At 69.1% G+C, this 112209-nt stretch carries 110 protein-coding genes and 2 tRNA genes (1 of these 112 only partly in view); 42 read left to right on the forward strand and 70 right to left on the reverse strand.

Annotation, left to right across the window (positions count from 1 at the left end):
* A protein-coding gene (sufB, locus tag ACZ5Y9_RS10740) for a Fe-S cluster assembly protein SufB (protein ID WP_247622257.1) crosses the window boundary here: on the reverse strand, positions 1-83 show its 5' portion. The gene continues 1336 nt to the left of window position 1, outside the view; only the first 83 of its 1419 coding nucleotides appear in the window; the start codon lies at positions 81-83; its stop codon lies off the left edge, out of view.
* A 231-nt stretch (positions 84-314) separates the two neighbouring features.
* Here sufB and ACZ5Y9_RS10745 point away from each other — a divergent pair, with 231 nt between their 5' ends.
* Together ACZ5Y9_RS10745 and ACZ5Y9_RS10750 are read left to right on the forward strand one after the other, a co-directional pair.
* Positions 315-1457 carry a COX15/CtaA family protein gene (locus ACZ5Y9_RS10745; protein WP_247622256.1) on the forward strand — a complete coding sequence of 381 codons (1143 nt, stop codon included), beginning with the start codon at positions 315-317 and terminating at the stop codon, positions 1455-1457.
* Between the two features lie 82 nt (positions 1458-1539).
* The gene (locus ACZ5Y9_RS10750; RefSeq protein ID WP_247622255.1) at positions 1540-2016 is read left to right on the forward strand and encodes a hypothetical protein; all 477 of its coding nucleotides are present in this window, start codon (positions 1540-1542) and stop codon (positions 2014-2016) included.
* Here the strand turns inward: ACZ5Y9_RS10750 and ACZ5Y9_RS10755 are convergent.
* Positions 1962-2867: a heme o synthase gene (locus ACZ5Y9_RS10755; RefSeq protein WP_372491949.1), complete on the reverse strand. Its 906-nt coding sequence runs from the start codon at positions 2865-2867 to the stop codon at positions 1962-1964. The genes ACZ5Y9_RS10750 and ACZ5Y9_RS10755 overlap by 55 nt on opposite strands.
* A gap of 216 nt (positions 2868-3083) precedes the next feature.
* Between ACZ5Y9_RS10755 and tkt the strand changes: the two genes are divergently transcribed.
* The 6 genes from tkt to pgl are packed head-to-tail and all read left to right on the forward strand — an operon-like array spanning position 3084 to position 11200.
* Complete coding sequence (gene tkt / locus ACZ5Y9_RS10760) at positions 3084-5195, forward strand: transketolase (protein ID WP_247624678.1); 2112 nt, start codon at positions 3084-3086, stop codon at positions 5193-5195.
* Positions 5192-6304: a transaldolase gene (gene tal, locus ACZ5Y9_RS10765; RefSeq protein WP_247622254.1), complete on the forward strand. Its 1113-nt coding sequence runs from the start codon at positions 5192-5194 to the stop codon at positions 6302-6304. Before tkt ends, tal begins: the two co-directional genes overlap by 4 nt.
* The gene (locus ACZ5Y9_RS10770; RefSeq protein ID WP_464471314.1) at positions 6301-7908 is read left to right on the forward strand and encodes a glucose-6-phosphate isomerase; all 1608 of its coding nucleotides are present in this window, start codon (positions 6301-6303) and stop codon (positions 7906-7908) included. The genes tal and ACZ5Y9_RS10770 overlap by 4 nt, the downstream gene beginning before the upstream one ends.
* Positions 7909-7930: 22 nt before the next feature.
* A complete protein-coding gene (gene zwf / locus ACZ5Y9_RS10775) occupies positions 7931-9481 on the forward strand; it encodes a glucose-6-phosphate dehydrogenase (protein ID WP_247622252.1) in 1551 nt (516 codons plus the stop codon).
* Entirely contained in the window at positions 9478-10413 is a 936-nt protein-coding gene (locus ACZ5Y9_RS10780) for a glucose-6-phosphate dehydrogenase assembly protein OpcA (protein WP_247622251.1), read from the forward strand. The genes zwf and ACZ5Y9_RS10780 overlap by 4 nt, the downstream gene beginning before the upstream one ends.
* 4 nt (positions 10414-10417) lie before the next feature.
* Positions 10418-11200 (forward strand): 6-phosphogluconolactonase, encoded by a 783-nt coding sequence (pgl, locus tag ACZ5Y9_RS10785; protein WP_247622250.1) that lies wholly within the window; start codon positions 10418-10420, stop codon positions 11198-11200.
* A gap of 21 nt (positions 11201-11221) precedes the next feature.
* Here pgl and ACZ5Y9_RS10790 read toward each other — a convergent pair whose 3' ends face one another.
* Positions 11222-12247 (reverse strand): DMT family transporter, encoded by a 1026-nt coding sequence (locus tag ACZ5Y9_RS10790; RefSeq protein WP_464471315.1) that lies wholly within the window; start codon positions 12245-12247, stop codon positions 11222-11224.
* A 63-nt stretch (positions 12248-12310) separates the two neighbouring features.
* Between ACZ5Y9_RS10790 and def the strand changes: the two genes are divergently transcribed.
* Positions 12311-12877, forward strand: coding sequence for a peptide deformylase (gene def / locus ACZ5Y9_RS10795; RefSeq protein ID WP_464471316.1), 567 nt, complete (start codon positions 12311-12313; stop codon positions 12875-12877).
* Positions 12878-12885: 8 nt separating this feature from the next.
* Positions 12886-13374: a hypothetical protein gene (locus tag ACZ5Y9_RS10800; protein ID WP_247632056.1), complete on the forward strand. Its 489-nt coding sequence runs from the start codon at positions 12886-12888 to the stop codon at positions 13372-13374.
* Here ACZ5Y9_RS10800 and ACZ5Y9_RS10805 read toward each other — a convergent pair.
* From ACZ5Y9_RS10805 to dusB, 8 genes are all read right to left on the reverse strand, one after another.
* On the reverse strand, positions 13333-15498 hold the full coding sequence (locus tag ACZ5Y9_RS10805) for a heavy metal translocating P-type ATPase (protein WP_464471317.1): 2166 nt from the start codon (positions 15496-15498) through the stop codon (positions 13333-13335). The genes ACZ5Y9_RS10800 and ACZ5Y9_RS10805 overlap by 42 nt on opposite strands.
* The gene (locus ACZ5Y9_RS10810) at positions 15495-17738 is read right to left on the reverse strand and encodes a heavy metal translocating P-type ATPase (protein WP_464471318.1); all 2244 of its coding nucleotides are present in this window, start codon (positions 17736-17738) and stop codon (positions 15495-15497) included. The genes ACZ5Y9_RS10805 and ACZ5Y9_RS10810 overlap by 4 nt, the downstream gene beginning before the upstream one ends.
* Positions 17738-17950 carry a heavy-metal-associated domain-containing protein gene (locus ACZ5Y9_RS10815; protein ID WP_247622244.1) on the reverse strand — a complete coding sequence of 71 codons (213 nt, stop codon included), beginning with the start codon at positions 17948-17950 and terminating at the stop codon, positions 17738-17740. The genes ACZ5Y9_RS10810 and ACZ5Y9_RS10815 overlap by 1 nt, the downstream gene beginning before the upstream one ends.
* Positions 17951-18132: 182 nt before the next feature.
* Positions 18133-18208, reverse strand: a tRNA-Asn gene (locus ACZ5Y9_RS10820).
* A gap of 97 nt (positions 18209-18305) precedes the next feature.
* Positions 18306-19079 (reverse strand): ATP-binding cassette domain-containing protein, encoded by a 774-nt coding sequence (locus ACZ5Y9_RS10825; protein ID WP_464471319.1) that lies wholly within the window; start codon positions 19077-19079, stop codon positions 18306-18308.
* Between the two features lie 37 nt (positions 19080-19116).
* Positions 19117-20979 (reverse strand): DNA primase, encoded by a 1863-nt coding sequence (gene dnaG, locus ACZ5Y9_RS10830; protein ID WP_464471320.1) that lies wholly within the window; start codon positions 20977-20979, stop codon positions 19117-19119.
* Positions 20979-22370, reverse strand: a complete 1392-nt coding sequence (locus tag ACZ5Y9_RS10835; protein WP_247622241.1) for a deoxyguanosinetriphosphate triphosphohydrolase — start codon at positions 22368-22370, stop codon at positions 20979-20981. The genes dnaG and ACZ5Y9_RS10835 overlap by 1 nt, the downstream gene beginning before the upstream one ends.
* Positions 22363-23517 carry a tRNA dihydrouridine synthase DusB gene (gene dusB / locus ACZ5Y9_RS10840; RefSeq protein WP_247622240.1) on the reverse strand — a complete coding sequence of 385 codons (1155 nt, stop codon included), beginning with the start codon at positions 23515-23517 and terminating at the stop codon, positions 22363-22365. The genes ACZ5Y9_RS10835 and dusB overlap by 8 nt, the downstream gene beginning before the upstream one ends.
* Before the next feature lie 60 nt (positions 23518-23577).
* Between dusB and ACZ5Y9_RS10845 the strand changes: the two genes are divergently transcribed.
* A complete protein-coding gene (locus ACZ5Y9_RS10845; protein WP_247622239.1) occupies positions 23578-24069 on the forward strand; it encodes a glutathione peroxidase in 492 nt (163 codons plus the stop codon).
* On the opposite strand, the gene ACZ5Y9_RS10850 is transcribed toward ACZ5Y9_RS10845, so the two are convergent.
* Positions 24066-24770 (reverse strand): DsbA family oxidoreductase, encoded by a 705-nt coding sequence (locus ACZ5Y9_RS10850; protein ID WP_464471321.1) that lies wholly within the window; start codon positions 24768-24770, stop codon positions 24066-24068. The two genes, ACZ5Y9_RS10845 and ACZ5Y9_RS10850, sit on opposite strands and share 4 nt — an antisense overlap.
* A 56-nt stretch (positions 24771-24826) precedes the next feature.
* Between ACZ5Y9_RS10850 and ACZ5Y9_RS10855 the strand changes: the two genes are divergently transcribed.
* Positions 24827-25438: a P-loop NTPase family protein gene (locus ACZ5Y9_RS10855; protein ID WP_464471322.1), complete on the forward strand. Its 612-nt coding sequence runs from the start codon at positions 24827-24829 to the stop codon at positions 25436-25438.
* On the opposite strand, the gene ACZ5Y9_RS10860 is transcribed toward ACZ5Y9_RS10855, so the two are convergent.
* Both ACZ5Y9_RS10860 and recO read right to left on the reverse strand, forming a co-directional pair.
* Complete coding sequence (locus ACZ5Y9_RS10860; protein WP_247622236.1) at positions 25378-26181, reverse strand: isoprenyl transferase; 804 nt, start codon at positions 26179-26181, stop codon at positions 25378-25380. The two genes, ACZ5Y9_RS10855 and ACZ5Y9_RS10860, sit on opposite strands and share 61 nt — an antisense overlap.
* On the reverse strand, positions 26178-26918 hold the full coding sequence (gene recO, locus ACZ5Y9_RS10865) for a DNA repair protein RecO (RefSeq protein WP_247622235.1): 741 nt from the start codon (positions 26916-26918) through the stop codon (positions 26178-26180). The genes ACZ5Y9_RS10860 and recO overlap by 4 nt, the downstream gene beginning before the upstream one ends.
* A 34-nt stretch (positions 26919-26952) precedes the next feature.
* On the opposite strand from recO, the gene ACZ5Y9_RS10870 reads away from it, so the two are divergent.
* A complete protein-coding gene (locus ACZ5Y9_RS10870; protein WP_247622234.1) occupies positions 26953-27639 on the forward strand; it encodes a trimeric intracellular cation channel family protein in 687 nt (228 codons plus the stop codon).
* A gap of 132 nt (positions 27640-27771) precedes the next feature.
* Here ACZ5Y9_RS10870 and leuA read toward each other — a convergent pair whose 3' ends face one another.
* Positions 27772-29526: a 2-isopropylmalate synthase gene (gene leuA / locus ACZ5Y9_RS10875; protein ID WP_464471323.1), complete on the reverse strand. Its 1755-nt coding sequence runs from the start codon at positions 29524-29526 to the stop codon at positions 27772-27774.
* Between the two features lie 189 nt (positions 29527-29715).
* Here leuA and ACZ5Y9_RS10880 point away from each other — a divergent pair, with 189 nt between their 5' ends.
* Positions 29716-30375, forward strand: a complete 660-nt coding sequence (locus ACZ5Y9_RS10880) for a hypothetical protein (protein ID WP_464471324.1) — start codon at positions 29716-29718, stop codon at positions 30373-30375.
* Positions 30376-30388: 13 nt separating this feature from the next.
* On the opposite strand, the gene ACZ5Y9_RS10885 is transcribed toward ACZ5Y9_RS10880, so the two are convergent.
* From ACZ5Y9_RS10885 to hrcA, 11 genes are all read right to left on the reverse strand, one after another.
* Complete coding sequence (locus ACZ5Y9_RS10885; RefSeq protein ID WP_336640194.1) at positions 30389-30874, reverse strand: hypothetical protein; 486 nt, start codon at positions 30872-30874, stop codon at positions 30389-30391.
* Positions 30874-31848: a hypothetical protein gene (locus ACZ5Y9_RS10890; protein WP_464471325.1), complete on the reverse strand. Its 975-nt coding sequence runs from the start codon at positions 31846-31848 to the stop codon at positions 30874-30876. Before ACZ5Y9_RS10890 ends, ACZ5Y9_RS10885 begins: the two co-directional genes overlap by 1 nt.
* Positions 31841-32365 (reverse strand): sigma-70 family RNA polymerase sigma factor, encoded by a 525-nt coding sequence (locus ACZ5Y9_RS10895; protein WP_464471326.1) that lies wholly within the window; start codon positions 32363-32365, stop codon positions 31841-31843. The genes ACZ5Y9_RS10890 and ACZ5Y9_RS10895 overlap by 8 nt, the downstream gene beginning before the upstream one ends.
* A gap of 54 nt (positions 32366-32419) precedes the next feature.
* Positions 32420-33316: a GTPase Era gene (gene era / locus ACZ5Y9_RS10900; RefSeq protein WP_247622228.1), complete on the reverse strand. Its 897-nt coding sequence runs from the start codon at positions 33314-33316 to the stop codon at positions 32420-32422.
* Positions 33309-34610 (reverse strand): hemolysin family protein, encoded by a 1302-nt coding sequence (locus tag ACZ5Y9_RS10905; protein ID WP_247622227.1) that lies wholly within the window; start codon positions 34608-34610, stop codon positions 33309-33311. The genes era and ACZ5Y9_RS10905 overlap by 8 nt, the downstream gene beginning before the upstream one ends.
* Positions 34607-35065 carry an rRNA maturation RNase YbeY gene (gene ybeY, locus ACZ5Y9_RS10910; protein ID WP_247622226.1) on the reverse strand — a complete coding sequence of 153 codons (459 nt, stop codon included), beginning with the start codon at positions 35063-35065 and terminating at the stop codon, positions 34607-34609. The genes ACZ5Y9_RS10905 and ybeY overlap by 4 nt, the downstream gene beginning before the upstream one ends.
* Positions 35062-36084: a PhoH family protein gene (locus ACZ5Y9_RS10915; protein WP_247624677.1), complete on the reverse strand. Its 1023-nt coding sequence runs from the start codon at positions 36082-36084 to the stop codon at positions 35062-35064. Before ACZ5Y9_RS10915 ends, ybeY begins: the two co-directional genes overlap by 4 nt.
* A 91-nt stretch (positions 36085-36175) precedes the next feature.
* A complete protein-coding gene (locus tag ACZ5Y9_RS10920; RefSeq protein ID WP_247622225.1) occupies positions 36176-36526 on the reverse strand; it encodes a histidine triad nucleotide-binding protein in 351 nt (116 codons plus the stop codon).
* Positions 36527-36568: 42 nt separating this feature from the next.
* Complete coding sequence (locus ACZ5Y9_RS10925) at positions 36569-37297, reverse strand: 16S rRNA (uracil(1498)-N(3))-methyltransferase (protein ID WP_464471327.1); 729 nt, start codon at positions 37295-37297, stop codon at positions 36569-36571.
* A gap of 3 nt (positions 37298-37300) precedes the next feature.
* Positions 37301-38416, reverse strand: a complete 1116-nt coding sequence (dnaJ, locus tag ACZ5Y9_RS10930) for a molecular chaperone DnaJ (protein WP_247632043.1) — start codon at positions 38414-38416, stop codon at positions 37301-37303.
* Positions 38417-38452: 36 nt separating this feature from the next.
* On the reverse strand, positions 38453-39487 hold the full coding sequence (gene hrcA / locus ACZ5Y9_RS10935; RefSeq protein WP_247622222.1) for a heat-inducible transcriptional repressor HrcA: 1035 nt from the start codon (positions 39485-39487) through the stop codon (positions 38453-38455).
* A gap of 102 nt (positions 39488-39589) precedes the next feature.
* On the opposite strand from hrcA, the gene ACZ5Y9_RS10940 reads away from it, so the two are divergent.
* Positions 39590-41011, forward strand: coding sequence for a carboxylesterase/lipase family protein (locus ACZ5Y9_RS10940; RefSeq protein WP_464471328.1), 1422 nt, complete (start codon positions 39590-39592; stop codon positions 41009-41011).
* A 16-nt stretch (positions 41012-41027) separates the two neighbouring features.
* Here ACZ5Y9_RS10940 and hemW read toward each other — a convergent pair whose 3' ends face one another.
* From hemW to lepA, 4 genes are read right to left on the reverse strand one after another with little or no spacing between them, the layout of a single operon-like run.
* Complete coding sequence (gene hemW, locus ACZ5Y9_RS10945) at positions 41028-42245, reverse strand: radical SAM family heme chaperone HemW (RefSeq protein WP_404596262.1); 1218 nt, start codon at positions 42243-42245, stop codon at positions 41028-41030.
* Entirely contained in the window at positions 42245-42898 is a 654-nt protein-coding gene (locus tag ACZ5Y9_RS10950) for a DUF1990 family protein (RefSeq protein WP_247622219.1), read from the reverse strand. The genes hemW and ACZ5Y9_RS10950 overlap by 1 nt, the downstream gene beginning before the upstream one ends.
* Positions 42899-42908: 10 nt before the next feature.
* Positions 42909-43409 carry a DUF1990 family protein gene (locus ACZ5Y9_RS10955; RefSeq protein ID WP_464471329.1) on the reverse strand — a complete coding sequence of 167 codons (501 nt, stop codon included), beginning with the start codon at positions 43407-43409 and terminating at the stop codon, positions 42909-42911.
* Complete coding sequence (gene lepA / locus ACZ5Y9_RS10960; RefSeq protein WP_247622217.1) at positions 43409-45262, reverse strand: translation elongation factor 4; 1854 nt, start codon at positions 45260-45262, stop codon at positions 43409-43411. The genes ACZ5Y9_RS10955 and lepA overlap by 1 nt, the downstream gene beginning before the upstream one ends.
* 225 nt (positions 45263-45487) lie before the next feature.
* Between lepA and ACZ5Y9_RS10965 the strand changes: the two genes are divergently transcribed.
* The 6 genes from ACZ5Y9_RS10965 (at position 45488) to ACZ5Y9_RS10990 (ending at position 52428) form a co-directional block, all read left to right on the forward strand.
* Positions 45488-46471, forward strand: coding sequence for an ABC transporter permease (locus tag ACZ5Y9_RS10965; protein ID WP_247622216.1), 984 nt, complete (start codon positions 45488-45490; stop codon positions 46469-46471).
* Positions 46472-46474: 3 nt separating this feature from the next.
* The gene (locus tag ACZ5Y9_RS10970) at positions 46475-47407 is read left to right on the forward strand and encodes an ABC transporter permease (protein ID WP_247632038.1); all 933 of its coding nucleotides are present in this window, start codon (positions 46475-46477) and stop codon (positions 47405-47407) included.
* Positions 47404-49464 (forward strand): ABC transporter ATP-binding protein, encoded by a 2061-nt coding sequence (locus ACZ5Y9_RS10975; RefSeq protein WP_404596261.1) that lies wholly within the window; start codon positions 47404-47406, stop codon positions 49462-49464. Before ACZ5Y9_RS10970 ends, ACZ5Y9_RS10975 begins: the two co-directional genes overlap by 4 nt.
* A gap of 93 nt (positions 49465-49557) precedes the next feature.
* Positions 49558-51264 carry an ABC transporter family substrate-binding protein gene (locus tag ACZ5Y9_RS10980; protein WP_464471330.1) on the forward strand — a complete coding sequence of 569 codons (1707 nt, stop codon included), beginning with the start codon at positions 49558-49560 and terminating at the stop codon, positions 51262-51264.
* Between the two features lie 156 nt (positions 51265-51420).
* Positions 51421-51612 (forward strand): hypothetical protein, encoded by a 192-nt coding sequence (locus tag ACZ5Y9_RS10985; RefSeq protein WP_247956333.1) that lies wholly within the window; start codon positions 51421-51423, stop codon positions 51610-51612.
* Positions 51613-51702: 90 nt separating this feature from the next.
* Positions 51703-52428 carry an alpha/beta fold hydrolase gene (locus tag ACZ5Y9_RS10990; protein ID WP_464471331.1) on the forward strand — a complete coding sequence of 242 codons (726 nt, stop codon included), beginning with the start codon at positions 51703-51705 and terminating at the stop codon, positions 52426-52428.
* On the opposite strand, the gene ACZ5Y9_RS10995 is transcribed toward ACZ5Y9_RS10990, so the two are convergent.
* Positions 52423-53643 (reverse strand): MFS transporter, encoded by a 1221-nt coding sequence (locus ACZ5Y9_RS10995; RefSeq protein WP_464471332.1) that lies wholly within the window; start codon positions 53641-53643, stop codon positions 52423-52425. The genes ACZ5Y9_RS10990 and ACZ5Y9_RS10995 overlap by 6 nt on opposite strands.
* Entirely contained in the window at positions 53640-55013 is a 1374-nt protein-coding gene (locus tag ACZ5Y9_RS11000; RefSeq protein ID WP_464471333.1) for a glycoside hydrolase family 1 protein, read from the reverse strand. Before ACZ5Y9_RS11000 ends, ACZ5Y9_RS10995 begins: the two co-directional genes overlap by 4 nt.
* Before the next feature lie 255 nt (positions 55014-55268).
* Between ACZ5Y9_RS11000 and rpsT the strand changes: the two genes are divergently transcribed.
* Complete coding sequence (gene rpsT / locus ACZ5Y9_RS11005) at positions 55269-55529, forward strand: 30S ribosomal protein S20 (RefSeq protein WP_247622209.1); 261 nt, start codon at positions 55269-55271, stop codon at positions 55527-55529.
* A gap of 103 nt (positions 55530-55632) precedes the next feature.
* Here the strand turns inward: rpsT and holA are convergent, their stop codons facing one another.
* From holA to ACZ5Y9_RS11030, 5 genes are all read right to left on the reverse strand, one after another.
* Entirely contained in the window at positions 55633-56673 is a 1041-nt protein-coding gene (gene holA / locus ACZ5Y9_RS11010) for a DNA polymerase III subunit delta (RefSeq protein WP_247622208.1), read from the reverse strand.
* Positions 56674-56682: 9 nt separating this feature from the next.
* Positions 56683-59016 carry a ComEC/Rec2 family competence protein gene (locus ACZ5Y9_RS11015; RefSeq protein ID WP_464471334.1) on the reverse strand — a complete coding sequence of 778 codons (2334 nt, stop codon included), beginning with the start codon at positions 59014-59016 and terminating at the stop codon, positions 56683-56685.
* Complete coding sequence (locus ACZ5Y9_RS11020) at positions 59013-59696, reverse strand: helix-hairpin-helix domain-containing protein (RefSeq protein ID WP_464471335.1); 684 nt, start codon at positions 59694-59696, stop codon at positions 59013-59015. The genes ACZ5Y9_RS11015 and ACZ5Y9_RS11020 overlap by 4 nt, the downstream gene beginning before the upstream one ends.
* Positions 59697-59851: 155 nt before the next feature.
* Complete coding sequence (gene leuS / locus ACZ5Y9_RS11025; RefSeq protein WP_464471336.1) at positions 59852-62428, reverse strand: leucine--tRNA ligase; 2577 nt, start codon at positions 62426-62428, stop codon at positions 59852-59854.
* 34 nt (positions 62429-62462) lie between these two features.
* A complete protein-coding gene (locus ACZ5Y9_RS11030; RefSeq protein ID WP_464471337.1) occupies positions 62463-63806 on the reverse strand; it encodes an anthranilate synthase component I family protein in 1344 nt (447 codons plus the stop codon).
* 41 nt (positions 63807-63847) lie between these two features.
* On the opposite strand from ACZ5Y9_RS11030, the gene ACZ5Y9_RS11035 reads away from it, so the two are divergent.
* The 3 genes from ACZ5Y9_RS11035 to ACZ5Y9_RS11045 are packed head-to-tail and all read left to right on the forward strand — an operon-like array spanning position 63848 to position 66420.
* A complete protein-coding gene (locus ACZ5Y9_RS11035; protein ID WP_464471338.1) occupies positions 63848-64519 on the forward strand; it encodes a DedA family protein in 672 nt (223 codons plus the stop codon).
* 4 nt (positions 64520-64523) lie between these two features.
* Positions 64524-65549: an App1 family protein gene (locus tag ACZ5Y9_RS11040; protein ID WP_247622202.1), complete on the forward strand. Its 1026-nt coding sequence runs from the start codon at positions 64524-64526 to the stop codon at positions 65547-65549.
* A 1-nt stretch (position 65550) separates the two neighbouring features.
* On the forward strand, positions 65551-66420 hold the full coding sequence (locus ACZ5Y9_RS11045) for a 3-methyladenine DNA glycosylase (RefSeq protein WP_464471339.1): 870 nt from the start codon (positions 65551-65553) through the stop codon (positions 66418-66420).
* A 7-nt stretch (positions 66421-66427) separates the two neighbouring features.
* Here the strand turns inward: ACZ5Y9_RS11045 and ACZ5Y9_RS11050 are convergent, their stop codons facing one another.
* The 5 genes from ACZ5Y9_RS11050 to ACZ5Y9_RS11070 are packed head-to-tail and all read right to left on the reverse strand — an operon-like array spanning position 66428 to position 70683.
* A complete protein-coding gene (locus tag ACZ5Y9_RS11050; protein ID WP_464471340.1) occupies positions 66428-67633 on the reverse strand; it encodes a glycoside hydrolase family 3 N-terminal domain-containing protein in 1206 nt (401 codons plus the stop codon).
* 4 nt (positions 67634-67637) lie between these two features.
* Positions 67638-68291 (reverse strand): SDR family oxidoreductase, encoded by a 654-nt coding sequence (locus tag ACZ5Y9_RS11055; RefSeq protein ID WP_464471341.1) that lies wholly within the window; start codon positions 68289-68291, stop codon positions 67638-67640.
* 10 nt (positions 68292-68301) lie between these two features.
* Positions 68302-68829, reverse strand: a complete 528-nt coding sequence (locus ACZ5Y9_RS11060; RefSeq protein WP_464471342.1) for a hypothetical protein — start codon at positions 68827-68829, stop codon at positions 68302-68304.
* Positions 68826-69617, reverse strand: a complete 792-nt coding sequence (locus tag ACZ5Y9_RS11065; protein ID WP_464471343.1) for a hypothetical protein — start codon at positions 69615-69617, stop codon at positions 68826-68828. The genes ACZ5Y9_RS11060 and ACZ5Y9_RS11065 overlap by 4 nt, the downstream gene beginning before the upstream one ends.
* 4 nt (positions 69618-69621) lie before the next feature.
* Positions 69622-70683: an NAD(P)-binding domain-containing protein gene (locus ACZ5Y9_RS11070; protein WP_464471344.1), complete on the reverse strand. Its 1062-nt coding sequence runs from the start codon at positions 70681-70683 to the stop codon at positions 69622-69624.
* Between the two features lie 155 nt (positions 70684-70838).
* Here ACZ5Y9_RS11070 and ACZ5Y9_RS11075 point away from each other — a divergent pair.
* Positions 70839-70911: transfer RNA gene (locus ACZ5Y9_RS11075), tRNA-Ala, on the forward strand.
* Between the two features lie 80 nt (positions 70912-70991).
* Here the strand turns inward: ACZ5Y9_RS11075 and ACZ5Y9_RS11080 are convergent.
* A complete protein-coding gene (locus ACZ5Y9_RS11080) occupies positions 70992-71855 on the reverse strand; it encodes an alpha/beta hydrolase (protein ID WP_464471345.1) in 864 nt (287 codons plus the stop codon).
* Positions 71856-72208: 353 nt separating this feature from the next.
* Between ACZ5Y9_RS11080 and ACZ5Y9_RS11085 the strand changes: the two genes are divergently transcribed.
* From ACZ5Y9_RS11085 to ACZ5Y9_RS11100, 4 genes are all read left to right on the forward strand, one after another.
* Positions 72209-73564, forward strand: a complete 1356-nt coding sequence (locus ACZ5Y9_RS11085) for an MFS transporter (RefSeq protein ID WP_464471346.1) — start codon at positions 72209-72211, stop codon at positions 73562-73564.
* Between the two features lie 136 nt (positions 73565-73700).
* Complete coding sequence (locus ACZ5Y9_RS11090) at positions 73701-73859, forward strand: hypothetical protein (RefSeq protein WP_464471347.1); 159 nt, start codon at positions 73701-73703, stop codon at positions 73857-73859.
* Positions 73860-73944: 85 nt separating this feature from the next.
* The gene (locus tag ACZ5Y9_RS11095) at positions 73945-74205 is read left to right on the forward strand and encodes a hypothetical protein (RefSeq protein ID WP_464471348.1); all 261 of its coding nucleotides are present in this window, start codon (positions 73945-73947) and stop codon (positions 74203-74205) included.
* Positions 74202-74651, forward strand: coding sequence for a BLUF domain-containing protein (locus ACZ5Y9_RS11100; protein WP_464471349.1), 450 nt, complete (start codon positions 74202-74204; stop codon positions 74649-74651). The genes ACZ5Y9_RS11095 and ACZ5Y9_RS11100 overlap by 4 nt, the downstream gene beginning before the upstream one ends.
* Here ACZ5Y9_RS11100 and ACZ5Y9_RS11105 read toward each other — a convergent pair.
* The gene (locus ACZ5Y9_RS11105) at positions 74638-75459 is read right to left on the reverse strand and encodes a Rossmann-fold NAD(P)-binding domain-containing protein (RefSeq protein WP_464471350.1); all 822 of its coding nucleotides are present in this window, start codon (positions 75457-75459) and stop codon (positions 74638-74640) included. The two genes, ACZ5Y9_RS11100 and ACZ5Y9_RS11105, sit on opposite strands and share 14 nt — an antisense overlap.
* Before the next feature lie 85 nt (positions 75460-75544).
* On the opposite strand from ACZ5Y9_RS11105, the gene ACZ5Y9_RS11110 reads away from it, so the two are divergent.
* The 5 genes from ACZ5Y9_RS11110 to ACZ5Y9_RS11130 all read left to right on the forward strand — a co-directional run bounded on the left by ACZ5Y9_RS11110 (position 75545) and on the right by ACZ5Y9_RS11130 (position 81174).
* Positions 75545-76660, forward strand: a complete 1116-nt coding sequence (locus ACZ5Y9_RS11110; RefSeq protein ID WP_247622188.1) for an AI-2E family transporter — start codon at positions 75545-75547, stop codon at positions 76658-76660.
* Positions 76661-76807: 147 nt separating this feature from the next.
* Positions 76808-77368 (forward strand): hypothetical protein, encoded by a 561-nt coding sequence (locus ACZ5Y9_RS11115; protein WP_247622187.1) that lies wholly within the window; start codon positions 76808-76810, stop codon positions 77366-77368.
* A gap of 38 nt (positions 77369-77406) precedes the next feature.
* Positions 77407-78399, forward strand: coding sequence for an NAD(P)H-quinone oxidoreductase (locus tag ACZ5Y9_RS11120; RefSeq protein ID WP_464471351.1), 993 nt, complete (start codon positions 77407-77409; stop codon positions 78397-78399).
* A 10-nt stretch (positions 78400-78409) separates the two neighbouring features.
* Entirely contained in the window at positions 78410-80095 is a 1686-nt protein-coding gene (locus tag ACZ5Y9_RS11125; protein WP_464471352.1) for an MFS transporter, read from the forward strand.
* Entirely contained in the window at positions 80092-81174 is a 1083-nt protein-coding gene (locus ACZ5Y9_RS11130) for an FUSC family protein (protein ID WP_464471353.1), read from the forward strand. The genes ACZ5Y9_RS11125 and ACZ5Y9_RS11130 overlap by 4 nt, the downstream gene beginning before the upstream one ends.
* 33 nt (positions 81175-81207) lie before the next feature.
* Here ACZ5Y9_RS11130 and ACZ5Y9_RS11135 read toward each other — a convergent pair whose 3' ends face one another.
* On the reverse strand, positions 81208-82419 hold the full coding sequence (locus tag ACZ5Y9_RS11135) for a cupin domain-containing protein (RefSeq protein ID WP_464471354.1): 1212 nt from the start codon (positions 82417-82419) through the stop codon (positions 81208-81210).
* Between the two features lie 154 nt (positions 82420-82573).
* Here ACZ5Y9_RS11135 and ACZ5Y9_RS11140 point away from each other — a divergent pair, with 154 nt between their 5' ends.
* The 3 genes from ACZ5Y9_RS11140 (at position 82574) to ACZ5Y9_RS11150 (ending at position 84419) form a co-directional block, all read left to right on the forward strand.
* The gene (locus ACZ5Y9_RS11140; protein ID WP_464471355.1) at positions 82574-83302 is read left to right on the forward strand and encodes a YoaK family protein; all 729 of its coding nucleotides are present in this window, start codon (positions 82574-82576) and stop codon (positions 83300-83302) included.
* Positions 83303-83382: 80 nt separating this feature from the next.
* On the forward strand, positions 83383-83892 hold the full coding sequence (locus ACZ5Y9_RS11145; protein ID WP_336640159.1) for a redoxin domain-containing protein: 510 nt from the start codon (positions 83383-83385) through the stop codon (positions 83890-83892).
* Positions 83892-84419, forward strand: coding sequence for a DsbA family protein (locus tag ACZ5Y9_RS11150; protein ID WP_464471356.1), 528 nt, complete (start codon positions 83892-83894; stop codon positions 84417-84419). Before ACZ5Y9_RS11145 ends, ACZ5Y9_RS11150 begins: the two co-directional genes overlap by 1 nt.
* Before the next feature lie 30 nt (positions 84420-84449).
* Here ACZ5Y9_RS11150 and ACZ5Y9_RS11155 read toward each other — a convergent pair whose 3' ends face one another.
* The 5 genes from ACZ5Y9_RS11155 to ACZ5Y9_RS11175 all read right to left on the reverse strand — a co-directional run bounded on the left by ACZ5Y9_RS11155 (position 84450) and on the right by ACZ5Y9_RS11175 (position 89499).
* A complete protein-coding gene (locus tag ACZ5Y9_RS11155; RefSeq protein ID WP_281731213.1) occupies positions 84450-85652 on the reverse strand; it encodes an MFS transporter in 1203 nt (400 codons plus the stop codon).
* A 4-nt stretch (positions 85653-85656) separates the two neighbouring features.
* Positions 85657-86373 (reverse strand): alpha/beta hydrolase, encoded by a 717-nt coding sequence (locus ACZ5Y9_RS11160; RefSeq protein WP_247622178.1) that lies wholly within the window; start codon positions 86371-86373, stop codon positions 85657-85659.
* A gap of 83 nt (positions 86374-86456) precedes the next feature.
* Complete coding sequence (locus ACZ5Y9_RS11165; protein WP_464471357.1) at positions 86457-87335, reverse strand: alpha/beta fold hydrolase; 879 nt, start codon at positions 87333-87335, stop codon at positions 86457-86459.
* The gene (locus ACZ5Y9_RS11170) at positions 87332-88660 is read right to left on the reverse strand and encodes a PucR family transcriptional regulator (RefSeq protein ID WP_464471358.1); all 1329 of its coding nucleotides are present in this window, start codon (positions 88658-88660) and stop codon (positions 87332-87334) included. The genes ACZ5Y9_RS11165 and ACZ5Y9_RS11170 overlap by 4 nt, the downstream gene beginning before the upstream one ends.
* Complete coding sequence (locus ACZ5Y9_RS11175) at positions 88657-89499, reverse strand: helix-turn-helix domain-containing protein (protein ID WP_464471359.1); 843 nt, start codon at positions 89497-89499, stop codon at positions 88657-88659. The genes ACZ5Y9_RS11170 and ACZ5Y9_RS11175 overlap by 4 nt, the downstream gene beginning before the upstream one ends.
* Before the next feature lie 195 nt (positions 89500-89694).
* Here ACZ5Y9_RS11175 and ACZ5Y9_RS11180 point away from each other — a divergent pair, with 195 nt between their 5' ends.
* Both ACZ5Y9_RS11180 and ACZ5Y9_RS11185 read left to right on the forward strand, forming a co-directional pair.
* The gene (locus ACZ5Y9_RS11180; protein ID WP_464471360.1) at positions 89695-90639 is read left to right on the forward strand and encodes a Dyp-type peroxidase; all 945 of its coding nucleotides are present in this window, start codon (positions 89695-89697) and stop codon (positions 90637-90639) included.
* 77 nt (positions 90640-90716) lie between these two features.
* A complete protein-coding gene (locus ACZ5Y9_RS11185; RefSeq protein WP_464471361.1) occupies positions 90717-93560 on the forward strand; it encodes a helix-turn-helix transcriptional regulator in 2844 nt (947 codons plus the stop codon).
* 15 nt (positions 93561-93575) lie between these two features.
* Here ACZ5Y9_RS11185 and ACZ5Y9_RS11190 read toward each other — a convergent pair whose 3' ends face one another.
* The 3 genes from ACZ5Y9_RS11190 to ACZ5Y9_RS11200 all read right to left on the reverse strand — a co-directional run bounded on the left by ACZ5Y9_RS11190 (position 93576) and on the right by ACZ5Y9_RS11200 (position 94911).
* Positions 93576-93959, reverse strand: coding sequence for a nuclear transport factor 2 family protein (locus ACZ5Y9_RS11190; protein ID WP_247622172.1), 384 nt, complete (start codon positions 93957-93959; stop codon positions 93576-93578).
* A 114-nt stretch (positions 93960-94073) separates the two neighbouring features.
* A complete protein-coding gene (locus tag ACZ5Y9_RS11195; protein WP_247622171.1) occupies positions 94074-94262 on the reverse strand; it encodes a hypothetical protein in 189 nt (62 codons plus the stop codon).
* A 142-nt stretch (positions 94263-94404) separates the two neighbouring features.
* Positions 94405-94911 (reverse strand): septum formation family protein, encoded by a 507-nt coding sequence (locus tag ACZ5Y9_RS11200; RefSeq protein WP_247622170.1) that lies wholly within the window; start codon positions 94909-94911, stop codon positions 94405-94407.
* Between the two features lie 182 nt (positions 94912-95093).
* On the opposite strand from ACZ5Y9_RS11200, the gene ACZ5Y9_RS11205 reads away from it, so the two are divergent.
* Positions 95094-95267 carry a hypothetical protein gene (locus tag ACZ5Y9_RS11205; protein WP_247622169.1) on the forward strand — a complete coding sequence of 58 codons (174 nt, stop codon included), beginning with the start codon at positions 95094-95096 and terminating at the stop codon, positions 95265-95267.
* A gap of 58 nt (positions 95268-95325) precedes the next feature.
* On the opposite strand, the gene ACZ5Y9_RS11210 is transcribed toward ACZ5Y9_RS11205, so the two are convergent.
* The 8 genes from ACZ5Y9_RS11210 to ACZ5Y9_RS11245 form a co-directional block, all read right to left on the reverse strand.
* Positions 95326-95610: a hypothetical protein gene (locus tag ACZ5Y9_RS11210; RefSeq protein WP_247622168.1), complete on the reverse strand. Its 285-nt coding sequence runs from the start codon at positions 95608-95610 to the stop codon at positions 95326-95328.
* Positions 95611-95712: 102 nt separating this feature from the next.
* Positions 95713-96792 carry an Lrp/AsnC family transcriptional regulator gene (locus ACZ5Y9_RS11215; RefSeq protein ID WP_464471362.1) on the reverse strand — a complete coding sequence of 360 codons (1080 nt, stop codon included), beginning with the start codon at positions 96790-96792 and terminating at the stop codon, positions 95713-95715.
* Positions 96738-97637: an alpha/beta fold hydrolase gene (locus tag ACZ5Y9_RS11220; protein ID WP_440748399.1), complete on the reverse strand. Its 900-nt coding sequence runs from the start codon at positions 97635-97637 to the stop codon at positions 96738-96740. The genes ACZ5Y9_RS11215 and ACZ5Y9_RS11220 overlap by 55 nt, the downstream gene beginning before the upstream one ends.
* A 27-nt stretch (positions 97638-97664) precedes the next feature.
* Positions 97665-98843, reverse strand: a complete 1179-nt coding sequence (locus tag ACZ5Y9_RS11225; protein ID WP_464471363.1) for a M24 family metallopeptidase — start codon at positions 98841-98843, stop codon at positions 97665-97667.
* Positions 98844-98856: 13 nt separating this feature from the next.
* Complete coding sequence (locus tag ACZ5Y9_RS11230; RefSeq protein ID WP_464471364.1) at positions 98857-99756, reverse strand: ABC transporter permease; 900 nt, start codon at positions 99754-99756, stop codon at positions 98857-98859.
* Positions 99753-100652, reverse strand: coding sequence for an ABC transporter permease (locus tag ACZ5Y9_RS11235; protein ID WP_464471365.1), 900 nt, complete (start codon positions 100650-100652; stop codon positions 99753-99755). The genes ACZ5Y9_RS11230 and ACZ5Y9_RS11235 overlap by 4 nt, the downstream gene beginning before the upstream one ends.
* A gap of 95 nt (positions 100653-100747) precedes the next feature.
* Entirely contained in the window at positions 100748-102367 is a 1620-nt protein-coding gene (locus ACZ5Y9_RS11240; protein ID WP_464471366.1) for an ABC transporter substrate-binding protein, read from the reverse strand.
* A complete protein-coding gene (locus ACZ5Y9_RS11245) occupies positions 102367-103575 on the reverse strand; it encodes a dipeptidase (protein ID WP_464471367.1) in 1209 nt (402 codons plus the stop codon). The genes ACZ5Y9_RS11240 and ACZ5Y9_RS11245 overlap by 1 nt, the downstream gene beginning before the upstream one ends.
* 101 nt (positions 103576-103676) lie before the next feature.
* Here ACZ5Y9_RS11245 and ACZ5Y9_RS11250 point away from each other — a divergent pair, with 101 nt between their 5' ends.
* A complete protein-coding gene (locus ACZ5Y9_RS11250; protein ID WP_464471368.1) occupies positions 103677-105401 on the forward strand; it encodes a dipeptide ABC transporter ATP-binding protein in 1725 nt (574 codons plus the stop codon).
* A 24-nt stretch (positions 105402-105425) separates the two neighbouring features.
* On the opposite strand, the gene rsfS is transcribed toward ACZ5Y9_RS11250, so the two are convergent.
* From rsfS to rplU, 9 genes are all read right to left on the reverse strand, one after another.
* A complete protein-coding gene (gene rsfS, locus ACZ5Y9_RS11255; RefSeq protein WP_336640150.1) occupies positions 105426-105803 on the reverse strand; it encodes a ribosome silencing factor in 378 nt (125 codons plus the stop codon).
* Entirely contained in the window at positions 105803-107056 is a 1254-nt protein-coding gene (locus ACZ5Y9_RS11260; RefSeq protein ID WP_464471369.1) for a hypothetical protein, read from the reverse strand. The genes rsfS and ACZ5Y9_RS11260 overlap by 1 nt, the downstream gene beginning before the upstream one ends.
* Complete coding sequence (gene nadD / locus ACZ5Y9_RS11265) at positions 107053-107655, reverse strand: nicotinate-nucleotide adenylyltransferase (RefSeq protein ID WP_247622165.1); 603 nt, start codon at positions 107653-107655, stop codon at positions 107053-107055. The genes ACZ5Y9_RS11260 and nadD overlap by 4 nt, the downstream gene beginning before the upstream one ends.
* Positions 107656-107661: 6 nt before the next feature.
* A complete protein-coding gene (locus ACZ5Y9_RS11270) occupies positions 107662-107886 on the reverse strand; it encodes a hypothetical protein (RefSeq protein WP_247632000.1) in 225 nt (74 codons plus the stop codon).
* Positions 107887-107937: 51 nt separating this feature from the next.
* On the reverse strand, positions 107938-109191 hold the full coding sequence (locus tag ACZ5Y9_RS11275) for a glutamate-5-semialdehyde dehydrogenase (RefSeq protein ID WP_336640148.1): 1254 nt from the start codon (positions 109189-109191) through the stop codon (positions 107938-107940).
* A gap of 29 nt (positions 109192-109220) precedes the next feature.
* On the reverse strand, positions 109221-110003 hold the full coding sequence (gene proB, locus ACZ5Y9_RS11280; protein WP_247631998.1) for a glutamate 5-kinase: 783 nt from the start codon (positions 110001-110003) through the stop codon (positions 109221-109223).
* Entirely contained in the window at positions 110000-111502 is a 1503-nt protein-coding gene (gene obgE, locus ACZ5Y9_RS11285; RefSeq protein ID WP_247622161.1) for a GTPase ObgE, read from the reverse strand. The genes proB and obgE overlap by 4 nt, the downstream gene beginning before the upstream one ends.
* Before the next feature lie 110 nt (positions 111503-111612).
* The gene (gene rpmA, locus ACZ5Y9_RS11290) at positions 111613-111870 is read right to left on the reverse strand and encodes a 50S ribosomal protein L27 (RefSeq protein ID WP_247622160.1); all 258 of its coding nucleotides are present in this window, start codon (positions 111868-111870) and stop codon (positions 111613-111615) included.
* A gap of 18 nt (positions 111871-111888) precedes the next feature.
* Positions 111889-112197, reverse strand: a complete 309-nt coding sequence (rplU, locus tag ACZ5Y9_RS11295; RefSeq protein ID WP_247622159.1) for a 50S ribosomal protein L21 — start codon at positions 112195-112197, stop codon at positions 111889-111891.
* Between the last annotated feature and the right edge of the window lie 12 nt (positions 112198-112209).

Raw genomic sequence — 112209 nt, forward strand, 5'->3', positions numbered from 1 at the left:
CCGGCGGCGTCAGCGTCGTGCCAGCCGAACTCGTACACCCCCAGGCCATCGAGCTCCGGGCGGTCGATCAGCACATCCGACATCACACTCTCCTCATTGGGCCTCAACGGTGTCATCCGCCCCGACACACCTGATCCCCGTCGAGTCTGCGGGGAGCGGGTGCCGCTGGTGGGCCCTCATCACCGGCGCATCCTTCGCGCCTAAACTGTTATCGATGCTTCCGCGCCCTCGAGCGCGCATCGCAACAATCCGATTCTACAGGCTCCGCTTCGCGGACGGGCCGCCCGTCCTGCGCGAAGCGCGCCGGAGGCCCCATGCCCGACACCGCCACGCCCGCCCGCACCACCGCCGCGGAGCTCGATCTGCGACCCGCAGCATTCACTTCGCCGTGGGGACGCGTCCTCCGCGTGTTCGCGTGGCTGTCGTTCCTCACCGAGACGATCATCATCGGGACGGGTGGGGCCGTGCGCCTGACGGGCTCCGGACTCGGATGCTCGGAGTGGCCGCTCTGCACACCGGAGTCCCTCGTGCCGATTTTGGCGGACCAGGGCATCCACGGCGCGATCGAGTTCGGCAACCGGCTGATGACCGGCGTCGTGGGCGTCATCGCGCTGGTGGTCGTGCTGCTCGTGCTGCACCTTACCGACGGATCGCGCTCGGTCTTCCGCGCGCTCCGCTATGCGGCGGGCGGCATCGTGGCGGCCGCGGCCGCGTTCGCTCTCGTCACCCTCACCGGCGTTCCGGTGCCCGCGTTCCCCGTGGCATCCGCGGTCCTGCTCCTCGCGGTGATCGCCGCCGCGATCCACACGACGCGTCGCACCTCGGCGCGCCGCGATCTCCTCGTCCTGGCCTGGGTCGTGTTCGCCGGCGTCATGGCGCAGGCGCTCGTCGGCGGCATCACGGTGCTCACCGGCCTGAACCCGTTCATCGTCGGATTCCACTACACGTCGTCCCTGCTCCTGGTGTGCGTCACGGCCGCATTCCTGGTGCGCCTGTACGCGGCTCCGGGACCGCGCGAGCGCGCGGTGCCGACCTGGTTCATGATCCTCAGCCACGTCACCGGGCTGGCTCTCGCGGTCACCATCCTGTTCGGCGTACTGACGACCGGATCCGGCCCGCACTCCGGCGACCAGGATGTGCTGCGGCACGGATTCGACGCGACCGTGCTCGCGCACGTGCACTCCTGGCCCGGGTACATCCTCGCCGCTCTGGTGCTCGCCCTGACGATCGCCGCCTGGGCGCTGCGCCTCCCGCCGCGGAAGTGGCTCGTCGTCCTGGTCCTGGCCATCGCGATCCAGGTCGGCGTCGGGGTCTGGCAGGCGCGCGCGGGACTCCCGCCTCTGCTGGTCGGCATCCACATGGTGCTCGCCTCGCTCTCGGCAGCGACCTACACCGTCGTCGTGCTGAAGCTGAAGCGCCCGGTCGCCGACGAGGTCAGGACCCCCTCCGCCGGCTGATCGGACGTCTCAGAGTCCGCGGACAGCCGATCCATAGGCTGCGCATACCGGAGTCATCAGCGCGTCCGTGATCGTGGTCGGCATGAACAAGTCACTGACACGCAGCATCGGATTCTGGCTGCTCCTCGTGCTCGCACTCGCCTCGACCGCGGTGGGTGGGTGGCTCATCTCCGGGCAGATCGGGACGATGACCACGACGCTCCTCGACAACACCGCGACGGGCGTCGACGTCTACGTCGGTCAGTCGCTGGTCGTCGTGGGCTCCGCACTGCTCGGCGCGGGCGTGCTCGGCATCCTCCTCGCCGTCGCCCTCGTCGCCGTGCAGTCGCTGATCCCCGCGGCGACGCCCGTCGTCGTCGAGCCGATCGACTGGACGGCCGAGGTCGACGACACGACTGCTCCGGTGGGCGACGCGACGGTCACGGCCGTCGACGAGACCTCAGCGGATGAGGCCCTCGGCACTCCGGTGAACGACGACGTCGAGGCGGATGCCGAGACCGACGATCAGAAGGGCAGCAGCGGGTCGACCGCGACCGCCACGAAGATCAACGTCAAGTAGGTGATCGAGGCGTGGAAGACTCGCATCGGCCGCGCCTCGGTCCCCCGCACCGCACGGTTGTACAGGCGGTGCGACTCGTAGACGAACCATCCGCCGAAGACCAGGGCCGACACCGTGTAGACGAGGCCCATGTTCGCGATCGGCACCAGCAACAGAGAACAGGCCAGCGTCGCCCAGGCGTAGAGGATGACCTGGAGTCCGACCTGCGAGGCGTTGCGCGTCACGCCGAGCATGGGCACGTCGACGTCGTCGTAGTCATCACGGTACTTCATCGACAGCGGCCAGTAGTGCGGCGGCGTCCACAGGAAGATCAGCAGGAACAGGATGAACGCGGGCCAGTCGAGCGATCCGGTCACGGCCGCCCAGCCGATCAGCACCGGGAAGCACCCGGCGATCCCGCCCCAGACGATGTTCTGCTCGGTCCGGCGCTTGAGGAGCATCGTGTAGATCACGACGTAGAAGAAGATCGCGAAGGCCGAGAGAGCGGCCGCGAGCCAGTTCGTGGTGACCAGCAGCCAGACCGTCGAGAGCACCGCGAGGGTCCAGGAGAACACCAGCGCGCCGCGCGGCGTGACCTCGCCCGTCACGAGCGGGCGGTTCTCGGTGCGGTGCATGTGCGCGTCGATGTCGCGGTCGAGGTACATGTTGAACGCCGCGGCGGAGCCGGCGCTCATCGCGCCGCCGATCACGGTCGCCAGCACCAGCCACAGATCGGGCATGCCGCCGTACGCCAGGAACATCACCGGCACGGTCGACACGAGGAGCAGCTCGAGGACGCGCGGCTTGGTGAGGGCGACGTACGCCTTCACCGTGCGACCGATGGACCGCTTCCCCACGGTCTGATCAGACATCGTCGAGATCTCGATCGCCTCCTCCACACGCGTCATGACAACCCTTCCAGTCTAGGGCACGCGGCGGGGCGGACTCGGAGCGTAAGACGGGGTCTGGGGTCGGACCCACCCCGCTATGCTGAAAACACTCGCGCCCGGCGCTGTGCACACTCTCCGTGACGATGCGGAGGCGCAGGGAATACGGGCGCCCTCGAAACTGTCGGAAAGGGCATGAACGTGTCGGAATTGCAGTGGGATGAGATCGATCGGCGCGCGGTGGACACCGCTCGCCTCCTGGCGGCGGACGCCGTGGAGAAGGTCGGAAACGGGCATCCCGGCACGGCCATGAGCCTCGCTCCTGCCGCCTACCTCCTCTACCAGCGCGTGCTGCGGCACGACCCGACCGACACCGACTGGCTCGGTCGCGACCGCTTCATCCTCTCGGTCGGACACTCCTCGCTCACGCAGTACGTGCAGCTCTACCTCGGCGGCTTCGGCCTCGAGCTCGACGACCTGAAGGCGCTCCGCACCTGGGGCTCGCTCACGCCGGGACACCCCGAGTACGGTCACACCAAGGGCGTCGAGATCACCACCGGTCCCCTGGGCCAGGGCCTCGCGTCGGCCGTGGGCTTCGCCTACGCCGCCCGCTACGAGCGCGGCCTGTTCGACCCCGAGGCGGCAGCGGGCACCAGCCCGTTCGACCACTTCGTCTACGTCATCGCCGGTGACGGCGACCTGCAGGAAGGCGTGACGAGCGAGGCGTCCTCGCTCGCGGGCCACCAGCAGCTCGGCAACCTCATCGCCATCTACGACTCGAACCAGATCTCCATCGAGGACGACACCAACGTCGCCTTCACGGAAGACGTCGCGAAGCGCTACGAGGCTTACGGCTGGCAGGTGCAGACGGTCGACTGGAAGAAGACCGGCGAGTACGTCGAGGACGTCGCCGAGCTGAACGCGGCCATCGACGCCGCGAAGGGCGAGACCTCCAAGCCCTCGCTCATCATCCTCAAGACGATCATCGGCTGGCCGTCGCCCGGCAAGCAGAACTCCGGCAAGATCCACGGTTCGGCGCTCGGCGCCGACGAGCTCGCCGCCACCAAGAAGGTCCTCGGCTTCGACGCCGAGGAGACGTTCGTCGTCGCCGACGACGTCATCGCCCACACCCGCGGTCTCGCCGACCGCGCCGCCGGCATCCGTGCCGAGTGGCAGGAGTCCTTCGACGCCTGGGCCGCGGCGAACCCCGAGCGCAAGCAGCTCCTCGACCGTCTCGAGGCGGGCGAACTGCCCGCCGACATCCAGAACGCCCTGCCGGTCTTCGAGGCCGGCAAGGACGTCTCGACCCGTGCGGCCTCCGGCCAGGTCATCAACGCGCTCGCCGCCGAGCTCCCCGAGCTCTGGGGCGGATCGGCCGACCTCGCCGAGTCGAACCTCACGACGATCAAGGGCGCCCCGTCGTTCATCCCGGCCGAGTGGTCCACCCACGAGTGGTCGGGCAGCCCGTACGGCCGCGTGCTGCACTTCGGCATCCGCGAGCACGCCATGGGCGCGATCGTCAACGGCATCGTGCTGCACGGGAAGACGCGCGCCTTCGGCGGTACGTTCCTCATCTTCAGCGACTACATGCGCCCCGCCGTGCGTCTGGCCGCGCTCATGAACGTGCCCAGCGTCTTCGTCTGGACCCACGACTCCGTCGCGCTCGGCGAGGACGGACCCACGCACCAGCCGATCGAGCAGCTCGCGACCCTGCGCGCCATCCCGAACCTCGCGGTGGTGCGCCCCGCCGACGCGAACGAGACCTCGGCCGCCTGGCTCGAGATCCTGCGTCGCCAGGCGGGTCCGGCCGGCATCGCCCTCACCCGTCAGAACATCCCGGTGTTCGAGCGCGGCGAGGGTGACGCGGAAGGCGAGGTCTTCGCCTCGGCCGACCGCACCGCCCGCGGTGCCTACGTGCTGGCGGAAGCCGCGAACGGCACGCCCGACGTCATCATCGTCGCCACCGGATCCGAGGTGCAGCTCGCCGTCGAGGCCCGCGCCGCACTCGCCTCCGAGGGAATCGGCGTGCGCGTCGTGTCGGCCCCCTCGCTCGAGTGGTTCGACGAGCAGGACGAGGCCTACCGCGAGAGCGTGCTCCCCGCCGCCGTCACCGCGCGCGTGTCGGTCGAGGCCGGCTCCGTGCTCACGTGGCGCGGCATCGTCGGCGACCGCGGACGCTCGGTCGGCATCGACCACTTCGGCGCATCCGCCGACTACAAGACCCTGTTCCAGAAGTTCGGTATCACCACGGAGGCCGTGATCGCGGCCGCTCGCGAGACCATCGCCGCACACAGCACCAAGGAGAACGCATGAGCACCCCCACCGCACAGCTCGCCGCCGCCGGCGTCAGCATCTGGCTCGACGACCTCTCGCGCACCCGCATCTCCTCCGGCAACCTCGCCGAGCTGATCGAGACGCGCAACGTCGTCGGTGTCACCACGAACCCGACGATCTTCGCGAACGCGCTCACCGACAAGAGCAACACGTCTTACGACGCCCAGGTCACCGAGCTCGCCGCCTCCGGCGCCTCCGCCGAGGAGGCCGTGTTCGCGGCCACCACGCAGGACGTCGCCGCCGCACTCGACGTGTTCCGTCCGGTGTGGGAGGCCTCGAACCACGTCGACGGCCGCGTGTCGATCGAGGTCTCCCCCGACCTCGCTCATGACACCGACGGCACCGTCGCATCGGCCAAGGAGCTGTGGAGCAAGATCGACCGCCCCAACCTCCTCGTCAAGATCCCCGCGACGAAGGCGGGCCTGCCGGCGATCACCGAGGCGATCGCCGCGGGCATCAGCGTCAACGTCACCCTGATCTTCAGCCTCGAGCGCTACGAAGAGGTCATCGACGCCTACCTCGCGGGCCTCGAGCGCGCGCAGGCGGCGGACATCGACCTCGCCGGCATCCACTCGGTCGCCTCGTTCTTCGTGTCGCGCGTCGACACCGAGACCGACAAGCGCCTCGACGCGATCGGCACCGACCAGGCGAAGGCCCTCAAGAGCAAGGCCGGCCTAGCCAACGCGCGTCTGGCCTACGAGCTGTTCGAGAAGAAGTTCGCCGAGAAGCGCGCGCAGGATCTCCTCGCCGCCGGCGCGAACCTGCAGCGCCCGCTCTGGGCCTCCACCGGCGTCAAGGACCCCTCGCTGCCCGACACGCTCTACGTGACCGAGCTCGTCGCGGCCGGCGTCGTGAACACGATGCCGGAGAAGACGCTCGAGGCGACCTTCGACCACGCCGTCGTCACCGGTGACACCATCACGGGCGGTTACGCCGAGGCGCACGCCGTCTTCGACGCGCTGGCGGAGGTCGGAATCGACCTCGTCGACGTCACCCAGGTGCTGGAGGACGAGGGCGTCGCGAAGTTCATCGACTCCTGGCACGACCTGCTCGCACAGGTCGCCGAGACGCTGGAGGCACAGCGATGACCTTCGGCATCCACGCCTCCGGCGACGCTCGCGTCGCGATCGACGAGGTCGTCCCCGCACTCGTGCGCGACCTGGTCGCCTCGCGGATCACCGGCGGAGACCCGACCCTCTGGGGCCCGGCGGCCGAGGCCGAGGCCTCCATCCGTCTGGGCTGGGTCGAGGCCGTCTCGGTCTCGCGTCCGCTCGTCGACGAGATCGTCGCACTCCGCGAACAGCTCGCCTCGAAGGGCGTCGACCGCGTCGTCCTCGCGGGCATGGGCGGATCGTCGCTCGCCCCCGAGGTGATCGCTCAGACCGCGGGCAAGCCGCTCACGATCCTCGACTCGACGGCCCCGGGCCAGGTGCTCGCGGCCCTCGACGAAGGACTCGCCGACACCGTGCTCGTCGTCTCCTCGAAGTCGGGCTCGACCGTCGAGACCGACTCCCAGCGCCGCACGTTCGAGGCCGCCTTCCGCGACCTCGGCATCGACCCGCTGGAGCGCATCGTCGTCGTCACCGACCCGGGCTCCCCGCTCGACGTCTCGGCGCGCGAGACCGGCTACCGCGTGTTCAACGCCGACCCGAACGTCGGCGGTCGCTACTCCGCGCTGACCGCGTTCGGCCTCGTGCCGTCCGGCCTCGCGGGCGTCGACATCGACGAGCTCCTGAACGAGGCCGAGGCCTCGCTGCTCGAGGTCGCGGTCGACTCGGCCGAGAACCCTGCGCTGCGCCTCGGCGCGGCCATCGCCGCGACCAATCCCCGCCGGGACAAGCTGGGCCTCATCACCGACGGCACCCACATCAAGGGCCTGCCGGACTGGATCGAGCAGCTGATCGCCGAGTCCACGGGTAAGGACGGCACGGGAATCCTCCCCGTGGTCCTGCTGCCGGTCTCCCCCGAGCTCGATTCGAAGCCCGCCGACCTCCAGATCGTCCGTCTCGTCGACGACGCCAACGAGTTCCACCTGCACGAGCGTCACGAGGGCGAGATCCTCGTCAGCGGCTCGCTCGGCGCGCAGCTCATCGTCTGGGAGTACGCCACCGCGATCGCCGGCCACCTGCTGCGGATCAACCCGTTCGACCAGCCCGACGTCGAGTCGGCGAAGGTCGCGGCCCGCGGTCTACTCGACGCGCGCCCGGAGCCGACCGCTCCGGCGTTCACCGAGAACGGCGTCGAGGTGCGCGTGTCCGACCCGGCTCTCGCCGTCTCGGGCACCGTCGAAGGCGTGCTGGACGCCCTGTGGGCGCAGCTCGCCGAAGACGGCTACGTCTCGATCCAGGCCTACGTCAACCGCCTCGAGGTCTCGCAGCTGCAGGGTCTCCGCGAGCTCGTCGCCGCCGATTCCGGTCGCCCGACGACGTTCGGCTGGGGACCGCGTTTCCTGCACTCCACGGGTCAGTACCACAAGGGAGGCCCCGCCCAGGGCGTCTTCCTGCAGATCCTCGAGCGCACCGATGTCGATCTCGAGATCCCGGAGCGACCGTTCACGTTCGGCCAGCTCATCGAGGCTCAGGCTGCCGGCGACGCCGCAGTCCTGGCCGAGCACGGTCGCCCCGTCGTCTCCCTGACGATCACCGACTCGTCGGCCGACGTGCTCACCCTCTTCGAAGCCGCACAGAAGTAGTCAGCAGGAGAATCCCTCACCGATGTCTGTTCCCCTCTCGCGCGGGCACAACCCGCTGCGCGATCCCGATGACCGCCGTCTCAACAGGATCGCCGGGCCCAGCGCCCTGGTGATCTTCGGCGTCACCGGAGATCTGTCTCGCAAGAAGCTCATGCCGGCGGTCTACGACCTCGCCAACCGCGGTCTGCTCCCGCCCGGCTTCGCACTCGTCGGGTTCGCCCGACGCGATTGGGAGGACCAGGACTTCGCCCAGGTCGTCTACGAGGCCGTCAAGCAGCACGCGCGCACGCCGTTCCGTGAGGAGACGTGGGCGCAGCTGCTGCAGGGCATCCGGTTCGTCTCGGGCGAGTTCGACAACCCCGAGTCGTTCCAGAAGCTGAAGGACACCGTCGACCAGCTCGACGTCGAACGCGGCACCATGGGCAACCACGCCTACTACCTGTCGATCCCGCCGAAGGACTTCCCGCTCGTCGCGAAGCAGCTGAAGGACTCGGGACTGGTCGGGGAGGATGCCGACGAGGATTCGCGCTGGCGGCGCGTGGTGATCGAGAAGCCGTTCGGGCATGACCTGGACTCCGCGCGTGCGCTCAACGCCGCGCTCGAGGTCGCGTTCCCGGCCGACTCGATCTTCCGCATCGACCACTACCTGGGCAAGGAGACGGTGCAGAACATCCTCGCTCTGCGCTTCGCCAACGAGCTCTACGAGCCGATCTGGAACCGCAACTACGTCGACCACGTGCAGATCACGATGGCCGAGGACATCGGCGTCGGCGGGCGCGCGGGGTACTACGACGGGATCGGCGCCGCGCGCGACGTCATCCAGAACCATCTGCTCCAGCTGCTCGCGCTCACCGCGATGGAGGAGCCCATCAGCCTCTCCGCCGAGCACCTGCGCGCCGAGAAGGAGAAGGTCCTCGCGGCGGTGCACGTACCGGACGACCTCTCGCAGGCGACCGCGCGCGGCCAGTACGCGGGTGGATGGCAGGGCGGCGAGAAGGTCACCGGCTTCCTGGACGAGGAAGGCATGAACCCCGAGTCGACCACCGAGACCTACGCCGCGATCAAGCTCGAGATCGACACGCGCCGCTGGTCGGGTGTGCCGTTCTACCTGCGCACCGGCAAGCGTCTGGGCCGCCGCGTCACCGAGATCGCCGTGGTCTTCAACCGCGCTCCGCAGCACCTGTTCGGACGCGGCAACGCCTCGGAGCTCGGTCAGAACGCACTGGTCATCCGCGTGCAGCCCGACGAGGGCGTCACGATCCGCTTCGGCTCGAAGGTGCCGGGCAGCGGGTCGAACGTGCGCGATGTGACGATGGACTTCGGATACGGCCACGCCTTCACCGAGGCCAGCCCCGAGGCCTACGAGCGCCTCATCCTCGACGTCCTGCTGGGCGATCCGCCGCTGTTCCCGCGGCACGAGGAGGTCGAGCTCTCGTGGAAGATCCTCGACCCCGTCGAGAAGTTCTGGGCGTCCGAGGGCGGCCCGGTTGAGCAGTACGCACCCGGTTCGTGGGGTCCAGCATCCGCCGATGCCCTGCTTGCCCGCGACGGACGAGTCTGGAGACGACCGTGATCATCGACCTTCCCGACACGACCGTCAGCCAGGTCGCCAAGCAGCTCGTGAAGGTGCGCGAAGAGGGCGGCGCCGTCGCCCTCGGCCGCGTGCTGACCCTCGTGATCTCGGCCCGCAACGGCGTCGCCGAGGCGGCCATCGATGCGGCCAACGACGCATCGCGCGAGCACCCGATGCGCGTCATCGTGCTCACCACGGGCGAGGGCGAGTCCCGTCTCGACGCCCAGATCCGCGTCGGCGGGGATGCCGGAGCGAGCGAGGTCGTCGTCCTACACGCTTACGGCGACGCCGCGAGCAACGAGGAGAGCCTCATCACGGGCCTGCTGCTGCCGGATGCTCCGGTCGTGGCCTGGTGGCCGGAAGAGGCACCGACCTCGCCGTCGTCGTCGCCGCTGGGCCGGATCGCCCAGCGCCGGATCACGGATGCCGCGACCGCGCACGACGTGCGCGACCGCCTCGCGCTGCTCGGCAAGACCCACGCCCCGGGTGACACCGACCTCGCGTGGACCCGTCTGACGCACTGGCGCGAGCAGCTCGCGGCCGTGCTCGATCAGCCGCCGTTCGAGCCGATCACCGCGATCGAGGTCCGCGGCGCCGCCGCCTCCCCGTCGACCGCGCTGCTGGCCGCCTGGCTGCAGCTCGCTCTCGAGGTTCCGGTCCGCTGGTTCTCCGAACAGCCGGAGATCTGGCACGACGGCATCCGTTCCGTGCGGCTGACCCGCGAGTCGGGCGACATCCTGCTCGAGCGCCCGTCGCCCGGCGTCGCCCAGCTCACGCAGCCCGATCAGCCGAACCACGACCTGCACCTTCCCCGGCGCACCCTTCGCGAATGCCTCGCCGAGGAGCTGCGCCGCCTGGATCCCGACCTCCTGTACGGTCGAGTGATCACCGAGGGCTGGGAGAAGCTGGGCCCGCCCGAGACAGGAGAGTGACGACGTGAGCGACGCAACGTCCGCAGAGAAGCGGGTCGTGGTCGAGGCCACCCCCACCGACGTGGCCGCACGGGTCGCCGATCGTTTCCTGACGCGCCTGCGCGCCCGTACCGTCAACGGTCGCGTCGCCCACGTCGCCCTCACGGGCGGTTCGATGGGCGGCGCGGTCCTGACGGCGACGCGCGAGGACCCGCGGGCCGCGTCGATCGACTGGTCGCTCGTGCACTTCTGGTGGGGCGACGAGCGCTTCGTGCCGCGCGACGACGCCGATCGCAACGCACTCCAGTCGCGCAACGCGCTGCTCGACCACATCCCGGTACCGCCCGAGAACATCCACGAGGTCGCCGGCTCCGATGACGGCCTCACCCTCGACGAGGCGGCGGCCGCGTACGCCGCCGAGCTCGCGCGCTTCGGCACCGACGAGAACCCGTGGCCCGCGTTCGCGGTGTGCTTCCTGGGGGTCGGGCCCGACGGGCACATCGCCTCGCTCTTCCCCGATCGCGAAGAGGTCACGGTGACGGATGCGGCCGCTCTCCCCGTGCGCAACTCGCCGAAGCCTCCGCCCGAGCGCGTCACGCTGACGCGTCCGGTCATCAACACCTCGAAGCGCGTCTGGTTGGTGCTCACGGGCGCCGACAAGGCGTCGGCGCTGGGCCTGGCCCTCGCCGGTGCGAGCTACACGAGTGTTCCGGTCGCCGGTGCCCGCGGGCGCAAGCGCACGGTTTTCTTCGTCGACGAGGCCGCGGCCTCCGAGGTCTCGCCGGATCTCATCGATCAGGCGTACTGATCGGGCGGACCGAGAACCGCTCTACGGACGATCCGTCTCCTCGGACCCCGGTGCCTGCTCGGCGCCGGGGTTCGTCGTTGCGGTACCGCCGTCGCTGCCGCGCGTGATGCCGATCTCCTGGCTCTCGCTGAGCACCTGCGGGTGGTAGCGGGCGAGGTTGACCACGCCGTAGACCGCGACGGCCCCGGCGACGCCGTAGATCACGAGCGCCCAAGGCGGTGCAGCGGCCGCCTCGCCGAGGATCACCATTCCGATGAGCACGGCGATGAGCGGGTCGACGACCGTGAGGCCGGCGATGACGAGGTCGGGCGGGCCGGAGCTGTAGGCGGTCTGCACGAAGTACGCCCCGACCGCCGCGGCCGCGACGAGGGCGATGACGCAGATCGCGGTGATCCACTCGAACTGCCCCGCCTCGATGCGCTTGATGACGACCTTCGCCAGGGTGGCGACGAAGCCGTAGAGCACACCGGCGCCGATCACGTAGAACAGGGCGCGCATGCGGTGCCGCAATACGAGCCAGCAGGCGCCGAGCACGATGATCACGACGAGGAGAATGGCGAGGATCACGAACAGTTCGCGATCCTGCACCTCGCGCTCGGTGGCGAACAGCGCGGCGAAGAAGACGAACAGGAAGATGCCGCCGACACAGCAGATGATCGCGGTGATGGACTTCTTCGTCGGCGAGTGCCCGGAGATGCGGGCGTTCAGCAGTGTCGTGATCACCAGCGCGATGGCGCCGAGCGGCTGCACGACCATGAGCGGAGCGCGCACGAGAGCGGCGAGCTGGCACACGATCGCCAGGCCCAGCATCAGGGTGCCGATGATCCAGGAGGGGCGTGTGAGCAGCCGGCGGAGCTGGTCGAAGCTGAGGCCCGACGTCCCCTGCGAACCGCTCAGGCGCTCGACCTTCTCGACGCCGCGGTGCTGGTACTGCGCGCCGAGCGACATGAACACCGCACCGGCCAGCGCGAGCGGGATGCCGAGGAGCAGCCCGGGGTTCTGGAAGACACCGACGAGCTGCTCGCCGACGTCTTCTACCGAGTTCACTTCCACACCCCTGCGCTCACCCTACGACCCTACCCGTCGCAGTGCGCCCAGTAGGGTTGTGACGTGGCTGTACTTCCGATTCGCATCATGGGCGACCCCGTCCTGCACTCCCCCGCTTCTCCCGTCGACGAGATCACCGATGAGATCCGCACCCTCGTCGCCGACATGTTCGAGACGATGGACATCGCTCCGGGTGTCGGCTTGGCCGCACCGCAGGTCGGCGTCGCCCTGCGCATCTACACCTACTCGTACGTCGATGACGACGATCAGCCCTGGCGCGGCGTGATCATCAATCCCGAGCTCTGGATCACTCCGATCGAGCCCGGCTCCCCCGATCCCGACCTGGAGTCCGAGGGATGCCTGTCGTTCCCGGGCGAGCGCTTCCCGCTGCGCCGCTCCGAGCACGTCCGGGTCACCGGCATCGACCTCGCGGGCGCACCGGTGTCGATCGCGGTCGACGGATGGCGCGCACGCATCATGCAGCACGAGTTCGACCACCTCGACGGCATCCTCTACGTGGACCGCCTGTCGGACGGCGACTGGAAGACCGCGCAGAAGATCGCCCGTAAGCGCGGCTGGGGCCGTCCCGGCGCCAGCTGGCTGCCCGGCGTCGACGACCTGGAAGGCTGAGGCCGCACATGACCCGGCGTACACACCGCGGCCTCGCCGCGCTCGCACTCACGGCGACTCTCTCGCTCACACTGCTCGGATGCAGCAGTTCGGACGAACCCGAACGCGATTCCGGGACGGGTCAGGTGACGGAGGAGGCCACCATCGACATCGTCGCCCTCGAGCTCGGCGACTGCATGATGGACGCCCCCAGCGGGCTGCGCGAAGACATCGACGTGGTGCCCTGCACGGAGCCGCACGACCAGGAGGTCTTCCACGAGATCACCATGCCCGACGGCGACTTCTCGGAGACCGACATCGACGCGGCGAGCATGGAGTGCATCGGAGAGCCCTACACGGCGTTCATCGGTCTCGAGAAGGCCGAGTCGGTGTTCGAGGTGTTCCCCCTCATCCCGAGCGAGACCTCGTGGGACGAGCACGACGACCGGACCATCCAGTGCGTGATCTTCGACCCCTCAGGCCCCGTGACCGGCACGCTCGCGGGAGCTTCCCGCTAGAACGTCGCGGTCGTCGGGTCGGAGGTCGAGCCGGCGCAGGAGCTGGGCGTTGAGCGCGACGACGACCGTCGACAGCGACATCAGCACCGCACCGACCGACATCGGCAGCACGAACCCGATCGGCGCCAGCACACCCGCGGCCAGAGGCACGGAGAGCAGGTTGTATCCAGCCGCCCACCAGAGGTTCTGCGACATCTTGCGGTAGGTCGCACGCGACAGCTCGATGACGGACACGACGGCGCGGGGATCGGAGCTGGCCAGGATCACCCCGGCCGAAGCGATCGCCACGTCGGTGCCCGCGCCGATCGCGATCCCGACGTCCGCCTGTGCCAGCGCGGGAGCATCGTTCACGCCGTCGCCCACCATCGCGACGATCCTGCCCTCCCGCTGCAGCTCCGCGACCTTCGCCGACTTGTCCTCCGGACGCACCCCCGCGAACACGCGTCGGATGCCGAGCTCCGCGGCGACGGCATCCGCGACCGCCTGCGCATCTCCGGTGATCATGACGACCTCCACGCCGCGACGACGCAGGTCGTCGACCGCGGTACGGGACTCGGCGCGCACCTCATCGGCCAGCGCGAATGCGCCGATCACCGTACCGTCAACCACCGCGTGCAGGATGATCGCGCCCGTCGCCCGCCACGTCTCGGCGACGGGCAGCTCGTGCGCTCCGATCTCATCGAGCAGCTTCGGACCGCCCACGCGCACATCGGCACCGTCGACGGTCGCCCGGACCCCGACCGCCGGCGACGACGAGAAGCCGACGGCCGACGGGGTGTCGAGTCCACGTTCCTCCGCCGCGCGGACGATCGCCCGGGCGAGGGGGTGCTCGCTGTCACCCTCCGCCGACGCCGCCACTGCGAGCACACGGGCCGGATCGACTCCGTCGGCCGCCGCGATGTCGGTGACGACCGGCTCGCCGCGTGTCAACGTTCCGGTCTTGTCGAACAGCACCGTGTCGACGGTGCGCATGCGCTCGAGCGCCAACCGGTCCTTCACCAGGATGCCCGCGCGAGCGGCCCGTTCGGTCGCGATCGAGACCACGAGCGGGATCGCCAGACCCAGGGCGTGCGGGCAGGCGATCACGAGGACCGTGATCGAGCGCACGACGGCGGCATCGACGTCGCCGACGGCCGACCACACCACGGCGGTCACCGCCGCCGAGATCAGGGCGAACCAGAAGAGCAGCGCCGCCGCACGGTCGGCGAGCCGCTGAGCATGCGAGGTGGAGTTCTGCGCATCCTCGACGAGTCGACGGATGCCGGCCAGCGCCGTGTCGTCACCGACCGCCGTGATCTCGACGTGGAGGCCCGAATCGGTCGCCACCGTGCCCGCCGTGACGATGTCGCCGGGCGTACGGGTCACGGGACGCGACTCCCCGGTGATCATCGACTCGTCCATCGCCGCGCTGCCGTCGACGATCCGGCCGTCGGCGGGTACCCGCGCGCCGGGACGCACGACGACGAGATCGCCCACGCGGAGTTCGTCGGGCGGCACGCGCACGGGGCGCTCGCCCTCGATGCGTTCGGCCTCGTCCGGCAGGAGCGCGGCCAGCGAGTCGAGCGCCGACGTCGTCTGCGCGAGTGAGCGCATCTCGATCCAGTGACCGAGCAGCATGATGACGATGAGGAGGGCGAGCTCCCACCAGAACTCCAGCTCGTGATGCAGCACCCCGAGCGTCGCTCCCCACGAGGCGAAGAAGGCGACCGTGATCGCGAGGGCGATCAACAGCATCATGCCGGGGCGTCGCGCGCGCAGTTCGCCGACGGCGCCCTGGAGGAACGGCCGGCCGCCCCACACGTACATCACCGAACCGATCACCGGGGCGACGAAACGCACCGGGCCGTCGGGGATCTCGTAGCCGATGATCATCGCGAACATCGGGGAGAGCAGCACGACGGGGACCGCGAGCACCAGGTTGATCCAGAAGAGTCGCCGGAATTGGCCCACGTGGTCGCCGTGGCCGGAATGACCGGCGTGCCCGGAGTGTCCGGATTGACCGGCGTGGCCGGAGTGTCCGGCGTGCTCGGGGTGTCCGGAATGGTCGTCGACTTTCGCCTGGCCTCCGTGGGGTGGCACCTCGTGCTCGTGCTCCGGGTGCGCGTGTGGGTGCGTCTCGCTCATCGTTCTCTCCGCTCGTCGCGTGCGCCACTGCGGAATCCTCGCAGGCGCAGACTGTTGCCGACCACGAACACGCTCGACAACGCCATCGCGGCGCCGGCCAGCATCGGGTTCAGCAGTCCGAGGGCGGCGACAGGGATCGCCGCCACGTTGTACGCGAAGGCCCAGAACAGGTTCGTCCGGATCGTGCGCAGGGTGCGGCGCGACAGGCGGATCGCGTCGACGGCGCTGCGCAGATCCCCGCGGACCAGCGTGATGTCGGATGCCTCGATCGCGGCATCCGTTCCCGTTCCCATCGCGATGCCGAGGTCGGCACGCGCGAGCGCAGGCGCATCGTTGACGCCGTCGCCGACCATCGCGACCGTTCGTCCCTCGCTCTGCAGCCGCGCGACGACCTCGGCCTTCTGCGCGGGGAGCACCTCGGCGATGACCTCGTCGATGCCGACCTCGCGAGCGATATGACGCGCGACGGCCGCGTTGTCGCCCGTCAGCAGCACCGGGGTGAGGCCGAGCGCCTTCAGCTGCTCGACCGCTGCGGCGCTCGTCGGCCGCACGGCATCCGCCACGACGAGCACGCCTCGGACCGATCCGTCCCAGCCGACCGTCACGACCGTGCGCCCCGCCTCCTCCTGGGAACCGTGGATGGAGTGGTCACGCGTGCTCGTCGCTTCGGCGAACATCGTCGCGCGGCCGACGCGCACGCGATGCCCGTCCACGACGCCCTCCACTCCGATGCCCGGGTGGTTGACGAAGCCGTCGACCGCCGGAAGCGTCCCGGCTTCGGCCTCCGCCGCCTGCGCGATCGCCCGTCCGATCGGATGCTCGGAGGCGGCCTCGAGGGCACCGGCGAGGCGGAGCAGTCGTGTGCGATCCGCTCCCGGCTCGACGATCACGTCCACGAGGCTCATCGCGCCCCGGGTGACCGTTCCCGTCTTGTCGAGCACGACCGTGTCGACCGCGCGCGTGGATTCGAGCACTTCGGGGCCCTTGATGAGGATTCCCAGCTGGGCTCCGCGACCGGTACCCACGAGCAGCGCGGTCGGCGTCGCCAGGCCGAGGGCGCACGGGCAGGCGATGACCAGCACCGCGACGGCCGCCGTGAACGCCATCGTGGCCGACGCACCGACGGCGAACCAGGTGACGAGCGTGCCGAGCGCGATCACCAGAACGATCGGCACGAAGACACCCGAGATGCGATCGGCCAGGCGCTGCACCTCGGCCTTCCCGGTCTGTGCCTCCTCCACCAGTCGCGCCATCTGCGCGAGCTGGGTGTCGGCCCCGATCCGTGTCGCCCGGACGACGAGGCGGCCGCCGGCGTTCACGGTCGCGCCGGTGACGGAGTCTCCCGCGGCGACCTCGACGGGAACGGACTCGCCCGTCATCATCGAGGCGTCGACGGCCGACGTACCCGAGACGACGATGCCGTCGGTCGCGATCTTCTCACCGGGGCGCACCACGAACTCGTCGCCGATCCGCAGATCGTCCGCCGGGACGCGTTGCTCGACACCTCCCCGGAGCACCGCGACGTCCTTCGCTCCGAGCTCCAGCAGAGCGCGCAGCGCCGCCCCCGCACGACGCTTCGACCGCTTCTCGAAGTAGCGACCGGCGAGGATGAAGGTCGTCACGCCCGCCGCGACCTCGAGGTAGATCGCATCGGCGCCGTCGGACGGCGTCAGGACGAATTCGAACGGATGGGTCATACCCGGCATGCCCGCCATGCCGAAGAACAGCGCGTAGAGCGACCAGAGGAACGCCGCGATCGTTCCCATCGACACGAGCGTGTCCATGGTCGCCGCACCGTGTCGGAGGTTCACCCAGGCCGCTCGGTGGAACGGCCACCCGCCCCACACCACGACGGGAGCCGCGAGCGTCAACGATGCCCACTGCCAGTAGGTGAACTGCAGCGCCGGGATCATCGCCATCGCGATGACGGGGACGGTCAGCGCCACGGAGACCCAGAGCCGGGTGCGCAGGCCGTCGAGCTCGGGTTCGCCCGCGGCATCGGGGTCGGCATCCTGGGCGCGGACGGGCAGCGCCGCCGTGTACCCGGCCTTCTCGATCTCGGCGATCAGGACGGCCGGGTCGTAGCCCTCCGGCGCCGCGACCGACGCCTTCTCGGTCGCGTAGTTGACCGTGGCGGTCACCCCGTCGAGCCGATTCAGCTTCTTCTCGATCCGCGTCGCGCACGACGCGCACGTCATCCCGCCGATCTCGAGGTCGACGCCGATCGCCCCGGCGGTCATCAGACGCGGACGGCCGAGTACCCGGCCTCGGATACGGCCGAGAGGATCTGCGCATCGTCGACGTCCGCAGCGGTGATGCGCAGCATCCCGGTCTGCGCGCTGACGTCGACGATCTCGACGCCCTCGATCTGCTCGACCTCCTCGCGGACCGACATCTCGCAGTGGCCACAGGTCATCCCGGTCACCCGGTAGTCGGCGGTGGTGTCGCTCATGGGAACTCCTTCGGAGTGTTCGTGGATACCCCCTGGGGGTATTAGATGCAACGCCACTCTACCCCTCGTATTCCCCGAGCGCACGCGAGAGCGGCCGGACGCCCTCGCCGAACGCCCGAGCGGCGAGGCGAGGAGGGCCGACCGAGAAAAGGGAAAAGCCCCTCCGAAGAGGGGCTTCTCATTGGCTCCCCGGCTTGGACTCGAACCAAGAACCTGCCGGTTAACAGCCGGCTGCTCTGCCAATTGAGCTACCGAGGAATGTGCTCCGCTGCGCGGGCAACTCGACAAGCTTAGCAAACTCCGAGCGGTGCACGTGACACCGGAGGCGGTTATCGCGCTCTCGGGCGTGTCGCGCTCAGCGCCGGGAATCCGCCTCCGCGTTCGGCACCCAGAGCAGGTCCTTCCCGACCCCCCGCGCGACCACGTGCCCGGCGCGCAGCATGAGCGTCTCGGCGTTGAGCTCACGGATGAAGTCGGCGTCGTTCGTGACGAGCAGAGCCGCCATCGACTGCTCCTTCCGTCGCCGTGTGATCGCATCGAAGACCACCGGACGCACCTCGAGATCGAGGTTCGCGAGGATCTCGTCGGCGATGAGCACCTGCGGTTCGAGCACGAACGAACGGGCGATCGCGACGCGCTGGCGCATTCCCGCGCTCAGCTCGTAGGGGAACTTCGCCGCGGTGCCGAGCGGCAGATGCAGCTCGTCGAGCAGCGTGGCGACGCGAATCGAGAGCGCCTTGCTGTTCACGCGCTTCTCGCGCATCAGGATGGGTTCGGCGATCACCTCGTTGACCGTGAGCCGGGGCGGAAGATCGGCGCCGGCTCCCTGCGGCACGAAACCCGAGCGGTAGGTGAGCACGCGGTGCTTGCGCCCGGGACGCCGCGCATCGACGCCGCAGACCTCCGCGCGCCCGCCGACGACCTTCACCGAGGGATCGGTGGATCCGGCCAGCGCCGCCACGAGGCTCGACTTACCCGATCCCGTGGGACCGGCGATGCAGAGGAGCGCGCCCGGGGCGAGCGAGAACGAGACGCCGTCGACCGCACGCGTCGGAGAGCCGTGCCCGATCCGGTCGATGACCAGATCGGAGCAGTCGATGGCGTGGGTGGAGGCGTGCCTGCGGGACATGCATCCCATCCTGCCCTCCCCCGACGGCCGTGGGGGGTTACGACTCGACGAACCGCTGACGCTCGATGTCGATGTCGCGCAATCGCATGCGGAGCGCACGACCGCCGTCGGAGTCGGCAGGCACCCGCTGGACCGCGCCCAGGAGCTCCTGCTTCTCGCTCTCGAGCTGCCGCATGATGAGGCGTCGCGCGAGATCGGTGGTGCTGGCCACGGCGCCCTCCTCGTTGCGCGCGGGGAAGGGCATCATGAGCAGTTCACCCGCGAGCGTGCGGTACGGCTCGCGCACGCTGTTGACGGCATCCGTCGCCCACCCCGCCCGCGTGCGGTCGGCAGCGGCGGCCACGGCCTCGCGCACGGCATCGAGGGCCGGGGTGCGCAGGGGGGCGCCGAGCGCCCGCGAGAGCAGCGGCTGGTCGATCTGGTGACCGTACTGCAGCGCTCCCATCAGAGCATCGCGCTCCACGGCGACATCGGCCGAGCGTGGCAGGCTCGCGAGCGTGACCGGTGCGATTCCGGATGCCGCTCCCTCACCCCCGCCGGACGGTACCGTCTCGCGCCGCGCCGGGGCGCTCTGCGAGCCGCCCCTCGCCGAGCGCTCCACTTCGGTGTGCACCTCGGTCGGATCCATGCCCAGACGGCGGGCGAGCACGCGCTCGTATCCGGGACGCAGCAGGCGATCGCGAATCTCGGCCACGATCGGGGCTGCCGCGCGCAGAGCACCGACGCGCCCCTCCACCGTCGCCAGGTCGAAGCCGGCGAGCTTGCGGTCGATCGCGAACTCGAACATCGGCACCTTGGCGTCCATGAGGCCGCGCACCGCGGCATCACCGCGCTGCAGCCGCAGGTCGCAGGGGTCGAGGCTGTCGGGGGCCACGGCCACGAACGTCTGCGCGTTGAAGCGGTCGTCCTCGGTGAACGCGCGCAGCGCCGCCTTCTGTCCCGCCTCATCGCCGTCGAACGTGAACACGACCTCACCCGAGGCGTTGTCGTCGCCCATCACCCGGCGCAGCACCTTGATGTGCTCGGCGCCGAAGGCCGTTCCACAGGTCGCCACCGCCGTCGTGAGGCCGGCGAGATGGCACGCCATGACATCGGTGTATCCCTCGACGACCACGACGCGCCGCGGATCTCCGCGGGAGATGTCGCGCTTGGCGAGATCGAGACCGTAGAGCACCTGCGCCTTCTTGTAGATCGGCGTCTCGGGGGTGTTGAGGTACTTCGGCCCCTGGTCGTCGTCGAAGAGCTTGCGCGCGCCGAACCCGATCGTCTGGCCCGACACATCGCGGATCGGCCAGACCAGGCGCCCGCGGAATCGGTCGTACACGCCGCGCTGCCCGGTGGAGACCAGGCCCGCGGTGCTCAGCTCCTCGCGCGTGAAGCCCTGGGCCGTCAGCGCCTTGAGCATGCCGTCCCATCCGCGCGGCGCGAAGCCCACGCCGAAGTGCGCGGCGGCACCCGCGTCGAAGCCTCGCTCGCCCAGGAACCGTCGCCCCGCCTCGGCATCCGCCGACAGCAGCTGCGCCCGGAAGAACTCGGCCGCCGCGGTGTTCGCGGCGTAGAGCCGGCTCCGACCGCTCGTCTCGGGAGCAGCACCGCCGTCCTCGTAGTGGAGGGTGTAGCCGATGCGGCCGGCGAGCCGCTCCACCGCCTCGGTGAAGCTCACGTGATCCATCTCGCGCAGGAACGAGTAGACGTCTCCCGACTCGCCGCAGCCGAAGCAGTGGTAGTACCCCACCTGCGGGCGCACGTGGAAGCTCGGGCTCTTCTCGTCGTGGAACGGGCAGAGTCCCTTGAGCGATCCCACACCGGCGGATTTCAGCGCGACGCGCTCCCCCACGATGTCGGCGATGTTCGTGCGCGACTTGACCTCGTCGACGTCGGCCTGCCGGATGCGGGGCATCAGCGGGCCCCTTCGACGACGGTCGACCTCTCGGCGTGCGCGCGCGCCCCGGGGCGTGCGTGACGGGGGGTCCAGATGCCGACCTCGGCCGGGTCGATCTCGCCCACGAGGCGGTTGTGCCAGTCGATCGCGCTCTGGTCGGTGAGGCTGGCGATCTGGTCGACGATGACGCGGGCGCGCTGATCATCGGTGTCGGCGTCGTGGAAGTCCGCGGCGAACGCCGGTTCGAGCACATCGGCACCGGCCGACCACAGCGTGTCGGTCTGCCAGAGTGCGTCTGCGAGACGGGTGAGCACCCGGCGCTGCTCCTTGTAGACGCCCTTGCGCGCCTCGATCGTCACGATGGCCTGGCCCATGATGCCCTTGAGCACGGCGATCTCGGCCTCGACCACGCGCGGCACGACGACGTGTGCGTTGTAGCGCACCAGGGCCTTGCTGCCGTAGGCCTCGCGGGTCGCCGAGACGGCCGCGCGGGCGAAGCGCCCGATCAGGTCGCTCGTCAGGTTCTTCAGACGCGCGAGCGACTGGCGGCTGCGGTCGAACGAAGAGAGCCACATCGACTGCGACGAGAGACGGTAGAGCGCGTCGGCCAGCTCCTCGCGCGTGAAGTCGTACCCCACCCACTGCTGGATGCGTCCGAGCAGGGCCTCGTGCTCTGCCGGATCCGAGAGCTGGGCGACGTCGAGGTAGCCGTTGACGATCGCATCCTCGAAGTCGTGCACCGAATAGCCGATGTCGTCGGAGAGATCCATGATCTCGGCCTCGATGCAGCGCAGACGCCCGGGCGCACCCTCGCGCATCCAGCGGAAGACCGCCTCGTCCTCGGGGTACACGCCGAACTTGAGCCGGCCACCGGGGTCGGGCACCGGACTGTCGACCGTCCACGGGTACTTGCATGTGGCGTCGAGACTCGCGCGCGTGAGATTGAGTCCGACGGAGCGCTCGTCGTCGTCGAGCACCTTCGCCTCGAGACGTGTGAGGATGCGCAGCGACTGCGCGTTGCCCTCGAATCCGCCGATGTCGGCCGCCCATTCGTTGAGCGCACGCTCACCGTTGTGGCCGAAGGGCGGATGCCCGAGATCGTGACTGAGGCAGGCGGTGTCGACGACGTCGGCCGAGACCCCCAGAGCGGTGGCGAGTTCGCGCCCCACCTGCGCCACCTCGAGCGAGTGGGTGAGGCGGTTGCGGGCGAAGTCGGCCGTGCTCGCGGGGCTCAGCACCTGCGTCTTGGCGGCGAGGCGGCGCAGGGCCGCCGAGTGCAGGACGCGGGCCCGGTCGCGGGCGAAGTCGTCGCGCTCCGAACGATGGGTCTCGGCGAAGAAGCGCTCGGCGTCGCGCGCGTCGTATCCGTCGCCGCGAGGTGCGCGCGCCGGTGTGACCGCGTCACCCACCGCTGTTCTCGATCTCTGCTCCGCGCATCATCTCCGAGGCCGACGCGGCGATCTCGCGCGAGTCGAGCCACTTGTCCGGAAGCGCCGGGCGCTTGGGACGGCCGGCGCGTCCGCGCTGGCCCTCGGCATCCGCTCCGGGGTAGGGCGCGGTGTGATCGAGGCGTCCGAGCAGGTCATCGATCTCGGCGAGGCTCGACGCCGTCGCGAGTCCGGTGCGGATGTCGCCTCCCACCGGGTACCCCTTGAAGTACCAGGCCACGTGCTTGCGAACGTCGCGGCACCCGCGGTCCTCGTCCTCGAAGAACTCGACCAGCAGCTCGGCATGCCGGCGGAAGGCGTCGGCCACGAATCCGAGGGTCGCGTCGACCGGGTGGCTCTCGGCGCCGAAGGCGGCGGCCAGTTCGCCGAAGAGCCAGGGGCGGCCGAGGCATCCGCGTCCGACGACCACTCCGTCGCAGTCGGTCTCGGCCATCATGCGCACGGCGTCGTCGGCCGACCAGATGTCGCCGTTGCCGAGCACCGGGATGCTGGTGACGGCCTGCTTGAGCTCGCCGATCGCGTTCCAGTCGGCGTTGCCCGAATAGAACTCGCTGGCGGTGCGGGCGTGCAGGGCGACCGCGGCGACACCCGCGTCTTCGGCTGCGCGCCCGGCGTCGAGGAACGTGAGGTGGTCCGGATCGATGCCCTTGCGCATCTTCACCGTGAGCGGCACGTCGCCCGCAGCCTTGACGGCCTGCGTGACGATGTCGCTGAAGAGCGAGCTCTTCCAGGGAAGGGCCGCTCCCCCGCCCTTGCGCGTCACCTTGGGGACGGGGCAACCGAAGTTCAGGTCGATGTGATCGGCGTGATCCTCGGCGACGATGATCCGCACGGCCTCGGCGATGGTCTTCGGGTCGACGCCGTAGAGCTGGATCGACCGGGGCGTCTCGCTCTCGTGATGGCGGATCAGACGCATCGTCGTCTCGTTGCGCTCGACGAGCGCGCGCGAGGTGATCATCTCGCTGACGTAGAGGCCGGCACCGTACTCACGGCACAGACGACGGAAGGCGGTGTTCGTGATCCCGGCCATGGGCGCGAGGACCACCGGCACGTCGAGGTCGATGGGACCGATGCGAAGCGTGCGCGCGGATGCGGTGGCGAGAGTCATGTCCTGACCATTCTCCCAGACGCGGAGCCTGTGGTGCCCCATCGACCTAAGCTGTGGAGTATGACCGATTCCGCGCTCCGTTCGATCCCCTTCACCGATGCGCAGGGCAACGAGAAGACTCTCGATGACCTCGGCGCCGATGTGCTGCTGGTGGTGAACGTCGCGTCGAAGTGCGGACTCACCCCGCAGTACGAGCAGCTCGAGGAGTTGCAGCGTCTGTACGGTGATCGTGGCTTCAGCGTGGTGGGCTTCCCGAGCAACCAGTTCCTGCAGGAGCCCGGTTCCGTGGAGCAGATCACGGAGTTCTGCTCGACCACCTACGGCGTCACCTTCCCGGTGAACGACAAGGTGAAGGTCAACGGGCGGAACGCCGCCGAACTCTTCAAGGCTCTCAAGGAGACACCCGACGCGAACGGCAAGGCCGGACGCGTGGAGTGGAACTTCGAGAAGTTCCTGGTGCTGCCCGACGGCGAGGTCCTCCGGTTCCGGCCGAAGCAGAAGCCGGACGACCCCGCGATCGTGAGCGCCATCGAAGGCGCGCTCACGCGTTAGACGGCGGCGGCTTCGGCCTCCGCGTCACCCTCGAGCTCGGCGTCTCCGCGCTTGGACCACAGGTCGCGCAGCACGTTCTCGAATGCGGCCGGCGGCTGCGCGCCGCTGATCCCGTACTGCCCGTCGATCACGAAAAACGGCACACCCTGGATGCCGTAGGCGCGCGCCTGCGCCTGGTCCTGACGGACGGCGGGAAGGTACTGCTCGGTCTCGAGCGCCTGCCGCGCGGCGTCGGCGTCGAGTCCGACCTCCACCGCGAGCGCGACGAGGTCGTCGATGCGACCGACGTGCTTGCCCTCGGTGAAGTAGGCCGACATCAGTCGCTCCTCCAGCTTGTGCTGGAGGCCGTGCGCCTTGGCGAAGTGCAGCAGCTCGTGCGCCTTGACGGTGTTCGTGTGCTGCAGCAGATCGAAGCGGTACTGGAGGCCCGCCTTCTCGGCGACGCCGGTGACGTTGGCGAGCATCTGCTCGACCTGGTCGCGCGGCATTCCCTTGTGCCCTGCGAGGAAGTCGATCTCGTCGCCGTCGAAGTCGACGGGGGTGTCGGGCGAGAGTTCGAACGAGTGGAAGGTGACGTTCACCTGCGGGGCGTCGTCATCACCGGCGACGGCTTCGAGCCCCTTCTCGAGATTGCGCTTGCCGATGTAGCACCATGGGCAGGCGATGTCGGACCAGATGTCGATGGAGATGGGTTCGCTCACACCCTCTTCCAACCCCATCACTCCACTCCGTATTCCGGCGTCGCTAGGATCGACGGATGCTGTCCGCCGACGATCCGCTCCCCCGGGTGCCGCAGCGCGTGCTGGTGGCGGGGGTCACGGGTTCGGGCAAGACGACCCTCGCCGGCCGTGTCGCTCGGCTCTGGGGGCTGCGCCACGTCGAGATGGACGGGCTGTTCCACGGCCCGGACTGGACCCCGCGGCCGGAGTTCCTCGACGACGTCCGGGCCTTCGCGTCCGAGGACCGATGGGTCACCGAGTGGCAGTACACGAGCAAGGGCACCGACCGGATCCTCGCCCCGCGCGCGGAGTTCGCGATCTGGCTCGACTACCCCTACCGAGTCGTGCGCTCGCGACTGCTGCGTCGCACGATCGGTCGCAGCATCCTGCGCACCAAGATGTGGAACGGCAACGTCGAGAAGCCGATCTGGCGCATGTTCCGCGGTTCGCCCGAGGAGAGCATCCTCGCCTGGCAGATCGCGACGCTCGACAAATGGACGGAGCGGATGCCCGTGGCCGCCGCCGCGTTCCCTCATCTCACGATCGTGCGTCTGCGGCATCCGCGCGAGGCGGAGCGGTGGCTCCGCGCTCAGGCTGAGGCGTCGGGCGCGTCGATCGCGCCGCCGAAGCGTCGGTCGCGGGAGAGGTAGATCCCGATCGCCCGCCAGAGCTCCTCGCGGGAGAAGTCCGGCCACAGCGTGTCGAGGAAGACCATCTCGGCGTAGGCCGACTCCCAGAGCAGGAAGTTCGACGTGCGCTGCTCACCCGAGCTGCGCAGGAACAGGTCGACGTCCGGCATGTCCGGCACGTAGAGGTTGCGACGGATCATCTTCTCGGTGATCGCGTTCGGCTTCACCCGGCCGGCCGCGACATCCGCCGCGATCGAGCGCATCGCATCGACGAGTTCCACGCGTCCGCCGTAGTTCACGCACATCGTGAGCGTCAGGACGTCGTTGCCGCGCGTCAGCTGCTCGGCGTACTGCAGCTCCTTGATGACGCTGCCCCACAGCCGCGGCTTGCGCCCCGCCCAGCGCACGCGCACACCCCACTCGTTGAGCTGATCGCGGCGCCGGTGCAGCACGTCGCGGTTGTATCCCATGAGGAAGCGCACCTCCTCGGGCGAGCGTGCCCAGTTCTCGGTCGAGAAAGCATAGACCGAGAGGTGCTTGACCCCCGCCTGAATGGCACCGGCGACGACATCGAGGAGCACCTCCTCGCCGGCCTTGTGGCCCTCGACGCGGCTCAGTCCCCGACGATTCGCCCAGCGCCCGTTGCCGTCCATGACGATCGCCACGTGCTCGGGAACCGCGCGGAACGCCGGCGGGTGCACCCCCGTCCAGTCGAGGGGACGGTACGCGACGGCGTCCTTGTGCGTGTAGGGCTTCGGGGTCACCGTGCTCCTCCGGGGATGTCGGATACGTGCGCGAGCGAGCGGATGCCCCGCTCGAGGTGCCATTGGGCGTAGGCGCTGATGAGGCCCGATGCGGCGGCGGTGTCGGCGGCGGACGCCGCGTCGACGGCATCCCACTCGCCCGCCATGAGCGCGCGCAGCAGACCCAGCGCCTTCTCGCCGATGCGCGGACTGCCCGCCGGCGCGCACGACGTGCACACCAGGCCACCCAGTTGGACGACGAAGGTCGAGTGCGGGCCGGGAGTACCGCATCGGGCGCACTCGCCGAACGAGGGCGCCCACCCCGACAGGGCCATGACGCGCAGGAGGTAGGAATCGAGGATGCTGCGGGGGGCGTGTTCACCTCGTGACAGCGCGCGCAGACCGCCGACGAGCAGCAGGTACTGATCGGGAGTCGCCTCGGCATCGCTCAACCGATCTGCCGTCTCGACCATCGCGTTGGCGGCGGTGAAACGCTCGTAGTGCGCGACGATGTCGGCGCCGTAGGAGCCGAGCGACTCCGCCTGCTGCACGATGTCGAGCGAGCGCCCCTGATAGAGCTGCACGTCCGCGACCATGAACGGCTCGAGCCGCGAGCCGAACTTCGACGACGTGCGCCGCACACCCTTCGCGACCGCGCGGATCTTGCCGTGCTGCCGCGACAGCATCGTGACGATGCGATCCGCCTCCCCCAGCTTGTGGGTGCGCAGGATCACCGCTTCGTCTCGATATGTGGGCATCCATCGATTATCCTCCGTGCGAGACAATGGACGGGTGACCGAACCGCTCTTCATCATCCCGTTCTGGGCGGATCTGCTGGGCGTGGGGCTCGGCGGCGTCCAGGGAGCCCTGTTCGCCTCCGGTTTCCAGGGTCAGCGACGCCTCGACTGGCTCGGCGTCGCGATCATCGGGATCATGATCGGGATGGGTGGCGGTCTCATCCGCGACATCCTGCTCGGGCAGACCCCGGCGACACTGCAGAACCAGTGGTATCTCGTGACGGCGACCGGGGCCGCGCTCTTCGGAATGCTGCTCGCCGGGCTCTTCACACGTCTGAACAAGGTGATCGTCGGGCTCGACGCGATCGTCATCGGCATGTTCGGCGCTTTCGGCACGAGCAAAGCCCTCGCCCTCGGCATCCCCGAGGTTCCCGCCGTCTTCATCGGCGTCTGCGCAGCGGTCGGCGGCAGCGTGCTGCGCGACATGCTCATGGGCCTGCCGACCGCGATCATGCACGTCGGCTCGCTGTACGCCGTGGCCGCCGGTGGCGGATGCGCATTCATCGTCATCGCGCACGCCCTGGGCATGTCAATCCCCCTCGCGGCGGTCATCGGCATCGCCGTCACCGCGGTGATCCGCGTGCTCGCGGTGAGCTTCGACGTCTCGTTGCCCGAGCAACGGCGCCTCTACCGCCGCAAGGTCGCCGCCGAGACCGGGGCGATCCCGATCGTCAAGCCCTGAGGCCCTTCGTCTCGCTCCGCTCGCTCAGGAACCGGGCCCGACTGCGAACTCCGCTCGCTCAGGAACCGGCCTGAAACCGGTCCCTGAGCGAGGAGCGGAGCGACGAGACGAAGGGTCGCGTCACGAAACCGCTCAGACGGCGGCGAGCTCGCCCTGCCGAGCGCGGATCGAGCGGTTCACACCCGACACGATCGCCTTGAGCGACGCGGTCGAGATGTCGCCGTCGATGCCGACGCCCCACAGGCGCTGATCCCCGATCTGCAGCTCGACATAGGCTGCGGCCTGCGCGTCGCCGCCGGCGCTGAGAGCGTGCTCGACGTAGTCGTAGAGCGTGATGTCGAAGCCCTGCGCGCGCAGCACCTCGATGAAGGCGGCGATCGGTCCGTTGCCGTTCCCCGCGACAGCCACCTGCTGGTCGTCGTCACGGAGAGTGACGTCGAGCACCACGTCACCCGACATGTCGCTGCGGGTCTGCGTGGCGAGCAGTTCGAAGCGCCCCCACTTGTCCTCGCTCGATGCGGCCGGCAGGTACTCGTCGTTGAAGATCGACCAGATCTGGTCGCTCGTGACCTCGCCGCCCTCGGCATCCGTCTTCGTCTGCACGACGCCCGAGAACTCGATCTGCAGCTTGCGCGGCAGGTCGATCGCGTGGTCGGCCTTCAACAGGTAGGCGACGCCACCCTTTCCGGACTGCGAGTTGACGCGGATGACGGCCTCGTAGGAACGACCCAGATCCTTCGGATCGACCGGCAGGTAGGGCACCGCCCATTCGATGTCATCGACCGTGACGCCCTCGGTGTCGGCCCGCACGGCCATGGCCTCGAAGCCCTTCTTGATCGCGTCCTGGTGCGACCCGCTGAACGCGGTGAAGACCAGGTCTCCCGCCCAGGGGCTGCGCTCGGGCACCGGCAGCTGGTTGCAGTACTCGACCGTGCGCTTGACCTGGTCGATGTCGCTGAAGTCGATCTGCGGGTCGATGCCCTGCGTGAACAGGTTGATGCCGAGCGCGACGATGTCGACGTTTCCGGTGCGCTCCCCGTTGCCGAACAGGCATCCCTCGATGCGGTCGGCACCGGCCATGTAGCCGAGCTCGGCCGCGGCGATCGCGGTCCCGCGATCGTTGTGCGGGTGCAGCGAGAGGATCACGTTCTCGCGGTGGTTCAGGTGCCGGCTCATCCACTCGATCGAGTCGGCGTACACGTTCGGCGATGCCATCTCGACCGTGGCGGGCAGGTTGATGATGACCTTGCGGTCGGGCGTCGGCTCGAAGACCTCGATCACCTGGTTGCAGATGTCGGCGGCGAACTCGAGTTCGGTACCCGTGTAGCTCTCGGGCGAGTACTCGTAGTAGACCTGCGTCTCGGGGATGCGCTTCTCGAACTCGCGGCAGAGTCGTGCGCCCTCGAGGGCGATGTCGATGATGCCCTGCTTGTCGGTGCGGAAGACGACCTCGCGCTGCAGCACGCTCGTCGAGTTGTACAGGTGGACGATGGCCTGCTTCGCACCGGCGATCGACTCGTAGGTACGCTCGATCAGGTGCTCGCGCGCCTGGGTCAACACCTGGATCGTGACGTCGTCGGGGATCAGGTTCTCTTCGATCAGCTGGCGGACGAAATCGAAGTCCGTCTGGCTGGCCGACGGGAAGCCGACCTCGATCTCCTTGTATCCCATGTTCACCAGGAGCTCGAACATCACGCGCTTGCGCTCGGGCGACATCGGGTCGATGAGAGCCTGGTTACCGTCACGGAGGTCGACGGCGCACCAGCGGGGCGCGGTCGTGATGCGGGCATCGGGCCAGGTGCGGTCCGGGAGGTCGACGGTGATCTGCTCGTGGAACGGCCGGTACTTGTGGATCGGCATCCCGGAGGGGCGCTGCGTGTTCTGCATGATGGGCTTCTTCTCTTCGTCAGAATGTACGGGCCAACACAAGCGCCGCGACGAGGAAGGCCCTAGCTCTTAGGACTCGTCGCGGCAGCTAAGAAGAAGCAGACCGCCGAAAGGCATGTGGTCATGCTAGCAGGATGCCCCGTCCGCCGTGCACGTGAGACGAACGCCGTCTCGACGACACTGGTGGGTATGAGCACACCACTGCGTCGCCGTCTCCTCTGGTCCGCTGCCCTCGCGACGGCGCTCGCGTCGACCCTGACCGCCTGCGCGACGGGTCCCGGCGCGGGTGGGTCACCGACGAGCAGCGCCGACCCTCAGGTGCAGGACCTCTCAGGCATCGTCACCGAGCCGCCGACGGGACGCGTGCGCGGCACCGGCACGGTGCTCGACGTCGACGGAGAGGTGCAACTGTGCCTCGGCGGCGTCGCCGAGTCGTACCCGCCGCAGTGCACGGGTGTGCCGCTCATCGGATGGAGCTGGGACGGCGTCGACGGGAGCGAGACCAGCGGTAAGACGACCTGGGGCGCCTACGCGGTGACCGGACGGTACGACGGGGAGAGCATCACCGTCACCGACCCGCCCGTGCTGCTGGCCCTGTACGACCCGGTGCGACCCGACGATCCGACCGGAGGCATCGAGGGAGATGCGACCGCCGCCGAGCTGACGGAGATCCAGGACGATCTGAGCTCACGCCTCGGCAGCGACGCGCTGACCCTCTGGACCGAGCGCGGCTACGTCTGGGTGCAGGTCGTCTGGGACGATGGGCAGCTCCAGCGGGCGGTCGACGCGGCGTACGGCGACGGTACGGTCATCGTCCTCCCCGCTCTGAGCGAGTTCGACGCGTCCTAGGAGGACGATGGGCTCAGAGGACGCAGCGGACCGTCTTCGCCGTCCCGCCGACGTTCACCCATCCACCGGCGTTCGCCGTCGCGAGCACGCCGCCCGCGCTGTTGCGCGCCTGGGCGTAGCCGGAGCTCCGGGCATTGGCGAGGGATCGGGGCACGAAACCGCTCGGCACCGTGAGCGTTCCGCACGTGCCCCAGGACACGCTCGTCCCCGACAGCGAGCCGGCGCTGAAGGCGCAGATCCGTCCGGACGCGCAGTTTCCCACGGCGGCGCGGGCGAAGAGCCCACCCGGGCCCGACGGAACCGTGACCTCCATGTCGAGCGCCGGCCAGACCGCGCGATGCGCGTCGATGAGCACGCCCCCGGGAATCTCGTCGAGCATCTGCGCGATCTGCGGATCGACCTCGTCTCCCCCGGTCGCGGCGGAAGCCGCAGCGGGAGTGGCTACCACGAGCAGGCCGGCAACGATCAGGGCCGAGAACACGGCACGGGGAGGCCTCATCACAGAATCCCTTCGATGTCCCAGAGCTGGTACGAGATGATGGCGCCCGCAGCGAACGCCTCGTTGTCGAGGAGGTTGGTGCGCTCGACACCGACGATGCGCCCGGTGTCGGCGGAGAGCAGAACGACATCGCTCGAGGTGCCGTCCGGTGACGGGACACGCAGCGCGGTCACGGGTCGCTCCAGTCGATCGGTTGAGGTGCCCAACGCCTCGACCCCCGGCACCTGCTCCAGGATGCCGAGCATCTCGGACTCCTGGGCGTTCGTGAGCGTCCACTGCCCCTTGGCCGAGCTGATCGCGGCGACGACGTCGAAGCCGGTCGGATCGCTCGGCAACCAGTAGGCCTCGAGCACCGCCCGCATATTGTCCGGCGTGGCAGCGGGCATGTCGACGACGGGCGCGGCGAACTCGCCCGGCGCCATATCGAGCTCCCACGCGACCTCGCCGCTGCTCGAGATCTCGGAGCCGACGTTCGCGGCGGCATCCGCGGGATCGTAAGGCACGCCCTCGATCGCGACCGTTCGGCCGGACAGATCCGGATTCCAGGTCGTCGTCACGAGCTGGGGCACGACCTCGGTCTCGCGGGTACCCATGTCCACCGCGAACGACCACGATGCGGACTGGACAGCGCGTTCGGCTCCGGCGGGTCCGTCGCTCGTCGCGAGCGCGGCCTGCGCGTCGTCGAGGATCTGAGCGGTCGTTCCGCCGGCATCGAACTCGAGCGGGAGGGGTGTGCCGGCCACGGCCGCGTTCTGCGGAACCATGACGGCGACCGCGACGACGGCGGATGCCGCAGCGACGGTGAGCCCCGACGCCCACCCGGCGACGACCGCGCGGCGCTGGCGCGGGGCACGCGTATCGCGCAGGATCCGATCCCGCAACGCGATGGCTCGCAGGTCGGGTGCGGATTCCCGCGGTGTGCGCGCCGGGTCGGCGTCGGTGAGCACGCGCTCGAGCAGAGCACTGTCAGTCATCGACGATCACCCCCTCCGATCTCAGCGCTTCGCGCACGTGTTCCTGTGCGCGAAGCAACGTCTTGCGCACACGGGCCACGGAGATCCGCGCGAGTTCGGCGATCTCCCCCACCGACAACCCATCCCAGTACGTGAGCACGATGATACGCCTCTCGCGGGCCGGGAGTACAGAGAGAGCACGCAGAACGGCCGCCTGCTCGGTCGCATCCGCCTCGTCTTGCGGACCGCGGATCCCCTCGTGCACCGCTGCCGCCGTGCTCCAGCGGGTGCTCGCGGCGTGCGAGCGCGCGCGCAGCGCACGATCGGCGGCGCGCAGAAGCCACACGCGCCCCATCGGCTTGCGCGGATTCAGTCGCGCCCAGGCCGTCACGAAGACCTCCGAGACGATCTGGGTCACCTCGCCGTCATCGACGACGACGCCTTCGATGTGGTGACGGATCGCCGCCCAATGAGCGTCGAAGACCGTGGAGAAGACCTCGTCCCGCAGCGATTTCGGGTCGTCGCTGCCGGTGATCATGCGCTCGGGGGTGGCGGTCCCGCGTACGCCGCCTGAGTCCCTCGGGAAGTCATGTCAGAACCCGAGCCGGCCCAGCTGCTTCGGGTCGCGCTGCCACTCCTTCGCGACCTTCACGTGGAGGGCGAGGAACACGCGGGTGCCGAGGAGCTCCTCGACCTGCGCGCGGGCGCGCGCCCCCACGTCACGCAGGCGCTTGCCCTTGTGCCCGATGATGATCGCCTTCTGACTGTCTCGCTCGACGATGATCGATGCGTGCACATCGGTGAGGTCGCTGCCCTCACGCGGGGCCACCTCGTCGACGACCACCGCGATCGAGTGCGGCAGTTCGTCGCGCACGCCCTCGAGCGCGGCCTCGCGGATGTACTCCGCGATCCGGTCGTCCTGCGACTCGTCGGTCGTGATGCCCTCGGGGTACAGCGCCGGCCCCGTGGGCATGAGGGCGAGGATCTGATCCGAGAGCACGTCGAGCTGATCGCGCGTGAGCGCCGAGAGCGGGACCACGGCGGCCCAGTCCTCGCGCAGCGCATCGACCTCGAGAAGGCGCTCGGTGATCTCGTCGCGTCCCGCGGCATCCGTCTTCGTGACGATCGCGACCTTCTTCGCTCGCGGGTATCCGTCGAGCGAGGCGGCGATCCGCCGATCGCCCGGGCCGATCTTCTCGGTGGCCGGGACGCAGAAGCCGATCACGTCGACGTCGCCGAGCACCTGCTCGACGAGATCGTTCAGACGCTCGCCGAGGAGCGTCCGCGGCTTGTGGATGCCGGGGGTGTCGACGATCACGAGCTGGCCGTCGGGGCGGTTGAGGATGCCGCGGATCGCGCGCCGCGTCGTCTGCGGCTTCTCGCTGGTGATCGCGATCTTCTCGCCGACCAGGGCGTTCGTGAGAGTCGACTTCCCGACGTTCGGTCGGCCGACGAAGGTCACGAACCCGCTTCGGTTCTGCTCAGTCATCGTGTCGTTCTCCTTCGTCGTCCGCAGCATCCTCGCCACGCGCTGCTCTCTCCACGAACACCGTGGCGATCCCTCTGCCGCGTCCTCGGGACGCGCCGCCCGTCAGGACGAGCCCGTCGACGACGGCCGTCGCACCGGGCTGCGGAACCTGCCCGAGCGCCTTGCCGAGCAGGCCGCCGATCGAGTCGACGTCCTCGTCCTCCAGTTCGAGCCCGAACAGATCGCCCACGTCCTCGAGCGAGAGGCGGGAGCTCACGCGGTAGCGCCCGTCGCCCAGGTCGAAGAATTCGGCGGATACCCGATCGTACTCGTCCGATATCTCGCCGACGAGTTCCTCGATGAGGTCCTCGAGCGTCACGAGTCCCGAGATCCCGCCGTGCTCGTCGATCACCAGGCAGACGTGAACCGCATCGCGCTTCATCTGCTGCAGGAGCGTCTCGGCGCGCATGGACTCGGGAACGAAGGTCGCAGGCCGCGAGATGGGGCGGATGGACGCTCCGCGCCAGGCACCCTCGTCACGGTAGGCGAACTGCACGAGGTCCTTGAGATAGAGCACACCCACGACGTCATCCGCCTCGTCGTCGACCACGGGCATGCGCGACACCCCTCGGTTGAGGAAGAGTTCCATCGCCTCGCTGGTCGACGCCGTGGCATCGACGGTGACCATCTCGGTGCGCGGCACCATGACGGCGCGCACGAACTGGTCGGTGAAGTCGAACACGGAGTGGATGAGGTCGCGGTCGTCGGCCTCGATGAGGTCGTTCGACGCCGCCTCGTCGACCATGCTGAGCAGTTGCTCCTCGGACGAGAAGGAGCTGCGTCCGGCGCCCGGCGTCACGCGGTTGCCGAGGAGGACGAGCCCCTGCGCGATCGGGCCCAGGATGATGCGCAGGCCGCGCACGATCGGGGCGTTCGCACGCAGCAGACCGTCGGCGCGGTGACGTCCGACCGTGCGCGGGCTCGCACCGACCAGCACGAACGTGATGCCGGTCATGAGCACGGCGGCGGCGAGCATCGCCCACCAGATGTTGTCGAACAGCGAGGTGAACGCGACCGTGACGAGCACGGCCGCCGTCACCTCGGCGAGCACGCGGATGAAGGCGACGGAGTTGACGTGGGCGTCGGGATCGGCGGCGATGCGCGCGAGCTGAGCGGCGTTGCGCCCCTCGGTGCCCATCTCCTCGAGGTCGGCGCGCGACCGCACGCTGAACGCGGCGTCGATCGCCGACATCAAGCCGCCGAAGGCGACGAGGAGGACGGCGGCGGCGAGGAGGGAGACGGCGACGAGAGTCATCGCCGACGCTCGGCCGCGGCGAAGCTCTGGATGAGCTCCTTCTGCAGGCCGAACATCTCACGCTCCTCATCGGGCTCGGCGTGGTCGTAGCCGAGCAGGTGGAGCAAGCCGTGCGTGGTGAGCAGGATGAGCTCGTCCATCAGGGTGTGCCCGGCGGCCTGGGCCTGAGTCTCGGCGACCTGCGGGCAGAGAACGATGTCTCCGAGCAGACCGGGAGCGGTCGGACGATCCTCGGTGCCGGGGCGCAGTTCGTCCATCGGGAAGCTGAGCACGTCGGTGGGACCGGGCTCGTCCATCCACTGCACGTGCAGCGCTTCCATGGCGCCCTCGTCGACGAGAACGATCGCGACCTCGGCATCCGCACTCACGTGCAGTTGAGCGAGGTTGTGGTCGGTCAACCGCTGCAGCACGGTCTCGTCGACGTCGATCGCCGACTCGTTGTTGATCTCGATCATGAGAGTCCTCGTTTCGGCATGCGGTCACGGGGACCGGGTCGTTGCGCGCCACGTCGATCGGCGCGGTTCGCGAACTCGGCGGCCTGCTCGCGCTCGAACCGCTGCGCCGTGCGTTTCTCGTCGTACTCGCTGTAGGCGTCGACGATGCGGCCGACGAGCGAGTGGCGCACCACGTCGTCGCTGGTCAGTCGGGAGAAATGGATGTCGTCGATGTCGCCGAGCACGCGGGTCACCATGCGCAGACCGGACGAGCCCTGCGGGAGGTCGACCTGGGTGATGTCGCCGGTGACGACCATCTTCGTGCCGAAGCCGAGACGCGTCAGGAACATCTTCATCTGCTCGGGGGTGGTGTTCTGCGCCTCGTCGAGCACCACGAACGAGTCGTTGAGCGTGCGACCGCGCATGTAGGCGAGAGGCGCGACCTCGATCGTTCCCGTCGCCATGAGCCGCGGCACGATCTCCGGGTCCATCATCTCGTTGAGCGCGTCGTAGAGCGGTCGCAGGTAGGGGTCGATCTTGTCGGTCAGGGTGCCGGGCAGGAAGCCCAGGCGCTCGCCCGCCTCGACGGCGGGGCGGGTGAGGATGATCCGCGTGACCTCCTTGCGCTGCAGTGCCTGCACCGCTTTGGCCATCGCCAGGTAGGTCTTGCCCGTTCCGGCGGGACCGATGCCGAAGACGATCGTGTTCTCCTCGATCGCGTCGACGTACTCCTTCTGCCCGAGAGTCTTCGGGCGGATGACCTTGCCACGGGTCGACAGGATCGCCTCGCCGAGCACCTCGCTCGGACGAGGTCCCCCGTCGCGGAGCATCCGGGCGGAGCTGGTGACGTCGCTCGGAGCCAGATCGGCGCCGCCCCGGGTCATCTGGAGCAGCTCCTCGACGAGCGTCTTCGCCGCGGCGACCGCCGATGCCGAACCGCTGAGCGTGATCTCGTTGCCGCGCACGAGGACCTGCACATCGCGGTGCTCCTTCTCGAGCATCCGCAGGAGCCGGTCCTGCGGACCGAGCAGCTGCACCATCGCGACGCCGTCGGCGTAGATCTTCTCGACGGACTCCGGAGCGGATGCTCCGCTGCGGCGTTCCGGGATCTCAGGACTCTGGTCGTGGTTTTCAGGCACCGACACTCTTCTCGTTCAGTCCCCCGCCCAGCACGTGGGCGTGGACGTGGAACACGGTCTGTCCGGCGTTCGGGCCGGAGTTGAAGACGAGGCGGTAGTCGCCGTCGTCGGTGTGCTGCGCGGCGAGTTCCTTTGCGAAGGAGACCATCTCGGCGAGCAGCGTCGGATCACCCGCCGCGATCTCGGCGACGTCGCGGTACTCCGCGGTCTTCGGGATCACCAGGAGGTGGACCGGCGCCTGGGGCGCGATGTCACGGATGGCGAACACGCGTTCGGTCTCACCGAGGACCTCTGCGGGGATCTCACCGTTCAGGATGCGCGTGAAGATCGAGGGTTCGCTCATGTTCCCAGTCTAGCGGCGGGGTCCGCCGGCACGGCGGTGCGCTCACCAGCGGCGGAGGGCGACGGAGAGCACCGCGATCGCCGCGGGTCCGGCCGTCGAGGTGCGCAGCACCGTGTCTCCCAAGAGCACGCGCTCGGCGCCCGCCGCGGTCAACCGGGCGATCTCGTCGTCCGAGACGCCACCCTCGGGTCCGACGACCAGCACGATGTCGCGGTCGTCCGCGGTGATCTCCGACAGTCGGGTCGTCGCCGACGGGTCGAGGATCAGCACGCGCTCCGCGCTCGCACGGGTCGCCAGCTCCCCCGTGCTCGCGGGAGGCGCCACCTCGGGGACCCACGGCCGATGAGCCTGTTTGGCGGCCTCGCGAACGATCGTCGCCCACCGCTCACGGCCCTTCACGGCCTTGGGCCCCTCCCAGCGGGAGACGCTCCGGCTCGCCTGCCAGGGCACGATCTCGTCGACGCCCAACTCGCAGGCGGCCTGCACCGCGAGCTCGTCGCGGTCACCCTTCGCGAGCGCCTGCGCGAGAACGATGCGCGGGGTCGGCGACGAGTGCACGGCCCGATCGGAGATCCGCACGTCCACTCGTGCGGGAGCGACCTCCTCGGCGACGCCCTGGAGCCAGATGCCCCGACCGTCACCGATCGTCACCTGCTCCCCCACACGGAGGCGACGGACGACCGCCGCATGCTTCGCCTCGGCACCGGTCAGCGACACGAGATCGCCGGGCTCGGCATCCGACGACGTTTCGACGAGGAAATGCAGCGCCATGGCTCAGTGCGTGCGGAAGCGGTCGCGGAGCTTGGAGAAGAGACCCTGCTGGAACTGCGCCAGCTGGGGCGCCGGAGCCTTCGCCTTCTTCGCGAAGTCCTCGATGAGCGCCCGCTGCGCGGAGTCGAGCTTGGTCGGAGTCACCACCTGCACGCCGACGCGCAGGTCGCCCCGCTGCGAACCGCGCAGCGGTGTGATGCCGCGTCCCTTGATCGTGAGCACGTCGCCGGACTGCACGCCCGCGCGCACCTCGAGATCCACCGCACCGTCGAGGCCCTGGATCGAGGTCTCGGTGCCGAGGATCGCATCGGTCATCGACACCTCGAGCGTCGCGAGCAGGTCGTCTCCGTCACGGCTGAACGCCGCGTGCGGGTTGACCGTGACCTCGACGTACAGGTCGCCGTTCGGGCCGCCGGCCTTGCCGACCTCACCGGAGCCGGGCAGCTGCAGGCGCAGGCCGGTCTCGACGCCGGCGGGGATGTCGAGCGAGACGGTACGACGAGAGCGCACGCGCCCCTGACCGCCGCAGGTACCGCACGGGTACGGGATGGTCGTGCCGTAGCCCTCGCACGTGCCGCAGGGCTGCGAGGTGACGACGTTGCCGAGCAGGCTGCGCACCGTGCGCTGGACGTGTCCGGAGCCGCCGCAGATGTCGCAGGTGACGGGCGACGTGCCCTCCTGGCAGCAGGAACCCTGGCACGTCTCGCAGAGCACAGCGGTGTCGACCTCGATGTCGCGGTGCGCACCGAAGACGACGTCGCCGAGGTCGAGGGTGACCCGCACCAGCGCGTCCTGCCCCCGTTCGCGGCGGGAACGCGGGCGCGCACGCCCTCCCCCCTGTCCCGCGCCAAAGAACGTCTCGAAGATGTCGCCGAATCCGCCGAACCCTCCGCCGAAGTTCCCGGCCGCGCCGTCTCCCCCGCCCATGTCGTAGCGGCGGCGGGAATCGTCGTCGCTGAGCACGTCGTACGCGTGCGTGACGAGCTTGAACTTCTCCGCCGCGTCCTCACCCGGATTCACATCCGGGTGCAGCTGACGCGCGAGGCGCCGATACGCCTTCTTGATCTCGTCGGTGGAAGCGTCCCGGGACACCCCGAGAACCTCATAGTGGTCCGCCACGATCGCCTTTCTGCGTTGTTCTTCGTCGACGGCCGCTCAGCGGCTCGTCTCGTCTTCGTCGAGCATCCGCGTCAGGTAGCGGGCCACGGCCCGCGCCGCCGCGAGATTGCTCGGATAGTCCATGCGCGTCGGGCCCATCACGCCGACCCGCGCCGTGCCGCTGGGGGCGGCGTAGTTGCTCGCGACGATCGACGCCTCGCCCAGCCCGAACGGGGCGTTCTCGGTGCCGATGCTGGCCGCGAGGCCGTGCTCGTCGGTGACCATCTCGCTCATGAGCCGCAGGAGCGTCACCTGCTCCTCGATCGCCTCGAGCAGCGGATGGATGCTTCCGCGGAAGTCCTGCTCGCGACGCGCGAGCGTCGCGGCCCCCGCCATCACCAGGCGCTCCTGACGGAACGTACCCAGCTCGTCGACGATCACGGTGGCGAGAGCCCGCAGCGCGGCATCGCCGGGAGCGGCCTCGGGCGCCGCCAGCAGCGTCTGCAGACGGTCGGCCGCGTCACTGACCGCCTGCCCCGTGAGCAGGGCGGAGAGCCGCGCGCGGAGCATGATCGCATCACCGTCGTCGATCTCGATCGGCAACGGGGCCATCCGCTGCGAGACGCCGCCGGCGTCGGTGACGAGCACGACGAGCATGCGGGTCGGGGCGAGCGGCACGAGTTCGATGTGGGTGAGGTGCGCACGGGCGAACGACGGGTACTGCGCGAGCGCGACCTGACCCGTCAGCTGCGTCAGCACGCGCACGGTGCGCACCATCAGGTCGTCGAGATCGCTCGGCGCCGCCAGGAACGACTCGATCGCCGTTCGCTGAGCGGACGAGAGCGGGCGCAGCTGGGCGAGATGATTGACGAAGACGCGGTACCCCTTGTCGGTGGGCACGCGGCCCGACGAGGTGTGCGGCGCGGTGATGAGCTCCTCGTCCTCGAGGAGCGCCATGTCGTTGCGGATCGTGGCTGCGGAGACCCCGAAGGAGTGGCGGTCCACGATGGAACGGCTGCCGACGGGTTCGTGGGTCTCGACGTAGTCCTGCACGATCGCGCGGAGAACCTGGAGTCCTCGCTCTGTGACCATCGCCCTTCCCTTCCGTTGGCACTCGGACGTTCAGAGTGCCAATCCTACCCCGCCCGCGGCTCGTCTCGTCGGAGGTCGGGGCTCCGCCCTAGGATGACGACCATGACCGCCCCCACCGCCGAGCTGTCCACCGGAATCGTCGAGGGATCGAGCGAGGGCGGGGTATCGCGGTTCCTCGGCATCCCCTACGCCGCCCCTCCCTTCGGCGAGAACCGGTTCCGGGAACCGCGGCCGGCGACTCCGTGGACCGGCGTGCGTCCCGCCACGGCCTTCGGGCCCACGGCCCCGCAGTCGCCGTATCCCGGCGCGATCGGCGAGCTGCTCGGATCGGTCAGGATCGACGGTGACGACATCCTGACCGCCAACGTCTGGGCGCCGACGGATGCCGAGCGCGCCCCGGTGCTGCTGTGGATCCACGGCGGAGCGCTCGAGCGCGGCACCGCGGCGCTTCCGCTCTACGACGGGGCCGGCTTCGCCGCCGCAGGGATCGTCTTCGTGTCGATCAACTACCGCCTCGGTTCGGAGGGTTTCTCGGTGCTCGACGACGCCCCGCGCAATCTCGGCCTCCGGGACGCGGCCGCGGCTCTCGAGTGGGTGCATCGCGAGATCGGCGCGTTCGGCGGCGACCCCGCACGCATCACCCTCATGGGGGAATCGGCTGGAGGCGCGATCGTCGCGGGCCTTCTCGCGCGCGACGACTCCCGCACCCTCGTCGCGCGCGCGATCATCGAGTCCGGTCCGTTGGAGGCGCAACCGCCGCAGAAGGCGGGGCGGGTGACCGCGGTTCTCGCGAAGCGGCTCGGCATCCGCGCCGATCGTGCGTCGTTCGCGTCCGTCCCTCCCGAGAAGCTGCTCGAGGCGCGTCGCGCGCAGTCCGCGGGCTCGTCGCCGCTGGGCGGAGCGCCGGGGTTCCAATTCGCGATCGATCCGGACAGCCTTCCGCGCTCGCCTCACGAGGTCCTGCCGACCATCGACACCCCGCTGCTCATCGGCAGCAACACCGATGAGTACCGGCTCTGGTTCACACCCGAGACTCTCGCCGAGATCCGCCCGCTCAAGCTCTTCATCGCGCGTCTGGCCCTGGGAATCCCGCGCCGAGCCGCATCGGAGTACCGGAAGGCGTTCCCGAAGGCCTCCACCGGCGAGATCTTCGGACAGTTGGCGACCGACGTGATGCTGCGCGCGCCACTCTCGCGCGCGGCGCGCGCCCGCCCCGCGCTCACCTTCGTCTACGAGTTCGCATGGCCGAGCCCGGTGCGCGACCTGCGTGCCGCACACGCTCTCGAGCTCGGATTCGTCTTCGACCGTCTGGCGGATGCCGAGGCGCAGCGCCTCGCGGGCGCCGATGCACCCCAGGCTCTCGCCGACGAGATGCACGCCGCCTGGATCTCGTTCGTCACGACAGGTTCGCCCGGCTGGGCGGCGTACGGCGCCGACCGCACGACACGGGTGTTCGACACGACGAGCGGCACGCTCCCCCAGCGGCGCACCGCCGGAATGGATCTGCTCCCGACCCGGAGCTGACCGCTTCGCTCCCGCGTCAGTCGGTGAGCTCGCGCACGACGGCATCGGCCAGGAGCCGTCCGCGCAGCGTCAACTGCACCCGACCCTGCACCGCGGCGCGGGCGTCGACGAGGCCGTCGGCGATGAGACCCGCGACGTTCGCGCGATTGCCGGCCGGCAGGTCGGCCACCGCGATGCCCTCGACGAGGCGGCTCTGCAGCAGCACCCGTTCGAGCATCCGTGCGCCCTCGTCCGGACGCTCGGTGCCGGCCGCCGGAGAATCGGATGCCGACAGCCGCTGCGCGTACGCCGCCGGATGCTTGACGTTCCACCAGCGGAGTCCGGCGACGTGGCTGTGCGCCCCCGGCCCGAAGCCCCACCAGTCGCTCCCCCGCCAGTAGGCGAGATTGTGACGCGAGCGCTGCGCGTCGCTGCGGGCCCAGTTGCTCACCTCGTACCACTCGAAGCCCGCCGCGGCGAGGCGGCGATCGGCCAGCTCGTACATGTCGGCCTGCAGATCGTCGTCGGGCGTCGGCACCTCGCCACGCCGGATCTGGCGGGCGAGCTTCGTGCCGTCCTCGATGATGAGCGCGTACGCCGAGATGTGGTCGGAGTCGAGTTCGAGGGCCGCATCCAGCGACGCCTCCCAGTCGGCGAGGGACTCGCCCGGCGCGCCGTAGATCAGATCGACGCTGACCGCGAGCCCGGCTTCCTTCGCCGCGGCGACGGCCGTGCGCACGTTGTCGGGGTCGTGCGTGCGGTCGAGCGCGGCGAGCACGTGCGGCACCGCCGACTGCATGCCGATCGAGAGACGCGTCACGCCGGCATCCGCGAGCGTGCGGGCGACCTCCGGCGTGACGGTGTCGGGGTTGGCCTCGACCGTGACCTCCGCGCCCTCGGCGAGGCCGAAGGCCGAGACCGCGGCGCCGAGCATCAGCGCGAGATCGCCGGCGGGGAGCAGCGTGGGTGTTCCCCCGCCGAAGAAGACCGTGTCCATCGGGCGCAGCGCACCCGCCTCGTCGAGCACGTTTCGCGCGAGATCGATCTCGGCGAGCAGCGTGGAGGCGTAGTCCTCCTGACGGGCGCCGCGCAGTTCGCTCGAGGTGTAGGTGTTGAAGTCGCAGTATCCGCACCGCACGCGGCAGAACGGGATGTGGAGGTACGCCGAGAAGGGAACCGAGGGATCGATCGGCAGATCGGCCGGCAGGCGGCCGTCGGACGGTGCGGGATCGCCGAGAGGAAGGGGCCCCGCCATCAGAGGGGGGTCGCGTAGAGCGGGGAGATCGCCCGGAGATAGCGGGCGAAGAGCTCGCGACGGCGACGCTTCACGAGCGGCGGCACCGTGCGGTAGAGCAGGGAGTTGGGGGCGTCGAACGCGCGCACCGTGAACCAGACCTCGTCGTTGTCCTCGCGCCAGTCGACGTCGAAGGACTCCTCGCCGCTGACGACCGAGCCGCCGACCGTGCCGAGCACGAAACCGATGCGTCGAGCCTCCTCGGTGACCGAGATCACACGCAACTCGGCATCCGCGCGCATGCCCGACAGACGACCGCGCACGCGCAGCGTCATGCCCGGGCCCACGAACGGAGTCCCTTCGGCATCGTAACGGGGCTCGACGTCGCGCTTGCTGGGGGCGATCGGGTTGCCCTCGGCATCGAAGCTCACGCCCGCGTACGCCGGGCCGGGGGCGGGGCGCACGTCTTCGATCGCGAGGCCGGCCGCGCGCTGCGCCGTCCACGACAGCAGAGCTTCGCCGGCGGTCTGGAACCGCTCCGCTCCGGAGCCGATCCGCCAGGACTCCTCCGCCGGGAAGCTGCGCTCCGGCGGGTACTGCATCAGATCGGGCGCGTGGGTGGCACCCACGGCCGCATAGTCCACCGTGTCGTCTCGGAAGTTCCCGCGCCGCATGAGATCCAGCCTACTGGCGGTTGCCTGGACGAACACCCCACTCGCGCGCCTCGGCGGCGACGATTCGGGTGTACCGCGCGTGGGTGCGGCGCTGGATCAGCCTCAGCGCGGGCGACAGCAACCACCACACGAGGGTCGCGGGGCGCGAGATCGAACGGGCGGTGAACACGCCGTCGTCGAGCACGAACGATTCCTCTCCGTAGATCGGATGACCCGGGCGCGTCTCGTACCCGAAACCCCGCTCATCCGCCCACACCACCCGGATCGGTTCGGAGAATCGGATACCGAGCACACGCTTGGCCAGCACGCCCTCGGCGTTCGCGACCGGCGCGGACGCCGGGCCGTCGAAACCCGCCCGCCGCTTGAACTCCCAGGAGCGGATCAGCGTGCGCACGGCATCCTGAGCCTCCGGAGCGACCGCGATGCTGCGCTCGGACAGGTGCATCCCCGCCGGCACGTCGACGATCGGATGCCGCGTCATCCCGCGCGTGTACGGCGGGAGCGGGCTCACTACTTCTTGTCCTTGCCCTCGACGTCGCCCGACAGCGCGGCGATGAACGCCTCCTGGGGGACCTCGACGCGGCCGACCATCTTCATGCGCTTCTTGCCCTCCTTCTGCTTCTCGAGGAGCTTGCGCTTGCGGGTGATGTCACCGCCGTAGCACTTGGCGAGCACGTCCTTGCGGATGGCGCGGATCGTCTCGCGAGCGATGATGCGTGCACCGATCGCCGCCTGGATCGGCACCTCGAACTGCTGGCGAGGGATGAGCTTGCGCAGACGCTCGGCCATCATGGTGCCGTAGGCGTAGGCCTTGTCGCGGTGGACGATCGAGCTGAATGCGTCGACCTTCTCGCCCTGGAGCAGGATGTCGACCTTCACGAGGTCGGCCTCCTGCTGCCCCGCGGGCTCGTAGTCGAGCGAGGCATAGCCCTGCGTCTTGGACTTGAGCTGGTCGAAGAAGTCGAAGACGATCTCGCCGAGCGGCATCATGTAGCGCAGCTCGACGCGCTCCTCCGAGAAGTACTCCATGCCGAGCAGCGAGCCGCGACGCGACTGGCAGAGCTCCATGACCGTGCCGACGTAGTCCTTCGGGAGCAGGATCGCGGTCTTGACGATCGGTTCCGACACGGAGCCGATGCGGCCGTCGGGGTACTCACTCGGGTTCGTGACCGTCACGGTCTCGCCGGTGTCGGAGGTCAGCACCTCGTAGATCACGCTCGGCGCCGTGGTGATGAGGTCGAGTCCGAACTCGCGTGAGAGCCGCTCGGTGATGATCTCGAGGTGCAGCAGGCCGAGGAAGCCGCAGCGGAAACCGAAACCGAGAGCCACCGACGTCTCCGGCTCGTACTGCAGGGAGGCATCCGAGAGCTTGAGCTTGTCGAGGGCTTCGCGGAGTTCGGCGTAGTCGCTGCCGTCGATGGGATAGATGCCCGAGAAGACCATCGGCTTGGGGTCGGTGTATCCGGACAGCGCGTCGGTCGCGGGCTTGCGTGCCGACGTGACGGTGTCGCCGACCTTCGACAGTCGCACATCCTTCACGCCCGTGATGAGGTACCCCACCTCGCCGACGCCGAGGCCCTTGGTCGGGATCGGCTCGGGGCTCGACACGCCGACTTCGAGCGCCTCGTGGTTCGCACCGGTCGACATCATCTGGATGCGCTCGCGCGGCGACAGACTGCCGTCGACCATGCGGACGTAAGTGACCACGCCGCGGTAGGCGTCGTAGACCGAGTCGAAGATCATCGCGCGCGCCGGAGCATCCGCGTCACCCACCGGAGCGGGGATCTCCTTGACGAGTCGATCGAGCAGCGCCTCGACGCCCACGCCGGTCTTGCCGGAGACGCGGAGGACGTCTTCCGGCTTGCCGCCGATGAGCGAAGCGAGCTCCTTGGCGTACTTGTCGGGGTCGGCGGCCGGGAGGTCGATCTTGTTCAGCACCGGGATGATGTGCAGATCGTTCTCGAGCGCGAGGTAGAGGTTCGCGAGGGTCTGCGCCTCGATGCCCTGCGCCGCGTCGACGAGCAGGATCGCTCCCTCGCACGCGGCCAGCGAGCGTGAGACCTCGTACGTGAAGTCGACGTGGCCCGGGGTGTCGATCATGTTGAGCGCGAACGTCTCGCCCTCGATCTCCCAGGGCATGCGCACGGCCTGGCTCTTGATCGTGATGCCGCGCTCACGCTCGATGTCCATGCGGTCCAGGTACTGAGCGCGCATGTCTCGGTCGGAGACGACACCGGTGATCTGCAGCATGCGGTCGGCGAGGGTCGACTTGCCGTGATCGATGTGCGCGATGATGCAGAAATTTCGGATCTGCGTCGCGGGCGTCGCGGCAGGCTGAAGCGGAGTGAGAGCGCGTGGGGACATGTTGCGTCGATTCTACGGTGAGGGAGGCCTAATGCCCGATTCCGCCGATCCGGTGGTAACGTCGCCCAGGTCTCCGGCGTGGAACCGAGTTCCACGGAGGAAACGACCCCGTAACATCTTTTTGGTATACCGGAACGTGCGAAGAGGCGCGTCCGGAGTGAAGCACATTGATCGGATCCGCAACGGTGATCCCGTTCGGCTCTGGTGAAGAGAGAGATACCGACCTTGATCAAGTACCTGCTGCGTCGAGCACTGGGCTGGCTGCTCATGATCGTCGTGGCGACGAACCTCACGTACTTCCTCGCCTGGCTCTATCTGGACCCGCGCAGCAACTACGTCGGGCGCCGCCCCCCTCTCAACGAGGAGCAGATCGAAGCGCTGCTCCGCCCCCGCAACCTCGACGACACGGTCCCCCTCCTCGAGCGCTGGTGGACGTGGTTCAGCAACATCCTCTTCCACTGGAACTGGGGGCTCAGCCCCACGGGCGACTCGGTGAACGACCAGGTCGCGTACCGGGTCTGGGTCAGCGCCGAACTCGTCCTCGGGGCCACCATCCTGTTCACCGTGATCGGCATCGCGCTCGGCGTCTACACCGCCTCCCGCCAGTACAAGCTCGCCGACCGGATCGGCCAGGCGACCTCGATCATCACGATGAACATCCCGATCGTCGTCGCGTCGCTGGGAATCGTGCTGCTCGCGATCCAGGCGAACAGCGCGACCGGGACGCGGATCTTCTTCGTCACGGGCGCAGCGAGTCCGGGGGTGAGCGGGTTCTTCCCCGTGCTCATCGATGCGCTGCAACATCTGATACTCCCGACGATCGCGCTGATCCTCGTCAGCTACGCCGGCATCCACTTCCTGCAGCGCTCGCTGCTGCTCGACAACATCAACGCCGACTACGTGCGCACCGCGCGCGCCAAGGGGTTGACCAAGTCCCAGGCGATCCGCCGCCACGCGCTGCGCACCTCGCTGATCCCCGTGACGACCCAGGTGGCCTTCTCCATCCCGGCGGTCTTCACCGGCGCCGTCCTGACCGAATCGATCTTCGGCTGGAACGGCATGGGCAAGTACTTCACACAGACCATCGCGACGAACGACATCCACGGCGTCGTCGCCGTCGCGGCCTTCGGCGCAGTGATGACCGCGATCGGCGCCGTCCTCTCGGACATCGCCGTGGTCATCCTCGATCCACGAGTGCGGGTGAGCTGAACCATGAGCATCGCAGACCTCTCCGATCCCCTCCGCCACGGCGACGACCCGCCGGCGACCCCGGTGCGCACACCGCGCAAGCGGATGTCGAAGTTCGAACTCTACGGTCGCCGCTTCCTGCGCAACCGCGGTGCCGTCGCGGGCGCGGTGATCTTCGTCATCATCGTGCTGTTCGCCCTCATCGGCCCCCTCTTCCAGCAGTACGACCACATCGAACTGGACTTCCTCGCACTGACGAAGCCCCCGTCGGCCGAGCACTGGTTCGGTACGAACGGCGCGGGCAACGACCTCTACGCCCAGGTCGTCGTCGGCCTGCAGCGGTCGCTCATGATCGCCCTGGCCGTGTCGATCGGAACGACCGTGCTCTCCGCGCTCATCGGCGCGGCAGCCGCGTACTTCGGTGGCGTGTTCGAGCGCGGAGTGCTCGTCGTCATCCACTTCCTCATGGTCGTGCCGACGTTCCTCATCCTCGCGATGATCTCGAACAGCGCCGGCGGCGATTGGCGGATCATCGCGGTCATCATGATCGCGATCAACTGGTTCTTCCCCGCCCGCGTGATCTGGACGCTCTCCCTCTCCCTGCGCGAACGCGAATACATCTCCGCCGCGAAGTACATGGGCGTGCCCGGATTCCGGATCGTGCTGCGCCACATGCTCCCCAACATCGGATCGCTGCTGGTCATCAACTTCACGCTCGGCGTGGTCGGCGCGGTGCAGACCGAGACCAGCCTGTCGTTCCTCGGCTTCGGTGTGAAGGCGCCGGACGTGTCTCTCGGCTCGCTCATCGGCTCCGGCTCGGCGACCATCACGAGCGCACCCTGGCTGTTCTACTTCCCCGCGGCCGCGCTCACCCTCCTCACCATCTCGATGGCTCTGATCGCCGACGGTCTGCGCGATGCCCTCGACCCGACCTCTGCCGCGGGAGGCCGCGCATGACCGCTCCCATCCTCTCCGTCCGCGACCTGCGCGTCAGTTTTCCCTCGGAGGCCGGTCGCGTCGACGCGGTGCGCGGCATCTCGTTCGACCTCGAAGCCGGCCGCACGCTGAGCATCGTGGGCGAGTCCGGCTCGGGCAAGTCCGTCACCTCGCTGGCGATCATGGGCCTGCTGACCGAGAACGCGAAGGTCGAAGGATCGATCGTCTTCGACGGCCAGGAACTGATCGGCAAGACGGATGCCCAGCTGTCGATGATCCGTGGGAACGGCCTGTCGATGGTCTTCCAGGATCCGCTCACGTCTCTGACGCCCGTCTTCACGATCGGCGATCAGCTGGTCGAAGCGCTCACCGTGCACAAGAGCATGGGCAAGAAAGAGGCCCAGGCCCGCGCGATCGAGCTCCTCCGTCTCGTCGGCATCCCGAATCCGGAGCGGCGCCTGAAGGCGTTCCCGCACGAGTTCTCGGGCGGTATGCGCCAGCGCGTGGTCATCGCCATAGCCATGGCGAACAACCCCAAACTGATCATCGCCGACGAGCCCACGACCGCCCTCGACGTCACGATCCAGGCGCAGATCCTCGACCTGCTCGGCACGGCGCAGCGCGAGACCGGCGCCGCGGTGATCCTCATCACCCACGATATGGGGGTCGTCGCCAAGACGGCCGACGACGTCCTCGTCATGTACGCGGGACGCGCCGTCGAGCAGGCGCCGGTGCGCGAGCTCTTCCACCACACGCGGATGCCGTACTCGATCGGCCTCCTCGGCGCGATGCCCCGGGTCGACGCCGCCGAGAAGGTACCGCTCATCCCGATCCACGGCAATCCCCCACTGCTGATCGACCTTCCGGACGCCTGCCCGTTCGCGGCCCGATGCCCGATCGCGATCGACGCGTGCCGCGCGTCGGAGCCCGAACTGCTCCCGGTGCCGACCAGCACTTCCAGCGAGCATCGCGCCGCGTGCATCCGATCGCACGAGATCGACGACGGCGGCATGCTCGGTGGGCTGCCCGTCTACCCCGTGCCGCCGATCCCGGAGAGCGCGCTGACCCGCACCCCGCGGGAGGAACGCCCGATCGCACTCGAGGTCACCAATCTCACCAAGACGTTCCCGCTACTCAAGGGCGCCTTCGTCAAGCGCCGCGTGGGTTCGGTCCACGCGGTCAAGGGCGTCACCTTCGACGTGCGCAAGGGTGAGACGATGGCGATCGTCGGGGAGTCCGGCAGCGGTAAGTCCACGACCCTCCTGCAGATCATGGACTTCGTGCCGCAGGAGAACGGCGACATCCGCATCGGCGGCAAGAGCGTCTCCGACGTCAAGCGCGGCGCCGAGGAGCGCCACCTGCGGCGCGACATCCAGATCGTGTTCCAAGACCCGATGGGCGCCCTCGACCCGCGCATGACCGTCGCCGACATCATCGCCGAACCGCTGCACGCCATCGGCGTCAAGGGAGACGAGGCCGACAACCGCGTCGACGAGCTCATGGATCTCGTCGGTCTCGATCCGGCGCACTCGGATCGGTTCCCCGGAGCCTTCTCGGGTGGACAGCGACAGCGCATCGGAATCGCCCGCGCCCTCGCCACCAACCCCAAGATCATCGTGCTCGACGAGCCCGTCTCGGCGCTCGACGTGTCGATCCAGGCCGGCGTGATCAACCTTCTCGACGAGCTCAAGGTGAAGCTCGGGATCTCCTACCTCTTCGTGGCGCACGACCTCGCCGTCGTCCGCCACATCGCCGATCGCGTCGCGGTGATGTACCTCGGCGCCTTCGTCGAGGAGGGCGACGTCGACAGCGTGTTCGACGATCCGCAGCATCCGTACACGCAGGCACTGCTGTCGGCGATCCCCGTTCCCGATCCCGACATCGAGCGCGCTCGCGAGCGGATCGTCCTCTCGGGCGATCTCCCCAGCCCGACCGAGGAGGTGCGCGGCTGCTCGTTCGTCAGCCGGTGCCCCCTCTACCCGACGCTCGCGCCGGAGCAGCAGGCGCGGTGCGAGGGCGAGGTGCCCGCATTGACGGGTGCGTCGTCCGCGCACATGAACGCGTGCCACTTCCGGTAACGGTTAACAACGATTAATCGACCTGGACGCACGACAGGCTTAACCTCTCCCCATCCCCACAGGCCGACACGGCACAAGAAGGAGCACCAAACCATGAAAAGGCATCAGAAGCTGCTGGGCGCTCTCGCCCTCAGCGGCGCCCTCGCACTCGTCATGAGCGGTTGCGCATCGGGCGACGACGGCGGTAGCACCGACAACGGCGGCGAAGCCGAAACCGTCACGGGCGCGGACTACAACCCGCAGCCCCGCGAGAATCTGCAGGAGGGCGGCGAGGTCACCTTCCCCATCGGTGAGATCACCCCGCAGATGAACGCCAACCACTCCGACGCCACGGTCGACACCGCGACGCTCTGGGAGTGGTACAACCCTCAGACGATCCTCATGACGCCGGAGGGCGAGGCATACGCCAACCCGAACTACCTGACCGACTGGACCACCGAGGTCGTGGACGACAAGACCGTCGTCACCTACACGATCAATCCCGACGCCGTCTGGAACGACGGGACGCCGATCGACTGGACCGCCTACGAGCAGACCTGGAAGGCGCTGCGGTCGACGGATGAGGGCTACGTCCCCAACTCCACCGACGGTTACTCGCTGATCGAGAGCGTCGAGCAGGGCACCGACGACCGCCAGGCCGTCGTGACGTTCACCCAGGTCTACCCCTGGACGAACGGCCTGTTCTGGCACCTCGTCAACCCGAACATCAACACCCCGGAGCTCTTCAACGAGGGCTACCTCAACGAGGCGAACCCCGACTGGGGTGCAGGCCCCTATGAGATGACCGAGTTCGACCCCAAGGGCGGCACGGTCATCTTCGAGCCGAACCCGAACTGGTGGGGCGACAAGCCGCTGCTCGACAAGGTCACCTTCCGTCAGCTCGACGACACCGCCGAGATCAACGCGTTCAAGGCCGGCGAGATCAACATGGCGTCGACCGGCACGTCCGACCGCCTCGCGCAGGTCGCCGACATGGATGACGTCGTCACCTACAAGGCCCAGCGCACCGCCACCAACCTCATGCAGCTGAACGCCGAGCGCCCGCAGCTCGCCGACATCAAGGTGCGCGAGGCGATCATGAAGGCGATCGACCGTGAGCAGCTCAAGGAGGTCGTCTGGAACGGCCTGGGCTACACCGAGGAGCCGGCCGGCTCGCTCATCCTCTTCCCGTTCCAGGACGGTTTCGTCGACTCGCTCAGCGAGGCCGGCTGGAAGTTCGACGACGACGAGGCGAACGGCCTTCTCGACGAGGCGGGCTGGGTCGCGGGTAGCGACGGCATCCGTGAGAAGGACGGCGTGCGACTCGCCGTCAACCTCCCGGTGTTCGGTGACGACCCGATCGTCGAGACGCGCGGAAAGGTCATCCAGGCGCAGCTCAAGGCGATCGGCGTCGAGGTCACGGTCGACGTGCGTCCGACGTCGGAGTTCTCGACGACGGTGACGACGAAGGACTGGGACATCATCCTCATGGGCTTCTCGTCGAGCGACCCCTACGGGTTCGCGTACTTCTGCCAGGTCTACTGCTCCGACAGCGGCCTGAACCTGTCGGCCACCGGCACCCCGGAGCTCGACGAGAAGATCGCGGGCGTCGCGGACCTCCCCACCGCGGAGGAGCAGATCGCCGAGGGCACCAAGGTCGAGACCGAGGTCATCAAGGAGACGTGGGGCATCCTGCCGCTGTACTCCGGCCCCGAGATCCGCACGGTGACCAAGGGACTCGCCAACCTCACCCCCGAGACCTACACGGGTCTCGACCTCTTCGGGCTCCTGCCCGTCGAGAACGTGGGCTGGGAGAAGTGATCTAGCACTCACCCATAGTGTGGGGGTCGGCGAGAGATCGCCGGCCCCCACACGCGTCTACCCAGGGAATCCGCACTGCGCAACCCCCCTGGACGAGGCTGCGCATTCGGATTAATTTCTCGCACACGCACAGACGGAGTCCAAAGGAGGGCGCTCATGCTGAAAGACAAGAAGACGACTGTCCGGAACTCGATCGTCGGGGTCGCGGCGGCTTTGATGCTCACCCTGGGGTCGGCGATCCCCGCAGGTGCTGTCGTCGACATCACGCATCCCGGTGACGGCGGAGGTGGGGGCGGTGCGGGTCCTTGGCCCATCAAGTGCATCAAATACTGCCCCGGACCGCGTTGACGCATCCCGCGACGAGCAGGCGGGGTCGGTGGTCTTCCACCGGTCCCGCTTTCTCGTGCGGTGCGCGGGCTGCGCACCTAGGCTGAGAGCGTGAGCGTCCAGATCGTCTTCGTGCACGGCATCCGCACGTCGGCCACCATGTGGCGTTCGCAACAGGCGTTCCTCGACGCGCGGGGGTACGCACACACCGCGGTCGACCTGCCGGGGCACGGCACGCGCATCGCCGAGGACTTCACGCTCCACGAGGCCCTGCACACGATCGATGCCGCCGTCCGCGATGCGGCGACGCGCGGACCGGTGCTGCTGGTCGGGCACTCCATGGGCGGAATCCTGTCTCTCGCCTACACCGGAGGCGGGGAGACGACACCGGTCGCGGGCCTCGTCGCGGCGTCGTGCACCGCGTTGCCCGTCGGTGCCGGGCTCGCCGCCTATCGCTGGCTCGAGCGCGCGATGGATTCACTACCCGACCGCGGACGCTGGCTCTCGGATCGTGTGCTCGACGCGACGATCCCCCCGGATACCCGCGAAGACTTCGGCGCAGGCGGCTACGCGCTCGACGCGCAGGACATCGCCCTGGGCAGCCTCGCGGCGCTCGACCTCGCCGCGGCGGTCGCCCGCATCCGACTGCCGCTCTGGTTCGTCAACGGCCAGTACGACCAGCTGCGTCGCCACGAGACGCTCTTCTGCTCGCTGGCCCCCCAGGCCGAACTCATCGTGGTACCGCGCACCACGCATCTCGTCACGGCGATGCGACCTCGCGTCTTCAACGCCGTGCTGCAGCTCGCGATCGCGACCCTCGAGAAAAAGAGCTCATGACCTCTGCGGCTGCCTCGCGAGGCCGGTGAGCACTCCGCCTGCGAGTGACAGCACCGCGGCGGCGGCGAAGACGAGCCAGAATCCTCCCACCAGCGCCACGAGTCCCGCCCCGAGCACCGGACCGATCAGCTGGCCGAGAGCGGCCGTGACGTTCACGATGCCGAGATCGCGGGCGTGGTCCTTCTCATCGGGCAGCAGATCGGCCGCGAACGCGAGGCCGACGGTCGAGAACGCGCCGTAGCCGAGCCCCATGAGGGCGGCGGCGACCATCGTCATCTCGAAGGTCGGCACGAGCGCGATCACCACGCCGGATGCCGCCTGCACGACCGTGGCGATCACGGCGAGCCGGCGCCGGTCGCCCGTGCGGTCCGACAGGATGCCGGTGAGAACGGATGCCGCGACCACGAACAGCGTGTAGACGACGATGAGCAGCAGCAGGTTGTCCTGCGCCGTCGACGACGGCTGACCGAGTCCGTGCAGCAGGAAGAAGAGGAAGAGCGCGGTCCCCAACGCGTTGCCGATATTGGTCACGAGGCGCCCGGCGAGCATCCACGCGAAGTCGCGATCGCGCAGCGAGGCGAGGGGCCGACGGTCGCGGGTCGTCGGCCGCACGGCCTCCGACGCGGAGGGATCGGGGAGCACCAGGGCCACCGCACTGCCGACCGCCGCGATCACGGCGGCGAGGAGCAGATACCCCGAGACGATGTCGAGCCCGAGGAGAACGACGAGACCGACGCCCAGCACGATCCCGACGGCCTGGCTCGACCCGACGGCCGCGGATGCCGCGCCCCGCTGGGTCGTGGGCAGTTGGTCCGCGATCATCGCGGTGAAGGCCGCCGACGACACCGCGACACCGATCGATACACCGACCCACGCCCCACCGACCGCCCAGGGCCCCTCGGAGAAACCGGTGAGCACCAGGAAGGCCGCGGTCGTCCACACGCCCGCCAGCGCCCACGGACGCCGTCGAGGGCGCCCCGGTCGGGCACGATCCGACAGCGCCCCGGCGAGCGGTCCGGCGACGATGCCCGCGAGTCCGCCGATGCCGAGGACGAGCCCCGAGGAGACCACTCCCCGGATCCAATCGTCTTCGGGGGTGTCGAGCTGCAGCGGCAGGAGGAGCTGCACGGGCGTGAGCTGCACGGTCCAGATGGCGAGCCAGGCGAGAGTGAACAGCGACATCCATCGCGCGCCGACCCGCGTCGCCGCGGTCATTGCACGCTCCGCTCGATCGCCACCGCGGTGCGCGTGCGGGCGATGGCGTCGCGGTACCAGTCGTACGAAGCCTTGGGTGTGCGCTCCCCCGTGGTGAAATCGACGTGCACGAGGCCGAAGCGCTGGGTGAATCCGTCGGCCCACTCCCAGTTGTCCAGGAGCGACCAGACCGTGTACTCCTCGACGGGAACGCCCGCGGCCATCGCCTCGCCGACCGCCGCGATGTGCGCGGCGAGGTAGTCGATGCGTTCGGCGTCGTCGATGCGGACCGCGCCGTCGGGCTCGGGGAACGAGGCGCCGTTCTCGCCGATGATCACCGGCGGCATGTGCGGATGCCGGCGATGGAGGTCGATGAGCAGATCGCGGAGCGCCTCGGGCACGATCGGCCACTCCGGGCCGAAACCGGTGACGGGCGCCCCGGGCGTCGGCACGATCTCGAACGGCAGTGGTCCCGCCGGATCGGCGACGGTCACCGTCGTCGGGTTGTAGAAGTTGATGCCGTAGAAGTCGATCGACGCCGCGATGCGCGCGAGTTCACCGTCGAGCACGGGCATCGGCGGCAGGCCGAACGCCTCGAGGTCGGGGTACTCCCCCGCGAGCAGGGGTTCGCTGAACAGCCCGTTGTGGAGCGTGTCGTACATGGTCGCCGCCACGAGGTCTTCCCGCGATGCGGTGAGCGGCAGCACGCGGGTGTGATTGTTGACGAGTCCGACGGCCGTCGCGCCGCGCGACCGCAGTGCCTCGGCGGCGAACGCGTGCGCCAGGAGCTGATGGTGGACGGTCGGCAGGGCGTGGAAGAGCAGCGGTCGTGCGGGGGCGAGCGCCCCGGTGCCGTACCCCTGCAGCGTGGTCATCGCCGGTTCGTTGAGCGTGTACCAGTGGGTCACCCGATCGCCGAGCCGATCCGCCACGATCGCGGCATAGTCCGCGAAGCGCTCGGCCGTATCGCGGACGAGCCAGCCGCCGTCGGACTCCACCGCGCTCGGCATCTCCCAGTGGTACAGCGTCGGGAACGGGGTCGCGCCGACCTCGAGCAGGGCATCGACGAAGCGGGAGTAGTGATCGAGCGCGGCGGTGCTGGCCGGGCCGCGCCCGTCCGGCTGCACCCGCGCCCACGGAATCGAGAAGCGATAGCGGTCGATGCCGAGGTCCGCCACCAGGGCGACATCCGCCTCCGGATGCCGATAGCTGTCGCACGCGCGTTGCGGCGTCGAGGCGTCTCGCACCGCACCCGGCACATCGACGAAATCGTCCCAGATCGAGCGTCCTCCCCCGTCGTCGGAGGGAGAGCCTTCGATCTGGATGGCGGACGTCGCCGCGGACCAGCGGAGACCTGAGGGCAGAACGGTATCGCGGGAAGCAGAACTCATGTCGCTCCTTGGCGTCTGTGTCGGGTGATCCTGATTCTGCACCCGGTACCGCGTTTCGCGCGACCGAGTTCCGCGATCGGCTCGTCGTGTCGGACTCCGGACGCCACCCGAGAGGCGTCGTTTCGCGTGATCCGCCCGACTGCTGGTAGAGTTGCTTCTTGGCTTGCGTGTGGGTTCTTCCCTCACGACCGTCGTGCAGCAGCCCTCTTCTGCTGCCGGCACTCCGAATCACTCCTGTACAGAAAGCGTCCACACGTGGCAAACATCAAGTCGCAGATCAAGCGCAACAAGACCAACGAGAAGGCTCACGAGCGCAACAAGGCCGTGAAGAGCGAGCTCAAGACCCTCGTTCGTCAGACCAAGGCAGCCGTCGCCGCAGGCGACAAGGCAGCCGCCGAGGCCACCCTCAAGAAGGCCGCCGTCAAGCTCGACAAGGCCGTCAGCAAGGGTGTCCTGCACAAGAACCAGGCGTCGAACCGCAAGTCGGCCATCGCCAAGTCGGTCGCCGCTCTCTGAGCCAGCACCGCTGAGAAAGGCCCGTCCCGTTCGCGGGGCGGGCCTTCTTCGTGTCGGTGACCGTGCAGGCTTCTCCCCTGACGCGACGGAGCGGAGTGGCGGACTACTCCTCGCCGAACGGGCGACGGGTGGCGATGACCGTCACCATCCGCTCGAGCGCGAAGATCGGGTCGCGCGATGCGCCCTTCACCTCGGCATCAGCCCGTGCCGTCGCCTGGATCGCGAGCCCGAGCGAGCGCTCGTTCCACCCGGCGAGATCGCGTCGTGCACGATCGACCTGCCAGTCCTTCATGCCGAGGCGCTGGGCGAGCTGACGGCTCGGCTCCCGGTTTCCCGCGACACGCGCCATGGTGCGCAGCTTCATCGCGAAGGCCGCCACCATCGGCACCGGATCGGCGCCCGACGACAGCGCGTGCCTCAGCGAGATGAGCGCCTCGCCGTAGCGACCGGCGATCGCCGTGTCGGCGACGACGAAGGCGGAGACCTCGACGCGGCCGCCGTAGTACTTGGTGACGATGTCGTCGGTCACATCGCCCTCGACATCGCCGATGAGCTGCTGGCAAGCGGCGGCGAGCTCGGTGAGGTCGTCGGCGAAGGCCGAGACGAGCGCTCGCAGCGCCGAGGGCTGGATGCGCTTCTTCGCGGCCTTGAACTCACCGGCGGCGAAATCGACGCGGTCACCGTCGCGCTTGATGGCGGGGCAGGCGATCTCGATGCCCTCCCCCGTTCCGGCGCGCAGAGCGTCGAGAAGCTTCTTACCGCGCACGCTGGCTCCGGTGTGCCGGAGGATCACGGTGGCACCGTCCTGCGGCTGGTCGAGGTACGACACGGCCTCCTGCAGGAAGGCATCGGAGCAGCGCTCGACGCCCGAGACCCTCACGAGCCGCGGCTCGCCGAAGAGCGACGGCGACGTCATGGCGAGCAGGGTGCCGGGTGCGTAGTCGTCGGCCCGGATGTCGCTGACCTCGAGGGCCGGGTCCTCCGCGCGCAGATAGTCGCGGATGCCGGCGATCGCACGCTCGGCGCAGATCTCCTCGGGCCCGGACACCAGCACGAGCGGGGCGGGACGCGGTTCTCGCCAGGAGACCTGGGGGATCTTCGACGGCTTGGCGGCGGTGCGGGAAGAGGATCGCGGAGCTGCCATGGATCCAGCCTACTCGCGGGCACCGACGTCGGATTCCGTCCAGACCGCGATCCGGTCGTCGTCGATCCCCAGCAGGATGCGTCCCTGTCGATCGGTGCGCAGAATGTGCGCCCCGACCGCCGTCAGCAGGTCGAGCGTCTCCGCGCGCGGATGGCCGTAGTCGTTGTCGATGCCCGCGCTGAAGACTGCGATCGCCGGACGGATCGTCTCGTAGATCGCGGGATCCTGATCGGCACTGCCGTGATGGGCGACCTTGACCACGTCGTAGGGTCCCGCCAGACGGGCGTTGCGCGCGAGCATCCGCTGCGCTTCGGCCGACAGGTCGCCGAGGTAGAGCGAGCGCGGCACGCCACCACCGCAGACCTCCATCACGACACTCGCGTCGTTGCCGGAGGGGAACACCGCCGACTCGCGGAGCGGCCAGAGCACCCGCCAGGTCGATGCACCGAGCGTGCCGCGCATCCCCGCCGTCGCCTCGGTGACAGTCGCACCACCGGCCCCCAGCCCGTCGAGGATCAACTGTTCCTCCGCCTCGACGACGGGTCCGTGGAGCACCGCGTCGACCCGTCCGCGCACGGCGTCCGCTCCCCCGACATGATCGAGATCGAAGTGCGTCAACACGAGGAGGTCGATGCGGTCGATGCCGAGCGACCGCAGGCAGTCGCCGAGCGGGCCCGGCTCAGGACCGGTGTCGATCAGTGCGACTTCTCCTTCCGATCGCACGAGCAGCGCATCCCCCTGCCCCACGTCGCACGCCGCGATCGACCAGCCGGATGGCGCCGCCATCGCCGCGAGCGGCCCCTGCAGAGCGAAATGCGCACCGCCGAGCGAGAGCGCCACGATGAGCACCACCGCCGCGATGCGGTACGTCCAGGAGAACCACCGGCCTCGGCGGCCGCCGACCCCGCTCGTTCCTCGCCGCCCGCGCACGATGATCCCCAGGGCGGCGCTGAGCACCGCGACGAGCACGGCACTGCCGATGCCGGGAACCAGGGATGCCTGCGCGAGCGGCAATCGCGCGCTCACCGTCGCGGTCACCGAGATCCACGCGGCCGGCAACCAGGCGGATGCCGCGAGAAGATCGGCGAGCATCGGGATCGGGGCAGCGAGGCAGGCGAGAAGACCGATCACGGTCGCGATCGGCGCCGCGGGAGCGGCAAGCAGGTTGGCGGCGATCCCCACCAGGGACTGCTGCTCGGCGAACAGCGCGATGATCGGACCGCAGGCCAGTTGAGCGGCGAGGGGCACCGAGATCGCGAGAGCGAGCGGCTGCGGCATCCACCGAGCGAGCCCGCGCGCGAGCGGAGGCGCCAGCAGGATGAGCGCTCCCGATGCCGCGACCGACAGGGCGAACCCGGCCGTCGCGGCCAGCCACGGATCGGCGATGAGGATACCGGTCGCGCACAGCGCGAGCATCCCCGCGCCCGCGCTCGGACGGCCGAGGAGCACCGTGAGCATCGCGACCCCGGCCATCACCGCCGCGCGGATCACGCTGGGCTCGGGGGTCACCAGCACCACGAACCCCGCCAGTGCGAGGGCGGCGACGACGACCCGCAGACGGCGCCCGCCCCCGCACAGGGCCACGAGCCAGAACGCCGCCGCGACCACGATCGCGCAGTTGGCGCCGGAGACGGCCGTGAGGTGGCTGAGGCCGCTCGTGCGCATGTCGTCGTTCAGCGCGTCGGAGACCGCCCGGGTGTCACCGACAGCGAGACCGGGCAGCAACCCCGCACCCGGCTCGGGCAGGCGCGTCGCTCGCTCGATGAACGCGCTGCGCGCGCCAGCCGCAACCGCGAAGACCCCCGAAGCCGGGCGCACGATCTCCGCCTCGCTCGCGAAGACGACGACCGTGGCGCGCTCGCCCGCATCCGTCGCCTCCATCTGCCCCGTCACACGGATCGTCGCGCCGAGATCGAAGCCCTCGGCCGGCTCGATACCGATGCGCACCGGTGCCGAGACCACTGCTGTAGCTTTCGCCGATTCGATAGAGCGAGACTGCGCCTCGAACCAGAGGCGCCCGTCCTTCCCGACCGACGCCGACGACGACACGTCCGCGACGACCTCGACCGCGAACGCCTCCCGCTCGCGAACCGCCTCGCGCGCCGGCATCGCGAGGCCCGCGGTCGCCGCCACCGCGGCAGCCGCCGCGAGCACCACGATGACGAGACCACCGCGCTGCACGCCCCGCGCACGCGAGCGCCCGACGACCGCTCCGATGACGACAGCGGCCAGCACGCAGGCCGCAGCCACCGCGCCCGCGATCTGCGGGAGGAACACGCACAGCAGCCCCGCCGCCCAGGCTCCCCCGGCGATCGGCAGCAGTCGGAGGTCGCGTCGCCTCACACCCGCACGCCGTCGCGCAGACCCTCGAGCAGCTTCTCGCCGATGCCCGGCACTGCGAGGAGGTCGTCGACGGTCTGGAAACGCCCGTTCTCGTCGCGCCACGAGATGATGCGCTCGGCCAGCGCGGGGCCGATGCGCGGCAGGGTCTCGAGCGCCGCCTGATCCGCGGAGTTCAGGTCGATCCGGTCGTCACCCGGAGCCGTCGACCCCGAGCCCGGAGCCGTGCCGGAACCCGGTTCGGGAGCGGTCGCGCCGACGACGGGCACGACCACCTGCTCACCGTCGGTCACGATGCGGGCGAGGTTGATCGCGGCGAGGTCGGCCTCCTCGGTCGTGCCGCCGGCCGCAGCGAGGGCGTCGACGATCCGGGCATCGATCGCGAGCACGTACAGGCCCGGCTTCTCGACGGCGCCGAGGACGTGCACGTAGAGCTCCCCGCCCGGCGCGGTTGCTCCCGCGGCATCGGTCGCACCGGTCGATTCGTCTCCGATCGAGACCGTCTCGACGGGCGCGGCCTGCCCGCGGAGGATCCCGAGCCCGACCGCGACCGAGAGCACGACGAGGGCGAGCACGACCGCCGCTCCGATGCTCAGGCGCAGGCGCCGGGGCGCAGACGGAGGATCCACGAGCGCAGCATCCACAGGCAGGTCTTCGTCGGGAAGTGCTTCGGTCGGCGGCATCCGCCCACGCTAGGCCGCCCGATTCCGCCTTTCCGCGCCACTTTCCGCGCGCAGTGGATAACTCCGACCGATCGCGCGCCGTGCAGAACCACACCCGCCGGAACGCCAAGACCGCCGCCCGGCATCCGGACGGCGGTCTCGATCGAGCGAGCGGATCAGCCCTTGACGACGAAACTCACGATCTTGGGCGCGCGCACGATGACCTTGACGATCTCCTTGTCGCCGATCGCCCGGATCACGCGCTCATCGCCGCGGGCGAGAGCCTCGAGCTCCGCCTCGCCGATGCGCGCGGAGACCTCGAGCTGAGCGCGCACCTTGCCGTTGACCTGCGCGACGGCGGTGATGGTGTCTTCGACTAGCAGCGCCGGGTTCGCCGAACGCCACGTGACGAGACCCACGGAGGGCTCGTGACCGAGGATCTCCCACATCTCCTCCGCCGTGTGCGGGGCGATGAGGTCGAGCATCACGGCGACGGTCTCGGTGGCTTCGCGCACCGCCGGGTCGGCAGCACCGTTCGCACCGTTGTCGATCGTCTTGCGGATGGTGTTCACCAGCTCCATCAGGCGGGCGACGAGCACGTTGAACTTGGTCTGCTCGACGAGCGCCGGGGCCTCGGACAGGAGCTTGTGCGTCGTGCGGCGCAGCGCCGCATCACCACCGTCGAAGACGACGTCGACCGGGCTCGAGACCTCGCGCGCGATGCGCAGCGCCCGCGACAGGAACTTCTGGGCACCCGTCGTCGAGACGTCGGCCCAGTCCTTGTCGTCTTCCACGGGCCCCGCGAACGCCAGGCCCACGCGCAGTGCGTCGGCGCCGTGCGCGTCGAGCTCCTCCTGGAAGAGCACGAGGTTGCCCTTGCTCTTCGACATCTTCTGGCCGTCGAGCAGAACCATGCCCTGGTTGATCAGGTTCGAGAACGGCTCGGTGAAGTCGATCAGCCCCATGTCGAACAGCACCTTCGTGATGAAGCGTGCGTACAGCAGGTGCAGGATCGCGTGCTCGACCCCGCCGATGTAGGAGTCGACCGGAGCCCATCGTGCGGCCTGGGCCGGGTCGAAGGCGACCTGATCGCTGTTCGGCGACAGGAAGCGCAGGAAGTACCACGAGCTGTCGACGAAGGTGTCCATCGTGTCGGGGTCGCGCAGCACGGGCTCACCGGTGGCCGGGTCGACCGTGCGCACCCAGCCCTCGGCACCGCCCAGGGGCGAGGTGCCCTTCGGCTTGAGATCGAGGCCCTCGATGCTCGGCAGACGAACCGGCAGCTTGTCCTCCGCGACCGGGATGATGCTGCCGTCTTCGGCGTGCAGCATCGGGATCGGCGTTCCCCAGAACCGCTGACGCGAGATCAGCCAGTCGCGCAGACGGTAGTTCTTCGCGGCGCGACCGGTGCCCGATGCCTCGAGCTGCTCGATCGCGCGGGCGATCGCGTTGCGCTTCGACAGGCCGTTGAGCTCGCCCGAGTTGATCAGACGCCCCTCACCCGCGAGCGCGATGCCCGTCGACGCGGGGTTCTGGTCGTCGAGCGCGCCGGTGTCGATCGGCACGCCCTCGTCGTCGACCTCGATGACCGGCATCGCTCCCGTGATGGGCGCCGTCGTATCGACGACGACCTTGACCGGCAGGTCGAACGCGCGGGCGAAGTCGAGGTCGCGCTGGTCGTGCGCGGGAACCGCCATGACCGCACCGTGACCGTAGTCGGCCAGTACGTAGTCGGCAGCCCAGATCGGCAGCTTCTCGCCGTTGACCGGGTTGATCGCGTAGCGCTCGAGGAAGACGCCCGTCTTGGGGCGATCCGTCGCCTGGCGGGCGATGTCGGTCTCCTTCTGCACCCCTTCGAGGTACGTCTGGTAGCGCTCGCGCACCTCGGCCGGAGCATCCGCCGCCAGCTCGGCGGCCAGGTCGGAATCGGGCGCCACGACGAAGAACGTGGCGCCGTGCAGCGTGTCGGGGCGCGTCGAGAACACGGTGACCGGCTCGTCACGGCCCTCGATACGGAAGTCGACGTCGGCGCCGACCGAGCGGCCGATCCAGTTGCGCTGCATCTGCAGCACCTTGTGCGGCCAGAAGCCCTCGAGCTGGTTGAGGTCGTCGAGCAGACGGTCGGCGTAGTCGGTGATGCGGAAGTACCACTGCGTCAGCTTCTTCTTGACGACCTCGTAGCCGCAACGGTCGCAGCGACCGTCGACGACCTGCTCGTTCGCCAGCACCGTCTGGTCGTTGGGGCACCAGTTGACGGCGCTCTTCTTGCGGTAGGCGAGACCGCGCTCGTGCATCTTCAGGAACAGCCACTGGTTCCAGCGGTAGTACTCGGGGTCGGACGTGTGCAGCACGCGCGACCAGTCGAACGAGACGCCGTACGCCTGGAATCCGACCTTCTGCTGCGCGATGTTCTGATACGTCCACTCGCGCGGGTCGGCGCCCTGACGGATCGCCGCGTTCTCGGCGGGCAGCCCGAAGGAGTCCCACCCGATCGGGTTCAGGACGTTATGCCCGCGGTGACGCCAGAAGCGCGCCACGATGTCGGAGTACAGGTAGTTCTCAGCGTGTCCCATGTGCAGGTCGCCGGACGGGTACGGGAACATCGCGAGCACGTAACGCCGGGGGCGCGTGTCGTCATCACCGCCGGTGAGGAACGTCTCGTTCTCCGCCCAGTACTTCTGCCACTTGGCCTGGATGGCATGAGCCGACGACGTCTCGTCCTCGGCGGGAGCGGTGGACAGCTTCTCAGACAACGAACGCACGACCAATCTGAAAGGAAAATCGGGATCAGTTCAGGATATCGGAACCCCAGGCCCCGGGCAGGACAGCGCCCAGTGCCGCGAGCGGCGCACGCGCTTTGGTCGCGACCTCGGCGACCTCGGCCGCGGCATCCGATCCCCAGGTGATCCCGCCACCGGCGCCGACGGTCGCCCGCTCGCCATCGATCACGATGCTGCGGATGACCATCGCGAGGTCGACGGCGCCGTCGATTCCGACGTAGCCGAAGCAGCCGGCGTAGATCCCGCGCGGGCCGCCTTCGAGCGCGTGCAGGCGCGTCATGGCCGAGAGCTTCGGGGCCCCGGTCATGCTGCCCGCGGGGAATGCGGCGTCGAGGAGTGAACCGACGGTCGCACCGGGCGCCGCCGTGCCGCTGACCGTGCTCACGAGCTGGTGCACCGCGGGATAGCTCTCCACGACCCACAGCCCCTCCACGCGGATGGACCCTGCGACGCAGACGCGGGAGAGATCGTTGCGCATGAGGTCGACGATCATGACGTTCTCGGCGCGTTCCTTGGGGTTGACGGCGAGCTCGGCGGCGAGAGCGGCATCCTCGATCGGATCCGCGGATCGCGGCCGCGTGCCTTTGATGGGTCGCGTGCGGATGACGCCGTCCGCGGCGAGGAGGAACTGCTCGGGGCTCGCGCTCAGCAGCGCACGCCCCTGGATCCGAACGAAACCTCCGTGGTGCGCGGGCGTCGCGGCGCGCAGTCGCGCGTAGACCGCGACCGCATCGCCGACACCGGAAGCCGAGAAGCGCGTCGTGAGGCAGAGCTGATACGCGATCCCCTGCCGGATCAGGTCACGGCAGCGCTCGATGAGGCTCGCGTACTCCGCCGGTTCGTGCCGGGCCTCGGCCACGACACCGGCGACCGGCGCCTTCGGCAGGTCGGGAAGAGCGGATGCCGCGACCGCCGCCTCCTCGACGAAGGACTCCCACTGCGCGAAGTCTCCATCGGTCTGCACCCACACCCGCCGACGCGCATGGTCGAACGCGGCGAAACGCCGCACACGCATCCACGACGCCCGGTCATCCGCGTCGCCGCCGTCGGTCGGGGCACCGGCCGCGGCCGCCCCGGTCTCGTAGTCGTGCCAACCCACCCATCCGCCGCGGAACGGCGGTCGTTCATCGTCGGCCGCTCCCCCGTCGGCGGGAGCGCCGCGGACCTCCCCGAGCGCCACATCAGCGGGCAGCGCCGACGGTTCGCCGACACCGACGAAGCTCCACCCGTTCGCCGTATCGGGACCCGCGTCGAGCCAGAACACCTCCGGCGACGAGGCGTCGAGAACACGGAAGACGTCAACGGGCTCGACCCAGACGGAAAGGGGACGAGCAGGTGGACGATGGGGCACCTTGTCAGCCTAGAACCTGGCCGCTCCCGTATTCTCGTGCTGTGGATGACCTCTTGACCTGGCTGTTCGAATTCATCCGTTCGATCGACCCCGTCACCCGCACTCTCATCGCCGGCGTCGCCGTCATGCTCGAGACCAGCGTCCTCATCGGACTCATCGTGCCCGGCGACACCGTCGTGATCATGGCCTCGATCGGCGTCCGAGGTCCGGTCGAGGCGACCGCGATGGTGATCGCCGTCGTCATCGGCGCGCTGATCGGCGAGAGCATCGGTTTCGCCCTGGGTCGCTGGCTCGGCCCCCGCATCCGGACGTCGTGGCTCGGGCGCCGGATCGGCGAGAAGAACTGGGTGCGTGCCGAGCGCTATCTGCAACGCCGCGGCGGAATCGCGATCTTCCTCTCGCGATTCCTGCCCGTGCTGCACTCCCTCGTGCCCCTCACGGTCGGCATGAGCGCCTACTCGTACCGGCGTTTCCTGGCGTGGACGGCTCCCGCCTGCGTGATCTGGGCGGTCGCGTACGTCAGTGTCACCTCTCTCGCCGCGCTGACCTTCGACGAGATGGTCGATCGCGTGCACTACGCCGGATACATCTTCGTCGGCATCATCGTCGTCTTCCTCGTCGTGGTCTACCTCGGCAAGAAGCTCCTCGAGCGCTCGGAAGCCCGCCACCTCGAGGCCCACGACGCGGAACCCGAGGCGGACGTGAAAGACTGAGCCAATGGCTTCCGCACCCCCGGCGCCCCGGATCCACTGGTTCGCCCGACTCGAACACCGCTTCCATGTGTGGCGTGAAGTTCGTGCGCGCAAGCGGGGTCGCACCGCGACGGTCGTGCCCTTCCCGGGCTATGGCGGACCCGGCTGGGTGCGCGTCGTCGGGCGCGTCCTGATCGTGCCGCCGCAGCGACGCGGCAAGGACGGGGAGCTCGCGAGCATCCGCGGCTGGCGAAGCTTCGTCGGGATCCCGGTGAGCTTCGCGAAGGTCTCGGTGCACGTCGGCGACACGGTTCACCAGGTCGTCGCCGATCGCGGCGGCGTCGTGGACGCCGTGATCCACGCGGATCTCGACGCCGGATGGCAGACGTTCCGCGTGTCGACGGAAGAGCAGGAGCCGGTCGAGGCGACCGCCTTCGTCGTCGGCGAGTCCACCACGTTCGGGGTCGTCTCCGACGTCGACGACACTGTGATGGTGACCGCTCTGCCGCGTCCGTTCATCGCGTTCTGGAACTCCTTCGTGCTCGACGAGCACGCCCGCATCCCCGTGCCCGGCATGGGAGTGCTCCTCGACCAGTTGCTGCGCCAGCACCCCGGCGCTCCGATGGTGTACCTGTCGACCGGCGCATGGAACATCGCGCCGACGCTCCGTCGCTTCCTGAGCCGCCACCTCTTCCCCGCGGGTTCCATGCTCCTCACCGACTGGGGCCCCACGCACGACCGCTGGTTCCGCAGCGGCCGTGAGCACAAGCTCACCAACCTGCGTCGGCTCGCCGACGAGTTCCCGCACGTGCGCTGGTTGCTCATCGGCGACGACGGGCAGCATGACGAGGCCATCTACTCGACCTTCCTCGAGGAGCATCCCGAGTCCGTCGCCGGCGTGGCGATCCGTCGTCTGCTCCCCGCGGAGGCCGTTCTCGCCGGTGGGCGCACGGATGCCGAGCCGCACGGCGACGAAGACGTGCCGTGGGTCAGCGCCGAGGACGGCGCCGGACTCCGCGACCGGCTCGGCGACGCCGGCATCCTGGACTGACATGTCCCTCCCCCTGGACGAGGTCGACTGGCGCGTGCGGGAGCACGCCCACCAGGAGCGCGCCGACGCCCTGACCGCCGAGCACCGCTCGCGCGCCGCGGCCGGGGAGAAGCACCCCGTGTGGGACTTCCTCTTCACCTACTACTCGTACAAGCCCGCGCAGTTGCGTCGCTGGCATCCCGGCGCGGGCGTCGAGCTCGCCGACGCTGCGGAACGCGCGGGCTGGCGTTGGTACGCCGCGGGATCGGCTCCCGGCAGCGTCGTGCCCGACGCTCCGGCTTTCGCGCGCGAGAAGCCGGAACTCGCGGGACTCGTCGAACGGATGCTGCGCCGCACCGCTTCACGGCCCGGACAGTTCGGCTGCTTCGGTCTGCACGAGTGGGCGATGGTCTACCAGGCGGACGAGCACCGCCATCCCGTGCCGCTCCGGCTGGGACGAGACGGCACCGACGCGGTGGTCGAGGCGCACGATCTGCGCTGCACCCACTTCGATGCCTTCCGCTTCTTCACTCCCGAGGCCGTGCCCCTCAACCGCTCGGCGCTCACGCGCGAGGAGCAGCCGCTGTTCGAGCAGCCGGGCTGCCTGCACGCGGGGATGGACCTCTACAAGTGGGCGACCAAGCTCGGTCCCCTCGTTCCCGGCGACCTGCTGCTCGATGCGTTCGAGCTCGCGCGCGACATCCGTCTGCTCGACATGCAGGCCGCCCCCTACGACCTCTCGGCCTGGAACGTCGAGCCGGTGCCGATCGAGACGAGCGAGGGCAAGGCGGACTACGTGCGCCGCCAGCGGGTCTTCGCCGACCGCGGTGCGGCATTGCGCACGGCGCTGCTCGACGCGTGGCTCGGCGATGCGGATACCGCGGCCGCGTAAGGCGAGTTCAGCCGGCGGGCGTGCAGTCCTCGCACACCGACCAGTCGGCGGTGTCGGCGGCCAGCTCGAGGCGCAGCTCCCTGACGCGCGTCGCCGCATCGGCGAGTCGCTCTGCCGGCAGGTCGCCGGACTCCACGGCGGCGACCAGTCCCGCGACCATTCGACCGGCGGTCTCGGGAGTGGACCCCGCGATCATGAGCACGAGGTCGTTGCCCGCGGCGATCGCGGCGACGCCGTTCGCCACCGGATCCGCGTAGGCGGGGTCGCCCGACGAGAGCAGCATGCCCAGATCGTCGGTCACCATGACGCCGTCGAACCCGAGTTCCTCGCGAGCGATCCGATGCCACTCGGCCGACATCGACGCGGGCGCGGCATCGACTGCGGTATAGGCGAGGTGTCCGAACATCAGCAGCGAGGCACCCGCATCGATCCCGGCGGCGAACGGGGGCTCGTCGGCCGTGCGCCACCGCTCCTTCGACATCGGCGTCGTCGGGATCGCGTGATGCGAATCCCCCTCCGCCGCTCCGTGTCCCGGGAAGTGCTTGAGAGTCGAAGCGAGGAACTCCTCCTGCGCCGTCGTCGCCGCCGTGACGCGCTCCGAGGCCGACGACGGGTCGGTGCCGAGAGCCCGCCCGTAGATGAAGGATGCGGAATCCGCGGTGACGTCGGCGACGGTGCCGAAGTTGACATTGACCCCGGCGCGGGCGACCAGTGAGGCCCGTGCCGTGAAGGCATCCGTCGTGTCCTCCACCGGCGCGGACTTCAGAGTCGTCGATGCCGCGAACGCGTCGGACGGCAGACGCGAGACGATTCCGCCCTCCTGGTCGATCGCGATCAGCGGAGGAAGCGACTCGTCGACCGTCAACGCGGAGGTGAGCGCGCGCAGTTCCGGCTCGGTGGCGGGAATGTTCGAGCCCATCAGGATGAAGCCGCCGAGTCCCTGCTGCATGTACGCGTGGAGAGCCGCGGGATCCGCCACCGGGATGTGTCCCATCACGACGCTCGCCGCCTGCTCGGCGACGCTCATGCCGCGCACCTCTGCCTCCGCGCGCGCAGCGGGTCCGAGAGCCGCCGGGGTCGCGGCATCCGTCTGCAGACGAAGAGCGGTCGGCCGCGGATCATCCGATGGCGTCTGCGCCGCCGCCGGTGCCGCGACCGCCGCCACCGCGAGGGCGGCGACGGTCGCGAGCATCCAGCGACGCAGCGCTCTCATCCGATCAGCTCAAAGCCTCGGCGATGGGCAGGGCGGCGTCGGCCGAACCGTTGCCGAACCGGATGGTGCGCCCGAACGTCGACGGCTCGACGAGCGCGGCAGCGATGACCGCGGCGACATCCGCACGCGACACCTCGCCCTTGCCCTCGGGGTCGAGCACGATGCGACCGGTCGGGTCGTCGAACGTGAGGGTGCCGGGGCCGAGGATCGTGCCGTCGAGATCGGTGGAGCGCAGGTGCTCGTCGGCCGCCCACTTCGCATCGGCGTAGGCGAAGAAGCCGTCGCTCTCGGGCACGCCGTGGTCGGCGGTCGAGCCGATCCACGACACCATCACGTAGCGGCGGACTCCCGCGACCTCGGCCGCGTCCATCGAGCGGATCGCGGCATCGCGGTCGACCGCATAGGTGCGCTGCGCGTCTCCCCCACCGGCGCCGGCCGACCAGACGACCGCGTCGTGACCGCGGATCAGATCGGCGATCCCCGCGACATCGAGCGACTCGATGTCGGCCACGAGCGGACGCGCGCCCGCGGCTTCGACGTCGGCGATGTGCTGGGGGTTGCGGATGACGGCGGTCACCTCGTCGCCGCGGGCGACCAGGAGCGGGGCGAGCAGCAGGGCGATACGGCCGTGCCCTCCGAAGACGATGATGCGGGACATGCGATTCTCCTCACTCCGGCAGCTGAGAGCTGTCGATCACGAAAGCTTGCGGATGGCTCGGAAGGTAGCGTACGACCACACCCTGACCGCCCGGTATGTACGCATCGCGATCGGGGAAGACGGCCGGGCTGAAGAAGTTGCTCTCGAGGGTGTACTCCACCCCGTCGCCCGTGGTGAAGGTGACCCAGTCGCCGTCGAGCGTTCCCACGGTCGGGCGGCCGTTGTCGTAGATGTACGCGCGCGTGACCGGCACACCGGTCAGGCTCAGGATGCCGATGATGAGGTTCGCGAGCATCACGAAGGCGAGGATGCGGAACAGCACGCGCACGGTCGTTCCTCCGATGTCGCGGCGTGTCGCGCCACCCTCCGGGAGGAGGCCCTCGCGCTCCCGCACACGGCGCAGCGCCGCACCCGGACTCGTGCGTTTCGCCGAGATCGCGAACAGTCCGAGGATCGAGAAGCCGGCGATGAAGACCATCGCGTAGGCGTGGGAGGCGGGGAAGTTCAGCAGCCAGAACAGGGTGTCGAGGGGGTTCATCGCCCGGCCTCCTTCTCGATCGTCACGGCCACGGTCTGCGGATCCTCCCGGCGATAGAACGCCCAGATCGGGGCGCCGACCTGCAGATGCGGGATCGCCTGCGGGTACACGAACACCGTGGTGTCGGCCTCCCAGGTCTCCCCTCCCTCGGGTGCGAGCAGCACCCGCAGCGCGAGTTCGGACTGGCCCTCGCGACGGTGCCCGGTGGGCCGGATCTCGAGAACGGATGCCGGAACCTGCGTACCGGTCGTGCGCGCCCGCACCTGGCGCGGGTCGATCAGTCCGCGGTCGATGCGCCACTGCAGCAGCGCCTCGCTCACCGCCGGATCGGACGGATCCACGAGTTCGAGGGCGTCGTGGTCGCCGGGCCGGTACCGCACCGCGAGCGGTTGGCCGACCTGCAGCGCCCCCACGTCGGCGAGCGGCACGAGGGTGCGCAGCTGTGCCACGAAGTCGTCACCATCGGTCGGGGTCACGCGGAGGAAGATGTCGTACTGAGGCACGTCGTTGATGGTCGTTCCCGTGGTCTCGACCTCCACGATGCGTCCGATACCGATCCGTGCGTCACCCGCGCGTGCGAGTCGTCGGCGGGCGGGGCCGAGCATCACGCCCCCGAAGGTGAGGAGAAGCCCCCAGGCCACGCCGATCATGATCGGGGCACCGAGGCTGTCGCTCCCGAAAGGGAGGATCGACTGCCGCTGGTCGATTCCGAAGAGCCCCTCGCCCGTCCAGATCACCAGCCAGGCGGTGAGCAGCAACCAAACGATCAGCAGTGCGAGGCGAAGCATGCCTTCAGCGTATCGAGGGAACGTTCGCCAGCGCTCGCCGCACTCCGGTCGCGGCAGAGCGCCCTGCACGGTTCGCCCCGATCGTGCTCGCCGAGGGCCCGTACCCGACGAGCTGGATGCGGGGATCGGCGACGGCCGTCGTTCCCCGTCCGCCACGATCGAGCTGGATGCCTCCCGCGGCGCTGCGCAGGTGCAGCGGGGCGAGGTGACCGATCGCGGGCCGGAACCCCGTCGCCCAGAGGATCACGTCGACGCGCTCGAACGATCCGTCGGCCCAGCGCACGCCGTCGGGTTCGATCCGCGTGAACATGGGTCGCCGCGCAGAGTATGCCCCCAGGCGCTCGGCTTCTCGCTCCTGTTCGCGGAGCATGAGCCCGGTGACGCTCACGACGCTCTGCGGCGGCAGCCCCTGCGCGACGCGCTGCTCGACGAGCGCGACCGCCGCCGCGCCCGCCTCGGGCGTGAAGTCGTCGGTGCGCCAGACCGGCTCGCGCCGCGTCACCCAGAGGGTGTCGGTGATCGGGGCGAGCGCGCCGAGGAACTGGACAGCGGATGCCCCGCCCCCGACCACGAGAACGCGCTTCCCTCGGAAGTGCTCGGGGCCGGGGTAATCGATCGTGTGCAGCTGCTCGCCGAGGAACGTCTCCATGCCCGGGTAATGCGGGAAGAACGGATGCGTCCAGGTGCCGGTCGCATTCACCAGGGTGCGCGAGCGCCACTCCCGCTCCCCCGCGCGTGTCACGAGCACGCCGCCCTCGTCGTCCACGCGATCGACCGTGACGGGTCGGATGATCGGAAGGACATGGGCGCGCTCGTAGGCGGCGAAGTAGGCGGGCACGACGATGTTCGCGCGCTGGCCGTCGCGCGGCGGCGGGGTGTCGCCCGGGAGCTCTGCGACCCCGTGCACGTCGCGCATCGTCAGGGCATCCCATCGGTGCTGCCAGGCTCCGCCCGGCTCGGCGTCGGAATCGAGCACCACGTGCGAGATGCCGAGCCGCGTCAGGTGGTACGACGCCGAGAGTCCGGCCTGACCCGCGCCGATCACGATGCTGTCGAGGATGCTCACGCTGACGTGAACGTGCGGGCACCCGCCGTTGTTCCCCCGGGGCTCTCGCAGCTTGTCCGCATCACGACGCGCCCGGGCGGCTCGCGCCGATTGGTGTTGACCTCGCGACCTGTAGTACGCTTTTCGAGTTGCCCCGGTCAGTCCGGAGCGATTCTGGGCCTGTGGCGCAGCTGGTAGCGCACCTGCATGGCATGCAGGGGGTCAGGGGTTCGAGTCCCCTCAGGTCCACCGAAGATGAGAAGCCCCGCGAGAGATCGCGGGGCTTTTCTCATGCCTCCCTCAGATCGCAGAGAACCCTCGCGACGATGTCATCCGGCGACTCGTGCGGCCCGAGCATCACGCCAGAGCCAGCGAAGCGCATCCGGCATCAGGACGCCCGCGTGGTTCGGGCTGTGCCCGCCATCACCCAGCACGAGCCGGAAGTCGTAACCCCCACGCGCAAGCGCGGCCGCGACCTCGAGATTCTCCGCGAGCTGATTCATCTGCGGCTGATCCCATCCGTCGTCACGATGGGCCGCCTGAAGGAAGAACCGCACGTTCCTCCGCGGCTCGGTCGCGATCAGATGCGGAAACGGATTGCCCCCGGGGATCTGCGCGAAGCTCGATACGAACGCGATGACGCGCGAGAACGCGTCGGGCCGCTGCCAAGCGGCCGTGAACGCGGCGTTCCCACCCGAGCTGCCACCGCAGATCCCGCGCCATCCCGGATCCACGGAGATCCGGAAGCGCGATTCGACGATCGGAAGAACCTCCGTCGTCAGAAATGTCGCGTAGCGCCCGTCGAAGGCGTCGTACTCGACGTTGCGGTTCTTCGGGTGTCCCGAGTCGCGCACGACCCCGGGGTCGATGAAGAGACTGATGGTCACAGGCATCTCCCCGTGCTCGATCAGATTGTCGAGCACTGTTCCGGCGCGAATCTCCCCCTCGGGATCCCAGTACCACCAGCCATCGTTGAACACCATCAGTGCCGCATCGCGCTCACCGTCGTACGCGCTCGGCACGTGGATCCAGCATCGTCGCACGGTTCCGGGGAAGACGGTGCTCTCGTCGATCGTGAACTCGATGACCTCGCCAGGGGCGGTCCGGGCGCTCCGCTGACTGTCGGGACCGTACGCATAACGCACGTCGGCGAGGTCGACGGGAAGCTCACGGAAAGGGATCACGGATGTCATCGTCGCCACGATAGCGACGGAACGATCCTCGCGAAAGAGTCTGCATAGATCCTGTTTCCTGTAGGATTTGGCTCACCATGTCCCTCGCAACGATGCAGGATCTGCCGTGAACGCCGAGCCGCTCCCCCCGCTCCGGATCTCTCACGCCCCGGTCGGACCACGTCACTCGGCGGCGCTATCGTCGATGCGGGTCCCCCGGACCGGATACCTCGCCGTCTCACTCCTCTGCCCGCTCCCGAACGTCATCGCCCTTCTCGGGCTGAGCGGTCGGCGCCGCACGAAGGAGGTGCCACCTCCGTTGAGTCGATGACGACCACCCCTCTCCCCCTCTGGCAACGACACGAAGGACGACGATGTCTCGCACGGATTCCCCCACCACACCCACGAAGAAGAACTCGATGCTCGGCGTCGGCGCCGCAGCCCTCGTCGGCTCGGCCCTCGAGTGGTACGACTTCTACCTGTACGGCACGGCCGCAGCGCTGGTCTTCAACCGGATCATCTTCGTGAATTCCGACCCCGTCGTGGCCACGCTCGCCGCCTTCGCGACCTTCGCTGTCGGCTACCTCATCCGTCCCCTGGGCGGTCTCATCTTCGGCCGAATGGGCGACACCCTCGGCCGCAAGCGCGTGCTCGTGCTGACACTGCTGATCATGGGCGTCGCGACGTTCCTGATGGGGCTCACCCCCTCCTACGAGCAGATCGGCATCTGGGCACCGATCATGCTGATCGTCCTCCGCCTCGTGCAGGGCATCGGTGCCGGAGCCGAGTTCGGCGGGGCGGCCATCTTCTCGGTCGAGCACGCCGACCCGCGACGCCGCGGCCTGCACGGCGCCTGGCCGTCGGCCGGCGTCTACCTCGGTCTGCTGATGGCTTCGGGTGTCTTCGCCGTCGTCACCCAGCTGCCCGAGGATCAGTTCCTCGCCTGGGGCTGGCGCATCCCGTTCCTGCTCAGCGCCGTCGTCGTGATCGTGGCGTTGATCATCCGTCTCCGCCTCGCCGAGAGCCCCGCATTCGTCGCGATGCAGTCGGACGAGCACGCCCCCGTCTCCCCGGTGAGGACCGTCTTCGCGCAGGAGAAGACCGGCATGCTCACCCTCTTCCTCGCTCAACTGCCCCAGAACGTCGTCTCGTCGATCAACCTCGCCTTCATCACCGCGTACCTGGTCGGAAACCTGCAGCTGTCGGCATCCGTCGGCCCCGTCGCCACGACGATCGGCACGGCCGTGACGATGGTGCTGCTGCCCGTGTTCGGCGCCCTTTCCGACCGGATCGGCCGACGTCCGGTGATCCTGTTCGGCATCGTCTTCTCAGGGATCTTCGCGTTCCCGTACTTCTGGCTCATCGGCGGCGGGGAGGCACCGGCACTGGTCGTCGTGGCGATCGTGCTGAGCCTGGGCCTCGGGGTGGGCGCGATGTTCGGCCCCCAGGCGGCCTACTTCGCCGAGCTCTTCACCGGTGGCGCTCGGTTCACGGGCCTCGCGTTCTCGCGGGAACTTGCCGGTGCCGTCAGTGCGGGCACGACACCGCTGATCGCCGTGGCCCTCGTCGCGGCGACCGGCGGTGCGACCTGGGCGGTCTCGCTGTTCATCGTCGCGGCCTGCGTCGTGGGAGCGATCGCGGTCTTCTTCGGCGGCGAGACGCGTGGGCGCCGGATGAGCGCGACGACCGTCGCCGATCTGAAGGCGTCCACCGGGTCGTTCGAGCGCTGACGCTGCGGGACGTCGCTCGGATGCCGTGAGCGATGCCGTGCGGCGACGAGCACGAACGACGAACCGAAGTCAACGACCTCGACCGCCACGCCGTCGGGCGGGACGATGATCTCCCGCACTCGAGACAGGAGATCAGATGAGCACCCCCGATTCGCCCGAGACCGACGACCCGCGCACCTACGACGGCCCGGATTCCGACATCGCCGCAGGGAACATCACCGACGCGGACTTCACCACCGACGCTCCGGAAGGCGCATCCCCCGAGGATGAGGCGGACGCGGACGGCGGAGCATAGGAGGGCTTCGACTCTGCCTGCCGTACGGGGCGTGCTGAGCGCAAGGGGGAAGACGATGTCGGCGGCACGCCCTAACGTTCACGTTGTGAACGATCCTGATCAGCACCCCGACGACGTCCTCTGGGCGTGCGTCGAAGACGGATTCCATGTCGGCAGCCGCGGTGGAGACTTCCTCGGTTACGTGGACCGCCGCACGGACGGGCAGTACGCCGCTTTCGATGCGCGATCGCGGGAGATCGGCGCGTTCGCGTCGCTCCACGAGGCGACGGATGCCGTCACCGCCTCGTCGACGCCGAGCACGCCCCTGTCCACCGCGGGCGACGAACTCGTCGGAGGTGACAGATGAGCGCCGACCTGATCTCCGTCGTCTACACGAGCACCGCGTCGCAGCCGTTCCGCAGCTCCGCTCTCGAAGACCTCCTCACGACCTGCCGACGCCTGAACACGCAGAGAGGTGTCACCGGCATGCTCCTCTACCGCGACGGGCGGTTCATCCAGATCCTCGAGGGGGCGCCCGACGTCGTCGATCTTCTCGTCGAGACGATCCGTCGCGACCATCGCCACCACGACCTCCGGATCCTTCTGCGCGACGGGATCGCGGAGCGTCGCTTCAGCGACTGGACCATGGGTTACCGGCCCCTCCGCGATTTCTCCGGCGGCATCCCCGAGGGGTACCGGGATTCGTTCGACGACCTCGACGAGGGAGCGGATGCCGAGACCGCTCGGCGGGCGCTGGCCGAGTTGACGCTGTGGTTCCGCGTGCGGTCCGTCCCCGCCGTCACCCGTGCATAGCGTCGTACCCGGATCGGAACGACGGGAACTCGAGCGGCCCGACGACCCTGCGAAGGAGTGCACCGTCCAACACATGGCCCGAATCGCGGTGAGCCCCGGCATCCGGCGGCGGCTCCACACCGAGTAGATCGGCGATGTAGGTCACGACCTCGCCGAGCCGGACCGGCTCTTCGTCGACGGCGTGCAGAAGCACGGGTGGAGAGGCCATGCGCAGAAGCGTGTCGATCGTGCGGACGAGATCGCTCTCATGGATGCGGTTGGTCCAGCGCCGATAGTCCACCTCCGCGTGCTCCCGCACGCGGCGGATCAAGAAGTCCCTGCCCGGGCCGTAGATGCCCGCAGGGCGGAGCACGACCGCAGACAACAGCTCCTGCGCAGCGAGCTCTCCATCGCGGATCGCCTGCGCGCGCTCGGTCTGCGGGTGCGGCAGCGTGCGCTCCGTCAGCACATGGTCGGGCTCCTCGCCCGCGAAGACGCCCGTCGAGGACACGAACACCGTGCGCTCCGGGATCGCCGGCACGGCGCGGACGATATGGCCGAGCGCTACGCGGTACGCGTCGACCCCCTCTCCCGGTGGAAGGGTGACGACCAGCGAATCGATCGCCGGGAGCTCGACGGGCAACGGCGACGCGACGTCTGCCTCGATACCGATCACGCCGGCGGGCAGGTCGGATGCCGAGCGGCGAAGCGCGAACACCTCGCTCCCGTCCGCGATCAACGAGGGGGCCAGCCGGGCGCCGAGCTTGCCGAATCCGACGAGCAGGGTGCGTCGAACCGGCCTCGTCTCGTGAGCGGGAAAGGTGTTCATCCCTCCAACCTGCCACAGAGCGTCAGGGGCGGTTGCTAGGTTGGACACTCACGGTGCGCGAGCGCCGGCGAACGGGAGGAAACCGATGGGACTGTTCCGACGACCGGAGATGCCGAAGCCCGCCGAGCCGGGGCTCTGGTCCCGAGGGTTCGGTGTCGTCGCGACCCGCAGCCTGCAGACCCTGATCGTGCTCGCTCTCGTCGCCGTCGGCGTGCTCGTGATCACGCAGCTCTCTCTCGTCTTCATCCCCGTGACGATCGCGCTGATCCTCGCGAGTGCGATCCATCCGCTCGTCGCCCTGATGCGCCGTCGCGGGATGCCGTCGATCCTCGCCACCTGGATCGCCTTGATCGGCATCCTCGCCGTGCTCGGCGGCGTCGTCTGGGTGATCGTGCTGACCGTGCGATCGCAGTGGGACGACCTCGTCGACTCCGCCACCGACGGCATCGCACAGGTCACCGACTGGCTCGGCACCCTCCCGTTCGACTTCGGGGCCATCGACCTCGACGATGTCTGGGCCAACGCGCAGGACTTCCTCACGAGCGCCTCGTTCGGTCAGGGCGCCCTGGCCGGTGTCTCGGCCACCGCGAGCTTCTTCACCGGCCTCGCGCTGATGATCGTCGTGCTGTTCTTCTTCCTCAAGGACGGCCCCCGCATCTGGGAGTTCCTGCTGCGCCCCTTCACCGGCGAGAGCTACGAGCGGGCGCGCCGGATCGGTGACAAGACCGTCGACGTGTTCGGCGGCTACATCCGCGGCACGTCGATCGTCGCCGCGGCCGACGCGCTGGGTATCGGCATCGGCCTCGCGATCCTGCAGATCCCGCTCGCGATCCCGCTCGCCGTGATCGTCTTCCTCACCGCCTTCATCCCCCTGGTCGGCGCGACGGCCGCCGGCATCCTCGCCGCTCTCGTGGCCCTCGTGACGCACGGCCCGGTGGCGGCGCTGATCGTGGTCGGCATCGTGGTGCTCGTCAACCAGCTCGAGGGCAACTTCCTGCAGCCGGTCGTCATGGCGCGGTCGCTGAAGCTGCATGCCCTCGTCATCCTGCTGGCCCTGACCGCGGGCACGATCCTCGGCGGCATCGTCGGCGCCGTGCTCTCGGTACCGCTCGCCGCGGTCGCCTGGGGAATCATCACCGTGTGGGACGGACCGCACACGCCTGCTCGCCCCTTCCGCAAGAAGCGGTCCGAGACCGTCTGACGCGGGCCTCGACAGCCGACGAAGCAGTCCCCGTCCTTCGTCGGATGCCCCGTGCCGGGCGATGTGGGGAGATGGAGGAACGCAAGGACGACACCGGGAATCCTGCGTGGCTCTCCCCTCCACCCGGCACGAACGAAGGATCCCCTCATGGCCGTCACCGTCCGCTCCGACCTGGTGCTCTCCCACGCCGTCGTCACCTCCGATGTGACCGGCAACTTCGACGACGTCGACATCGAGTCCTGGCTCAAGAACCTGCCCACCCACGAGTACCAGCGCTGCGCGCCCGGCGACCACAAGGCGGCCGGCTACACGGTCGACGACGACGGCACGCCCATGTCGATCAACGTCGAGGTCATCGGCACCGGCCTCGTGATCCAGCAGTACCGCTACGAGGTCGCGAGCAAGCACTACTGCAAGATGGTGTCGATCTCCGACATCCTCACCCCGACCGGTTGGACCACCACGCAGGTGATCTGGGAGCTGGGCATGGAGCAGCTGGAGGGCGACCAGCTGCGCTACGTCAACACCGTCACCTCGCACCCGACCGAGGAGTTCCTCGAGTTCATCACGGCCAGCGGCGCGACGTTCGAAGAGGCCGCCGCGGCACGCCAGAAGGCCTCCGGTCAGCACTGCGAGCTCGAGACCCCGCACTACGCGCAGAGCATCATCGCGTACGCGAAGAGCAACCCGGCCACGGCCGCCGCCTGAGCGTTCCCGCTCGCACCCGATCCGAGAGAAGGCATCCCATGACCTCCGCCATCCGTTTCACGCACCCGGGCCCGCCCGAGGTGCTGCGTCTGGTGCCGATCGCGCGGCCCGAACCGGCCGCCCACGAGGTGCGCATCCGCGTGCATGCGGCGGGGATCAACAACGCCGACCTGCTCGAGCGCCGGGGCCACTATCCGGTCCCTCCGGGGGCACCGGAAGGCCCCGGCCTCGAGTGCGCCGGCGTGATCGACGCGGTGGGTGCGGATGTCGACGGCTGGAGCATCGGCGACGAGGTGTGCGCCCTGCTCGCCGGGGGAGGCTACGCCGAGGAGGTCGTCGTGCCGGCGACGCAGGTCCTGCCGAAGCCGCGCTCCCTCACGATGGTCGAGGCAGCGGGTCTTCCCGAGGTCGCCTGCACGGTGTATTCCAATCTCGGCATGATCGCCGGTCTCACCGCCGGGCAGACCGTGCTCGTGCACGGCGGAGCGGGTGGCATCGGCTCGTTCGCGGTGCAGTGGGCGAAGGCGATCGGCGCCAGAGTCATCGCCACGGCGGGCAGCGACGCGAAGGCGGCGGCGGCCCGCACGTTCGGCGCCGACGTGGCCATCAATTACCGCGATGAGGATTTCGCCGCGGCCACGCTCGCCGCCACGCACGGAGGCGGCGCCGACGCCATCCTCGACATCGTCGGCGCTCCGTACCTCGAGCGCAACATCGAGAGCCTCGCCCTCGACGGTCACCTCGTGATCATCGGAGGGACGACCGGGCCGACGACGCTCGACCTGTGGGAGCTGATGTCGCGCCGGGCGAGCGTCTCGGCCACGCTCCTGCGTGCACGGCCGGCCGCGCAGAAGGCCGCGATCGTCGCCGGCGTCATCCGCGATGTCCTCCCGCTCGTCGACAGCGGTGCGATCCGCGGCGCCGTGGATGCCGTCTTCCCGCTCGCCGAGGCCGGCCGTGCGCATGCACTGCTGGAGAGCGGGACGACCGTCGGCAAGGTCGTGCTCGATGCGACCGCCGAGCGGCTCTGACGGCACGCGCATGGACCGCCCGCCCGAACCGAAGCCCGCGACGGGTGACCGCCCCGTCCCGAACGATCCTGTGCACGACCGCATCTGGGCGCCGCTCGCCGTCCCGATCTTCCGCGCACTCTGGATCACCGCGCTCGTCAGCAACATCGGCACCTGGATGCAGACCGTCGGCGCGCAGTGGTTCATGGTCGAGCAGCACACGCATCCCCTGCTCATCGCCCTCATCCAGACGGCATCCGCCGCGCCCGTGCTGCTGCTCGGCATCCCGGCCGGGGTGCTCGGGGAGTTCCTGAACCGCCGATCGCTGCTCATCTGGATGCAGACGCTGCAGGTCCTTCTGAGCGCTGCTCTGGTGACTCTCACCGCGACCGGCGAGATGACGCCGTACCTGCTGCTGATCATCACCCTGCTGCTCGGCGGGGCGACCGCGGTGCAGTTGCCGGCGTACCAAGCCCTTGCGACCGAGATCGTGCCGGTGCGGCTGGTGCCGATGGCGGCGTCGCTGAGCGCGGTCTCGGTCAACATCGCCCGCGCGATCGGTCCCGCGATCGCCGGAGTACTGCTGTCGGGTTTCGGCGTCGCCTTCGTGTTCGGCATGAACCTCCTCTCGTTCGCCGCGTTCCTCGTCGTGCTCGTCACCTGGCGCACCTACCGTCCGGATGCGCGACAGGCCGAGCGGTTCGTCGATGCGGCACGCGCGGGAGTCCGCTACGTCACCCGCGCCGCCGTCGTACGAAGCATGTACGTGCGGCTCGGGGCGTTCGTCGTGCCCGGCAGCGTTCTCTACGCGCTCCTCCCCCTCATCGCGACCGAGCGGCTGGGGCTCGACTCCGCCGGCTACGGTCTGCTGCTGGCGGGGATCGGCGTCGGATCGATCGGCGCGGCCTTCCTCATGCCCGTGTTCCGTTCGTGGGGAGCCAACCGCACGGTGCTCGCGGCATCCGTCCTCTTCGGCGCGGCCACCATCGGCGTCGCCCTCTCGCCGACGATCGTGCTCGCCCTGCCCCTTCTCGCCCTCGCCGGTGCCGCGTGGATCGGCGTCGTCGCCACGCTGAACGGCGCGGTGCAATCGTTCCTGCCGGTGTGGGTGCGGGCGCGGGGGCTCTCGGTGTACCAGATGGTGCTGTACGGCTCGATGGCGGCGGGCGGGCTTCTCAGCGGTGTGGTCGCCGGCTGGGTCGGTGCCACCGCGGTGACCGCCGCCGCGGGCGTGGTCACGCTGCTGGTCGCGGCCTCGCAACTCTTCTGGCCGTTGCTCGAGACCGCCGACAAGAAGCGCGAGACGTTCGCGCTCCCTCTCGCCGAAGCGTCCGTGGACGTCGATGGCACGAGCCCCACCCTCGTTCTCGTGCGCTACGACGTCGCGCCCGAGAACGTCGACGCCTTCCGCGCGCAGATGCGCCTCGTCGAGCACAGCCGGCGGCGCACGGGCGCGCGCACCTGGGCGCTCTACCAGGACCGCGAGGACGGCGGCTGGGTCGAGGCCTTCGGTGTCGGCAGCTGGGACGAGCACCTGCAGCAGCACCGAGCACGACTGACCCGCTACGACCAGACGGTGATCGAGACGGCGGGCGCGCTGGCGAACTCGGTGGAGGTCGAGCATCTGGTCGAGACGGCGGATGCCGCAGCTCCCCGCCGCGCCCATCATGGGGGCGCCGCGCACCACTCCCCGCCCCACCCCGCCGCGCCCTCATGAGAGGGCCCTCCCGGACGCTCCGCGAGCTCACCGCCGTCACTCCCTCGCCCGGTTCCTGGGTCGCCGCGACCCAGGCGATGCTCGCTGTCGTCCTGCCCGCCGTCGTGTTCACCGCCGCCGGCGCCGCATCGCTCGGTCTGCTCGCCTCGTTCGGCGCTCTCGTCGTCATGTACCTCTCCGGGCGCAGCCGTCGCGAGCGCGCGGCCAAGCTCCCCGTGATCGCGGCGGGCTTCGTCCTGGGATCCCTGCTCGGAATCCTCACCGGCGATTCCCTCACCGCGAGTCTGCTCGCGATCGGCGCTGTCGCGATCGCGTTCTCCTTCCTGAGCCTCGCCTTCGATGTCGGCCCGCCGGGAGCGATCTTCCCCGTCCTGACGACGGGGTCGATGGGGCAGCTCACGGCGCCCGCCTCGTCCGGTGGGGCCGCGATGGACCCCGGCGTCGTCCTGGCGACGATCGTCGTCGGGATCCTCGCGGGCTATGCCGCGGTCGTCGCTCCGCTGCTCGTCCCCGCGGTGCGGCGACGCGATGCCCTCGCCCCGGCGGATCATGGCTGGACGTTCACCTTCACGCCGGAGTCGGCGCGCATCCTCGCACGGCTCGCGATCGGGATCCTGCTCGCCCTGCTCGTCAGCGCCGCGCTCGGTCTGCACCACGCGGCCTGGGTGCTGCTCGCGGTGCTCGGCATCCTCCAGAGGGATGCCGACGTGCACCGCGGCACGATCAGGATGGCGCAGCGCGTGCTCGGCACCGCCCTGGGCGGCGCACTCGCGCTGCTCTTCCTCCTCTGGACACCGGAGCGACTCGCGCTGCTCACGATCGTCGGCGTGCTCGTGTTCGGCTTCGTGGCGCTGGTGCGACGCAATCTGCTCTTCGCGTTGATGCTGGTGACGCCCATGGCGCTCCTGCTCGTCACGGGCGGAGACCGTGACCGCCTGCTGGAATCGGTTCTCGCGCGCGTCGGCGACACGGCGATCGGAGCGGTGGTCGCCGTGCTCGTCCTCGGTGCTGTGCTCCTGAGCCGCCGCGCGGGTCGGCGCCTTCCCGCCTCCCCGACGCACACGAAGGGGGCGGTGTGACCTTTCGGCCGCACCGCCCCCTTCGTCCGATGCTCAGCGCAGCGGAGTGATCCCCTGCGCCCCGCGCGGGAACGTCGCGAGGATCGCCGGGTCGATGTTGAGATGCGCCGAGACGAGCTGCGGCGGAACGTGCGCGAGCCAGTTCGCGAGCGAGATCTCCTCGTACTTGTCGGTGCGGAACACCTCGAGGAACTGCAGCACGTCATCACCGGTGTTCTCGATGTAGTGACCGAAGTTCTTGCGCACGACGCCCACATCGCCCGCGCGGAAGTCGGTCGTGTTGGCGTGCGGCCCCGTGTTGAACACGGTCATACGGGCGGAGCCGCGCAGGTAGTACTGCCATTCATCGGCGTTCGGGTGCCAGTGCAGTTCACGCATCGAACCGGGCTCGACCGTCACGAGCGCCGCGGCGACGGTGGACGAGTACTTGTAGTTGGTGGAGTCCGCGATCTGGATCGACCCGCCCGAGTTCTCGTAGAGCGGCTTCGACCGCGAGAGGCGGAAGATCACCGGCTCCATGCCCCACTCGACGCCCGCGGCGGCCTGATCGACCTCGAGGGCCGGCGGCTCGTCACCGGGGAAGATCCAGAGGTTGTGCAGCGGGATGTCGGAGAACACCTCCTGCGCCACGCCGAAGTTCTTGGCGAGCACCTCGGGAGGCGTGTGCGCGAACCAGTCGGTGAGCAGCAGCGTGTTCGATTCGGACTGGTCGCCGTCGTCGAACGCGAGCACGAACTCCGCGCCGTCCGGACCCAGTCCCTGCAGGGAGTGCGGGGTGCCGGCCGGGAAGAACCACAGGTCGCCCTCCTCCACGTCCTCGACGGCGGGAAGACCCGAGCGGCTCAGCGTCGTGACGCGCGCCTTGCCCCGGGTCATCACGGCCCATTCCGCGGTCTGGTGCCAGTGCAGCTCGCGGATGCCGCCGGGCTCCAGGTACATGTTCACCCCGGCGATCTCGTCGGAGATGTGGAAGTCCTGCTTCGTGAGCTCCCGCGCCCACCCGCCGCGCTGCACGCGCCGCGGGGAGATGTTGAATGACGACCAGAAGAACGGCTGCGTGCTGATGTCGGTCGCCGGAGCGTGCATCTGATTGGGGAACTGCGACTCGATGACCTCGTTCTGCGGCCCGCCCATGGTGTTGCTCTGTGGACGGTCGGCGATGTTCACCTCGCCCTCCTGCGGCAGGTCGGGGTTCCCGAGTGACGGGACCTCGTGCCCCAGCTCGGCGTTCTCGGACGTGTCCATGCGGTGCTCCTTCGTGATGGTTCCGGACGATACCGAGGAGTCTGCTCCTTGGTCCCTCGCCGGTACACACCCCCGTGACGAATCGGTTCTCGACTCTCGTCGGACGGGCTCGATCCCGCACGGCGCTTGCATGGGGGCATCCCTGGAGGTCTTCATGTCGTCATCGACCGTTCGCACGCCCCGCCCCTATCCCCTGCTCGAGAGCGCGCCCGCCGCTGCCGCGCTCGCCCTGGTCTCGGGCCTGCTCAATGCCTGGACGTTCGGGCAGATCGGCACCTTCGCGACCGTGCAGTCCGGCAATCTGCTCTCGATCGGCTACTTCATGGCCGAGGGAGACCCGTCGAGGGTGCTCGCGGCTGCGGCATCCGTCCTGTCGTTCGCCCTCGGCTCGTTCCTCTGCACGCTCGTCGTGCTGTGGCGAGCGCGAACCGGGCGCGGGTACTCGGTCGAGGTGCTGCTGTGCGAGGTGATCGCGCTCGCCGCGCTCGCCCTCGCAAGCGGCACGGGGGCGGTGGGGCCGGAGTGGATCGCCGGCGCGATCAGCTTCGTCGCCGGCGTGCAGGGCAATGCCTTCCACCGCGAGACCGGCATGCTCTACGGCAACATCGCCGTCACCTCGGTGGTTCAGATGGCCGCGAGCCTTCTCGCTCGAGCCGCGGGGAGGACGATCGCCTCCGACGGCGAGCCCCACCTGCGTCCGGCGGCGGCCTACACCTCGGTGCTCGTGGCGTTCGCTGCCGGCGGCGGCATCGGATTCGCCCTCGATCGGGCGTGGTCATGCGCGTCGATCGTCGGTGCCGCAGCGGTCCTCGGCATCCTCCTCATCGTCGCCCGCTCCGCGCACGGTGCGGTCGATCCCTCTCAGAACGCGCCGACCCCGTGACATCCCTCCTCGACACCTGTCTGGTCGAGTCCGGACGCGCGCTCTAACCGGCGGCGACCGGCGGAAGGGAGAGTGGAGCCATGACAGACACCCCTGAGACCGAGGGCCGCGAGCGGATCCTCACCGCCGGGACCACGGCACCCGACTTCACGCTGCGCGTCACCGCCGATCAGTCGCTGCGGCTCGGTGAGCTCCGCGGTGCGCCGGTGGTCCTCGCCTTCTACCCCGCCGACTGGAGTCCGGTGTGCGGGGATGAACTCTCCGTCATCAACGCCGCGCTGCCGATGCTCCACGAGCGCCGCGCGCAGGTCGTCGCCGTGTCGGTCGACAACGTGTGGTCGCACGAGGCGTTCTCCTCCGCGCACGGGCTGCACTTCCCGCTCCTCAGCGACTTCGAACCGAAGGGCGCGGTCTCCCGCCTCTACGGTGCCTACGACGACAGCACTGGGGAGAGCCGCCGGGCCCTCTTCGTGATCGACGCGGCGGGCGTGATCGCCTGGAGCTACCTCTCCCCCGTCGCCCTCAACCCCGGCGTCGACGGCGTGCTGGACGCGCTCGACGCTCTCACCCCCGATGAAAGGAGAGGATGATGTCCTCGCTCCGCATTCCCGTCTCGACCGACGACCACAGCACCGGACCGGACGACGCCTCCGTCGTGCTCGTCGAGTACGGCGACTACCAGTGCCCCTACTGCGGCGAGGCGTACCCGGTCGTGAAGAATCTCCTCGCCGAGCTGGGCGACCGCGTGCGCTTCGTGTTCCGCAACTTCCCGCTCGCCGAGATGCATCCCGAAGCGGTCGATGCGGCATTCGTGGCGGAGTTCGCCGCATCGCACGGCGCCTTCTGGGAGGTGCACGACCTGCTGTACGAGAACCAGTCCCGACTCGGATCGCCGCTCTACGCCGAGATCTGCGCGAAGCTCGCCCTCCCCGTCGCCGATCTGCGCGCGGCGGTACAGGAGCAGCGTTACCTGGCGCGCATCCGCGCGGACGAGGAGGGCGGCATCCGCAGCGGCGTGAACGGCACGCCCACGTTCTTCCTGAACGGGGAGCGGCTCGACGGCGGCACGGCCGAGCTGCCGGACGCCCTGCGCACGGCGGTGCAGCGCGCGTCCTGAGCGTCGCATTGCGCACACCGCGCAGTGCGCTCAGCGCGCGATGCGTCGCATCCGCAGCGCCGCCACCACCGTGACCACTGCCACGAGCACGACGAAGACCAGCAGCACGACGAGTTGCGGCACCACCGTGAGGGCAGCACCGATCGCCAGCACCGGGACGGCGAGACCGCAGTAGGCGACCAGGAAGATCGCGGCGAGCGTCTCGCCCCGACGACCCGGCTCGGCGATCTCGGATGCCGTGGCCAGGGCGCACTTGAACAGCGCTCCCACGCCCGCACCGGCGACCACGCCGCCGACCAGGAACAGGACGAACGACGGCAGCACGGCGCCGAGCGCGATCGCCGCGAGACCGATCCCGCAGGCGAGTGCGGCGAAGAGCAGTTGCGAGCGCCGTGACACCCGGGCGAGGAGCACCTGGGCGGCGGCCGCGGAGCCGAAGACGAGGAAGACCGTGACACCGGCGACGAGGTGACGGGTCTCGCCGAAGGTGCCGACGAGCAGTGTCGGGGCGAGCGAGGTGAACAGGCCGAAGAGGGCGAACCCGGCGAAGGCCGCGAACCCCGCCGCCACGAATGCTCCTCGCGACGACGCGGGGACCGCGATCCGCTGCGGCCGGTACTGCCGGTGCTGCGGCGCGACCGTCTCGGGCACGAGCGCCACGGCGATGGCCAGACAGATCAGCACGATCGCGAACACGGTGTGCGGCAGATGCAGCGGATCGGGGAGGTAATCCGCGAACACCCCTCCGATGAGCGGCCCGAGCGCGAGTCCCCCGAGGTTGGCCCCGCCGGCCACCGACGCCGCGACGATCGCGTTCTCGTCGGGTCGGGCTCGAGCGCGCAGCTCGCCGAGGTGCGCGGTGGCGGTCGCCGTGAGGATGCCGATGCTCACGCCGTTCACCACGCGGGCGACCAGGAGACCGGCGACATCGGTGAAGACCATGAAGAGCACGGCCGAGAGCGCCGAGACGAGGATGGCGATCACCAGCATCCGCCGGCGCCCCATCCAGTCGCTCACATGACCGAGCAGGAACAGGCTCGCGACCACTCCGACCGCGTAGGCGGCGAAGACCACCGTGACCACCGACACGGGGAATCCGTCGAGCTGCTGGTACAGGGGATACAGCGGCGTCGGCACGGTCGAGTACGCCATCACCAGCAGGAAGGCGACGGCGACGACCCAGAACCCGGTTGCTCGGCCCGCAGGAGCTTCGATATCGGTCACAGCGCTCATTCTGTCAGCGCACGGCGTCGGCGGCGTCGACGATCAGCCGGGCGACATCGCCGGGGTGGGTGTGCAGCACGAGATGCGGACCGGGCAGTTCTACAAGCTCGCGCACGCCCGCCCGGTCGAGTCCGAAGCGCACCGCCTCGGGGTTGATGAGGCGGTCGGCAGTCGCCACGACGCCCCACGACGGTCGGTCGCGCCAGGCGGCGACCGTCGCGGGTTCCGCCAGCACCTCCGCGTCGAGCGGGCGCTGGGTGACGGCGAGCACGGCGGCCTCGTCTGCGGGGATGCCGAGGGCCGTGAGGAAGGGGAACTCCTCGATCCTCACCGAGATCTCCGCGGCATCCGCCTCTCCGGGCACGGGATAGGCCGCCTCGTCGAAGTACGGCATCGCCTCCGGGTCCGGGAAGCGGCGGTGCACGTCCTGCGCGCTCTCCCCCACCTCGAGCACGTACCCCTCGATGAAGACGAGGCCGCGGACGTTCGCCGCATCGCCGGCGACACCGGCGACCGTGGCACCGTACGAGTGCCCGACGAGCAGCACCGGGCCATCGATCCGTTCGACGAAGGAGCGCACGTACGCGGCATCCGCGGCGAGGCTCCGATTCGAGATCGCCGGCACCCGTACCTCGAGGCCCTCGCCGAGGAGCCGCATCGCGACCGGCGACCAGCTCGCCCCGTCCGAGAACGCTCCGTGCACCAGCACGACCGTGGGCTTGATGGCCATCTCACACTCCCTTGCGCCGGATCTCCGGCTCTCTTCCCCGACGCTACGGCAGAGGAGGCTCGGCCCTTTCCGACCGCTTGTCGTCAGTGCATTGGACGACTGTCGAGTGCGCCGTGCTCGACCTCGCGGAGGAACGAACCGACGACCGCGTTGAACGCCTCGGGGTTCTCGAGGAACGGGAAGTGCGAGGAGGCGATGTCGCGCGGGAAGACGTGCACGCGAGCGCCGGGGATGCGTTCCGCCAGCCACCGCTGCGACTCCGGGGGCACATGGCTGCCGTCGCATCCGATCACGAGGGTGGGCACGCGGATGCCGCGCACCACGTCGCGCCAATCCTGGGTGCCGTGATCGATGAGCAGGGGCACCGCGGCATGCGGCGGCGTGCGGGCGACCTCGCTCATGACGAAGGACCAGAGCTCCTCGTCCACCGGGCCGGAGAACATTCCGCGCACGAACGCCCGCACCGCGCTCTCGCCCTCCGGACCGGCGACGGCATCGGCCAGGGCCACGAGGCCGTCGACGGGCAGGATGCTCCCCGCCCGCACACGCTCCTCCTCGCTCATCCAGGACTGCGCGATGACCGCGGCGGGCTGGTCGACGACGACGAGGGAGCGCACGCGCGCGTCACCGAAGAGTTCGAGGTACGACCAGGCGACGGATGCACCCATCGACCACCCGAGCAGATCGACGCGATCCACGGCGAGCGCCTCCAGCACATCGCGCAGGTCGGCGGCGAAGCGGGCGATGCGGTAGCCATGGGTCGGCGCCTCCGAGCCTCCGTGCCCGCGCATGTCGAAGCTGATCACGCGGCGAGCGCCGAAGCCGGTGAGCTGGTGGCGGAACATCTCCTGCGATTGCGACCAGCCGTGCAGGAGCAGCAGGGGGACGCCGTCTCCTCCGGTGTCGTGGGCGCGGAGCACGACACCGTCACTCGTGGTCACCTCGATGCGGCGAGCGCTCATCGGATGTGACCCGCGTTCTCCCAGTAGGCGGCGAGCTTGAGCCCGAGGTGCAGGGCGCTGCGCTGCATGCCGTCGTCGAGGGCGTCGCGCACCACCTGGGGCATGTTCTCGAGCCGGTAGTACAGCGTCGTGCGGTGGATGTGGAGCACCTCGCACACCTGTCGCACGTGCCCGGCGTTGTCGAGGAGCGCCTCGACGGTCTGCCGGCGCAGCGGGTCGGCGTCGTGCACGAGGGCGAAGGCGGCGGGCGAGTACCAGGAGAGTCGTCGGGGGTCGGTCAGGACGTCGGAGATCAGCAGCCAGGGACCGACGTCATCGGCGTGCAGGCTTCTGCCGAGTTCCGGGAGGAGCTCTGCGACGGTGGCGGTGGCGATGGCCCGCTCGGCGACGGGATGCAGATCGTTGTCGGCGTCGGAGAGTCCGGCCGCGCCGATGGCGCGCAGGAGCACTCCCGCGCGCTCTGCCTCGGCGATGACGGCGGCGTCGAGGCGCTCGGTCTCGCCGCGGCGGCCGAGGAACAGCAGCGCCGCGCCGATCTCGCCGATCAGCACGAGCGCGGACCGAGTGGCGCTCTCGACCGCGCGTCCGAGTGCGGCCCGCTGGACGACGCCCGTGTCGTGGCCGATCGCGACGGCCCGCACGAGGGTGTCGGCGTCGCGGGTGATGCCGTGCGCACGCACCGCCATGCTCAGAGCATCGCGACGGGCGATGGGGTCGGCGGCCAGTAGCGAGCGCATCACTCCGTCCCGAGCTGTGAGTGCGGTGCTCTCGGTCTGGGCGGCGAGGACGGTGCGTACGACGTCGACGGCCGCGTCCAGGGCGCGGAACTGCTCCTCGCGCAACGGAGGCAGCCCACCGGTGATGAGCCACAGGATTCCCAGGAGGGTGTCGTCCGACCAGATCGGAACCGCGAGGCGCTCATGGGCGCCGAACTCCGCGAGGTCCACGGTCCGCGGCCTCCGGGACTGCGTCAGGCGCAGGCTCTCAACGTACGCCCGTTCCCGCGGCGGTGTGACCCGACGCAGGAGTGCACGTGCACGGAGCTCGTCGATCTCGTCCCCCTGCGCGCTGGCGACGATGGGGCGGAATGCGGGGTCGTTGATGACGATCGAGCGGTCGAGTGTCTCGGCGAGCTCGTCGACCAGGTCCTGCAGGTTCATGCCCGCCACGCGTCCGGGCACGGTGAGGAGGTCGCCTCCGGATGCCGCGGGGTGATGGTCATGCTGCTCCTCCCGGCCCGCGTCGTCGGGCCTCGCGCCCGACGCTACGGGAGCGAGGGCGAGCGCTGGGAGGCCCGCGTCGTCCCACCCACCGATCATGGTCATCGCGCCGCCTCCACGGCATCGGCGCCGATCCCGCCGGGCAGTTGATCGGCCAGCCGGGCGAACACGGCGGCGGTGACGGCGCCCGGCGGTGCCGAGAGCACCGTGAGCTGATACCCGGGCATGCTGCGCACCGCGAAGTTCTGGGCGTCCACCGGGATCTCCCCCACTCCCTCGACGAGGATGTGGAACGTGGCATCCTCGGGGCCGGACACGTCGTGCCGCGCCCAGATGCGCACGAAGTCGGGATCCGACGACAGTTCGGCCACGATCTCCCGCAACCGAGGAGACTGCGGTACGGCGTCGCGTCTCAGCGTGGCGACGGCTGCGCGGCTCATCGCTTCCCACTCCACGAGCGTCTCCTTCATGCGGGGCACGAACAGATGACGCAGCTGATTCCCGCCTGCAGAGAGACCGCCGTGCCCGAACACGGTTGCGAGAGGGTTGGCGGCGACGATGTCGCGGTGCGGATCGGTGACGTACGCCGGGGTGTGCGTCCAGGCGGACAGCACGCGCACGATGCGGTCGGCCGAGTCCCGGGGAACGGGGGCGGGGGTGTGCAGCCGTCCCGAGACGAGGCGGAAGGCGTAGGCGGTCGCCTCGTGGTCGAGCCGGAGCGCCCGGCAGAGCGACAGGAGCACCTGGTCGGAGGGGCGGGCACCGCGGCCCTGCTCCAAGCGCAGATAGTACTCCCTGCTGATCCCGGCCAGGGCGGCGACCTCGTCGCGACGGAGGCCCGTGACCCGCCGTCCGGGGGTGGGAACGATCCCCACGTCGTCGGGCTGGGTGACGGCGCGGCGGGCGCGGAGGTACTCTCCGAGAGAGGTCGATGCATCGTCCACGGGGCGGGCTCCGGTCGTCGAGGGGGTGGGGCGTCTGCGACGCTACCCGCGCCAGAGGGAGCGCACATCACCCGCCCCAGGGGCGCACATCCCCTCCCCGCTGTCGCGTGGCCGTTCGTCATCTGTCGGATGCGCCGCACGCCGCGTTCCGCGAGACTGGCGCTGTCACAATCCACATGGGAAGGATCGGCGCGCATGACGGATCAGGACCCCCGGGGTGCGGTGCAGGCGGTCGCTTCGCCCCTCACAGCGAATGCCGTCTTCCTCGTCGTCGACGTCGCTCCCGGCGCAGCCGATCGGGTGCGAGACGTCCTCGCCGACCTCGCCGGATCGATCAAGTCCCTCGCCTTCCCCTACTCCGATTCCGCGCTCACCTGCACGGTCGGGATCGGGAGTGCGATCTGGGCCGAGCTCACGGCACTCCCCCGTCCGGCTCAATTGCGCCCGTTCACCCCCGTGGTCGGCGCGCACCACACCGCCCCGTCGACCCCCGGAGACATGCTCTTCCACATCCGGGCCGAGCGTGCCGACGTCTGCTTCGAGTTCGAACGTCGTCTGCTGGAGTCGCTCGGCGACGCCGTCCGCGTCGTCGACGAGACCGTGGGATTCCGCTCCTTCGACCGGCGCGATCTCCTGGGATTCATCGACGGGACCGCGAATCCGATCGGTGCCGAACTCGACGCAGCAGTGCTGGTCGGAGACGAGGACGCCGCGCACCGCGGTGGCTCCTACATCGTCACGCAGAAGTACCTGCACCCTCTCGCCGCCTGGCGTGCCCTGCCGACCGAGACGCAGGAGACGATCATCGGGCGAACGAAGCTCGAGAACGTCGAGCTCGACGATGCACCGTCGGGTCAGCAGTCGCACAAGTCCCTGGCGACGATCGTCGACGAACAGGGGGTCGAGCACGACATCCAGCGCGACAACATGCCGTTCGGCCGCCCGGGCCATGATGAGTTCGGCACGTACTTCCTCGGATGCTCCCGCGATCTGAGCGTCATCCAGCGGATGCTCGAGCGCATGTTCCTCGGCGATCCGCCCGGACTGCACGACCGCCTCCTCGATTTCTCCACCGCCGTCACCGGCTCCGTGTTCTTCGCCCCGCGACCGGAGGTTCTCGCCGCTCTCGGGGACGACTGACCGCCACCCGGAGAGCGACCCCGCGTCCGTTCGACGGCGTGATCAGCTTCGCCGTGCGCATCCGTCATAATCGGATCATGCACGATACATCCGATGGCGGAGCCGTCGGATCCGACCGCGCTCTCCTCGCCGGCTCCCCCGCGGCGCACGCGGCTCCTCTCCGCGGTCGCGACGACGCTCTGACGGACATCCTCGACGTGCTCACCTCCGTGCGCGACGGCGCCGGCGGTCCGGTTCTGGTGCGCGGCATGCCGGGCATCGGTAAGACGCGATTGCTCGCCGAAGTGCTCGCCCGCGCTTCGGTGTCCGACTGGCGCACGCTGGTCATCGCCCCGGACGTCGACGAGTCGACCGTGCCTCTCGCGGCCCTCCTCGAGGCGTCGCTGCGCGGATCCTCCCCGCTGCTGACACCCGCCGATCTGCAGCCGGTGCTCTCCGGCGGCGAGCACCGGTACTGGGTCACCCGTCTGCTCCTCGACCGTCTCGAGCAGGCCGCGGCCGAGCATCCCCTCCTGATCGTCATCGACGACCTGCAGTGGCTCGACACTGCATCCGTGACCACGCTCATCGCGCTCGTGCGCGGACTCGCCGACCAGCCCGTCGCGTGGCTCGTCGCCGCACGCGACGGCGTCCTCCCTTCCGCGCATGCTCGTGCGGCAGCGCACATCGCCGGGGAGGGTCTCGTCATCGAGCTCGCTCCGCTCGACTCCTCGGCATCCGCGGAGATCGCCGCCGACATCGCCGGTGGTACCCCCGGTCCTGTGCTGCGTGCGGCACTCGACCAGACGGCCAACGTTCCCCTCCTCGTCGTCGAACTCGTGCGCGGGCTCCGCGAGGAGCACCTCCTGGCCCGACACGCGGGGTCCGTCGACGCGGTGGATGCCGCCGTGCCGGCGAGGTTCGGTGCGGCCGCGCGCGAACGACTCTCCTCGATCTCACCGGCCGCCCGGCGATTCGCGCAGGTGGCGAGTCTGTTCGGACGCAGGTTCCGCCTGCGCGACGCGCTCCGCGTGCTGGACCTCTCGGCAGCGGCCGCCGCGCCATCGGTCGACGAGCTTCTCGCGGAGTCGATCCTCGTCGGGGACGGCGCGGCTCTCGCCTTCACCCACGACACCCTGCGGGAAGCGGCCGATGCGTCGATCGCCCCACCCATCCGCCCCGCGCTGCTCCGAGAGGTCGTGCGGGTGCGCCTGTCGTCGGGCGAGCCGGCATCGGCTGTCGCGCCCGCTCTGATCGAGGCGGCGGAGCCCGGCGACGAGGACTCCTTCGTCCTGGTCGCCGAGGCCGCTCGGGACATCTCGACGACCGACTCCGCGTTCGCGGCCGATCTGGCGGCCGCAGCGATCCGCCTCGCGCTGCACGTCCCGCGACTGGTCGTTCGCGCCGCCGAACTCCTCCCGCTGGTGTGGACCGACGGCCGCCACGACGAGGCCCAGGCGGTCACGACCGCCCTCGCCCCCTATCTCTCCGCCGATCTGCGCGCCCGCGCTCTGCTGGCCGTCGCCCGACGCCAGACCGAGTTCTCGTTCGATCGAGCGATCACGACCTGCGACGAGGCGCTCGGCATCCGGGGAATCGCACGCAGCACTCGGGCCGAGCTCCTCGCCGTCCGCGCGCTCAACTGCGCGAACCGCGCCGACTTCGCCGGCCTGGAACAGACGCTCACCCTCGCGCGGGAGGTCGCCGATCCGGAGACCGATCATCTCGCCCTGGCGACCATCGACGCGACGGATTCGGTCTATCAGTTCAACAGCGGCCACCACGATCGGGCGGTGGAGCTCATCGACGCCGCACTCCGCCGCGCCGAGGAAGCCGGACTCGTCACATCGCGCTGGCTCCCCGAAGGCCTCTGGCCCGCATTCCTGCACAACTCGATGGGCGATCCCGAGCTTGCCCTGCAGCTGGCCGACCTCGGGCTGTCCGAGGCACGCGCAGCGGGCAGCGCGGTGGCCGAGGCGTTCTGGATGATGGTGCGCACCCGGGTGCTCTATGACGGCGGCCGGATCGACGAGGCCCGTGTGCTGGCCGAGGCCGTGCTCGCGCTGTCCGCCGAGCTGGGGCTGGGAGACTTCGCCAACGCCACGGCCGGGGTCGTGCTCTTCCGCATCTCTCTCCACACCGGCGACGCGCAGATCCGCGCGCAGGCCAAGCCGATCGTCGAGGCACTCGCCACGAGCACGGCCGTGACGAAGGCCGGCCGCTGGCTCCTCGCCGTCGAAGCCATCGATGAGGGGCGACTCGACGATGCGGTCTCCGCCAGCGCTCTCGCCCGGGCAGGGCTCGACGCTCCCGTGCCTCCCATGACGACCCCGTCGGACTTCTCCGACGACATCGTGCTCGCCGACCTCGCCGTGCGCACGAACGACGACGAGACCATCGCCGCCGTGCTGAAGCGCACGAGTCGTCGCTGCGAGCTCAACCCCGACAGCGTCTTCTCCCGCGCTGTGCACGATGCCGTGGTCGGACGCACCCGCGCAGACCCCGCCGCACTCGACGCCGCAGCATCCGCCCTGCGCGGACTGTCGCGTCCGCTGGTGCTGGCCCGCGTGCTGGAGCTGCGCCCCCTCGTGGGCGGCGACGAACAGCAGGCACGACGAGCGCTCGACGAAGCGCTGGAGATCTACGAGTCCCTCGGAGCCGTGCGCGACGCGAGTCGTGTGCTGCGCGCGCTGCGCACGCGGGGTGTCCGCCGCCGGCCGGCCCGGCGCGGGGCGCCCGAACTTCTCTCGACCCGCGAACGCCAGGTCATCGAGCGCGTGGCGCTCGGGGCCACGACCCAGCAGATCGCCGACGCGCTGTTCATGTCGCCGCACACCGTGGTCTCGCACATCCGACACCTCTACGCGAAGACGGGCGTCAACTCCCGCAGCGCGCTGCGCCTCTGGTATGCGAGCGCCAGTGAGGAGCGCGAGACCGCCTGACGCCGCGGTGCCCGCTCAGGCGTGCACCTGATGCCAGGTGCAGATCCGCGAGCCGTCGAGGCGGAAGCTCCCGAACCCCAGCACCTCGCACCTCTCGCCCTCCGGGAGGCGCAGGTGCAGCACCTGCTCGGTGAGCACGGTGTCTCCTGCCACCGCGACGGTGACGAGCGCCGTCGACCATTCCGCGAAGCGCGACCTGATCTCCTCGATCATCGCCAGCATCTCCCGGCGGCCCGTCACGCCCCGGTTGTGCGAAGGACGGTAAACGACGTCCTCGGTGAGGAACGGCAGCAGTTCGCCCACGCCGCCCTCGTTCAGCACCGCCACGAAATCGCGGACGATGAGCTCTCGCTCCATCTGCTGGATCCCGTCCAGCGCCTCGCGGCGGATCTCTTCCACGGCGATACCTCCCTTCCCGTGCCCCTCACGCTAGGGGCACGGGGTGGGCCGGGCATCCGACGTGCGTCGAAAGTCCGAAGGACGGATGCCGGATCGGTGCGTCGCCGGCGTCGGTCACCCGGCGACGGCGGGGGACCGGCGCGCCATGAGGTCGTACGCATCGCGTACGGCATCCGCCGTGGTCTCGACTTCTTCGTAATAGTGGGTGAACCCGCGCTCGTCGCGGACGACGAGCGAGACGCGGACCATCCCGGTCCGAGCAGATGCGGCGGACGGCAGGGGGACGACTCCAGTGGGGGACATGGAACTCCTTCGTGATCGTGCGAGCCGGAGGAGTCCACACCGTCCGGCCCCACTAGGAAGACGCCGCAGAAGCCGGTTCATTACGCCGACACGCGAGAATTCCTCCTTCGCGGTCGCCCTCTGAGGTCGTCGCCCCTCCTCGTCAGCGCGCGACGCCCTGGAGCGAGCCCTGCACCTGCGCGCTGGGGTCGAAGACGATGCACTGGATCAGGCGGTCGTCGTAGTCCTCCCAGCCGCCCGTGCTCGGCGTGAGGGCGCTGTACTCGAACACCGAATCCGCGTAGGCGATGCCGACGAAGCTCTCGAACTGCGCGAGGCAGTTCTCCTCGGCCGCGGCCGAGATCGCTTCGTCGCCCGGGAACTCACCCTCGGGCATCTCGTGCTCGTAGTAGACCTCGTTGTCGTGCGGGTCGGCGCAGGGCACGACGGGCAGCTCGCTGACCTGTTCTGCGACCGTGTCGTTGAAGCAGTCGCCGAGTTCGAGCGTGAAGACGCTGAGGTCACCGCCCTCCGTGATCTCCGCGCTGTCGGCATCGCGAACCGCGTTGCCCCCTCCGACCAGGTCGGTGATGACCGAACAGCCAGACAGCACGGCCACTGCCGCCATTGCCGCGATCGCTGCGGTTCCAAGACGTGATGCACGCTTCATGTGCGTTCCTCTCCGGGGCGCGCTCGGGAACGCGCGTTCTCTCCCCGGACTATCAACGTGCCGGCCCGCGAAATCTGACGATGACGGCAGAACTACACGCCTGGGACGCCTTCGTCAACGGCCTCTCCAGCCGGGGTCGCACACTCATAGCGTGGGGCCCTCACCGACGAGAGGAGCATCCGATGTCCAATCCCCCACCGATCCCTCCGATCCCGTCGCTCGGAGACGAGTCGGACGATGATCGCGACGGAGTCCCCACGCTCGAGGTCGACGGCGCGGAAGAGGTCGATCCCGATATCGACGGCACGCAGGTCGACAGCGCCGAGGCCGATCGGATCGCCGCAGAGGGCGAGTGAACGAGACGTCCGACGGGCGGGTGCGAACAATCGCATCCGCCCGTTACGGGATGCCGACTCAGTTGGCCAGCAACGGTGGGAGATGAGGAATCTGCACCGGGCGGGTGGCCCGGCTCGATCCGTGCATGCGCTCGACGTCGGCGAGCACCTCGAAGGCGTTCGAATAGCGCATCGCGAGCGGCAGATCGCGCACCCACACCACCTCGACCTCGGTCTCGGCGTATTCGTAGACGCACGCGACGATGTGACGCGGGTCGTTCGCAGGGAAGCGCTGGTCGTTGATCACCCATTCGGTCGGGGTGATCCGACGCAGCACGTAGCGCGGTTCTGGATCCTCTGTCATGTCGGCCCTCCAAGACTCTCTCCCCTTAAGAAAGAGTGTGCGCGCCGGTATACCGCCGGGGAAGACCCTTGACAGAATCCATGCAGGATGCCGCGCCGGCACTCAGCTTTCGGAGGCCCCGGCCGACGCGACCTGAGCGCGCCACCATGGCGTCTCGATGAAACCGCGTTTCATGAAGACCAGTTCCATGGCGGCGGTCCATCCGCGCACGCCCTTGAGGTGCGCGATCGTACCGGTGAGGAAGTCGTGCAGCGTCTCGGTGCTCGGCAGGATGATTTCGCAGTAGAGCGAGTTCTCCTCGAGCGCCGCCGCGAGGAAACGCACCGATACGTGCTGCGACAGGGTCTGGGCGACGGAGGCGAGCCGCGACGGCTCGACGCGCAGCATCAGCAGCGTCTCTGCGCTCATACCGAGTGCCGATGCCGGCACCATCGTCACCGTCGTCAGGCACCCCGCGCTCCGCATGCGTTCGTACCGCCGCCGCACGCTGCTCTCGTTCATCTCGAGCTTCGCGGCGATCGACAGGAACGATGCTCGTCCGTTCTCGCTGAGCTCGCGCACGATCGCGTGATCCGCGTCGTCGAAGTGGGAGGGATCGCACGTGTTCGGCGCCGGCATGTACGACTGCGGATCGCTCGCGGCCTCCGCGTGGGAATCGTAGAGCTGGCGTCCCCAATCGAAACTCACCTTGTAGGTGTGGACCACGAGGTCGCTGCGCCACCGCTCGACACCCGGAATGCCCTGCAGATCGGTGAGCACATGGGCGTAGGTCGCCGAATCCCCCGGGATGACCACCTCGGCGAAGACGTCGAACTTGCCGGTCACCAGCGTCACGAAGCGCACGTACGGCGACCCGATGAGCGCCTCCGCCACGCCCAACTGCGAGCCCGGCGTGCAGTTGATGCGCACGAAGAACGTCTCGACGTGCCCCTCGCTGCCCAGAGTCGGCACGATCCCGACCCGCACCACTCCCTCGGCGAGGAGCTGCTGCCCGCGGCGGGTCACCGTCGAGACGGATGCCCCGGCGAACTCCGCGATCGAGGTCCAGCTCGCGCGGCCATCCTGCTGCAGTGCGACGACGATGCGCCGGTCGAGGTCGCTGACCTCGCGTCCCGTGTGCGCGGCACTCATACCGTCGGCGGGTACACCCGGTGCAGGAAGGTGCGCACTGCGTCGGTCCACGCCTCTGCCTCCTCGATCTGGGGCGAATGCCCGGATTTCTCGAACACCACCATCTCGGAGTCCGGGATGAGATCGGCGATCACCTGGCTACACGATACTGGCGTGATCCAATCCGTCCGCCCCACGGTGATGAGTGTCGGGACGGAGATCTCGTGCAGACGGGGTTTGAGGTCGTAGTTCGGGAGGTTCACCGAGAACGCGTAGTTGTGGGCCCGATAGCGGTATGGCGTCGCCTGCACCTTCCGCTCGGTCGCCTCGGGATCGTAGACGAAGTCGTACAACGGAAGGATCTCGCGCCAGCAGTCCTTCAGGTCCTCGTCGTCGTGCACCTGACCGACGTCGATGCGGTCGAACTTCTCCATGTCGATGGTGACGCGATCAGAGGCGAGCGCGTTCTCGCGGGCCAGGTGCGCGTTCGAGTTGTCAGGAGAGGTGTCGCGCAGCACCACGGCTGCGACGCGGTCGGGGTAGCGCAGCGCGTACTCCATGGCCATGAATCCGCCGTAGGATCCCCCGGCCATCACGATCCGCTCGGCGCCGATCCACTCGCGCAGGCCGTCGATGTCGGCGGCCCATTGTTCGTGGCTGTAGGTGCCCTCTCCCTCGCTCACGCCGCTCCCCCGCGCGTCGAAGACGACGACGCGGTACTCGTCGGCGAGGCGTCCGAAGCTCGCGCGCGGCTCTGCCCGAGAGCCGAGACCCGGCGCGCCGTGATGGGTGATGATCACCGGCGCCCCCTCCGGACCGAGCACCTCCACCGCGAGATGGTTGCCGTTGATCTCGACCCACTGGTGGTCGCTGGTGGCGGCGGCGAACTCCGGGGAGACCTCGGGGGTCGGTGTCATGTCGTCCTCTTTCTGGGTCGGTGGCGCTCAGAGAGCGATCGTGCAGTCGTCGAGATTGCGGGGGAAGGTGGTCAACGCCTCGGCACCATCTGGGGTCACGAGCATGCTGTCGCTGATGCGGTATCCCGCGTGCCCGGGTACGTAGATGCCCGGCTCGTTGGAGACGACCATTCCGGCGGCGAGCAGCGTTGCATCGCCGTCCTCCAGCCAGGGCGCCTCGTGCATGCCGAGTCCGATTCCGTGTCCCTGCCGATGACGGATGTAGTCCCCGAGGCCCGCTTCGCGGATGACCTCGAGGCACAGACGGTTCGCCTCACGGCACTCGCGCCCGGCGCGGATCGTCTCTCGCCCGAGGGCCTGTGCGTCACGGATCGTGTCGTGGTACCGGCGCTGATCCGCCGTGGGCTCGCCGAGCACGAAGGTGCGCTCCCCCTCGATGAAGCGCCCACCCACGGCGCAACCGAGCGACAGCATGAACGTGTCGCCCGCTTTCAGCCGGTTGACGGAGGGAAGGCCGTGCGGGAACGCGGAGTTCGCACCCGAGTAGACGAGCCCGCCCGCGAGCAGCGACGCGACGACCACGTTGCGATGTTCGGCGTACATGATCCCGGTCCCCGTCGCGGTGACATGACGTTCGAGCTCCGCCTCGGTCGGGAGGTCTCCCCCGGCGGAGATGGCATCGGTCACGAGGCGCACGCCCGCGTCGAGCATGCGATCCGTGACGCGCGCGGCCTCCCGATGCAACGCGATCTCCTCCGGGAACTTCACGTAGCGGGCGCGGCCGATGAGATCGGAGGCGACGAAGTCGGCATCGTTCATCGCCGCGCGCGCCGCGGCGAGCCGCTGGAACGTCATCGACGAACTGAAGCCGACGCGCCCCCATGGCCGCACCGCGCTCGCGAGCACGGCAAAGGGCGACGTCACTCCGGGATACTCGAAGAAGGCGACGAGTTCCGCCCTGGCCGTCTGCGATTCCGCGTACTCGCGCTCGAGCTCGGGCAGGAGCATGACCACCCTCCCGCTCGATTCCAGCCAGATCGCCACGGGCCGCTCCGAGGGATGGTGGAAGAATCCGGTGAGGTAGGCGATGTCCTCGGGGTGGTCGGTGAGGAAGGCATCGAACCCTTCCTCCGCCATCATCGCTCTCACCCGCTCCTGGGCCCGATCGAAGAACTCGGGAGCGAGACGCTGATCGAGATCGGTCATGCGGTTCTCCTTCTCAACGGGCGAGATGACGCGGGTTTCGCGCGTCGTTGTACGCGATCGACAACAGCGTGGCGGACAACACCAGGATGAGGATGGCGATCGAGGGGAAGAGCGTGAGCCACCAAGCGCTCACCATTGCCCCGGCCTGCTGGGCCTCATAGAGGATGCGCCCCCACGACCAGGTGGTCGGATCGCCGAGGCCGAGGAACGCGAGGCCCGCGGCCGAGAGCACCGCTCGGGATGCCGTGACCACGACCGAGACCACGACGACCGGGGTCACGGCGGGTAGGACATGCCGCGAGATGATCCACAACGGGGACGTGGTCATCAGACGCGAGGCATCGACGTAGGGCAGGCCGACGACGGTGAGGGCCTGCGACCGGACGAGACGGGTCACCTCCGGCCAGGAGAAGGCGGCGACGACGAGGATGATCGTCGTCGTGCTCGGCCCCGCGAGGGCGGCGATGAGGATCATCAGCGGCAGCACGGGCAGCGAGAGCGTCATGTCGACGATCACGCTGATGAAGCCGTCGAGACGACGGAAGTAGGCTCCGATGACGGCGATGATCGTTCCGAAGACGATCGCGATGACGGATGCCGCCGCCGCGACGAGCACGCTCTGCTGCGTTCCCCAGATGACCTCGGAGAACACGTCGCGCCCCAGGGCATCGGTACCGAACCAGTGCTCGCCTCCCGGCGGCCTGAGCACATCGGGGCCGTAACTGGCCGGATAGGGCGCGATCAGCGGGGCAGCGAGTGCGACGATCACGAGGAGGATCAGCAGGCCCAGGGAGATCATCCCGAGCGGGTCGCGCCGGAACGCCCGCCACGTGTGGGCGCTCGCTCGCTCGCTTCCGACGGCGGCGGGTTCGGTGGGGTGGAGATTCTCGGTGGAGGGCAGCGGAGCGGTCATGAGGTCTTCACTCTCGGGTCCAGGTAGCCGTAGATGATGTCGGTGACGGTGTTGGCGACGACCACCGTGACCGCGAGCATGAGGAAGGCGCCCTGCAGCACAGGGAAGTCCAGTTGCGTGACGGCCTCGTAGATCCCGCGACCGATTCCCGGATACGCGAACACCGTCTCGGTGAGCACCGCCCCGCCGACCAGGAACCCGAGCTGCAGGCCGATGAGGGTCGTCGTGGGCAGCAGCGCGTTGCGGAGCGCGTGCTTCCAGAGGATGCGGCGACCGCGGAGACCGTTCGCCTTCGCGAGGAGGATATAGTCCTCGCCCAGCGTCTCGATGAGCGTGGATCGCATCGTGAGCACGTACGACCCCACCTGGATGAGCATGAGCGAGACCGCCGGGAGTACGAGGTGCTGTGCGACGCTCAGATACCACTCGAAGCCATAGGTGTTGTTCGTGTAAGCACCGCCGATCGGGAACCATCCGAGGTTCAAACCGAAGACGAAGAGCAGCAGGATGGCCACGCTGGGCACGAAGAGGGACTGACCGGTGACGCCGACGATCTGCACGGCCCGATCGATGAAGCGTCCCTTGTGCGACGCCGCGGCGACGCCGAGCGGGATGCCGATCACGATCGTGAGAGCCAGCGCCGTGAGGGTCAGCAGCAGTGTCCACGGCAACCGCTGGAGGAGCACGTCGAGGACGGGGATGGACTGGGTGAACGAGATGCCCAGGTTGCCCTGCACCAGCTGCCACATGTACAGCCCGTACTGCACGATGAGGGGCTGGTCGAGGCCGTACTGCTCGAGGATGGTCGCCCGGATGGCATCCGTCATGTTCGGGCTCGCCAGCGCGAGCGCCGGATCGCCGGGGAGCAGACGGAGCAGAAGGAACGTCACGGTCACGGCGAACCAGATCGTGAGCAGACCTCTACCTGCGCGACGGAGAATGAACGATGCTCGGGACACCCGGGCGACCTTCCTCGAGAGTGGGGGTGGTGTTACTCGACCGGGTGCGCGCTCGCGAGCGAGAGCGGGTTCACGATCGAGAGCAGTTCGCTCGGCTTCGAGATGAAGCCGGCCCACTCGTCGCTGGCGGCGAAGAACAGGTTCTGCGTGTACATGATGTTGTCGTAGACCTGCTCGTGCACGATCTTGTTCGCCTCGCGCATGATCTCGATCTTCTCGTCCTCGTCGAAGGTGACCATGCCCTCTTCGATCAGGTCGTTCAGCTCGGGGTCGTCGACGTGGGTGTAGTTGATCGCTCCACCGGGCAGGTAGGAGAGCGCGAAGTTCGTCACCGGGTCGTCCATGATGGCGAAATTGCCGGCGTAGATGTCGTAGTCGCCTTCGCTCGTCATCGACAGGTAGGTGTTGCGCTCGGTGCCCTGCAGCTCGATCGTGATGCCCGCCTCGGCGGCACTGTCCTTGACCATCTGCGCCCACTGGCTCGTCACGCTGTCCTGAAGTGAGTAGATGAGACGGAACGAGACCGGGAACGTGCCGTCGGCTCCGGCGGTGTAGCCCGCCTCCTCCATGAGGGAGCGGGATTCCTCGGGATCGAACGCGTACTCGGTGACCGAATCGTCGTAGTACTTCGCGAGCACGGGCATGAGCGCGCTGGAGCCGGTCGAGACCGCCTGACCCTGCAGCACCACCGTGCGGATCGCCTCGTAGTCGACCGCGTGGGCGAGCGCCTGGCGGACGAGCGCGTCGGCGAGATCCGGCTTGTCCATGTTGTACACCAGGTGGGCGTAGCCGAGACCCGCCGCCTCGATGACCTGCAGGCCGTCGGTGCTGCGGAGCTGCTCGACCTGCGCGGGCGGGAGGGCATTGGCGATCACGTCGATCTCGCCACTCTGCAGCGCCAGGATCTCGGTGTTCACATCGGGGTACACGCGGTACACGACCTCGGCAGGACCCGGCACGCCACCGTCGACCAGGGGGTAGTCCTCCACGCGCTCGAGCGTGTAGTGCTGCCCCACCTGGAAGTCGCTGAGGATGAACGGGCCCATGCCCACCCAACCGCCGTCGCTGCCGTCGTTGGCGAACTCAGCGATGGAGCCCTGGGGCTCGAACACGTGCTGGGGCACCACGACGCCCCAGAAGCCGATCTCGTCGACGATCGACGAGTCGGGTTGGGTGAGCGTGAGCTCTACGCGGGTGTCCGAGACCGCGGTGGCGGTGTCGAGGTTGCCGAGCTGACCGAAGAACGTCCCCGGTGCCTCGTCGCGCTTGACGGCGTTGAGCGTCCAGGCGACGTCCTCGGCCGTCAGCGGCTCGCCGTCGCTCCACGTCAGATCGTCGCGGATCTCGTAGAACCCGGTCGTGTCGTCGACATAGCCCCAGTCGGTCGCGACGTGTGCCTCCTTGGTGCCGTCGTCGCTGATGCTCAACAGGTGCGGATACATCAGGTTGGTGATCCACGAGTCCGTGCGGCTGTTGCCGAGAACGGGGTTGAAGTTGACCACGTCCGTCGTCGTGCCGATGCTGAGTGTCTCGTCGCTGGGGCCGGCGCTCCCGGTTGACTCCCCGGGCTGTGGTGCCGTGGGGGCGCAGGCGACGAGACCGACGGCCAGAGCCGCGGCGGCGCCGAATGCGAGGTACTTGCTGTGCTTCATCAGACCCAAACCTCCTCGAGTACGCGCATGGTGTTCCCGCCGACGACCGCGCGGATCTCGTCGTCGGAGTAGTCGTGCTTCACGAGCCAGCCGATGATGTTGTAGAAGGCTTCGGCGGGGTTCTCGATGCCGTCGACGTAGGGCTGCTTCTCGTAGTCGACGTTCGCGTGAGCCTGGCCGAGGGACAGGTTCGACGAGAACGCGTCGTGCAGACCGACGTGGTCGCCGAACAGGGTGTCCGGGCCGAAGCTGACGTGCTCGAGACCGACGAGGTCGACGCAGTACTGGAAGTGGTCCATGACCGACTCCAGGGAGTGCTTCGGATGCTGCGGCGAGATCGTCGTGTGAGGTGCGGCCTCGATGCCGATGACTCCCCCGCGCTTGGCGCATTCGATGATCGTCTCGTCGGTCTTCATACGGTTCGTCGGCCACAGGCCCCGCGCGCCGGCGTGCGTGATGAACACCGGAACTTTTGAGTGCTTGACGACGTCGACGCACGTGCGGTCGCCGGAGTGGGAGATGTCGATGGCGATTCCGAGCTTGTTCATCCGCTCGACCGCGCGCTCGCCGAAGTACGTGAGGCCGCCGTCGCCGCGCTCCTTGAGTCCGCCGCCGAGCATGTTGGCCTCCGAGTACGCGATACCCATCTGGCGCACACCGAAGCCGTACAGCACGTCCAGACGATCGACTTCGTTCTCGATCATCGTCGCCGCTTCGAGCGCGAAGATGTGGGCCACACGACCGGTCTCGGCGGCGTGGCGGATGTCCTTGATCGACTCCGCCTTGATGACGAAGTCCTGGTGTGCGAGGTCGGCCATCCGAACCCCCAGATCGAACAGCACGTCCTGATACTTCCAGCCGGCATCGCTCGAGATGCAGCACGTGCCGTCCATGCCGTTGTCGAAGACGGCCGTGAGTCCGGAGCGGGCGAGTCCCTGGTATCCGGTGGGTTCGCGACCCTGGCGGATGTGGTCGCGCAGCTCGCCCATGTCCTCAGGGAAGACCTGGACGTGCTCGTGCAGCGAGATCACGGTCTCCTCGCGCAGCAGGCGTTCGGTGCGCTCCTTCTGAGCCGTGCTGAGGTCGAGGCCCTCGTAGGCGGGGACTCGGCCGATCTGCTTGGCGTAGCGGAACTCACGATAGTCCTTGCCCCCTTCGAGGTAGTCGTAGGCGGTGTAACCGGTGTAACGGTCGGCTGGTTCGAGCACGGATGCGCTCCTTCGGTTCGGTGGTGCGGGGAAGCCTCTCCCGCTCGACGAAGGGGAGATTTCCTCGAATCTCGATGATTTCGGCACAAATGTCAAGACTGATGAACATTTTCGGCTTAGATGTTTCCTGTTCGAAACATTTCAGAGCAGATTCCTGGCATGATGGCCTCATGCACACCACGCCTGCAGCAGAGCACGACATCGTCCTCGACGTTCGAGGCCTCACCGTCACCTTGTCGTCCGATGGACGTCGCAATCGCGTCGTCGACGGTGTCGACCTCACCGTGCGACGCGGCGAGGTCTTCGCACTGCTCGGCGAATCCGGGTCCGGCAAGTCGATGACCGCGCGGGCCATCATGGGTCTGATCGATAAGGGCGACGTGGCAGCTGACGGCCTGACCCTGAACGGCGTCGATCTGCTCGCGCTCTCGGACGAGGAGCATCGACGACTGCGCGGGGTGCAGGTGAGCCTGGTCATGCAAGATGCCCTGTCGGCACTCAACCCCGTGCTCAGCATCGGCGACCAGATCATCGACCTCATTCGAGCGCACCGCACGGCGAGCCGCCGCACGGCGGAGAAGCGCGCGGTGCAACTGCTGACGCTGGTCGGCATTCCCACGCCGGAGAAGCGGGTCCACGACTATCCCCATCAGTTCTCGGGCGGGCAACGGCAGCGGATCCTCATCGCGATGGCGATCGCCCTCGAACCCGATCTCATCATCGCGGACGAGCCGACCACCGCGCTCGATGTGACGGTCCAGGCGCAGATCCTCGACCTGCTCCTCTCGCTCCGCGATCGCCTCGGCATGGGGATCCTGCTCATCACCCACGACCTCGGCGTGGTGATGGAAGTCGCCGACCAGGTCGCGGTGATGCGCTCGGGTCGGATCGTCGAGGCGGGCAGCGCCGACACGGTGCTCACCGCGCCCCAGCACCCGTACACGCTGCAACTTCTGCACTCCATGCCACGCGACGTCAGCGCCGCCATCGATGACTCCGAGGCCGCGCCCATCCTTCACGGCACCGGACTCGAGCGCACGTTCCGCTCGGGCAGCGGGCGCCGAGCGCACCGAGTCGCCGCCGTTGCCGGCGTCGACCTCCACTTGCGAAAAGGAGAGATCCTCGCGATCGTGGGCGAGTCGGGCAGCGGGAAGTCGACTCTCGCGCGCATGCTCGTCGGGCTCGATTCACCTGACGCCGGCACCCTCACCTATCGAGATCAGGACGTGACGCGCGGGCGCCTCCGCGACCGCAAGATCCTGCGTCGCGGCGTCCAGATGGTGTTCCAAGATCCGTACATGTCGCTGAATCCACGCATGACGGTACAGCAGATCATCGCCGAGCCCCTCGCCGCGACGCGCACGGGAAGCGCGGTCAGCCGACGCGAGCGCGTCGCCGAGCTCCTGGAACTCGTTGGTCTCACGCCGGAGATGGGATCACGCTTCCCCCACCAGTTCTCCGGTGGTCAACGGCAGCGCATCGGGATCGCCCGCGCGCTCGCGCTCGATCCCGACGTCCTCGTCTGCGATGAACCGGTATCCGCGCTGGACGTCTCCATCCGCGCGCAGATCATCGACCTTCTCTGCGATCTGCGGCAACGCCTGGGCATGTCGATCGTCTTCATCGCGCACGATCTGTCACTCGTCCGCCACATCGCCGATCGTGTCGCGGTGATGTACCTCGGTCACATGGTCGAGATCGGTGACACCGATCAGGTGTACCGCGAACCGTCCCACGCCTACACGCGGTCACTGCTGTCCGCCATCCCCCCTCAGACGCGGGCCGAAAGAGGCATGCTGCAGCGACGGACCCCGCTCAGCGCCTGAGGCACACGGGGCCAGTATCCGGGGTCACTCCCCCGCGACGGGCTCCGGGAGGTCGATCGGCACGACGGGGCAGTCCTTCCACAGGCGCTCGAGCCCGTAGTACACGCGCTCCTCCTGGTGGAAGACGTGAACGATCAGGTCGCCGAAGTCCATGAGGACCCAGCGCGACTCGGCGCGACCCTCGCGCCGGACACGCTTGTGGCCCTCCGCGATGAGACGGTCCTCGATCTCGTCGGCGATCGCGGCGACGTTGCGCTCGCTGTTTCCCGTGACGAGCAGGAAGATGTCGACGAGCGGAAGCGGCTCCGAGACGTTGAGCGCGACGAGGTCTTCACCGCCCTTCGAGACGGCGGCTGCGGCAGCGATCTGCAGCATGGCTTCAGCGGTTTCAGGTGATTGCATCAGAACACATTCGTGGTGAAGGCGACGACGAGGACCACGCCCAGTGCGAGGGCGAGACCACCCGCAACGATCGCAAGGATGAGCATGAGTTTGTTGCCCTTTTCGGGGGCGGGCGGTCGGATGACCTCGCCGGCGGGCTTGATGGTGCTGACCGCCGAGCTGGCGGCGATCGGCGTGGGAGAAGAAGCGGGCGGCAGTTCGCCGTCGATGAGGACGGCATCGACGTCCTTGCCGTCGGCGACGCCGTGGGCGTGACCCTGGGAGCCGATGCCGCGCGGGAGTTCGTAGGAACCGGTGACGAGGATTTCGCCGGTCGATGCGACCGGTCCCGAGAGCGATCCCTCGCCCGGCGAGGGCGTGAAGATCAGCGCGCTGGGAGACGTGTGCTGAGAGCCGCTCGAATCGCCGACCGTGAGCAGCTCGTCGAACGACGGTGCGAACGGCTTCTGCGTCTTGTCGATCACGGACGCCCCGAACGCCGGGTTCACGGTGGGGCGCTCATCGGGAGCGATGACCTCGTCATCGTCTCCGACGTCGGCGAGCACGTCATCGGTGTCCGAGAGGGCGGGTTCCTGGTCGAGGCCCAGAACGGCATCGACGTCGTCGACGTCCTCCTGCGGCTCCTCGGCTGCCGCGTCGAGAGGCATCTCGCCCACGGATGCGCTCGCGCCCGCGGCGCTCACGGGCGTGATCGCGACCTCCGCGTCGTCTTCATCGATGTCGTCGTCGGTCGAAACGGCCGGTGCGGCCGGTGCCGAGAACTCCGGCACGGCGGAGACGATCGGCGTCTGATCGGCCGGGGGGTGCTCCTGCGGCGCCGGCTCCTCTGCCACCGGTGCCGGCGGCTCCACCGGAGCGAGCGGCGTGGCGTCCTCGGGTTCGACGACGGGAACGGATGCCGTGCGCACGCGCTCCTGGTCACGCGCCTGGCGGCGGGTGAGTGGGGCGGCCGGGGATGCGGGAGCGGCTGCTTCTTCGGCGACGGGAGCGGGCTTCGCCGCAACGGGAGCCTCAGCGACGGGCGCGGGCTTCTCTTCAGCGGGCTTCTGCGGGGCAGGCTTCTCGACGGCGGGCTTCTGCGCGGCAGGCTTCTCGACGGCGGGCTTCTCGACGACCGCGTCGGACTCCCGCGTCTGCGCGGGCGCGGCAGCCGCCTCCTCGTCGGTGATGACGGGCGTCGATCCGGTCAGTCGGATCTCACGCAACTGCTTGCGTGTCAGCGGACCCTGGCCGTGCTGATCCGATGTAGTCATGACTTGCTCCGATACAGATGATGCTTCGCGATGTACTGGACGACCCCGTCGGGAACGAGATACCAGACCGGCTGGTCGTCCCGGACCCGCTCTCGGCAGGCGGTCGACGAGATCGACAGGGCCGGCACCTCCAGCTGGCTGACGTTGTCGCTCGGGAGGCCGTCCGTGCTCAGGACGTGTCCTGGCCGGGAGACCGCGACGAAGTGGGCCAACTCCCACAACTCATCATGGTCCCTCCAACTGAGAATTTGCGCCACGGCATCCGCTCCCGAGATGAAGAAGAGCTCCGCATCGGGTCGGTCCCGTTTCAGATCCCGCAGGGTGTCGATCGTGTACGTCGGCCCTTCGCGATCGACGTCGACGCGGCTGACGGTGAACTGCGGGTTCGATGCCGTCGCGATCACGGTCATCAGGTAGCGGTGCTCGCTCGGGGTGACGTCCGACTTCTGCCAGGGGCGCCCGGTCGGGACGAAGACCACTTCGTCGAGATCGAAGGAGTGCGCGACCTCACTGGCGGCGACGAGGTGACCGTGGTGGATCGGGTCGAACGTTCCACCCATCACACCGATGCGCGGAGCGCGCGAGGTCACGGTCTTCATAGTTCCTTAGTGGCCGTGCCCTGCCCCGTGGCCGTCCTTACCGTGCTTCGCAGCCCAGGCCTCGGCCTTGGCCGAGTGACGGTTGGCGACGTTGCGGTACGACAGCGTCACGAGACCGAGGAAGGCGAAGATGATCGCGGCGATCACACCGAAGATCACGGTCTCGAGGGCAACGTTGCCGTGGTGCTCGGTTTCCGCAGCGGCCATCGCGACCTGTGCGATGAGGTTCATCGTTTCTCCGTTTCGTGACCTGAGTCAGTGCAGCGCCATCCAGTCTATCCCTCAGCCGCGCGTCTGCCCCGACCCACGCGCCAGCCATTTCGTGCTCGTGAGCTCGGCGAGACCCATCGGGCCCCGCGCATGCAACTTCTGCGTCGAGATACCCACCTCGGCGCCGAAGCCGAACTCGCCGCCGTCGGTGAAGCGGGTCGAGGTGTTGACCATGACGACCGCGGAATCGACCTCGGCGAGGAAACGCTCGGCGTTGCGGGTGTCGGTCGTGATGATCGACTCGGTGTGACCTGTGCTGTAGCGGCGGATGTGCGCGAGGGCCTCGTCGAGGTCGTCGACCACCTTGATCGCGATGTCCAGGCTGAGGTACTCGGTCGCCCAGTCCTCCTCCGTGGCCGGGATGACGTTCGACACGAGCCCGGCGACCATGTCGTCGCCGTGGATCGCCACGCCCTCGCTCTGCAGCGCACTGGCCACGAGGGGTACCAGACGCGGAGCCGCCTGACGATGCACGAGCACGGTCTCGACCGCGTTGCAGACGCTCGGCCTCTGCACCTTCGCGTTGACGACGATGTCGCGGGCCCAGTCGTCCGGCGCCGACTCGTCGAGAACGATGTGCACGTTCCCGGCCCCCGTCTCGATGACCGGAACGGTCGATTCAGTGACGACGGTCTCGATGAGCCCTGCGCTCCCGCGCGGAACGAGCACGTCGATGTAGCCGCGCCCGTGCATGAGCGCCGTGGCTCCGTCCCGACCGAAGTCGTCGACGGTCTGGATCGCCTCGGCGGTGACGCCGGACCGCACCAGCGCCTCCCGCATGACCTCGACGAGAACGGTGTTCGACTCACGCGCGGCGCTGCCGCCCCGGAGAACGGCCGCGTTTCCCGAACGCAGTGCGAGAGCGGCGATGTCGACCGTGACGTTCGGCCGCGCTTCGTAGATCGCGCCGACCACGCCGAAGGGCACTCGGATCTGCTCGAGGGCGACACCGTTCGGCATCCGATGCCCGCCCACCACGCGACCCACCGGGTCCGGGAGCGCGGCGACCTGGCGAACGGCGGCGGCGAGAGCCGCGACGCGCTTGTCGTCGAGGCGCAGACGGTCGATCAGCGAGTCGCCGATCCCGTTCTCGTTTCCGCGCGCGATGTCGAGCTCGTTGGCGGCGATGATGCGCTCGGCGTCGCGCTCGAGTCCGAGCGCGATCTCCTCGAGAACGCGCTCCTTGTCGCCACTGGTCAGAGCGGCCGTCGCGCGCGACGCCTCCTTCGCGCGCTCGAGGCGCACCTGCGGGGTCTGATCGGTCATCCGCCCAGTCTAGGGCGCACCGATCCCGCTCAGACGGCGGGCTCGAACCAGGTGCCGACCTCGGCGCCCGAGAGCGCCCGATCCACCAGATCGGCACTCGTCACCAGCACGCCGATCCCCGACGCGGCCGCGAGCCGGGCGGCGGAGACCTTGGTGGCCGCTCCCCCGGTGCCGACGCTGTTCACGACCGTCGCCCCGAACTCGAGTCCGCTCAGATCGGCATCCGCGGCGATCACGTCGATCGGCTCGGCACCGGGATCGGAGGGCGGGCGCGTGTAGAGCGACTCGATGTCGCTGAGCAGCACGAGAGCGTCGGCTTCGATCAGCTGAGCGACGAGGGCTCCCAGGCGGTCGTTGTCGCCGAAACGGATCTCCTGGGTCGCCACCGTGTCGTTCTCGTTGACGATCGGGAGCACGCGCAGCCCGAGAAGGCGCTCCATCGCGCGACGGGCGTTGCTGCGCGAGGTGGGGTTTTCGAGATCACCGGTCGTCAGCAGCACCTGGCCCGCGACGATGTCGAACGGACGCAGCGCCTCCTGGTACCGGTAAACCAGGATGTTCTGACCGACGGCCGCGGCCGCCTGCTGGGTCGCGAGATCGGTGGGGCGGGCGTCGAGACGCAGGAACGGGATGCCGGACGCGATCGCACCGGACGAGACGAGGACGACCTCGGTGCCCCGCCCGTGCGCGGCCGCGAGGGCCTCGACGAGAACGGGGATGCGCCAGGACGCCTCACCGCTGATCGACGACGATCCGACCTTGACGACGATGCGCGCAGCCGTGGCGAGGTCTGCACGCGAGCGTGCGGTCACTCGCCCTCTTCGCGATAGGCGGCGAGGCGCTGGGCCTCGACCTCCGCGCGCGCCGCGGCCTTGGCATCCATTCGCTCGTAGTAGTTCTCACGACGCTCCGACGTCGTGCGTCGCGCATTCGGCGCGAGACGCGGGTCGGTCCCTCGCGGGGCCGTCATGAGTTCGGCGGCCGAGGTCATCGTCGGCTCCCAGTCGAAGACGATGCTGTCGCCCTCGCCGATGACGACGGTCGATCCCTGCACCGCGCCGAGGCGGAAGAGCTCGTCCTCGACGCCCAGCTTCTCGAGCCGGTCAGCGAGATAGCCGACGGCCTCCTCGTTCTGGAAGTCGGTCTGCTGCACCCACCGCACGGGCTTCTCGCCGATGATGCGGTAGACGTTGCCGTAGGTGCCGCCCTCGACCCGGATCGTGAACTCCTTCTTGGAGCCGCGCGGACGGATGACGACGCGCTCACGGGGCACCTCGACGGCGGCCTGCTCGGCGCGCACCTTCTCGACGAGCTCACCGAGAGCGAAGGTCAGCGGACGCAGACCCTCGTGCGAGACGGTGGAGATCTCGAAGACGCGGAATCCGCGCTCCTCGAGATCGGGGCGGACGAGCTCGGCGAGATCACGAGCCTCGGGCACGTCGATCTTGTTCAGGGCGACGAACTGCGGGCGCTCCAGCAGAGGGGTCTGTCCCTCGGGCACCTCGTAGGCCGCCAGTTCGGCGAGGATGACGTCGAGATCGGAGAGCGGGTCGCGTCCCGGCTCGAGCGTGGCGCAATCGAGCACGTGCAGCAGCGCGGAGCAGCGCTCGACGTGGCGCAGGAACTCCAGTCCGAGACCGCGCCCCTCGCTGGCGCCCTCGATCAACCCGGGCACATCGGCGACGGTGTAACGCGCGTCGCCGGCCTGCACGACACCGAGATTCGGGTGCAGCGTCGTGAACGGGTAGTCGGCGATCTTCGGCCGTGCGGCCGAGATCGCGCCGATCAGGCTCGACTTGCCGGCCGAGGGGTATCCCACGAGCGCCACGTCGGCGACGGTCTTGAGTTCGAGGACGACATCGCCCTCGTACCCCGGCGTACCCAGCAGCGCGAAGCCCGGAGCCTTGCGCTTGGGCGACGAGAGAGCAGCGTTGCCCAGGCCGCCCAGGCCGCCCTTGGCCACCACGAAACGCTCGCCCGGGATGATCATGTCGATCAGCACGTCGCCGTCGGTGTTCTTCACGACGGTTCCGACGGGCACCGGAAGCTCGAGGTCCTCCCCCATGAACCCGGCACGGTGATCGCCCATGCCGAATCCGCCGTTGGGCGACGAGCGGTGCGGAGAGTGGTGGTACGAGAGCAGCGTGCCGGTCTGCGGGTCGGCGACGAGGACGATGTCGCCGCCGTCTCCGCCGTTGCCGCCGTCCGGGCCACCGAGAGGCTTGAACTTCTCGCGGTGCACCGAGACACAGCCGTTGCCGCCCTTACCCGCGCGCAGGTGCAGCGTCACGGTATCGACGAACGTGACCATGTGTCGGTCTCCTCAGGTGGTAGCTGTTGCCCATCGGAATCGGTGGGCAGATACACGGACGGGGCGAGCCGAAGCCCGCCCCGAACCGGATGTCTGTTGCTGTGCGGCGATTACTCGCCTGCAGCGACGATGTTGACGACCTTGCGGCCGCCCTTCGCGCCGAACTGCACCGCACCGGCGGACAGCGCGAACAGCGTGTCGTCGCCGCCACGGCCGACGTTCACGCCGGGGTGGAAGTGGGTGCCGCGCTGACGGACGATGATCTCGCCGGCGTTGACCTGCTGGCCGCCGAAGCGCTTGACGCCGAGGCGCTGAGCGTTGGAATCACGACCGTTACGGGTGGAGCTTGCGCCCTTTTTGTGTGCCATGTCCTGGTCTCCTCGGTCTTACTTGATGCCGGTGATCTTGACGCGCGTGAGCTCCTGACGGTGGCCCTGGCGCTTCTTGTAGCCGGTCTTGTTCTTGTACTTCTGGATGATGATCTTCGGGCCGCGGAGGTTGCCGATGACCTCGGCGGTGACCTTGACCTTGGCCAGCTTGTCGGCGTCGGTGGTCACCGTAGCGCCGTCGACGAGCAGCACAGCGGCAAGCTCGATCTTCTCGCCCTGGGCAGCCTGCACACGGTCGAGCTGAACGATCGTGCCGACCTCGACCTTCTCCTGCCGCCCACCGGCGCGCACTACTGCGTAAACCACTTCATACCTGTT

It is taken from the genome of Microbacterium sp. T3-8 (assembly GCF_055398145.1).

Coding starts and splice junctions, on each gene's coding strand:
- ACZ5Y9_RS11120 (WP_464471351.1), top strand. CDS start 77,407: ATGACCTCCGCCATCCGTTTCACGCACCCGGGCCCGCCCGAGGTGCTG.
- rsfS (WP_336640150.1), bottom strand. CDS start 105,803: ATGCAATCACCTGAAACCGCTGAAGCCATGCTGCAGATCGCTGCCGCA.
- ACZ5Y9_RS10890 (WP_464471325.1), bottom strand. CDS start 31,848: ATGACTGACAGTGCTCTGCTCGAGCGCGTGCTCACCGACGCCGACCCG.
- hemW (WP_404596262.1), bottom strand. CDS start 42,245: ATGGCGGGGCCCCTTCCTCTCGGCGATCCCGCACCGTCCGACGGCCGC.
- ACZ5Y9_RS11270 (WP_247632000.1), bottom strand. CDS start 107,886: ATGAACCTCATCGCACAGGTCGCGATGGCCGCTGCGGAAACCGAGCAC.
- ACZ5Y9_RS11170 (WP_464471358.1), bottom strand. CDS start 88,660: ATGACCATGATCGGTGGGTGGGACGACGCGGGCCTCCCAGCGCTCGCC.
- ACZ5Y9_RS11085 (WP_464471346.1), top strand. CDS start 72,209: ATGTCTCGCACGGATTCCCCCACCACACCCACGAAGAAGAACTCGATG.
- ACZ5Y9_RS11250 (WP_464471368.1), top strand. CDS start 103,677: ATGAACATTTTCGGCTTAGATGTTTCCTGTTCGAAACATTTCAGAGCA.
- nadD (WP_247622165.1), bottom strand. CDS start 107,655: ATGAAGACCGTGACCTCGCGCGCTCCGCGCATCGGTGTGATGGGTGGA.
- ACZ5Y9_RS10770 (WP_464471314.1), top strand. CDS start 6,301: ATGACCTTCGGCATCCACGCCTCCGGCGACGCTCGCGTCGCGATCGAC.
- ACZ5Y9_RS11165 (WP_464471357.1), bottom strand. CDS start 87,335: ATGAGCGCTCGCCGCATCGAGGTGACCACGAGTGACGGTGTCGTGCTC.
- ACZ5Y9_RS11000 (WP_464471333.1), bottom strand. CDS start 55,013: ATGAGTTCTGCTTCCCGCGATACCGTTCTGCCCTCAGGTCTCCGCTGG.
- ACZ5Y9_RS10810 (WP_464471318.1), bottom strand. CDS start 17,738: ATGACCGCCGGGGCGATCGGCGTCGACCTCGAGATCGGCGGGATGACG.
- ACZ5Y9_RS10895 (WP_464471326.1), bottom strand. CDS start 32,365: ATGATCACCGGCAGCGACGACCCGAAATCGCTGCGGGACGAGGTCTTC.
- ACZ5Y9_RS10970 (WP_247632038.1), top strand. CDS start 46,475: ATGAGCATCGCAGACCTCTCCGATCCCCTCCGCCACGGCGACGACCCG.
- ACZ5Y9_RS11125 (WP_464471352.1), top strand. CDS start 78,410: ATGGACCGCCCGCCCGAACCGAAGCCCGCGACGGGTGACCGCCCCGTC.
- leuA (WP_464471323.1), bottom strand. CDS start 29,526: ATGCAGAACACGCAGCGCCCCTCCGGGATGCCGATCCACAAGTACCGG.
- ACZ5Y9_RS10800 (WP_247632056.1), top strand. CDS start 12,886: ATGACCCGGCGTACACACCGCGGCCTCGCCGCGCTCGCACTCACGGCG.
- recO (WP_247622235.1), bottom strand. CDS start 26,918: ATGCCCACATATCGAGACGAAGCGGTGATCCTGCGCACCCACAAGCTG.
- ACZ5Y9_RS10815 (WP_247622244.1), bottom strand. CDS start 17,950: ATGAGCGACACCACCGCCGACTACCGGGTGACCGGGATGACCTGTGGC.
- ACZ5Y9_RS11180 (WP_464471360.1), top strand. CDS start 89,695: ATGACGGATCAGGACCCCCGGGGTGCGGTGCAGGCGGTCGCTTCGCCC.
- ACZ5Y9_RS11055 (WP_464471341.1), bottom strand. CDS start 68,291: ATGTCCCGCATCATCGTCTTCGGAGGGCACGGCCGTATCGCCCTGCTG.
- ACZ5Y9_RS11020 (WP_464471335.1), bottom strand. CDS start 59,696: ATGCCGCCGACCGAAGCACTTCCCGACGAAGACCTGCCTGTGGATGCT.
- ACZ5Y9_RS11185 (WP_464471361.1), top strand. CDS start 90,717: ATGCACGATACATCCGATGGCGGAGCCGTCGGATCCGACCGCGCTCTC.
- ACZ5Y9_RS11130 (WP_464471353.1), top strand. CDS start 80,092: ATGAGAGGGCCCTCCCGGACGCTCCGCGAGCTCACCGCCGTCACTCCC.
- era (WP_247622228.1), bottom strand. CDS start 33,316: ATGACTGAGCAGAACCGAAGCGGGTTCGTGACCTTCGTCGGCCGACCG.
- ACZ5Y9_RS11260 (WP_464471369.1), bottom strand. CDS start 107,056: ATGACTACATCGGATCAGCACGGCCAGGGTCCGCTGACACGCAAGCAG.
- ybeY (WP_247622226.1), bottom strand. CDS start 35,065: ATGATCGAGATCAACAACGAGTCGGCGATCGACGTCGACGAGACCGTG.
- ACZ5Y9_RS11200 (WP_247622170.1), bottom strand. CDS start 94,911: ATGAAGCGTGCATCACGTCTTGGAACCGCAGCGATCGCGGCAATGGCG.
- ACZ5Y9_RS11220 (WP_440748399.1), bottom strand. CDS start 97,637: ATGACACCGACCCCCGAGGTCTCCCCGGAGTTCGCCGCCGCCACCAGC.
- ACZ5Y9_RS10755 (WP_372491949.1), bottom strand. CDS start 2,867: ATGTCTGATCAGACCGTGGGGAAGCGGTCCATCGGTCGCACGGTGAAG.
- ACZ5Y9_RS10880 (WP_464471324.1), top strand. CDS start 29,716: ATGAGCACACCACTGCGTCGCCGTCTCCTCTGGTCCGCTGCCCTCGCG.
- ACZ5Y9_RS11140 (WP_464471355.1), top strand. CDS start 82,574: ATGTCGTCATCGACCGTTCGCACGCCCCGCCCCTATCCCCTGCTCGAG.
- tal (WP_247622254.1), top strand. CDS start 5,192: ATGAGCACCCCCACCGCACAGCTCGCCGCCGCCGGCGTCAGCATCTGG.
- rpmA (WP_247622160.1), bottom strand. CDS start 111,870: ATGGCACACAAAAAGGGCGCAAGCTCCACCCGTAACGGTCGTGATTCC.
- ACZ5Y9_RS11240 (WP_464471366.1), bottom strand. CDS start 102,367: ATGAAGCACAGCAAGTACCTCGCATTCGGCGCCGCCGCGGCTCTGGCC.
- hrcA (WP_247622222.1), bottom strand. CDS start 39,487: ATGGTCACAGAGCGAGGACTCCAGGTTCTCCGCGCGATCGTGCAGGAC.
- ACZ5Y9_RS10985 (WP_247956333.1), top strand. CDS start 51,421: ATGCTGAAAGACAAGAAGACGACTGTCCGGAACTCGATCGTCGGGGTC.
- ACZ5Y9_RS10950 (WP_247622219.1), bottom strand. CDS start 42,898: ATGCGGCGCGGGAACTTCCGAGACGACACGGTGGACTATGCGGCCGTG.
- ACZ5Y9_RS10750 (WP_247622255.1), top strand. CDS start 1,540: ATGAACAAGTCACTGACACGCAGCATCGGATTCTGGCTGCTCCTCGTG.
- ACZ5Y9_RS11195 (WP_247622171.1), bottom strand. CDS start 94,262: ATGTCCCCCACTGGAGTCGTCCCCCTGCCGTCCGCCGCATCTGCTCGG.
- ACZ5Y9_RS10885 (WP_336640194.1), bottom strand. CDS start 30,874: ATGAGGCCTCCCCGTGCCGTGTTCTCGGCCCTGATCGTTGCCGGCCTG.
- ACZ5Y9_RS11090 (WP_464471347.1), top strand. CDS start 73,701: ATGAGCACCCCCGATTCGCCCGAGACCGACGACCCGCGCACCTACGAC.
- dnaG (WP_464471320.1), bottom strand. CDS start 20,979: ATGCCCCGCATCCGGCAGGCCGACGTCGACGAGGTCAAGTCGCGCACG.
- ACZ5Y9_RS11205 (WP_247622169.1), top strand. CDS start 95,094: ATGTCCAATCCCCCACCGATCCCTCCGATCCCGTCGCTCGGAGACGAG.
- ACZ5Y9_RS11230 (WP_464471364.1), bottom strand. CDS start 99,756: ATGACCGCTCCGCTGCCCTCCACCGAGAATCTCCACCCCACCGAACCC.
- ACZ5Y9_RS11100 (WP_464471349.1), top strand. CDS start 74,202: ATGAGCGCCGACCTGATCTCCGTCGTCTACACGAGCACCGCGTCGCAG.
- ACZ5Y9_RS11155 (WP_281731213.1), bottom strand. CDS start 85,652: ATGAGCGCTGTGACCGATATCGAAGCTCCTGCGGGCCGAGCAACCGGG.
- ACZ5Y9_RS11150 (WP_464471356.1), top strand. CDS start 83,892: ATGTCCTCGCTCCGCATTCCCGTCTCGACCGACGACCACAGCACCGGA.
- ACZ5Y9_RS11080 (WP_464471345.1), bottom strand. CDS start 71,855: ATGACATCCGTGATCCCTTTCCGTGAGCTTCCCGTCGACCTCGCCGAC.
- ACZ5Y9_RS10920 (WP_247622225.1), bottom strand. CDS start 36,526: ATGAGCGAACCCTCGATCTTCACGCGCATCCTGAACGGTGAGATCCCC.
- ACZ5Y9_RS11145 (WP_336640159.1), top strand. CDS start 83,383: ATGACAGACACCCCTGAGACCGAGGGCCGCGAGCGGATCCTCACCGCC.
- ACZ5Y9_RS11065 (WP_464471343.1), bottom strand. CDS start 69,617: ATGCTTCGCCTCGCACTGCTGATCGTTTGGTTGCTGCTCACCGCCTGG.
- ACZ5Y9_RS11135 (WP_464471354.1), bottom strand. CDS start 82,419: ATGGACACGTCCGAGAACGCCGAGCTGGGGCACGAGGTCCCGTCACTC.
- ACZ5Y9_RS11275 (WP_336640148.1), bottom strand. CDS start 109,191: ATGACCGATCAGACCCCGCAGGTGCGCCTCGAGCGCGCGAAGGAGGCG.
- ACZ5Y9_RS10980 (WP_464471330.1), top strand. CDS start 49,558: ATGAAAAGGCATCAGAAGCTGCTGGGCGCTCTCGCCCTCAGCGGCGCC.
- ACZ5Y9_RS10975 (WP_404596261.1), top strand. CDS start 47,404: ATGACCGCTCCCATCCTCTCCGTCCGCGACCTGCGCGTCAGTTTTCCC.
- ACZ5Y9_RS10745 (WP_247622256.1), top strand. CDS start 315: ATGCCCGACACCGCCACGCCCGCCCGCACCACCGCCGCGGAGCTCGAT.
- ACZ5Y9_RS11045 (WP_464471339.1), top strand. CDS start 65,551: ATGTCCCTCCCCCTGGACGAGGTCGACTGGCGCGTGCGGGAGCACGCC.
- ACZ5Y9_RS11160 (WP_247622178.1), bottom strand. CDS start 86,373: ATGGCCATCAAGCCCACGGTCGTGCTGGTGCACGGAGCGTTCTCGGAC.
- ACZ5Y9_RS10845 (WP_247622239.1), top strand. CDS start 23,578: ATGACCGATTCCGCGCTCCGTTCGATCCCCTTCACCGATGCGCAGGGC.
- ACZ5Y9_RS10905 (WP_247622227.1), bottom strand. CDS start 34,610: ATGACTCTCGTCGCCGTCTCCCTCCTCGCCGCCGCCGTCCTCCTCGTC.
- ACZ5Y9_RS11105 (WP_464471350.1), bottom strand. CDS start 75,459: ATGAACACCTTTCCCGCTCACGAGACGAGGCCGGTTCGACGCACCCTG.
- ACZ5Y9_RS10855 (WP_464471322.1), top strand. CDS start 24,827: ATGCTGTCCGCCGACGATCCGCTCCCCCGGGTGCCGCAGCGCGTGCTG.
- ACZ5Y9_RS10915 (WP_247624677.1), bottom strand. CDS start 36,084: ATGGTGCAGCTGCTCGGTCCGCAGGACCGGCTCCTGCGGATGCTCGAG.
- ACZ5Y9_RS10805 (WP_464471317.1), bottom strand. CDS start 15,498: ATGAGCGAGACGCACCCACACGCGCACCCGGAGCACGAGCACGAGGTG.
- ACZ5Y9_RS10995 (WP_464471332.1), bottom strand. CDS start 53,643: ATGACCGCGGCGACGCGGGTCGGCGCGCGATGGATGTCGCTGTTCACT.
- lepA (WP_247622217.1), bottom strand. CDS start 45,262: ATGTCCCCACGCGCTCTCACTCCGCTTCAGCCTGCCGCGACGCCCGCG.
- ACZ5Y9_RS11050 (WP_464471340.1), bottom strand. CDS start 67,633: ATGAGAGCGCTGCGTCGCTGGATGCTCGCGACCGTCGCCGCCCTCGCG.
- ACZ5Y9_RS11040 (WP_247622202.1), top strand. CDS start 64,524: ATGGCTTCCGCACCCCCGGCGCCCCGGATCCACTGGTTCGCCCGACTC.
- ACZ5Y9_RS11210 (WP_247622168.1), bottom strand. CDS start 95,610: ATGACAGAGGATCCAGAACCGCGCTACGTGCTGCGTCGGATCACCCCG.
- ACZ5Y9_RS10925 (WP_464471327.1), bottom strand. CDS start 37,297: ATGGCGCTGCATTTCCTCGTCGAAACGTCGTCGGATGCCGAGCCCGGC.
- holA (WP_247622208.1), bottom strand. CDS start 56,673: ATGGCAGCTCCGCGATCCTCTTCCCGCACCGCCGCCAAGCCGTCGAAG.
- ACZ5Y9_RS11225 (WP_464471363.1), bottom strand. CDS start 98,843: ATGACCGATCTCGATCAGCGTCTCGCTCCCGAGTTCTTCGATCGGGCC.
- obgE (WP_247622161.1), bottom strand. CDS start 111,502: ATGGTCACGTTCGTCGATACCGTGACGCTGCACCTGCGCGCGGGTAAG.
- ACZ5Y9_RS10940 (WP_464471328.1), top strand. CDS start 39,590: ATGACCGCCCCCACCGCCGAGCTGTCCACCGGAATCGTCGAGGGATCG.
- dusB (WP_247622240.1), bottom strand. CDS start 23,517: ATGACTCTCGCCACCGCATCCGCGCGCACGCTTCGCATCGGTCCCATC.
- ACZ5Y9_RS11115 (WP_247622187.1), top strand. CDS start 76,808: ATGGCCGTCACCGTCCGCTCCGACCTGGTGCTCTCCCACGCCGTCGTC.
- ACZ5Y9_RS11110 (WP_247622188.1), top strand. CDS start 75,545: ATGGGACTGTTCCGACGACCGGAGATGCCGAAGCCCGCCGAGCCGGGG.
- ACZ5Y9_RS10825 (WP_464471319.1), bottom strand. CDS start 19,079: ATGTCCCGCAGGCACGCCTCCACCCACGCCATCGACTGCTCCGATCTG.
- ACZ5Y9_RS11060 (WP_464471342.1), bottom strand. CDS start 68,829: ATGAACCCCCTCGACACCCTGTTCTGGCTGCTGAACTTCCCCGCCTCC.
- zwf (WP_247622252.1), top strand. CDS start 7,931: ATGTCTGTTCCCCTCTCGCGCGGGCACAACCCGCTGCGCGATCCCGAT.